The organism is Streptomyces sp. Root1304 (assembly GCF_001426405.1).
GTDB lineage: Bacteria > Actinomycetota > Actinomycetes > Streptomycetales > Streptomycetaceae > Streptomyces.
In genome coordinates this window covers 341,253-454,343 of record NZ_LMEP01000025.1, presented here as the reverse complement: position 1 = coordinate 454,343, position 113,091 = coordinate 341,253, and the positions used below count along the sequence as shown (strand labels likewise).

The 113,091-nt window shown below is 72.1% G+C and carries 103 protein-coding genes, 7 tRNA genes and 2 pseudogenes (2 of these 112 running past the window's edge); 25 read left to right on the top strand and 87 right to left on the bottom strand.

Features of this window, described 5'->3' with window-relative positions; translation table 11 throughout:
* From ASD33_RS28730 to fmt, 8 genes are all read right to left on the bottom strand, one after another.
* Positions 1–239 carry the 5' portion of a GNAT family N-acetyltransferase gene (locus ASD33_RS28730; RefSeq protein ID WP_079045074.1) on the bottom strand. The gene continues 274 nt to the left of window position 1, outside the view, so the window shows 239 of its 513 coding nt (coding positions 1–239); the start codon lies at positions 237–239; the stop codon falls past the left edge of the window.
* Positions 240–311: 72 nt separating this feature from the next.
* Positions 312–1,754: a GuaB1 family IMP dehydrogenase-related protein gene (locus ASD33_RS28725; protein ID WP_199863606.1), complete on the bottom strand. Its 1,443-nt coding sequence runs from the start codon at positions 1,752–1,754 to the stop codon at positions 312–314.
* A 101-nt stretch (positions 1,755–1,855) separates the two neighbouring features.
* Positions 1,856–2,191: a barstar family protein gene (locus ASD33_RS28720; RefSeq protein ID WP_056566827.1), complete on the bottom strand. Its 336-nt coding sequence runs from the start codon at positions 2,189–2,191 to the stop codon at positions 1,856–1,858.
* Positions 2,181–2,621, bottom strand: coding sequence for a ribonuclease domain-containing protein (locus tag ASD33_RS28715; protein ID WP_056566824.1), 441 nt, complete (start codon positions 2,619–2,621; stop codon positions 2,181–2,183). Before ASD33_RS28715 ends, ASD33_RS28720 begins: the two co-directional genes overlap by 11 nt.
* Positions 2,622–2,683: 62 nt before the next feature.
* Positions 2,684–3,733 carry a sugar-binding domain-containing protein gene (locus tag ASD33_RS28710; protein ID WP_199863605.1) on the bottom strand — a complete coding sequence of 350 codons (1,050 nt, stop codon included), beginning with the start codon at positions 3,731–3,733 and terminating at the stop codon, positions 2,684–2,686.
* 140 nt (positions 3,734–3,873) lie between these two features.
* Entirely contained in the window at positions 3,874–4,557 is a 684-nt protein-coding gene (gene rpe / locus ASD33_RS28705; protein ID WP_056566816.1) for a ribulose-phosphate 3-epimerase, read from the bottom strand.
* A gap of 182 nt (positions 4,558–4,739) precedes the next feature.
* Positions 4,740–6,152, bottom strand: a complete 1,413-nt coding sequence (locus ASD33_RS28700) for a transcription antitermination factor NusB (protein ID WP_056566812.1) — start codon at positions 6,150–6,152, stop codon at positions 4,740–4,742.
* Between the two features lie 132 nt (positions 6,153–6,284).
* Positions 6,285–7,217, bottom strand: coding sequence for a methionyl-tRNA formyltransferase (gene fmt / locus ASD33_RS28695; RefSeq protein WP_056566809.1), 933 nt, complete (start codon positions 7,215–7,217; stop codon positions 6,285–6,287).
* Between the two features lie 283 nt (positions 7,218–7,500).
* Here fmt and ASD33_RS28690 point away from each other — a divergent pair, with 283 nt between their 5' ends.
* Complete coding sequence (locus tag ASD33_RS28690; protein ID WP_056566806.1) at positions 7,501–8,022, top strand: hypothetical protein; 522 nt, start codon at positions 7,501–7,503, stop codon at positions 8,020–8,022.
* 189 nt (positions 8,023–8,211) lie between these two features.
* Here the strand turns inward: ASD33_RS28690 and ASD33_RS28685 are convergent, their stop codons facing one another.
* From ASD33_RS28685 to pyrR, 14 genes are all read right to left on the bottom strand, one after another.
* Entirely contained in the window at positions 8,212–10,350 is a 2,139-nt protein-coding gene (locus ASD33_RS28685) for a primosomal protein N' (RefSeq protein ID WP_056566803.1), read from the bottom strand.
* Positions 10,351–10,443: 93 nt separating this feature from the next.
* On the bottom strand, positions 10,444–11,652 hold the full coding sequence (gene metK / locus ASD33_RS28680) for a methionine adenosyltransferase (RefSeq protein ID WP_056566800.1): 1,209 nt from the start codon (positions 11,650–11,652) through the stop codon (positions 10,444–10,446).
* A 237-nt stretch (positions 11,653–11,889) separates the two neighbouring features.
* Positions 11,890–13,110, bottom strand: a complete 1,221-nt coding sequence (coaBC, locus tag ASD33_RS28675) for a bifunctional phosphopantothenoylcysteine decarboxylase/phosphopantothenate--cysteine ligase CoaBC (RefSeq protein WP_056566798.1) — start codon at positions 13,108–13,110, stop codon at positions 11,890–11,892.
* Positions 13,111–13,208: 98 nt separating this feature from the next.
* Positions 13,209–13,481, bottom strand: coding sequence for a DNA-directed RNA polymerase subunit omega (rpoZ, locus tag ASD33_RS28670; RefSeq protein ID WP_017242218.1), 273 nt, complete (start codon positions 13,479–13,481; stop codon positions 13,209–13,211).
* A gap of 28 nt (positions 13,482–13,509) precedes the next feature.
* Complete coding sequence (gene gmk, locus ASD33_RS28665; RefSeq protein ID WP_063991998.1) at positions 13,510–14,073, bottom strand: guanylate kinase; 564 nt, start codon at positions 14,071–14,073, stop codon at positions 13,510–13,512.
* Positions 14,074–14,146: 73 nt separating this feature from the next.
* The gene (locus tag ASD33_RS28660; RefSeq protein ID WP_030204477.1) at positions 14,147–14,470 is read right to left on the bottom strand and encodes an integration host factor; all 324 of its coding nucleotides are present in this window, start codon (positions 14,468–14,470) and stop codon (positions 14,147–14,149) included.
* A 342-nt stretch (positions 14,471–14,812) separates the two neighbouring features.
* Positions 14,813–15,652: an orotidine-5'-phosphate decarboxylase gene (gene pyrF / locus ASD33_RS28655; protein ID WP_079045085.1), complete on the bottom strand. Its 840-nt coding sequence runs from the start codon at positions 15,650–15,652 to the stop codon at positions 14,813–14,815.
* Positions 15,653–15,705: 53 nt separating this feature from the next.
* Positions 15,706–16,815 carry a quinone-dependent dihydroorotate dehydrogenase gene (locus tag ASD33_RS28650; protein WP_056566792.1) on the bottom strand — a complete coding sequence of 370 codons (1,110 nt, stop codon included), beginning with the start codon at positions 16,813–16,815 and terminating at the stop codon, positions 15,706–15,708.
* Between the two features lie 73 nt (positions 16,816–16,888).
* Positions 16,889–20,197, bottom strand: coding sequence for a carbamoyl-phosphate synthase large subunit (gene carB, locus ASD33_RS28645; protein WP_056566789.1), 3,309 nt, complete (start codon positions 20,195–20,197; stop codon positions 16,889–16,891).
* A complete protein-coding gene (carA, locus tag ASD33_RS28640) occupies positions 20,190–21,332 on the bottom strand; it encodes a glutamine-hydrolyzing carbamoyl-phosphate synthase small subunit (RefSeq protein ID WP_056566786.1) in 1,143 nt (380 codons plus the stop codon). Before carA ends, carB begins: the two co-directional genes overlap by 8 nt.
* Positions 21,329–21,901 carry a hypothetical protein gene (locus ASD33_RS28635; protein ID WP_079045072.1) on the bottom strand — a complete coding sequence of 191 codons (573 nt, stop codon included), beginning with the start codon at positions 21,899–21,901 and terminating at the stop codon, positions 21,329–21,331. Before ASD33_RS28635 ends, carA begins: the two co-directional genes overlap by 4 nt.
* On the bottom strand, positions 21,898–23,184 hold the full coding sequence (locus ASD33_RS28630; protein ID WP_056566780.1) for a dihydroorotase: 1,287 nt from the start codon (positions 23,182–23,184) through the stop codon (positions 21,898–21,900). The genes ASD33_RS28635 and ASD33_RS28630 overlap by 4 nt, the downstream gene beginning before the upstream one ends.
* 2 nt (positions 23,185–23,186) lie before the next feature.
* Positions 23,187–24,161: an aspartate carbamoyltransferase catalytic subunit gene (locus tag ASD33_RS28625; protein WP_056566777.1), complete on the bottom strand. Its 975-nt coding sequence runs from the start codon at positions 24,159–24,161 to the stop codon at positions 23,187–23,189.
* Between the two features lie 88 nt (positions 24,162–24,249).
* Positions 24,250–24,816, bottom strand: coding sequence for a bifunctional pyr operon transcriptional regulator/uracil phosphoribosyltransferase PyrR (gene pyrR / locus ASD33_RS28620; protein WP_056566774.1), 567 nt, complete (start codon positions 24,814–24,816; stop codon positions 24,250–24,252).
* A gap of 246 nt (positions 24,817–25,062) precedes the next feature.
* Between pyrR and ASD33_RS28615 the strand changes: the two are divergent.
* Positions 25,063–25,563, top strand: a pseudogene (locus ASD33_RS28615) (transcriptional regulator); the annotation flags it as partial.
* 127 nt (positions 25,564–25,690) lie between these two features.
* Here the strand turns inward: ASD33_RS28615 and nusB are convergent.
* The 14 genes from nusB to ASD33_RS28545 form a co-directional block, all read right to left on the bottom strand.
* Positions 25,691–26,128 carry a transcription antitermination factor NusB gene (gene nusB, locus ASD33_RS28610; RefSeq protein ID WP_056566771.1) on the bottom strand — a complete coding sequence of 146 codons (438 nt, stop codon included), beginning with the start codon at positions 26,126–26,128 and terminating at the stop codon, positions 25,691–25,693.
* A gap of 2 nt (positions 26,129–26,130) precedes the next feature.
* Positions 26,131–26,697: an elongation factor P gene (gene efp, locus ASD33_RS28605; protein ID WP_056566768.1), complete on the bottom strand. Its 567-nt coding sequence runs from the start codon at positions 26,695–26,697 to the stop codon at positions 26,131–26,133.
* A gap of 49 nt (positions 26,698–26,746) precedes the next feature.
* Positions 26,747–27,859, bottom strand: coding sequence for an aminopeptidase P family protein (locus ASD33_RS28600; RefSeq protein ID WP_056566765.1), 1,113 nt, complete (start codon positions 27,857–27,859; stop codon positions 26,747–26,749).
* An 81-nt stretch (positions 27,860–27,940) separates the two neighbouring features.
* Positions 27,941–28,999 (bottom strand): AAA family ATPase, encoded by a 1,059-nt coding sequence (locus tag ASD33_RS28595; protein WP_199863604.1) that lies wholly within the window; start codon positions 28,997–28,999, stop codon positions 27,941–27,943.
* Between the two features lie 141 nt (positions 29,000–29,140).
* Positions 29,141–29,587 carry a type II 3-dehydroquinate dehydratase gene (aroQ, locus tag ASD33_RS28590; RefSeq protein WP_056566762.1) on the bottom strand — a complete coding sequence of 149 codons (447 nt, stop codon included), beginning with the start codon at positions 29,585–29,587 and terminating at the stop codon, positions 29,141–29,143.
* Positions 29,584–30,681 (bottom strand): 3-dehydroquinate synthase, encoded by a 1,098-nt coding sequence (aroB, locus tag ASD33_RS28585; protein WP_056566758.1) that lies wholly within the window; start codon positions 30,679–30,681, stop codon positions 29,584–29,586. Before aroB ends, aroQ begins: the two co-directional genes overlap by 4 nt.
* On the bottom strand, positions 30,678–31,199 hold the full coding sequence (locus tag ASD33_RS28580) for a shikimate kinase (protein ID WP_056566755.1): 522 nt from the start codon (positions 31,197–31,199) through the stop codon (positions 30,678–30,680). The genes aroB and ASD33_RS28580 overlap by 4 nt, the downstream gene beginning before the upstream one ends.
* Positions 31,196–32,380 (bottom strand): chorismate synthase, encoded by a 1,185-nt coding sequence (gene aroC, locus ASD33_RS28575; protein ID WP_056566753.1) that lies wholly within the window; start codon positions 32,378–32,380, stop codon positions 31,196–31,198. The genes ASD33_RS28580 and aroC overlap by 4 nt, the downstream gene beginning before the upstream one ends.
* 222 nt (positions 32,381–32,602) lie before the next feature.
* A complete protein-coding gene (locus ASD33_RS28570) occupies positions 32,603–33,430 on the bottom strand; it encodes a shikimate dehydrogenase (protein WP_056566750.1) in 828 nt (275 codons plus the stop codon).
* Positions 33,430–35,199 (bottom strand): endolytic transglycosylase MltG, encoded by a 1,770-nt coding sequence (gene mltG / locus ASD33_RS28565; RefSeq protein ID WP_056566747.1) that lies wholly within the window; start codon positions 35,197–35,199, stop codon positions 33,430–33,432. Before mltG ends, ASD33_RS28570 begins: the two co-directional genes overlap by 1 nt.
* 102 nt (positions 35,200–35,301) lie before the next feature.
* The gene (gene ruvX, locus ASD33_RS28560) at positions 35,302–35,766 is read right to left on the bottom strand and encodes a Holliday junction resolvase RuvX (protein WP_056566744.1); all 465 of its coding nucleotides are present in this window, start codon (positions 35,764–35,766) and stop codon (positions 35,302–35,304) included.
* A gap of 2 nt (positions 35,767–35,768) precedes the next feature.
* A complete protein-coding gene (gene alaS / locus ASD33_RS28555) occupies positions 35,769–38,438 on the bottom strand; it encodes an alanine--tRNA ligase (RefSeq protein ID WP_056566741.1) in 2,670 nt (889 codons plus the stop codon).
* Positions 38,438–38,794, bottom strand: coding sequence for a DUF6167 family protein (locus tag ASD33_RS28550; protein ID WP_056566738.1), 357 nt, complete (start codon positions 38,792–38,794; stop codon positions 38,438–38,440). Before ASD33_RS28550 ends, alaS begins: the two co-directional genes overlap by 1 nt.
* A 6-nt stretch (positions 38,795–38,800) precedes the next feature.
* Entirely contained in the window at positions 38,801–39,238 is a 438-nt protein-coding gene (locus tag ASD33_RS28545) for a DUF948 domain-containing protein (protein ID WP_056566735.1), read from the bottom strand.
* Between the two features lie 158 nt (positions 39,239–39,396).
* Here ASD33_RS28545 and ASD33_RS28540 point away from each other — a divergent pair, with 158 nt between their 5' ends.
* A complete protein-coding gene (locus ASD33_RS28540) occupies positions 39,397–41,595 on the top strand; it encodes an AAA family ATPase (protein ID WP_056566732.1) in 2,199 nt (732 codons plus the stop codon).
* A gap of 34 nt (positions 41,596–41,629) precedes the next feature.
* On the opposite strand, the gene rpsD is transcribed toward ASD33_RS28540, so the two are convergent.
* The 5 genes from rpsD to ASD33_RS28515 form a co-directional block, all read right to left on the bottom strand.
* The gene (gene rpsD / locus ASD33_RS28535; protein WP_015032311.1) at positions 41,630–42,244 is read right to left on the bottom strand and encodes a 30S ribosomal protein S4; all 615 of its coding nucleotides are present in this window, start codon (positions 42,242–42,244) and stop codon (positions 41,630–41,632) included.
* A 370-nt stretch (positions 42,245–42,614) separates the two neighbouring features.
* A complete protein-coding gene (locus ASD33_RS28530) occupies positions 42,615–43,967 on the bottom strand; it encodes a replication-associated recombination protein A (RefSeq protein WP_056566728.1) in 1,353 nt (450 codons plus the stop codon).
* Between the two features lie 43 nt (positions 43,968–44,010).
* Positions 44,011–44,637, bottom strand: coding sequence for a vitamin K epoxide reductase family protein (locus ASD33_RS28525; RefSeq protein ID WP_056566725.1), 627 nt, complete (start codon positions 44,635–44,637; stop codon positions 44,011–44,013).
* Positions 44,638–44,803: 166 nt separating this feature from the next.
* Positions 44,804–46,066 carry a histidine--tRNA ligase gene (gene hisS / locus ASD33_RS28520; RefSeq protein WP_056566722.1) on the bottom strand — a complete coding sequence of 421 codons (1,263 nt, stop codon included), beginning with the start codon at positions 46,064–46,066 and terminating at the stop codon, positions 44,804–44,806.
* Positions 46,067–46,076: 10 nt separating this feature from the next.
* A complete protein-coding gene (locus tag ASD33_RS28515) occupies positions 46,077–46,793 on the bottom strand; it encodes an MBL fold metallo-hydrolase (protein ID WP_056566718.1) in 717 nt (238 codons plus the stop codon).
* A 162-nt stretch (positions 46,794–46,955) separates the two neighbouring features.
* On the opposite strand from ASD33_RS28515, the gene ASD33_RS28510 reads away from it, so the two are divergent.
* The gene (locus ASD33_RS28510; protein WP_056566715.1) at positions 46,956–47,753 is read left to right on the top strand and encodes a peptidylprolyl isomerase; all 798 of its coding nucleotides are present in this window, start codon (positions 46,956–46,958) and stop codon (positions 47,751–47,753) included.
* Between the two features lie 199 nt (positions 47,754–47,952).
* Positions 47,953–49,182: a DUF349 domain-containing protein gene (locus ASD33_RS28505; RefSeq protein WP_056566712.1), complete on the top strand. Its 1,230-nt coding sequence runs from the start codon at positions 47,953–47,955 to the stop codon at positions 49,180–49,182.
* A gap of 77 nt (positions 49,183–49,259) precedes the next feature.
* Here ASD33_RS28505 and ASD33_RS28500 read toward each other — a convergent pair whose 3' ends face one another.
* The 15 genes from ASD33_RS28500 to pgsA form a co-directional block, all read right to left on the bottom strand.
* Positions 49,260–51,755: a bifunctional (p)ppGpp synthetase/guanosine-3',5'-bis(diphosphate) 3'-pyrophosphohydrolase gene (locus ASD33_RS28500; RefSeq protein WP_056566710.1), complete on the bottom strand. Its 2,496-nt coding sequence runs from the start codon at positions 51,753–51,755 to the stop codon at positions 49,260–49,262.
* Between the two features lie 321 nt (positions 51,756–52,076).
* Positions 52,077–52,628 carry an adenine phosphoribosyltransferase gene (locus tag ASD33_RS28495; RefSeq protein ID WP_056566707.1) on the bottom strand — a complete coding sequence of 184 codons (552 nt, stop codon included), beginning with the start codon at positions 52,626–52,628 and terminating at the stop codon, positions 52,077–52,079.
* Positions 52,625–53,704 (bottom strand): protein translocase subunit SecF, encoded by a 1,080-nt coding sequence (gene secF, locus ASD33_RS28490; RefSeq protein ID WP_056566704.1) that lies wholly within the window; start codon positions 53,702–53,704, stop codon positions 52,625–52,627. Before secF ends, ASD33_RS28495 begins: the two co-directional genes overlap by 4 nt.
* 1 nt (position 53,705) lies before the next feature.
* A complete protein-coding gene (gene secD / locus ASD33_RS28485) occupies positions 53,706–55,457 on the bottom strand; it encodes a protein translocase subunit SecD (RefSeq protein WP_057574004.1) in 1,752 nt (583 codons plus the stop codon).
* A gap of 146 nt (positions 55,458–55,603) precedes the next feature.
* A complete protein-coding gene (yajC, locus tag ASD33_RS28480) occupies positions 55,604–56,080 on the bottom strand; it encodes a preprotein translocase subunit YajC (RefSeq protein WP_056566701.1) in 477 nt (158 codons plus the stop codon).
* Positions 56,081–56,245: 165 nt separating this feature from the next.
* Positions 56,246–57,334, bottom strand: a complete 1,089-nt coding sequence (gene ruvB / locus ASD33_RS28475; protein ID WP_056566698.1) for a Holliday junction branch migration DNA helicase RuvB — start codon at positions 57,332–57,334, stop codon at positions 56,246–56,248.
* Positions 57,335–57,407: 73 nt separating this feature from the next.
* Positions 57,408–58,040 carry a Holliday junction branch migration protein RuvA gene (ruvA, locus tag ASD33_RS28470; protein ID WP_056566695.1) on the bottom strand — a complete coding sequence of 211 codons (633 nt, stop codon included), beginning with the start codon at positions 58,038–58,040 and terminating at the stop codon, positions 57,408–57,410.
* Positions 58,037–58,600: a crossover junction endodeoxyribonuclease RuvC gene (gene ruvC, locus ASD33_RS28465; RefSeq protein WP_056566692.1), complete on the bottom strand. Its 564-nt coding sequence runs from the start codon at positions 58,598–58,600 to the stop codon at positions 58,037–58,039. The genes ruvA and ruvC overlap by 4 nt, the downstream gene beginning before the upstream one ends.
* A gap of 97 nt (positions 58,601–58,697) precedes the next feature.
* Entirely contained in the window at positions 58,698–59,450 is a 753-nt protein-coding gene (locus ASD33_RS28460) for a YebC/PmpR family DNA-binding transcriptional regulator (protein WP_056566689.1), read from the bottom strand.
* Positions 59,451–59,512: 62 nt separating this feature from the next.
* On the bottom strand, positions 59,513–60,103 hold the full coding sequence (gene pdxT, locus ASD33_RS28455) for a pyridoxal 5'-phosphate synthase glutaminase subunit PdxT (RefSeq protein WP_056566686.1): 591 nt from the start codon (positions 60,101–60,103) through the stop codon (positions 59,513–59,515).
* 6 nt (positions 60,104–60,109) lie between these two features.
* Positions 60,110–61,024, bottom strand: coding sequence for a pyridoxal 5'-phosphate synthase lyase subunit PdxS (gene pdxS, locus ASD33_RS28450; RefSeq protein WP_056566683.1), 915 nt, complete (start codon positions 61,022–61,024; stop codon positions 60,110–60,112).
* Between the two features lie 117 nt (positions 61,025–61,141).
* On the bottom strand, positions 61,142–61,684 hold the full coding sequence (locus ASD33_RS28445) for a hypothetical protein (protein ID WP_056566680.1): 543 nt from the start codon (positions 61,682–61,684) through the stop codon (positions 61,142–61,144).
* Between the two features lie 205 nt (positions 61,685–61,889).
* Positions 61,890–63,041, bottom strand: coding sequence for a glycosyltransferase family 4 protein (locus tag ASD33_RS28440; protein WP_056566677.1), 1,152 nt, complete (start codon positions 63,039–63,041; stop codon positions 61,890–61,892).
* Positions 63,038–63,982, bottom strand: a complete 945-nt coding sequence (locus ASD33_RS28435; protein ID WP_056566674.1) for a phosphatidylinositol mannoside acyltransferase — start codon at positions 63,980–63,982, stop codon at positions 63,038–63,040. Before ASD33_RS28435 ends, ASD33_RS28440 begins: the two co-directional genes overlap by 4 nt.
* On the bottom strand, positions 63,979–64,641 hold the full coding sequence (gene pgsA / locus ASD33_RS28430) for a phosphatidylinositol phosphate synthase (protein ID WP_056566671.1): 663 nt from the start codon (positions 64,639–64,641) through the stop codon (positions 63,979–63,981). The genes ASD33_RS28435 and pgsA overlap by 4 nt, the downstream gene beginning before the upstream one ends.
* Positions 64,642–64,915: 274 nt before the next feature.
* On the opposite strand from pgsA, the gene ASD33_RS28425 reads away from it, so the two are divergent.
* A complete protein-coding gene (locus ASD33_RS28425; protein WP_056566668.1) occupies positions 64,916–67,123 on the top strand; it encodes an elongation factor G-like protein EF-G2 in 2,208 nt (735 codons plus the stop codon).
* A 176-nt stretch (positions 67,124–67,299) separates the two neighbouring features.
* Positions 67,300–68,955, top strand: a complete 1,656-nt coding sequence (locus tag ASD33_RS28420; protein WP_056566665.1) for a hypothetical protein — start codon at positions 67,300–67,302, stop codon at positions 68,953–68,955.
* Between the two features lie 120 nt (positions 68,956–69,075).
* Here the strand turns inward: ASD33_RS28420 and ASD33_RS28415 are convergent, their stop codons facing one another.
* Complete coding sequence (locus ASD33_RS28415; RefSeq protein ID WP_056566662.1) at positions 69,076–69,639, bottom strand: HIT domain-containing protein; 564 nt, start codon at positions 69,637–69,639, stop codon at positions 69,076–69,078.
* Positions 69,640–69,704: 65 nt separating this feature from the next.
* Here ASD33_RS28415 and ASD33_RS28410 point away from each other — a divergent pair, with 65 nt between their 5' ends.
* Positions 69,705–70,391 (top strand): potassium channel family protein, encoded by a 687-nt coding sequence (locus tag ASD33_RS28410; protein ID WP_079045069.1) that lies wholly within the window; start codon positions 69,705–69,707, stop codon positions 70,389–70,391.
* A gap of 30 nt (positions 70,392–70,421) precedes the next feature.
* Here ASD33_RS28410 and thrS read toward each other — a convergent pair whose 3' ends face one another.
* From thrS to ASD33_RS28395, 3 genes are all read right to left on the bottom strand, one after another.
* A complete protein-coding gene (thrS, locus tag ASD33_RS28405) occupies positions 70,422–72,398 on the bottom strand; it encodes a threonine--tRNA ligase (RefSeq protein WP_056566657.1) in 1,977 nt (658 codons plus the stop codon).
* Between the two features lie 217 nt (positions 72,399–72,615).
* Positions 72,616–73,929: a hypothetical protein gene (locus ASD33_RS28400; RefSeq protein ID WP_056566654.1), complete on the bottom strand. Its 1,314-nt coding sequence runs from the start codon at positions 73,927–73,929 to the stop codon at positions 72,616–72,618.
* Positions 73,929–74,495 (bottom strand): DUF4365 domain-containing protein, encoded by a 567-nt coding sequence (locus tag ASD33_RS28395; protein WP_056566651.1) that lies wholly within the window; start codon positions 74,493–74,495, stop codon positions 73,929–73,931. Before ASD33_RS28395 ends, ASD33_RS28400 begins: the two co-directional genes overlap by 1 nt.
* Before the next feature lie 122 nt (positions 74,496–74,617).
* Here ASD33_RS28395 and ASD33_RS28390 point away from each other — a divergent pair, with 122 nt between their 5' ends.
* Positions 74,618–75,346, top strand: a complete 729-nt coding sequence (locus ASD33_RS28390) for a 3'-5' exonuclease (protein ID WP_056566648.1) — start codon at positions 74,618–74,620, stop codon at positions 75,344–75,346.
* A 48-nt stretch (positions 75,347–75,394) separates the two neighbouring features.
* Here ASD33_RS28390 and ASD33_RS28385 read toward each other — a convergent pair.
* Both ASD33_RS28385 and ASD33_RS28380 read right to left on the bottom strand, forming a co-directional pair.
* Positions 75,395–75,466, bottom strand: a tRNA-Val gene (locus tag ASD33_RS28385).
* Between the two features lie 73 nt (positions 75,467–75,539).
* Positions 75,540–76,001 (bottom strand): SRPBCC family protein, encoded by a 462-nt coding sequence (locus ASD33_RS28380; protein ID WP_056566645.1) that lies wholly within the window; start codon positions 75,999–76,001, stop codon positions 75,540–75,542.
* A 92-nt stretch (positions 76,002–76,093) separates the two neighbouring features.
* On the opposite strand from ASD33_RS28380, the gene ASD33_RS28375 reads away from it, so the two are divergent.
* Positions 76,094–78,700 carry a hypothetical protein gene (locus tag ASD33_RS28375; RefSeq protein WP_056566642.1) on the top strand — a complete coding sequence of 869 codons (2,607 nt, stop codon included), beginning with the start codon at positions 76,094–76,096 and terminating at the stop codon, positions 78,698–78,700.
* Between the two features lie 57 nt (positions 78,701–78,757).
* Here ASD33_RS28375 and ASD33_RS28370 read toward each other — a convergent pair.
* Positions 78,758–78,832: transfer RNA gene (locus ASD33_RS28370), tRNA-Val, on the bottom strand.
* 54 nt (positions 78,833–78,886) lie between these two features.
* A complete protein-coding gene (locus ASD33_RS28365; RefSeq protein WP_056566640.1) occupies positions 78,887–79,309 on the bottom strand; it encodes a TIGR02611 family protein in 423 nt (140 codons plus the stop codon).
* Positions 79,310–79,499: 190 nt separating this feature from the next.
* Between ASD33_RS28365 and ASD33_RS28360 the strand changes: the two genes are divergently transcribed.
* Both ASD33_RS28360 and ASD33_RS28355 read left to right on the top strand, forming a co-directional pair.
* A complete protein-coding gene (locus ASD33_RS28360; RefSeq protein WP_015032345.1) occupies positions 79,500–79,913 on the top strand; it encodes an SsgA family sporulation/cell division regulator in 414 nt (137 codons plus the stop codon).
* 191 nt (positions 79,914–80,104) lie between these two features.
* Positions 80,105–80,662, top strand: coding sequence for a CGNR zinc finger domain-containing protein (locus tag ASD33_RS28355; protein ID WP_056566637.1), 558 nt, complete (start codon positions 80,105–80,107; stop codon positions 80,660–80,662).
* 19 nt (positions 80,663–80,681) lie between these two features.
* Here ASD33_RS28355 and ASD33_RS35880 read toward each other — a convergent pair whose 3' ends face one another.
* Both ASD33_RS35880 and ASD33_RS28345 read right to left on the bottom strand, forming a co-directional pair.
* Positions 80,682–80,846, bottom strand: a complete 165-nt coding sequence (locus ASD33_RS35880; RefSeq protein ID WP_199863603.1) for a hypothetical protein — start codon at positions 80,844–80,846, stop codon at positions 80,682–80,684.
* Positions 80,847–80,979: 133 nt separating this feature from the next.
* Complete coding sequence (locus ASD33_RS28345; protein WP_056566630.1) at positions 80,980–81,393, bottom strand: hypothetical protein; 414 nt, start codon at positions 81,391–81,393, stop codon at positions 80,980–80,982.
* Between the two features lie 182 nt (positions 81,394–81,575).
* On the opposite strand from ASD33_RS28345, the gene ASD33_RS28340 reads away from it, so the two are divergent.
* Entirely contained in the window at positions 81,576–82,091 is a 516-nt protein-coding gene (locus ASD33_RS28340) for a DsbA family protein (RefSeq protein WP_056566627.1), read from the top strand.
* A 103-nt stretch (positions 82,092–82,194) separates the two neighbouring features.
* Here the strand turns inward: ASD33_RS28340 and ASD33_RS28335 are convergent, their stop codons facing one another.
* Genes ASD33_RS28335 through ASD33_RS28325 form a run of 3 tightly spaced genes read right to left on the bottom strand, consistent with a single transcriptional unit; the run spans position 82,195 to position 84,988 of the window.
* Positions 82,195–83,034: a GNAT family N-acetyltransferase gene (locus tag ASD33_RS28335; RefSeq protein ID WP_056566625.1), complete on the bottom strand. Its 840-nt coding sequence runs from the start codon at positions 83,032–83,034 to the stop codon at positions 82,195–82,197.
* A gap of 59 nt (positions 83,035–83,093) precedes the next feature.
* A complete protein-coding gene (locus ASD33_RS28330; RefSeq protein ID WP_056566622.1) occupies positions 83,094–83,924 on the bottom strand; it encodes an aminodeoxychorismate lyase in 831 nt (276 codons plus the stop codon).
* On the bottom strand, positions 83,921–84,988 hold the full coding sequence (locus ASD33_RS28325; protein WP_056566620.1) for a chorismate-binding protein: 1,068 nt from the start codon (positions 84,986–84,988) through the stop codon (positions 83,921–83,923). Before ASD33_RS28325 ends, ASD33_RS28330 begins: the two co-directional genes overlap by 4 nt.
* Positions 84,989–85,297: 309 nt before the next feature.
* Between ASD33_RS28325 and ASD33_RS28320 the strand changes: the two genes are divergently transcribed.
* The 5 genes from ASD33_RS28320 (at position 85,298) to ASD33_RS28300 (ending at position 85,783) form a co-directional block, all read left to right on the top strand.
* Positions 85,298–85,370: transfer RNA gene (locus tag ASD33_RS28320), tRNA-Gly, on the top strand.
* A 41-nt stretch (positions 85,371–85,411) separates the two neighbouring features.
* Positions 85,412–85,485, top strand: a tRNA-Cys gene (locus ASD33_RS28315).
* Between the two features lies 1 nt (position 85,486).
* Positions 85,487–85,558, top strand: a tRNA-Val gene (locus ASD33_RS28310).
* A 39-nt stretch (positions 85,559–85,597) separates the two neighbouring features.
* Positions 85,598–85,669 (top strand) — tRNA-Val (locus tag ASD33_RS28305).
* A gap of 39 nt (positions 85,670–85,708) precedes the next feature.
* Positions 85,709–85,783: transfer RNA gene (locus tag ASD33_RS28300), tRNA-Val, on the top strand.
* 52 nt (positions 85,784–85,835) lie between these two features.
* Here ASD33_RS28300 and ASD33_RS28295 read toward each other — a convergent pair.
* The 3 genes from ASD33_RS28295 to ASD33_RS35875 all read right to left on the bottom strand — a co-directional run bounded on the left by ASD33_RS28295 (position 85,836) and on the right by ASD33_RS35875 (position 87,650).
* Positions 85,836–86,129 carry a zf-TFIIB domain-containing protein gene (locus ASD33_RS28295; RefSeq protein WP_056566617.1) on the bottom strand — a complete coding sequence of 98 codons (294 nt, stop codon included), beginning with the start codon at positions 86,127–86,129 and terminating at the stop codon, positions 85,836–85,838.
* 41 nt (positions 86,130–86,170) lie between these two features.
* Positions 86,171–87,274, bottom strand: coding sequence for an aminoglycoside phosphotransferase family protein (locus tag ASD33_RS28290; protein WP_242427179.1), 1,104 nt, complete (start codon positions 87,272–87,274; stop codon positions 86,171–86,173).
* Positions 87,275–87,482: 208 nt separating this feature from the next.
* Positions 87,483–87,650 carry a hypothetical protein gene (locus tag ASD33_RS35875; protein ID WP_199863602.1) on the bottom strand — a complete coding sequence of 56 codons (168 nt, stop codon included), beginning with the start codon at positions 87,648–87,650 and terminating at the stop codon, positions 87,483–87,485.
* Positions 87,651–88,163: 513 nt separating this feature from the next.
* Between ASD33_RS35875 and ASD33_RS28285 the strand changes: the two genes are divergently transcribed.
* Entirely contained in the window at positions 88,164–89,381 is a 1,218-nt protein-coding gene (locus ASD33_RS28285; protein ID WP_056566614.1) for a serine/threonine-protein kinase, read from the top strand.
* A 13-nt stretch (positions 89,382–89,394) separates the two neighbouring features.
* Here the strand turns inward: ASD33_RS28285 and ASD33_RS36590 are convergent.
* Positions 89,395–89,544 (bottom strand): annotated as a pseudogene (locus tag ASD33_RS36590) (rRNA methyltransferase); the annotation flags it as partial.
* Between the two features lie 597 nt (positions 89,545–90,141).
* Between ASD33_RS36590 and ASD33_RS36585 the strand changes: the two are divergent.
* Positions 90,142–91,377, top strand: coding sequence for a carbamoyltransferase C-terminal domain-containing protein (locus tag ASD33_RS36585; RefSeq protein ID WP_242427178.1), 1,236 nt, complete (start codon positions 90,142–90,144; stop codon positions 91,375–91,377).
* 25 nt (positions 91,378–91,402) lie between these two features.
* Positions 91,403–93,436, top strand: a complete 2,034-nt coding sequence (locus tag ASD33_RS28275; RefSeq protein ID WP_056566608.1) for a hypothetical protein — start codon at positions 91,403–91,405, stop codon at positions 93,434–93,436.
* 92 nt (positions 93,437–93,528) lie between these two features.
* Here the strand turns inward: ASD33_RS28275 and ASD33_RS28270 are convergent, their stop codons facing one another.
* From ASD33_RS28270 to ASD33_RS28235, 8 genes are all read right to left on the bottom strand, one after another.
* Positions 93,529–94,413 (bottom strand): RNA methyltransferase, encoded by an 885-nt coding sequence (locus ASD33_RS28270; RefSeq protein ID WP_056566605.1) that lies wholly within the window; start codon positions 94,411–94,413, stop codon positions 93,529–93,531.
* Positions 94,414–94,528: 115 nt separating this feature from the next.
* Positions 94,529–95,782: a uroporphyrinogen-III C-methyltransferase gene (cobA, locus tag ASD33_RS28265; protein WP_056566602.1), complete on the bottom strand. Its 1,254-nt coding sequence runs from the start codon at positions 95,780–95,782 to the stop codon at positions 94,529–94,531.
* Between the two features lie 248 nt (positions 95,783–96,030).
* Complete coding sequence (gene cobT / locus ASD33_RS28260) at positions 96,031–99,552, bottom strand: nicotinate-nucleotide--dimethylbenzimidazole phosphoribosyltransferase (RefSeq protein WP_056566599.1); 3,522 nt, start codon at positions 99,550–99,552, stop codon at positions 96,031–96,033.
* A 329-nt stretch (positions 99,553–99,881) separates the two neighbouring features.
* A complete protein-coding gene (gene cbiE, locus ASD33_RS28255; protein ID WP_056566596.1) occupies positions 99,882–101,105 on the bottom strand; it encodes a precorrin-6y C5,15-methyltransferase (decarboxylating) subunit CbiE in 1,224 nt (407 codons plus the stop codon).
* 69 nt (positions 101,106–101,174) lie between these two features.
* On the bottom strand, positions 101,175–101,810 hold the full coding sequence (locus ASD33_RS28250) for a GNAT family N-acetyltransferase (protein ID WP_056567158.1): 636 nt from the start codon (positions 101,808–101,810) through the stop codon (positions 101,175–101,177).
* Between the two features lie 208 nt (positions 101,811–102,018).
* On the bottom strand, positions 102,019–102,873 hold the full coding sequence (locus tag ASD33_RS28245; RefSeq protein ID WP_056566591.1) for a MetQ/NlpA family ABC transporter substrate-binding protein: 855 nt from the start codon (positions 102,871–102,873) through the stop codon (positions 102,019–102,021).
* Between the two features lie 93 nt (positions 102,874–102,966).
* Positions 102,967–103,635, bottom strand: a complete 669-nt coding sequence (locus tag ASD33_RS28240) for a methionine ABC transporter permease (protein ID WP_056566588.1) — start codon at positions 103,633–103,635, stop codon at positions 102,967–102,969.
* On the bottom strand, positions 103,632–104,687 hold the full coding sequence (locus ASD33_RS28235; RefSeq protein ID WP_056566585.1) for an ATP-binding cassette domain-containing protein: 1,056 nt from the start codon (positions 104,685–104,687) through the stop codon (positions 103,632–103,634). The genes ASD33_RS28240 and ASD33_RS28235 overlap by 4 nt, the downstream gene beginning before the upstream one ends.
* Positions 104,688–105,334: 647 nt before the next feature.
* Between ASD33_RS28235 and ASD33_RS28230 the strand changes: the two genes are divergently transcribed.
* Both ASD33_RS28230 and ASD33_RS28225 read left to right on the top strand, forming a co-directional pair.
* Positions 105,335–105,697 carry a hypothetical protein gene (locus tag ASD33_RS28230; protein WP_056566582.1) on the top strand — a complete coding sequence of 121 codons (363 nt, stop codon included), beginning with the start codon at positions 105,335–105,337 and terminating at the stop codon, positions 105,695–105,697.
* 2 nt (positions 105,698–105,699) lie between these two features.
* Positions 105,700–106,146, top strand: a complete 447-nt coding sequence (locus ASD33_RS28225; protein ID WP_056566579.1) for a hypothetical protein — start codon at positions 105,700–105,702, stop codon at positions 106,144–106,146.
* 1 nt (position 106,147) lies between these two features.
* Here the strand turns inward: ASD33_RS28225 and ASD33_RS28220 are convergent, their stop codons facing one another.
* The 3 genes from ASD33_RS28220 to ASD33_RS28210 form a co-directional block, all read right to left on the bottom strand.
* Entirely contained in the window at positions 106,148–106,636 is a 489-nt protein-coding gene (locus tag ASD33_RS28220) for a GNAT family N-acetyltransferase (RefSeq protein ID WP_056566576.1), read from the bottom strand.
* 37 nt (positions 106,637–106,673) lie between these two features.
* The gene (locus ASD33_RS28215) at positions 106,674–107,282 is read right to left on the bottom strand and encodes a sigma-70 family RNA polymerase sigma factor (RefSeq protein ID WP_056566574.1); all 609 of its coding nucleotides are present in this window, start codon (positions 107,280–107,282) and stop codon (positions 106,674–106,676) included.
* Between the two features lie 162 nt (positions 107,283–107,444).
* Positions 107,445–108,626, bottom strand: coding sequence for a glycerophosphodiester phosphodiesterase (locus ASD33_RS28210; RefSeq protein WP_056566571.1), 1,182 nt, complete (start codon positions 108,624–108,626; stop codon positions 107,445–107,447).
* 220 nt (positions 108,627–108,846) lie between these two features.
* On the opposite strand from ASD33_RS28210, the gene ASD33_RS28205 reads away from it, so the two are divergent.
* Positions 108,847–109,518 carry a lysophospholipid acyltransferase family protein gene (locus ASD33_RS28205; RefSeq protein WP_056566568.1) on the top strand — a complete coding sequence of 224 codons (672 nt, stop codon included), beginning with the start codon at positions 108,847–108,849 and terminating at the stop codon, positions 109,516–109,518.
* Between the two features lie 82 nt (positions 109,519–109,600).
* Here ASD33_RS28205 and ASD33_RS28200 read toward each other — a convergent pair whose 3' ends face one another.
* Positions 109,601–111,148 carry an MFS transporter gene (locus tag ASD33_RS28200; protein WP_056566565.1) on the bottom strand — a complete coding sequence of 516 codons (1,548 nt, stop codon included), beginning with the start codon at positions 111,146–111,148 and terminating at the stop codon, positions 109,601–109,603.
* Positions 111,145–111,696, bottom strand: coding sequence for a TetR/AcrR family transcriptional regulator (locus tag ASD33_RS28195; RefSeq protein WP_056566562.1), 552 nt, complete (start codon positions 111,694–111,696; stop codon positions 111,145–111,147). Before ASD33_RS28195 ends, ASD33_RS28200 begins: the two co-directional genes overlap by 4 nt.
* An 85-nt stretch (positions 111,697–111,781) precedes the next feature.
* Here ASD33_RS28195 and ASD33_RS28190 point away from each other — a divergent pair, with 85 nt between their 5' ends.
* Positions 111,782–112,291, top strand: coding sequence for an HAD domain-containing protein (locus ASD33_RS28190; RefSeq protein ID WP_056566559.1), 510 nt, complete (start codon positions 111,782–111,784; stop codon positions 112,289–112,291).
* Between the two features lie 30 nt (positions 112,292–112,321).
* Here the strand turns inward: ASD33_RS28190 and argH are convergent, their stop codons facing one another.
* Positions 112,322–113,091, bottom strand: partial view of an argininosuccinate lyase gene (argH, locus tag ASD33_RS28185; RefSeq protein WP_056566556.1) — the 3' portion only. 658 nt of this gene lie beyond the right edge of the window; the window shows 770 of its 1,428 coding nt (coding positions 659–1,428); its start codon lies off the right edge, out of view — the gene reads right to left on this strand; it ends in the stop codon at positions 112,322–112,324.

Sequence of the window (113,091 nt, the reverse complement as noted above, 5' to 3'; positions counted from 1 at the left end):
TTGAACTCGGGGCAGCCGCCCACCACGGCCCGCACCTCCGGCGCGGCACAGCCGTCCCAGCGGACCTGTCCGTTGCCGACCGGGGTCCCGCCCCGCCAGGCGATCAGGTACGTGCCGTGCCCGGCCTCCTGGCGGGCGAAGCGCTCCGCGTGACGGGCGGGAGCTCCCGGGGTGGGCAGGTGGAGATCGATCAGGGCGAGGTCCTCGGCGCGGCAGGGGCGGATCTCCACATGGTCCATGGGCCGACCGTACGGGAACGCCGTGGGCCCCCGGGAAGGATTTCCCGGGGGCCCACGGCGGACGCGAAAGAACTAGCTCCAGCTGGCGTGCAGCGGCTTGCCCTCGGCGTAGCCGGCGGCGGACTGGATGCCCACCACGGACTTCTCCTCGAACTCGGCGAGCGAGCCGGCACCGGCGTAGGTGCAGGAGGAGCGGACGCCCGCGATGATCGAGTCGATCAGGTCCTCGACACCCGGACGGGCCGGGTCGAGGAACATGCGCGAGGTGGAGATGCCCTCCTCGAACAGCGCCTTGCGGGCGCGGTCGTAGGAGGACTCGTCGCTCGTGCGGTTCCGGACGGCGCGGGCCGAGGCCATGCCGAAGGACTCCTTGTACGCACGGCCCTTGGCGTCCTGCTGGAGGTCGCCCGGGGACTCGTACGTACCGGCGAACCAGGAACCGATCATCACGTTCGAGGCACCGGCGGCCAGCGCCATGGCGACGTCGCGCGGGTGACGGACTCCGCCGTCGGCCCAGACGTGCTTGCCGTACTTCTTCGCCTCGGCGGCGCACTCCAGGACGGCCGAGAACTGCGGGCGGCCGACGCCGGTCATCATGCGGGTGGTGCACATGGCGCCGGGGCCGACGCCGACCTTGATGATGTCGGCGCCCGCCTCGATGAGGTCCTTGACGCCCTCGGCGGCGACGATGTTGCCCGCGACGATCGGGACCTGCGGGTCGAGCGCCCGCACGGTCCGGATCGCGCTGATCATCGACTCCTGGTGGCCGTGCGCGGTGTCGATCACGAGCGTGTCCACGCCCGCGTCGAGCAGCTGCTTGGCCTTGCCCGCGACGTCGCCGTTGATGCCGACGGCGGCCGCGATGCGCAGCCGGCCCTTCGCGTCGACGGCGGGGCTGTAGAGGGTCGCGCGCAGCGCGCCCTTGCGGGTGAGGATGCCGGCCAGCTTGCCGTCGGCGTCGACCGCGGGGGCGTAGCGGCGGTTGGCGGCGTCGAGGGTGTTGAACGCCTCGCGCGGGTCGATGTCCGCGTCCAGGAGCAGCAGGTCCTTGGACATGACCTCGGAGAGCTGCGTGAAGCGGTCCACACCGGAGAGGTCGGCATCGGTGACGACACCGATCGGGCGCCGGTTCTCGTCGACGACGACGCCGGCGTCGTGGGCGCGCTTCGGCAGCAGGGAGAGCGCGTCGGCGACGGTCTGGTGCGGCTCCAGGACGATCGGGGTGTCGAGCACGTGGTGGCGGCTCTTGACCCAGGCGACGACGTCGGTGACGACCTCGATCGGGATGTCCTGCGGAATGACGACCATTCCGCCGCGACGGGCGACGGTCTCGGCCATGCGGCGGCCGGCGACGGCGGTCATGTTGGCCACGACCAGCGGGATCGTGGTCCCGGTCCCGTCCGGGGAGGAGAGGTCCACCGCCTGGCGGGAACCGACGGCCGAGCGGCTCGGCACCATGAACACATCGTCGTACGTCAGGTCGTAGGGCGGCTTGACGTCATTGAGGAAACGCACGTGCTGACATCCCAGTCGTTCGGATCGGCCCCTAGGCATTTCAGCCAGGGGAAAAAGCACGTAGTTCATTGTCCCACGTGTGTACGAATACCAGCCCCGGGCTAATCCTCCGAGGCTCGCGACAGGTGCTTCGTCGGATCCTCCGAAGATCCTCCGAGGGAGAGGAGGACGGCAAGCCTGGTGGGGCGCTCGTCGACCGCTGTGGCGAAGACGTCCGTGGCCGTCCGCCACTCCTGCGGGCGTGCCCTGGCGTACTCCTGCCAGCCGGTGACCACGAGGGCGACCGGCTCGGGCAGATCGGTGAGGCAGTCGGCGAGGGCGTCCCAGTTGCGGCCGAACCAGGAGGGCAGGGCGAGCGCGGCGGCGCACCGGTCCATGAGGGCGGCCTTGTCGGTGACGCCGCTCAGATCGAGGACGACGGAGTCGTCAATGGCCATCCGCGACCACCTCCCGGAAGGTCTCGTAGTGGTCGTCGGTCCAGTAGGTCTCGCCGCCGCGCCCGGTGACGATGCGGCGGGCTCCCCGGTCGCGCTCGCCGGGGGTCTTCACGGTGTACTCGTGGTAGTAGCCGCGCTCCTTGCGCGGCAGCACCCGCTCGAAGTTCGAGAAGACGGTGCCGTCCTTGGCGTACGGGAAGGGCCCGCCGCGCGCGATCAGGCCGAGGGTCTTCCGCGCCTCGGGCGGCAGGTCGGCGGCGCGGACGGTGGGCAGTCCGGAGGTGCCGGTGGGCGCGGCGGCGGAACGGGTGGCTCCGTGCGTGGATCCCGGCTGGGGGTCGCCTCCCGCCGTGGAACAGCCGGCGAGGAACCCGGCCAGGAAGACGGAGAGGACGAGCGCGAGGAGCACGCGCAGGGGCCGGAGCAACATGTCCCGAACATACCGTTACGGGATGGCTCCGGCCCCTCGATCGCGTCGGTCGACGGCGGCGTTCAGCTGCCGTCCGGGTCCGTCCGGTCGAGCGCCGGGTGGGTGCCCGGGCTGGACTCGGTGAGCAGGTAGTCCGCGGCGGCGCGGTCGGTCACCAGGCTGGTGACGAGGCCGGAGCGGAGCACCGCGCCGATCGCCGCCGCCTTGCGCTGCCCGCCGGCGATGGCCACGACCTCGGGGATGCGGCGCAGCCGGTCCGCCTCGACGGTGATGCAGCGTTCGCCCAGGTCACGGCCGACCCGGCGCCCCTCGGAGTCGAAGAGGTGCGCGGACATCTCGGCGGCGACGCCGAGCGAGGCGTAGTGGGCGCGCTCCTCGTCCGAGAGCATGTCGTGGACGGTGGAGATGCCCGGCTCCCAGGAGCCGATGGAGACGCAGGCGACGGTCACCTTGTCGAAGTACTCGAAGGCCCGCGCGATGCCGGTCTGGCTGCGCAGCGCGGCCGCCGTCGCCGGGTCGGGCAGCAGCATGGGCGCGTAGATCGGGTGGGCCTCGCCGCCGGAGACCTGGGCCGCGCGGCGGACCGCCTCGACGGAGCCGCGCTCGGCGGTGCCGGCGTCGTACACCCCGGTGAGCTGGACGACCGTGCACGGGGGCAGCCGGTCGAGGGCGGCCGCCATGTGGATGGTGGAGCGGCCCCAGGCCAGGCCCAGCACGTCTCCCTCGGTCACCAGCTCGCCGAGCAGGTCGGCCGCGACCTCGCCGAGGTTCTCCGGGTCGGGCGACTCGTCCTCGCCCTCCGCCGGGGACTCCACGACGACGGCGTGGCGGAGCCCGTAGCGGGCGCGGAGCGCGTCGGAGCGCTCGGCGTCCAGCTCGGCCGGCACCCGGATCTCGATGCGTACGAGATCGCGCTCCAGGGCGGTCTCCAGGACCCGGGCCACCTTGAAGCGGCTCACGCCGAACTCCTCGGCGATCTGGATCTTGGACTTGCCCTCCAGGTAGAAGCGGCGGGCCATGGCCGCCGCCTGCACCAGCTCCGCGGGGCCCATCCGCAGGGCTGACCGTCCCGCCGACATACCCGCCACCGCGATCTCCTCACTGCTGTTCACGTACCGCTGTCGCTGTTCACGTACCGGTGTCTCGTACCGGTGTCGTTCACACTCTGGACTCGCCGTTCATCCTGTCAGATCCGGCGGGCCTTGATCAGTCCTGTCGGCGGCCCGACCGACCGCGTTCATCCGCCGGAGGCTCAGTGGCCACACGCCCACGGGGCGGACGCCGTGGCGGCCTCCGCGCGGGCCCGCAGCGAGGCGACGGCGGCGGCCGGGTCGGCCGCGCCGTAGACCGCGGAGCCCGCGACGAAGACGTCGGCACCGGCCTCCGCGCACCGCTCGATCGTGGACTCGGCGACCCCGCCGTCGACCTGGAGCCAGAGCTCAAGACCGTGCTTGGAGATCAGCTCACGGGTCCGGCGGATCTTGGGGAGCATGATGTCGAGGAAGGCCTGGCCGCCGAAGCCGGGCTCGACGGTCATGATCAGCAGCATGTCGAGCTCGGGGAGCAGGTCCTCGTACGGCTCGATGGGGGTGGCCGGCTTGAGGGCCATCGAGGCCCGCGCGCCCTTGGCCCGGATCTCCCGCGCGAGCCGGACGGGCGCGGCCGCCGCCTCGACGTGGAAGGTGACCGATCCGGCGCCCGCCTCGACGTACTGCGGCGCCCAGCGGTCGGGGTCCTCGATCATCAGATGGCAGTCGAGGGGGGTGTCCGTCGCCCGGGCGAGCGACTCCACGATCGGCACGCCCAGGGTCAGGTTGGGCACGAAGTGGTTGTCCATCACGTCGACGTGCAGCCAGTCGGCACCGTCGACGGCCTTCGCCTCCTCGGCGAGCCGGGCGAAGTCCGCGGACAGGATGCTGGGGTTGATCTGCGCCATGTGCCAAGCCTCCCACGTTCTTGGGTACTTCTTTGCCGCTGAGCGGTTTCGCATTCGGTCCAGACCAATTTCGGTACGAACCGACGAGTCCGGGACCTGGACGGACCGGGAGATTGCGGTCACGTGATCGAAGGGGCGGACGCCGGCGGGCCCTCTCGGACGCCGCCGGGAGCCGTCCGGACTCAGGCGGTCCGGCGGATCAGCGCCAGGTACATGGCGTCCGTACCGTGCAGATGCGGCCACAGCTGGACGTCCGGTCCCTCGCCGATCGCGGGGACGCCCGGCAGCAGCGGACGGGCGTCGATCAGCTCGGCGCCGCCGACCTTCTTCAGGACGTCGTCCACGACCACCCGGGTCTCGGCCAGGTGCGGCGAGCAGGTCGCGTACCCCACGATGCCGCCGACGCGCACCGCGCTCAGCGCCTCCGTCAGCAGGGCGCGCTGGAGCGGCGCGAAGCCGTCCAGGTCCTCGGGGCGACGGCGCCAGCGGGCCTCGGGGCGGCGGCGCAGGGCGCCGAGGCCCGAGCAGGGCACGTCCATCAGGACCCGGTCGAAGGAGCCGGGGCGCCACGGCGGGCGGGTGCCGTCGGCGGCGATCACCTGGTACGGGCCGGGGTTGCCCGCGAGGGCGCGCTCGACCAGGCGTGCGCGGTGCGGCTGCTTCTCGGAGGCGAGGAGGGCGGCGCCGCGCTCGGCGGCGAGGGCCGCGAGCAGCGCGGCCTTGCCGCCGGGACCCGCGCAGCCGTCGAGCCAGCGGGTGTCGGGGCCGTCGAGCGGCGCGTTGGCGAGGGCGAGGGCGACGAGCTGGCTGCCCTCGTCCTGGACACCGGCCCGGCCGTCCTTCACGGCCTCGATGGCACCGGGCTCGCCGCCCTCGGCCATCCGGACGGCGTACGGCGACCAGCGGCCCGGCAGGGTCTCGGTGGCCTCGGCGAGTTCGTCGGTGGTGGACCGGCCGGGACGGGCGACGAGGGTGACCTCGGGGCGCTCGTTGTCGGCCTCCAGAAGGTCCTCGATGCCGGCGCGGCCGCCGCCGAGGGAGTCCCAGAGCGCCGAGACGACCCAGCGGGGGTGCGAGTGGACGACGGCGAGGTGGTCCTCGGGGTCCTTGTCGTACGGCGGGGCGACCTGCGCCACCCAGGCGTCGAGGTCCTGCGCCGAGATCTTCCGCAGGACGGCGTTCACGAACTTGGCCCGCCCGTCGCCGAGCACCACCCGGGCCAGCTCGACGCTGGCGGAGACGGCGGCGTGGGTGGGGATGCGGGTCCCGAGGAGCTGGTGCGCGCCGAGCGCGAGCACGTCGAGCACGGGCGGGTCGACCTCGCGCAGCGGCCGGTCGATGCAGGCGGAGATGATCGCGTCGTACGTGCCCTGGCGGCGCAGCGTCCCGTAGACCAGCTCGGTCGCGAGGGCCGCGTCCCGCCCGTCGAAGTCGGGCTTCTCCCGGGCCTTCTTGAGCAGCGGCGGAAGCACCAGGTTCGCGTAGGCGTCCCGCTCGTCCACCGCCCTCAGCGCCTCGAAGGCGAGCATCCGGACGGGGTCCTTCTGGGGCCGCCGGTAGGGCTTGTGGGGACGACGACGTGCCTGCTCGCTCAAAGGTGCTCCGCGTGACGAAATGAAGAGGCCGAACCACCCAAGCCTACGTCCGCCGCGCCCCCACCCGCTCCCGGCCCCGTCCGCCCTCCCAGGGCCGGGCGTCGCGGGGCGGACGGGGGGTGACGACGGGCCCTACGCTCCGAGCCGCTCCCCCGGCGCGATGCGGACGCCCCGGGCCCAGTCCGCGGCCTTCATCGGCTTCTTGCCCTGGGGCTGGACCCAGAGGAGTTCCACGGCGTACGAGCCGGTGCCCGCGTACACGTTGTTCTTGCCGGCCGCGAGCTCGCCGGGGGCCAGGTCGCCGCGGTCCGGCAGCGGGGTGACCTGGATCAGCTTGAGGCGCTCGCCGCGGAAGAGCGTCCAGGCGCCGGGGGCCGGGGTGCAGCCGCGGACCATCCGGTCCACCCGGAGGGCGGGGGCGGCGAAGTCGACGTGGGCGTCCTCGACCTGGATCTTCGGGGCGAGGGTGATGCCCTCGACGGGCTGCGGGACGGCCTGGAGGGCGCCGTCCTCGATGCCATCCATGGTCGCGGCGAGCAGCCCGGCGCCCGCGAAGGCGAGCCGGGTGAGCAGGTCGCCGCTGGTGTCCGTGGGCCGGATGTCCTCGGTGACGACGCCGTAGACCGGACCCGAGTCGAGGCCCTCCTCGATCAGGAAGGTGGACGCACCGGTCACCTCGTCGCCCGCCATCAGGGAGTGCTGCACGGGAGCGGCGCCCCGCCAGGCCGGGAGCAGCGAGAAGTGCAGGTTGACCCAGCCGCGGGCGGGGATGTCGAGGGCGGCCTTGGGCAGCAGGGCGCCGTACGCGACGACCGGGCAGCAGTCCGGGGCGATCTCCCGCAGCCGGGCGAGGAAGTCCTCGTCGCGGGGCCTGGCCGGCCGGAGGATCTCGATCCCGGCCTCCTCCGCCCGCTGGGCCACCGGGCTGGCGACGAGCCGCCGGCCGCGTCCCGCGGGGGCGTCCGGCCGGGTGACCACGGCGGCCACCTCGTGCCGCCCGGAGGCGAGCAGGGCGTCCAGGGCGGGAACGGCGACCTCGGGGGTGCCTGCGAAGACGAGCTTCATGGGTGGCGACTGCCTGTCTCTCCGGGGGCTTTGCGAGCAGCGCACCAGTCTAGGTGCTGTCGCCCAAGTCCCGCCTGGGCGGCGACGACCGGCCCCGCGTCCCCGCCGGGCGCCGTCCGCGGAGGGGGCGTACGGGAGGACGAGCGCCCCGCGCATATGCGTGTACGCCCCCGCAGCGTGACCCAACTCCCGGTGGCGCGTTGGTCAAGAGAGATTGACCGAATCGGGTCGCTGTTCCCCCCAGCGGCCCTTCCCCTTAAACGCCGGTTCGAGAGGCTTTCACATGGCCGACCACGCAACCCACGACGCCCAGGCTCGGGCGAGTCTGCACCTGTTGGTGCGGGACATCGAGCGGGTCCGGCGGCAGGTGGACGCACTGCGCACGCTCACGGCCCAGCTGGGCAATGTCTACCGTCCTCGCCGCTCCGGCCCCTCGACGGGCTTCGTCGTCTACGGGCGGGCCCCCGCCCCGACCGTACGTCTCGCCCAGGAGCTCCGGGACAGCGTCGAGACCCTGGTGACCGCCGCGGTCGACTTCGACCGTTCGCTCGGCTTCTCCTGGGACGCCGTGGGCTCCGCGCTCGGCGTCACCAAGCAAGCCGTCCACCGCCGCTACGGCTCCCGGCGCGCACCCCAGCCGGGTGCCGCCGTCGAGCAGGAACCGATCGTGGAGCCGGGTACGACGACCCGTACGCTCCCCACGGTCCCCGCCGCCCGTTCGATGCCCCCGCAGCCCACCTCGGGCAGCGCGTCCCTGCGCGAGGAGCCCCGCCCGACGGCCTTCCCGGGCCCCCGCAACGGCTGACGCCCGGGCCTCCGGGGACCTACGGAGCTCCGAGGGCCGCCCGCCCCCGGCGGCGTACGGAACCCAAGGGCCGCCCCGCCTCCCCGGGGACTACGGAGATCCGTGACCACCCGCCCTCCGGGGACGTACGGGAATCCGAAGGCCGCCCGCCCCTCCCTGGGGCGGGCGGCCTTCCCGTGCGCGGGCCCGTCAGCCGATGTCCGGCGGATCGACCCTGATCCGCACCGGGTCCCCGCCGCCCCGCGCGAGCCGTCCCGCGCGCGCCTGCTTCAGGGCCGCCGCCAGGGCCGCGCCGCTGCCCGGCGGGACCCTGACCAGGGCCCGGTCCCACTGCTCGCCGGGCGGCGGGTCGCCGGGTCTGCGCGGACCGCCGGGGCGCACGACGGGCAGCGGCACCGGACCGAGTACCTCCGCGTCCCCGGGCAGCCCGGCCCCCGCGAGGAAGCTCTCGACGGCCTCCGGAGGGCCGCTCACCGCGGCCATCCGGGAGACCGGCGGGAAGCCCAGCTCGGCCCGCTCGGCCAGCTCCCGCTGGGCGTGTCCGACCGGGTCCCAGCGGACCAGGGCCTGGACCGGCCGGAGCGTCGGCTCGGCCACCACGACGACCGTGCCGCCCTCGGGCTGGCCCCGTACCAGCGAGGCCGCGTCGATCCAGCGGCGCAGCGCCTCCTCGCCGGCCCGCAGGTCGGGCCGGCCGAGCATGGCCCAGCCGTCGAGGAGCAGGGCCGCCGCGTAGCCGCCCTCGGCGACGGGCTCGGCGCCGGGCGTGGACACGACGAGGGCGGGCCGTCCGGGCACGCTGTCCAGGACGTGGTCGCGGCCCGAGGTGCGGACCGGCACCGCCGGGAACGCCCGGCCCAGTTCCTCGGCCGTCCGCCGGGCGCCGACCACCTGGGCCCGCAGCCGGTTCGAGCCGCACTCCACGCAGTGCCAGTCGGGGGCGCCGCGTCCGCACCAGCCGCAGCGCAGTTCCTGCTGTTCGGGGGCCTCCAGGGGGCCGGCGCAGTGGCGGCAGCGGGCGGGCGTCCGGCAGCGCTCGCAGGCCAGCCTCGGCACGTATCCCCGGCGGGGCACCTGCACCAGGACCGGACCGGTCTTCAGTCCCTCCCTGACGGCCTGCCAGGCGAGGGAGGGCAGCCGGGCGGCGCGCGCGGCCTCGTCGCGGGCCAGTTCGCCGTCGCCGACGGTCCTGATCAGCGGGGCGGCCCTGCGGACCTGCTCGCGTCCGGCGCCGATCGGCCCGGCCCAGCCGGACTCGACGAGCTGGGCGGCCTCGACGGTGCAGCTGGTGCTGCCGAGGAGGAAGGCGCACCGGTCGTGGGCGGCGCGGAGCAGCAGCACGTCGCGCGCGTGGGGCTGTGGGGCGTGCGGTTCGCTGTGGCTGCCGTCGCCGTCGTCCCAGATGACGGCGAGTCCGAGGTCGCGGACGGGTGCGAACATCGCGGCCCGGGTGCCGACGACGGCCCGCACCGCACCGCGCCGCACCGCGAGCCACTGCGCGTACCGCTTCTCGGGGCCCGCCTCGGCGGTGAGCAGCGCGTGCCGCCCCTCCCCCAGGACCGAGGTGAGCGCGGCGTCGACGCGGCCCGCCGCCCGTCCGTCCGGTACGACGACGAGCGCGCCCCGGCCGGAGGCGAGGGCCGCGGCGACGGCGCGGGCGATCTCCTCCGCCCAGTACGGCCCCGGAAGCGCGTTCCACACGGCCCGGGGTGCCCCGCCGCGGGCGAGCGACTCCAGGAACGCCGGCCCCCGCTCGTACCGTGTCCAGGTCCCCGGTTCCGGCGCGGCCGGCGGCGGCAGCGGTGCGGGCGAGGGGCGGCCCTCGGCGCGGGCGCTGCGCGGCGGGACGGCGAGCTGGAGGACGTCGGCGAGGCTTCCGGCGTACCGGTCGGCGACGGCGCGGGCGAGACCGAGCAGCTCGGGGCCGAGGACGGGCTCGGGCGAGACGACGTCGGCGAGCGCGGCCAGCGGACCGGAGTAGTCGGAGGCGGCCAGGCGCTCGACGAGGAACCCGTCGATGAGCCGGCCGCCCTCGCGCCGCCCGTTCTTGACCTGGTGCGATCCGGCGCCGAAGCGCACCCGGACCCGCACCCCCGGCTGTGCGGCCCCGTCCAGTTCCTCGGGCACGGCGTAGTCGAAGAACTGGTCGAGGTGGAGCGCCCCCTTGTTCACGACGACCCGCGCCACGGGCAGCTCCTTGGCCAGCGCGGCACCCCGCCAGGTCCGCGGCTTGGCCCGCGGCACCTTCGCCTTCCGCACGGTCTCCCGGATGAGCGCGAGCTGCTCGGGCTCCCCGGGCGCGTCGGCCTTCTCGTTCTCGCTGCTCACAGCCCCATACCTACCAGACGCCACCGACAGCCGGGCACGGCCGAAGCCCGGCACCCCCTCGCGGGATGCCGGGCTTCGGTCGCGTACGCGCGATTACAGGCCCGCGGCCTGCCTCAGGGCGTCCACGCGGTCGGTGCGCTCCCAGGTGAAGTCCGGCAGCTCACGGCCGAAGTGGCCGTAGGCGGCGGTCTGGGAGTAGATCGGGCGGAGCAGGTCGAGGTCGCGGATGATCGCGGCCGGGCGGAGGTCGAAGACCTCGGCGATGGCGTTCTCGATCTTCTCGTTGTCGACGGTGTTGGTGCCGAAGGTCTCGACGAAGAGACCGACGGGCTCGGCCTTGCCGATCGCGTAGGCGACCTGGACCTCGCAGCGCGAGGCGAGGCCCGCGGCGACGACGTTCTTGGCGACCCAGCGCATGGCGTAGGCGGCCGAGCGGTCGACCTTCGACGGGTCCTTGCCGGAGAAGGCGCCGCCACCGTGGCGGGCCATGCCGCCGTAGGTGTCGATGATGATCTTGCGGCCGGTGAGGCCGGCGTCGCCCATCGGGCCACCGATCTCGAAGCGGCCGGTCGGGTTCACCAGGAGGCGGTAGCCGTCGGTGTCGAGCTTGATGCCGTCCTCGACGAGCTGCTTGAGCACGTGCTCGACGACGAACTCGCGGATGTCGGGCGCGAGCAGCGACTCCAGGTCGATGTCGGAGGCGTGCTGCGAGGAGACGACGACCGTGTCGAGGCGGACGGCCTTGTCGCCGTCGTACTCGATGGTGACCTGGGTCTTGCCGTCGGGGCGCAGGTACGGGATGGTCCCGTTCTTGCGGACCTCGGTGAGGCGACGGGAGAGCCGGTGCGCGATGTGGATCGGCAGCGGCATCAGCTCGGGGGTCTCGTCCGAGGCGTAGCCGAACATCAGCCCCTGGTCGCCGGCACCCTGCTTGTCGAGCTCGTCCTCGTCGCCCTCGACCCGCTTCTCGTACGCGGTGTCCACGCCCTGGGCGATGTCCGGGGACTGAGATCCGATGGACACCGACACGCCGCAGGAGGCGCCGTCGAAGCCCTTCTTCGAGGAGTCGTAGCCGATCTCGAGGATCTTGTTCCGGACGAGGGTCGGGATGTCCGCCCACGCCTTGGTGGTCACCTCACCGGCGACGTGCACGAGGCCGGTGGTGATCAGCGTCTCGACGGCGACGCGGGAGGTGGGGTCCTCCCGCAGCAGTGCGTCGAGGATGGTGTCGCTGATCTGGTCAGCGATCTTGTCGGGGTGTCCCTCGGTGACGGACTCCGAGGTGAACAGACGACGGGACACAACGCTCCCTGGGGTTGCAGCGGCTGCTGGCTGTTCGTTGAGCGGACCGGCAGGGGGCTGCGCCCCAAGACGTTCCGCGGACAGTCTATCGGTCGTGGTCGGGGGATGGACCAGGTGTCTCGCCTGGCGAATGCCCCGCGAGGGTGAATCCCGCCCCGTCACAGGGAGTCCGTCCCCCGATGGGGCGCACATCACACCCGCCCCACGGGGTTCATGCTCCGCGCGGGGCGCGATGTGTCAGGTCGTGGCGCGCAGCCGCGGCAGGACCAGGTCCCAGACCGTCTCGGCCAGGGCTTCCTTCGGACCGTACGGTACGGGGGTCTCGGCGCCGTCCGAGGCGAGGACCACGGCCTCGTTCTCCTCGGAGCCGAAGGTCTTGCGCTCCCCCACCTCGTTGACGACGAGCAGGTCGCAGCCCTTGCGGCGGAGCTTCTCGCGGCCGTTGGCGAGGACGTCGTCGGTCTCGGCGGCGAAGCCGACGACCACCTGTCCGGGCAGGGCGCGCTCGGCGGCCAGCTCGGCGAGGATGTCGGGGTTGCGGACCAGTTCGACGGTGGGCGCGCCGCCGTCGTCCTTCTTCTTGATCTTCCCCGCGGCGTAGACGGCGGGCCGGAAGTCGGCGACGGCGGCGGCCATCACGACCGCGTCGGCGTCGGCGACCGCCTTGAGGACGGCCTCGCGGAGCTGGAGGGCGGTGCCGACGTGGACGACGTCGACGCCCGCCGGGTCGGGGATGCCGGTGTTGGCCTCGACGAGGGTGACCCGGGCGCCCCGGGCGGCGGCGGCCCTGGCGAGGGCGTACCCCTGCTTCCCGGAGGAGCGGTTGCCCAGGTAGCGGACCGGGTCCAGCGGCTCGCGGGTGCCGCCGGCGCTGACCACGACATGGCGTCCGGCGAGGTCGGGGGCGGCGGCGCCCCGGCTCAGCACCCGTCGGCAGACCTCGAAGATCTCGCCGGGGTCGGGCAGCCGGCCCTTGCCGGTGTCGACGCCGGTGAGCCGGCCGACGGCCGGCTCGATGACGACGGCGCCGCGGCGGCGCAGGGTCGCCACGTTCTCCTGGGTCGCCGGGTGCTCCCACATCTCGGTGTGCATGGCGGGGGCGAAGACGACGGGACAGCGGGCGGTGAGCAGGGTGTTGGTGAGCAGGTCGTCGGCGAGGCCGTGGGCGGCCTTGGCCAGCATGTCGGCGGTGGCGGGGGCGACGACGACGAGGTCGGCGCCCTGGCCGATGCGGACGTGCGGGACCTCGTGGACGGAGTCCCACACCTCGGTCGAGACGGGGTGGCCGGAGAGCGCGGACCAGGTGGCCGCTCCGACGAAGTGGAGGGCGGAGTCGGTGGGCACGACGCGGACGTCGTGGCCCGACTCGGTGAGCCGGCGCAGCAGCTCGCACGCCTTGTAGGCGGCGATGCCCCCGCTGACCCCCAGGACGACCTTCGGCTTGGCTGCTGCGCCCACTGCTGCTCCCCGCGCTCGGATGCGTACGACTTTCCATGAGACACCACAGGCCCGGCGGATGTTCCGCCGGGCCTGTGGTGACGAACGTTCGACGTGCCTTACTGAGCCGGGCCCTCGATGGCCTCCGACGTCAGCAGACCCGCGTTGATCTCGCGCAGCGCGATCGAGAGCGGCTTCTCGTGGACGTGGGTGTCGACGAGCGGACCCACGTACTCCAGCAGGCCCTCGCCGAGCTGGGAGTAGTACGCGTTGATCTGGCGGGCGCGCTTGGCGGCGTAGATCACGAGGCTGTACTTCGAGTCCGTGGCCTCGAGAAGCTCGTCGATCGGCGGGTTGATGATGCCCTCGGGCGCGGTCATCGAAGAGGACACGCTCTACCTTCCGAAGATGGAAAAAGAATCAGACTACGTTCATCAACGTTAGCAGCTCACGTGCGACGTCCTCGACGGAGGTGTTGACAAGCGTGGTGTCGAACTCCGACTCGGCGGCCAGCTCGACCTTCGCGGCGGCGAGACGGCGCTCGATGACCTCGGGCGACTCGGTGCCGCGGCCGGTGAGCCGGCGGACCAGCTCGTCCCAGCTCGGCGGGGCCAGGAAGACCAGCTGGGACTCGGACATCGAGTCCTTCACCTGGCGGGCGCCCTGGAGGTCGATCTCCAGGAGGACGGGCTCCCCGGAGTCGAGTCGGTCGAGGACCGCGCCGCGCGGGGTGCCGTAGCGGTTGCCCGCGAACTCGGCCCATTCGAGGAGTTCACCGTTGGCGATCAGCTTGTCGAACTCGTCGTCCGTCACGAAGAAGTAGTGGACGCCGTGCTTCTCGCCGGGGCGGGGCTTCCGTGTCGTCGCCGACACCGAGAGCCAGACCTCGGGGTGGACCTTGCGCATATGAGCGACGACCGTGCTCTTGCCGACCCCTGAGGGGCCGGAGAGCACGGTCAGCCGCGGACGTACCTCTGCTGCCATGCAGCGATTATTCCAGCTCCACCGGTGTGCCCGGGACGCGTGTCCCGGATCCGGGGGCCGGACCGGCGCCGGATCAGGCGCCGGTGCTGCCGAACTCGCGCTCCAGGGAGGCGATCTGGTTGGACCCGAGACCGCGCACACGACGGCTCTCGGAGATGCCGAGGCGCTCCATGATCTGCTTGGCGCGGACCTTGCCCACGCCGGGCAGCGACTCCAGCAGCGCGGAGACCTTCATCTTGCCGATGACGTCGTTCTCCTGCCCGGTCTTGATGACCTCGTGGAGCGAGGCGCCGGAGTGCTTGAGTCGATTCTTGACCTCGGCCCGCTCCCGGCGAGCCGCGGCGGCCTTTTCGAGCGCGGCTGCGCGCTGTTCAGGGGTAAGGGGCGGAAGAGCCACGCCTACGTCACCTCGGATGTCGATCTGTCGGATACGGACCGGTGAGGAACCCAGCGCCCCACACCAGTGGAGCAACGTTCAACGGAGTGGCCGTTGAACGCCTGCTCTGCCCCGGAGACTAGCGGCCGAGGCCGCTCCAGTCAGCGAGAACAGCGGAAAAGTCCTGGTCAGCATCGACCGACCAGGACTTTTCCGGCATATCGACCCTGTTTTGAGCCAAGTTTTCGTCAAGGAGTGAGACGGCCCGGTGAGACGCCTCGTCTCACCGGGCCGAAACACCCCGGACATCACACCCCGTCCGCTCCCACCTGCGGATTGACCGGGGAGCCGGGCGGAGGCCCTTCAGCCGCCGACCGCGACCCGGATCTCGTCCGCGTACCGGAGGGCGGAGTCCCGCAGAGCGGCCGCGTCCGGACCGTGCCGCAGAACTCCCCGACTGACGTTCGGGACGACGTTGCGGACCGCCGCGCCGAAGACGGCGGGGAGGTCGGCCGGGGTCGCGCCCTGCGCGCCGATGCCGGGCGCGAGGAGCGGGCCGTTGATGTCCAGGTCGAACGAGGACAGGTCGCCGAGGGTGGCGCCCACGACCGCGCCGAAGGAGCCCATCGGGGTCTCCCCCGCGTTCTCCTCGGCGAGGTGGGCGAGCATCGTCGCGCCGATGGTGCGCCCGGCGGGGTCGTCGGTACGCACCGCCCGCTGGACCTCCGCGCCCTCCGGGTTGGAGGTGAGGGCCAGCACGAAGAGCCCGGCGCCGGACTCGCGGGCCAGGTCGACGGCCGGCTTCAGGGAGCCGTAGCCGAGGTACGGCGAGACCGTGAGCGCGTCGGAGAAGAGCGGCGAGTCCTTGCGCAGGAAGGCCTCCGCGTACGCCGCCATCGTGGAGCCGATGTCGCCGCGCTTGGCGTCCATGACGACCAGGCCGCCGGCCGCGCGCAGATCGGCGGTGGCGCGCTCCAGGACGGCGATGCCGCGCGAGCCGAAGCGCTCGAAGAAGGCGGCCTGCGGCTTGAAGACGGCGACGGTGTCGGCGAGCGCCTCCACGACCGTGAAGGTGAACCGCTCCAGGCCGGCGATGTCGTCGTTCAGGCCCCAGGAGTCGAGCAGGGCGGCGTGCGGGTCGATGCCGACGCAGAGCGGGCCGCGCTCGTCCATGGCGGAGCGCAGTCGGGTGCCGAATGTCAGGGGCCGCCCGGAGGGCGTCGATGAGGGGCGGTGGTCGGGCGACGGGAGGGCGGTCACTGGGCGGCCTTTCGGGTGTCGGCGCCGATCGCCTCGGCGAGGGTGGCGTACGGGGAGGCGGCGAGGCGCGCGGCGAGGCCCTTGTGGATCGCGCGGGCGTAGAACGGGCCCTCGTAGATGAAGGCGCTGTAGCCCTGGATCAGGGTGGCACCGGCGAGGATGCGCTGCCAGGCGTCCTCGGCGTTCTCGATGCCGCCGACGCCCACCAGGACCAGACGGTCGCCCACGCGCGCGTGGAGCCGCCTCAGGACCGCGAGGGAGCGCTCCTTGACGGGCGCGCCGGACAGCCCGCCGGTCTCCTTGACCAGCGCCGGGTCGGACTTCAGGCCGAGGCCCTCGCGCGCGATGGTGGTGTTGGTGGCGATGATGCCGTCGAGACCGAGCTCCAGAGCCAGGTCGGCGACCGCGTCGACGTCCTCGTCGGCCAGGTCGGGGGCGATCTTCACGAGCAGCGGGACCCGGCGGTCGGTGACCGTGCGGTCGGCGGCCTCGCGCACGGCCGTCAGGAGCGGGCGCAGGGACTCGGTGGCCTGGAGGTTGCGCAGCCCGGGGGTGTTCGGCGAGGAGACGTTCACGACCAGGTAGTCGGCGTGCGCGGCGAGGCGCTCGGTGGACTTCACGTAGTCGGCGGCGGCCTCGGCCTCGGGGACGACCTTGGTCTTGCCGATGTTGACGCCGACGGTGGTCCTGAAGACCGCCCTGCGGGCGCCCAGGCGCTCGGCGACGGCGGCGGAGCCCTCGTTGTTGAACCCCATGCGGTTGATCAGGGCGCGGTCCGGGACCAGCCGGAAGAGGCGCTTCTTGGGGTTGCCGGGCTGGGCCTCGCCGGTGACGGTGCCGATCTCGACGTGGTCGAAGCCGAGCATCGACATGCCGTCGATGGCGACGGCGTTCTTGTCGAAGCCGGCGGCGAGCCCGAAGGGGCCGTGCATCCGCAGGCCGAGGGCCTCGGTGCGCAGCTCCTTGTAGCGGGGCGCGAGGGCGGCGGCGACGAAGGTCCGCAGGACGGGGGTCCGGGCGGCGAGGCGGATCCAGCGGAAGGCCAGGTAGTGGGCCTGCTCGGGGTCCATCCGCTTGAAGACCAGGTTGAAGAAGAACTTGTACATGCTGAGTGGCTCCAGGTCATGAAGAGGGGGACACCGCAGGTCCTGCCGGTGTCCCCCCTCTCCGTACGGGCTGCTAGTCGCGGGCCGCGGTCAGGTGCTCCGCGTGCTCCTGGAGCGAGCGGACGCCCACGTCGCCCCGGTTGAGCGCGTCGATGCCCTGGACGGCCGCGGCGAGCGCCTGGACCGTGGTGAGGCAGGGGACGCTGCGGGCCACCGCGGCCGTACGGATCTCGTAGCCGTCGAGGCGGCCACCGGTGCCGTACGGGGTGTTGACGATCAGGTCGACCTGGCCGTCGTGGATGAGCTGGACGATCGTCTTCTCGCCGTTCGGGCCCTCGCCCTCGCTCAGCTTGCGGACGACCGTGGCGTTGATGCCGTTGCGCTTGAGGACCTCGGCGGTGCCGGAGGTGGCGAGCAGCTCGAAGCCGTGGGCGACGAGCTCGCGGGCCGGGAAGATCATCGAGCGCTTGTCGCGGTTGGCGACCGAGATGAACGCGCGGCCCTGGGTGGGCAGCGGGCCGTAGGCGCCGGCCTGCGACTTGGCGTAGGCCGTGCCGAAGACCGCGTCGATGCCCATGACCTCGCCGGTGGAGCGCATCTCCGGGCCGAGGACGGTGTCGACGCCGCGGCCGTGCACGTCGCGGAAGCGCGACCACGGCATCACGGCCTCCTTGACGGAGATCGGCGCGTCGAGCGGCAGGGTGCCCCCGTCGCCGGTCCTCGGCAGCAGGCCCTCGGCGCGCAGCTCGGCGATGGTGGCGCCGAGCGAGATGCGCGCGGCGGCCTTCGCGAGCGGCACGGCGGTCGCCTTCGAGGTGAAGGGGACGGTCCGGGAGGCGCGCGGGTTGGCCTCCAGGACGTAGAGGATGTCGCCGGCCATCGCGAACTGGATGTTGATCAGGCCGCGCACGCCGACGCCCTTGGCGATGGCCTCGGTGGAGGCGCGCAGGCGCTTGATGTCGTAGCCGCCGAGGGTGATCGGGGGCAGGGCGCAGGCCGAGTCGCCGGAGTGGATGCCGGCCTCCTCGATGTGCTCCATGACGCCGCCGAGGTAGAGCTCGGTGCCGTCGTAGAGGGCGTCGACGTCGATCTCGATGGCGTCGTCGAGGAAGCGGTCGACCAGGACCGGCCGGGTGGGGCTGATCTCGGTGGACTCGGCGATGTAGGAGGACAGGCGGTCCTCGTCGTACACGATCTCCATGCCGCGGCCGCCGAGCACGTACGAGGGGCGTACGAGGACGGGGTAGCCGATCTCGTCGGCGATGGCCTTGGCGCCGGCGAAGGTGGTGGCGGTGCCGTGCTTGGGGGCGGGCAGGCCGGCCTCGGCGAGGACCTGGCCGAAGGCGCCGCGGTCCTCGGCGGCGTGGATGGCCTCCGGGGAGGTGCCGACGACCGGCACGCCGTTGTCCTTGAGCGCCTGCGACAGGCCCAGCGGGGTCTGGCCGCCGAGCTGGACGACGACACCGGCGACGGGGCCGGCCAGCGTCTCGGCGTGGACGATCTCCAGCACGTCCTCGAGCGTCAGCGGCTCGAAGTACAGGCGGTCGGAGGTGTCGTAGTCCGTGGACACGGTCTCCGGGTTGCAGTTGACCATCACGGTCTCGTAGCCGGCGTCGCTCAGGGCGAAGGAGGCGTGGACGCAGGAGTAGTCGAACTCGATGCCCTGGCCGATGCGGTTCGGGCCGGAGCCCAGGATGATCACCGCGGGCTTGGTGCGGGGCGCGACCTCGGTCTCCTCGTCGTACGAGGAGTAGAAGTACGGGGTCTTGGCGGCGAACTCGGCGGCGCAGGTGTCGACCGTCTTGTAGACCGGGCGGACGCCCAGGGCGTGCCGGACCTCGCGGACGACGTCCTCGCGCAGGCCGCGGATCTCGGCGATCTGGGCGTCGGAGAAGCCGTGGCGCTTGGCCTCGGCCAGGATCTCCGGGTGGAGCTTCTCGGCGGCGGCCAGCTCGTCGGCGATCTCCTTGATCAGGAACATCTGGTCGACGAACCAGGGGTCGATCTTCGTGGCGTCGAAGACCTCCTCCGGGGTGGCGCCGGCGCGGATGGCCTGCATGACGGTGTTGATGCGGCCGTCGGTCGGGCGGACCGCCTCGCGCAGCAGCTCGGCCTTGTCGCCGGTCTCGCCGACGAAGGTGAACTGCGAGCCCTTCTTCTCCAGGGAGCGCAGGGCCTTCTGGAGCGCCTCGGTGAAGTTGCGGCCGATCGCCATGGCCTCGCCGACCGACTTCATGGTCGTGGTCAGCGTGGAGTCGGCGGACGGGAACTTCTCGAAGGCGAAGCGCGGGGCCTTGACGACGACGTAGTCGAGCGTGGGCTCGAAGGACGCCGGGGTCTTCTCCGTGATGTCGTTCGGGATCTCGTCCAGCGTGTAGCCGACGGCGAGACGGGCCGCGATCTTGGCGATCGGGAAGCCGGTCGCCTTGGAGGCGAGCGCCGAGGAGCGGGAGACGCGCGGGTTCATCTCGATGACGATGATCCGGCCGTCGACCGGGTCGATCGCGAACTGGATGTTGCAGCCGCCGGTGTCGACGCCGACCTCGCGGATGATCGCGATGCCGATGTCGCGGAGGCGCTGGTACTCGCGGTCGGTGAGCGTCATCGCCGGGGCGACGGTGATCGAGTCGCCGGTGTGGACGCCCATCGGGTCGAAGTTCTCGATGGAGCAGACGACCACGACGTTGTCGTTCTTGTCGCGCATCAGCTCCAGCTCGTACTCCTTCCAGCCGAGGATGGACTCCTCCAGGAGGACCTCGGTGGTCGGCGAGAGGGTCAGGCCCTGGCCGGCGATGCGGCGCAGCTCCTCCTCGTCGTGGGCGAAGCCGGAGCCGGCGCCGCCCATGGTGAAGGAGGGGCGGACGACGACGGGGTAGCCGCCGAGCGTCTCGACGCCCTTGATGACGTCGTCCATGGAGTGGCAGATGACCGAGCGGGCGGACTCGCCGTAACCGATCTTGGCCTTGACGGCCTCGACGACGCCCTTGAAGAGGTCGCGGTCCTCGCCCTTGTTGATGGCCTCGACGTTGGCGCCGATGAGCTCGACGCCGTACTTCTCCAGGACGCCCTGCTCGTGCATGGAGATCGCGGTGTTCAGCGCGGTCTGGCCACCGAGGGTGGGCAGGAGGGCGTCGGGGCGCTCCTTGGCGATGATCTTCTCGACGAACTCGGGGGTGATCGGCTCGACGTACGTGGCGTCGGCGATCTCCGGGTCGGTCATGATCGTGGCCGGGTTGGAGTTGACCAGGATCACCCGCAGGCCCTCGGCCTTGAGGATGCGGCAGGCCTGGGTGCCGGAGTAGTCGAACTCGGCGGCCTGGCCGATGACGATCGGGCCGGAGCCGATGACCAGGACGGACTGGATATCGGTGCGCTTAGGCACGCTCGGCCTCCATGAGGGCTACGAAACGGTCGAAGAGGTACGCGGCGTCGTGCGGGCCCGCGGCCGCCTCGGGGTGGTACTGGACGGAGAAGGCCGGCTGGTCGAGCAGCTGGAGGCCTTCGACGACCTGGTCGTTCAGACAGACGTGGGAGACCTCGGCACGCCCGAAGGGGGTGTCGGAGACCTTGTCGAGGGGCGCGTCGACGGCGAAGCCGTGGTTGTGCGCGGTGACCTCGACCTTGCCGGTGGTGCGGTCCTGGACCGGCTGGTTGATGCCCCGGTGGCCGTACTTCAGCTTGTAGGTGCCGAAGCCGAGCGCGCGGCCGAGGATCTGGTTGCCGAAGCAGATGCCGAAGAGCGGCGTCTTCCGCTCCAGGACGGCCTTCATGACGGAGACGGGGCCGTCGGCGGTGGCCGGGTCGCCGGGGCCGTTGGAGAAGAACACTCCGTCGGGCTGGACGGCGTAGATGTCCTCGGCGGTGGCGGTGGCGGGGAGGACGTGGACCTCGATGCCGCGCTCGGCCATCCGGTGCGGGGTCATGCCCTTGATGCCGAGGTCGACGGCGGCGACGGTGAACTTCTTCGTGCCGATCGCGGGGACCACGTAGGTCTCCTTGGTGGCGACCTCCGCGGCGAGGTCCGCGCCCTTCATCTCGGGGGCCTGGCGGACCTCGGCGAGCATGGTGCCCTCGTCGGGGAGCGCGTTGCCGGAGAAGATGCCGACGCGCATGGCGCCGCTCTCGCGCAGGTGGCGGGTGAGGGCGCGGGTGTCGATGCCGGAGATGCCGACGACGCCCTGGTTCCGGAGCTCCTCGTCCAGCGAGCGCTGGGCGCGCCAGTTGGAGGAGACGCGTGCGGGGTCGCGGACGACGTAGCCGGAGACCCAGATGCGGCCGGACTCGGGGTCCTCGTCGTTGACGCCGGTGTTGCCGACGTGCGGGGCCGTCATGACCACGACCTGGCGGTGGTACGACGGGTCGGTGAGGGTCTCCTGGTAGCCGGTCATGCCGGTGGAGAACACGGCCTCGCCGAAGGTCTCCCCCACGGCCCCGTAGGCGCGACCGCGGAAGATGCGGCCGTCCTCCAGGACGAGTACGGCGGGAACCTTGCTGGTTCCCCGGGTGGAGGTCGTCATCGTGCGATGCCTTCCGTCGTGTTGATCATGGAGTTGATGGCCTCGACCCAGGCGGTGTGCTCGGCCGCCCGGTCGGAGCGGAAGCCGGAGTCGAGCAGCGTGTCGCCGTGCGCCCAGGTGACGATCAGCAGGCCGCCCTCGGCGAGGACCTTGCCCGCGATGCCCTTGTCGAGGCGGGCCTCGCGCAGGGCCTCGGCCGGGACGAAGAAGTCGTTCGCCCCGGGGCGTACGACCACGAGCCCGGCGTCGGTGAGCGTGAGCTCGACGCGGCTGCGGGCACCGAGGCCGTGGGCGACGATCCGGTCAAGCCACTGCCCGGCGGTCGTGGACCCGTGGTAGCGCCCGCTGAGAGTCAGTTTCGCCGCACCGGGCGTCGCGGGCGCGGTGGGGAGCTCGGGCAGGTCCGACTGGAGGCTGCCGCGCCACTTCCAGCCCTGGCGCATCAGCCAGTAGACGAAGGCGACGAAGAGCAGCAGTCCGGCGACCCAGCCGATCCGTCCGGCCCAGTCGGTCACCTCCGCCGACTTCTGATCGGCTGCCTCTGCGGCGATTGCGATGAGTGGTGTCACGCCAGCTTCCCGTCCACGACCGTTGCCCGGCCCCGCAGGAAGGTGTGGGTGACGCGTCCCGGCAGCTCACGGCCCTCGTAGGGCGTGTTGCGGCTGCGGGAGGCGAAGTCCGCGGGGTCCACGACACCACGGTAAGCCGGATCGACCAGCGTCAGGTTCGCGGGCTCACCAGCCGAGACGGGTCGTCCGTGGCCGGAGGCCCGTCCGATGCGGGCGGGGGCGAAGGACATCCGGTCGGCGAGGCCGGCCCAGTCGAGGAGGCCGGTCTCGACCATCGTCTGCTGGACGACGGAGAGCGCGGTCTCCAGGCCGACCATGCCCATGGCGGCGGCGGCCCACTCGCAGTCCTTGTCCTCGTGCGGGTGCGGGGCGTGGTCGGTGGCGACGATGTCGATCGTGCCGTCGGCCAGCGCCTCGCGGAGCGCGAGGACGTCCTTCTCGGTGCGCAGCGGCGGGTTGACCTTGTAGACCGGGTTGTACGAGCGGACCAGCTCGTCCGTGAGGAGGAGGTGGTGCGGGGTGACCTCGGCGGTGACGTCGATGCCGCGGGACTTGGCCCAGCGGACGATCTCGACGGAGCCGGCGGTGGAGAGGTGGCAGATGTGGACGCGGGAGCCGACGTGCTCGGCGAGGAGGACGTCGCGGGCGATGATCGACTCCTCGGCGACGGCCGGCCAGCCGCCGAGGCCCAGCTCGGCGGAGACGATGCCCTCGTTCATCTGGGCGCCCTCGGTGAGGCGGGGCTCCTGGGCGTGCTGGGCGACGACGCCGTCGAAGGCCTTCACGTACTCCAGGGCGCGGCGCATGATCACCGCGTCGTCGACGCACTTGCCGTCGTCGGAGAAGACGGTGACGCCGGCGGCGGAGTCGTGCATGGCGCCCAGCTCGGCGAGCTTCTTGCCCTCCAGGCCGACGGTGACGGCGCCGATGGGCTGCACGTCGCAGTAGCCGGACTCCTTGCCGAGCCGGTAGACCTGCTCGACGACACCGGCGGTGTCGGCGACCGGGTGGGTGTTGGCCATGGCGAAGACCGCGGTGTAGCCGCCGGAGGCGGCGGCGCGGGTGCCGGTGAGGACGGTCTCGGAGTCCTCGCGGCCGGGCTCGCGGAGGTGGGTGTGGAGGTCGACGAGGCCGGGCAGCAGGATCTGGCCGTCGGCCTCGATCACGGTGGCGCCCTCGGCGGAGAGGCCGGTACCGACCTCGGCGATGGTCTCGCCGTCGACGAGGACGTCCTGGACGTCGCCGCCGAGGACCTTCGCACCGCGGATAAGGATCTTGCTCATGGTTACTTGTTCTCCTCGGTACGGGTGACGGCGGACTCGTTGCCGCCCAGAAGCAGGTAGAGGACGGCCATCCGGACGGAGACCCCGTTGGTGACCTGCTCGACGACCGTGCAGCGGTCGGAGTCGGCGACCTCGGCGGTGATCTCCATGCCGCGGACCATCGGGCCGGGGTGCATGACGATGGCGTGCTCGGGCATCCTCGCCATCCGCTCGCCGTCGAGCCCGTACCGGCGCGAGTACTCGCGCTCGGTCGGGAAGAAGGCGGCGTTCATCCGCTCGCGCTGCACACGCAGCATCATCACCGCGTCGGACTTCGGCAGCACGCGGTCGAGGTCGTACGAGATCTCGCAGGGCCAGGTCTCGACGCCGACGGGGACCAGGGTGGGCGGGGCCACCAGGGTGACCTCGGCGCCGAGGGTGTGCAACAGGTCGACGTTGGAGCGGGCGACCCGGCTGTGCAGGACGTCGCCGACGAGCGTGATCCGCTTGCCTTCGAGGTCCCGGCCGAGACCGGTGTCGCGGCCGACCAGGCGGCGGCGCATGGTGAAGGCGTCCAGGAGGGCCTGGGTGGGGTGCTGGTGGGTGCCGTCACCGGCGTTGATGACGGGGGCGTCGATCCAGCCGGAGGTGGCGAGGCGGTACGGGGCGCCGGAGGCGCCGTGCCGGATGACGACCGCGTCGACGCCCATGGCCTCCAGGGTCTGCGCGGTGTCCTTGAGGGACTCGCCCTTGGAGACGCTGGAGCCCTTGGCCGCGAAGTTGATCACGTCGGCGGAGAGGCGCTTCTCGGCCGCCTCGAAGGAGATCCGGGTGCGGGTGGAGTCCTCGAAGAACAGGTTGCAGATGGTCCGGCCGCGCAGCGTCGGCAGCTTCTTGATGGGCCGGTCGGCCACCCGGGCCATCTCCTCGGCGGTGTCGAGGATCAGGACGGCGTCGTCGCGGGTGAGGTCGGCGGCCGAGATGAGGTGACGCATCATCGGGTGTCTCTCCGTGGTGGGGAGGGTGTGAGGGCATGCGGGGGCGCAGCGGTGTGCCCGGGGCCCCGCGGGGGAAGGACCGGTCCGGCTAGGCAGCGGGCCTGGAACCGAGCAGGACGGTGTCGCGGCCGTCCTCCTCGGCGAGCTGGACCTTGACCGTCTCCCGCAACGACGTGGGGAGGTTCTTGCCGACGTAGTCGGCGCGGATCGGAAGCTCGCGGTGGCCGCGGTCGACGAGGACGGCGAGCTGGACCGCGCGCGGGCGGCCGATGTCGCCGAGGGCGTCGAGGGCGGCGCGGATGGTGCGGCCGGAGAAGAGCACGTCGTCGACGAGGACGACGAGACGGCCGTCGACGCCGTCGGCGGGGATCTCGGTGCGGCCGATGGCGCGGGCCGGCTTCAGGCGCAGGTCGTCCCGGTACATGGTGATGTCGAGGGAGCCGACCGGGACCTTGGTGCCGGTGATCGATTCGAGCTTCTCGGCGAGCCGGCGGGCGAGGAAGACGCCGCGGGTGGGAATGCCGAGGAGAACCACGTCGTCCGCGCCCTTGGCGCGCTCGACGATCTCGTGTGCGATGCGGGTCAGGACCCGCGCGATGTCCGGGGCCTCGAGAACGGGCCGTGCCTCATCGCTGTACTGCTGCTGAGTGTCCATGGAAAACGGACCTCCTTCTCCGCCTCACGGGACGGTTCTTAAAGGACGTCGGATTTGCGACGTCAACGATACCAGGGGGCGGACGCGGCACCACCTCGCCCCCCTCGCGCCACTCCGGGCGCCGTCCCCCGGGAGGAGGCGGTATGGACCATTCGGCTTGACGGGAAAGAGTAACGCTGCGTAACCTCACAGTGAGTTACCAGCCGCGCGGCGCAGCCGCATGTCGTCACAGCGTCCGGGAGCGTTATGTCCAGCGAATACGCAAAGCAGCTCGGGGCCAAACTCCGCGCCATCCGCACCCAGCAGGGTCTCTCGCTCCACGGGGTGGAGGAGAAGTCCCAGGGCCGCTGGAAGGCCGTCGTGGTCGGTTCGTACGAGCGCGGCGACCGCGCGGTGACCGTGCAGCGTCTTGCCGAGCTGGCCGATTTCTACGGGGTGCCGGTGCAGGAACTGCTGCCGGGCACGACCCCGGGCGGGGCCGCCGAGCCGCCGCCGAAGCTGGTCCTCGATCTGGAGCGCCTGGCGCACGTGCCGCAGGAGAAGGCCGGCCCGCTCCAGCGCTACGCCGCGACGATCCAGTCGCAGCGCGGCGACTACAACGGCAAGGTGCTGTCGATCCGTCAGGACGACCTGCGCACCCTCGCCGTGATCTACGACCAGTCCCCCTCGGTCCTCACCGAGCAGCTGATCAGCTGGGGCGTCCTCGACGCGGACGCGCGCCGCGCGGTCGCCCACGAGGAGCCCGTGGACGTCATCCGACGTCCACGGGCCCGGCTCTTTTCGTCCCACCCGCCACCACGGGCCACCAGGACGCCGAAGGGGCCCGCAGCACGTGTGCTGCGGGCCCCTTCGGCTGCCGGTGGTGTCCGAGGACTCAGACGTCGGCGTCGCGGCGCAGACGCGGCTTCAGGTCCTTGAAGCGCGCGAGGAGACCGTTGACGAAGGTCGGGGACTCGTCCGTGGAGAACTCCTTGGCGAGCTGGACCGCCTCGTCGATCGCGACCGCGTCCGGCGTGCCGTCCTCCCAGATCAGCTCGTACGCGCCGAGGCGCACGATGTTCCGGTCGGCGACGGGCATCCGGTCGAGGTCCCAGTCCACCGCGTAGGTCGCGATGAGCTCGTCGATCCGCGCCACGTGGGCCGCGTACCCCTCGACCAACTGCATGGTGAAGTCGCTCACCGGCGGCTGACGGTCGTCCGACCGCGCGTGCCGGACCTGGTCCGCGAGAACCTCCTGGACGGAGGCACCACGCTGGTCCGCCTCGAAGAGGATCTGGAAGGCGCGCTTGCGGGCCTTGCTCCGAGCGGCCACGGTTACTTGTTCACCCGGCCGAGGTAGTCGCTGGTGCGGGTGTCGACCTTGACCTTCTCACCGGTGGAGATGAAGAGCGGGACCTGGATCTCGTGGCCCGTCTCCAGGGTGGCGGGCTTGGTGCCACCGGTGGAGCGGTCGCCCTGGACGCCCGGGTCGGTGTGCTTGATGACCAGCTCGACGGCGGCCGGCAGCTCGACGTAGAGCACCTCGCCCTCGTGCTGGGCGACCGAGGCCGTGAAGCCCTCGATGAGGAAGTTGGCGGCGTCGCCGACCGACTTGCGGTCGACCATCAGCTGGTCGTAGGTCTCCTCGTCCATGAAGACGAAGTAGTCGCCGTCCATGTAGGAGAACTGCATGTCGCGGCGGTCGATGGTGGCCGTCTCGACCTTGGTGCCGGCGTTGAACGTCTTGTCGACGACCTTGCCGGAGAGCACGCTCTTCAGCTTGGTGCGCACGAAGGCCGGGCCCTTGCCGGGCTTGACGTGCTGGAACTCGACGACGGACCAGAGCTGGCCTCCGTCGAGCTTGAGCACCATGCCGTTCTTGAGGTCGTTCGTGGAAGCCACGGTTGCGGAATCTCCTGGACTGACGTGGGACCGCGGAGACGCACGCGCCCTACAGCGCGAGCAGCTCCTTGGTCGTGATGGTGAGTAGCTCGGGTCCGCCGTCCGCCTCCTGGCGCACGACGAGCGTGTCATCGATCCGGACCCCGCCCCGTCCCGGGAGGTGAACCCCCGGTTCGACGGTGACCGGCACACAAGCGTCCAGTTTACCCATGGCCGAGGGTGACAGCTGCGGGTCCTCGTCGATTTCGAGCCCCACCCCGTGCCCGGTGAGGGGTACGGCGGTCTCCGAGTACCCCGCCGCCTCCAGGATCTGGCGGGCCGCGCGGTCCACGTCCCGGTACTCGGTGCCCGGTGCCAGCGACTCCCGGCCGGCCCGCTGAGCGGCGAAGACGAGCTCGTACAGCTCGATCTGCCAGTCGGCGGGAGTGGTGCCGATGACGAAGGTGCGGCCGATCTCGCACCGGTAGCCGCGGTAGTCGGCGCCGAGGCCGACGGTGAGGAAATCGCCCTCCTCGACCCGGCGGTCGGTGGGCCGGTGCCCCCGGCGGCCGGAGTGCGGACCGGTGGCCACCGAGGTGGGGAAGGCCGCGCCGTCGGCGCCGTGGTCGACGAGCCGCCGTTCGAGCTCCAGCGCGAGATGGCGTTCGGTCCGTCCGACGAGGATCGACTCCAGGAGTTCGCCGAGCGCCTGGTCGGCGATCTCGGCGGCGATCCGCAGACAGCCGATCTCGTCCTCGTCCTTGACGATCCTGAGCTGTTCGACGGCGCAGGCGAGGTCGGCGAGACGGAGTCCGGGCGCCACGGAGCCCATGGCCCGGTGCCGGGCCACGGTCAGGTCGTGTTCCTCCACGGCCAGGGCGTCGGCGCCCGCCCGGCGGGCGAGGTCGACGGCGGCGACGGCCGGATCTCCCCCGCCGAGGGGCAGGACCTGCCGGCGGAGCAGCTCGTCGAGCCGCCCGTCGGCCGGATCGGCGCCGGGCGCGACCGGGCAGAGCAGCACGTCCGTGTCCGGCTCGGGGCCGACGAGGAGGACGGCACCGGGGGGCGAACCGCCCGCGAGATAGCGGACGTTGGCGGGGCGGGAGACCAGGGCCGCCGGGCTGCCGGCGGCCGCGCAACGATCGCGCAGCCGTACACGGCGGTCCGCATACACCTCTGACATGCTCCGAGCGTACGAGGAGCGCGCCGCGGCGGCCTGTTGTGCGCCGCCGACCGGGCGGGGCCCCGGGGCGGGGCCCGCGGGTCACCAGGTCGGCGGGCTGGCTATCGCGCGGGCGAGGACGTCGTCGAGGACCCGGGCGGTGGTCTCGACGTCGTACGTGGAGTTGTCGATGATCGGCAGCCCGGAGCCGTACCAGCCGGCCATCCGGCCGTGGATGGCGGCGACCTCCTCGTCGGAGAGGCGGCGGTTGCCGCTGCGCTCGGCGTTGCGCTCCAGGACGACCTCCAGGCCGGGCAGGAGCACCACGGGGAGCAGGCCGGGGCCGACATGGCGCTTCCAGCCGCCGAGGCCGACGACGGGGCGGTCGGGGAAGACGGCGTCGTCGACGATGCAGGAGATGCCGTTGGCGAGGAAGTTGCGGGCGGCGAAGCCGCAGGTGCGGCGGGCGAGCCGGTACTGCGCCTCGGAGTGCTCGTTCCACCCGGACTGCGGGTCGGCGAAGCCGGAGCAGACCCACTCGCGGACGTCGTCGAGGCTGATGTGCGCGGTGGGCACGCGGCGGCGCTGCGCCCAGTGCCGGGCGACGGTCGTCTTCCCGGCGCCCGCGGGCCCGATGAGCAGCACGGCGAGGGTGGCGGTGCCGGTGCCCGCGCCGTGCTCCGCCGGGGCCGCGAGCGGCGCGCTCACGGGCGGCAGCGGCACCTGGCCGGTGAGGTCGGCGCGGGGCGAGGGCCCGCCGGAGACGCCCGGGTACTGCGGTCGCGCCGAGGCGCCCCAGCCGGGCGCGCCGGAACCGGCGGGGGGCGGGGCGGCGTGCGGAGGCGGAGCGGCCGGGGGCGGCGCGGCGTGCGGCGGCGGGGCGGCGTGCGGGGGCCGCGCTGCTCCGCCCGGCACGGTGGGATGCACGCCGAGCCGGGGTCCGGCGGACGGCCCCGGGTAGGGCGCGCCCGGCGGGGGCGGCGGTGCGGTGTGAGGCGCGCCGGGGGCACCGACGGCTCCGGCCACGGGTACGGGAGCGGGTCCCGCCGGAACCGGACCGGGTCCGGGTCCCGCGCCAGGGCCCGCGCCGGGCCCCTGGACGGGCTCCTGGCCGCTCGGTCGCTCGGGAGGTGGCAGCGGACCCCCCACTGCGTGCTGCATCCGGTCCCACTCCGTCTCGTACGCCTGATGTATCCGGTGTATCCGGTGCGCCGGAACGTTACCGCCCCGGCCCCCCACAGGGGGAACGGCCGGGGACGCCCCCCGGTGCCCCGGGACGCCGGGGCACCGTGAAAACCGCTGTCAGCCGGTCAGTTCCTCGGCGAGCGCCCGAAGCGCCAGCCGGTAGGAGCCGATCCCGAACCCGGCGACCGTTCCGGTGGCCACGGCCGCGACGACCGAGGTGTGCCGGAACTCCTCCCGGGAGTACGGGTTCGAGATGTGCACCTCGATGAGCGGGGCGGTCCGCTGGGCGGCCGCGTCCCGCATCCCGTACGAGTAGTGCGTGAACGCCCCGGGGTTGATGACCACCGGGATCGAGCCGTCCGCGGCCTCGTGCAGCCAGCGGATCATCTCGCCCTCGTCGTTCGTCTCCCGCACCTCGACGTCGAAGCCCAGCTCGGCGCCGAGCGCGCGGCAGGACTCGACGAGCCCCTTGTACGACGTGGCGCCGTAGATGTCGGGCTCGCGGGAGCCGAGCCGGCCCAGGTTGGGGCCGTTGAGCACCAGCACCGGACGGGGCTCGCTCACGCCGACACCTCGCCGTACGCCGCGATCAGGACCGCCGGGTCGGGGCCCTCGAGGACGGTCGGCTTGCCGATGCCGTCGAGGACGATGAAGCGGAGCAGGTCGCCGCGGGACTTCTTGTCGACCCGCATGGTCTCCAGGAGCTTGGGCCACTGGTCGCCGCGGTAGGTGAGCGGCAGGCCGACGGACTCCAGGATCGCGCGGTGCCGGTCGGCGGTGGCGTCGTCGAGCCGGCCGGCGAGGCGGCCGAGTTCGGCGGCGAAGACCATGCCGACGGAGACGGCGGCGCCGTGGCGCCACTTGTACCGCTCGTTCTTCTCGATGGCGTGGGCGAGGGTGTGGCCGTAGTTGAGGATCTCGCGGCGGCCGGACTCCTTGAGGTCGCCGGAGACGACCTCGGCCTTGACCTTGATCGAGCGGACGAGCAGCTCGGCGGTGTGCGGACCGGCCGGGGTACGGGCGGCCTGCGGGTCCTCCTCGATGAGGTCGAGGATCACCGGGTCGACGATGAAGCCGGCCTTGATGATCTCGGCGAGGCCGCTGACGTAGTCGTGCACCGGCAGCGAGTCCAGCGCGGCGAGGTCGCAGAGGACCCCGGCCGGCGGGTGGAAGGCGCCGACGAGGTTCTTGCCCTCGGCGGTGTTGATGCCGGTCTTGCCGCCGACGGCCGCGTCGACCATGGCGAGGACGGTCGTCGGTACGGCGATCCAGCGCACGCCCCGCAGCCAGGTCGCGGCCACGAAGCCGGCCAGGTCGGTGGTGGCGCCGCCGCCGACGCCCACGATGACGTCGCTGCGGGTGAAGCCGGTCTGGCCCAGCGCCTTCCAGCAGTAGGCGGCGACCTCGACGGTCTTCGCCTCCTCGGCGTTCGGCACCTGGATGGCGACCGCCTCGTACCCCTGGTCGGCGAGGTCGGCGCGGAGCGCCTCGCCGGTGTCGGCGAGCGCCTCGGGGTGGATCACGGCGACCCGCTTGGCCTGGCCGCCGATCAGGGCGGGAAGCTCGCCGAGCAGCTGCCGGCCGACCAGCACCTCGTAGGGGTCGGTCCCCGCGCTGCCCGCCACGTGGATTCGGGTCACGTCCTGGTCCGTCGTCATGCGTCCTTCTTCAGATCCAGTGCGGCGAGGACCGCGTCCGCGACCTCTTCGGGGGTGCGGTCGTCGGTGGTGACGACGGCCCGCGCGACTTCGGTGTACAGGTGGCGGCGCGCCTCCATCAGCTCGCGCCACTGGCGGCGCGGGTTGACGGCGAGCAGCGGCCGGGCGGTGTTGAGGCCGACCCGCCGGACGGCCTCGTCGACGTCCATCGAGAGGTACGCGACGGGCAGTCCGGCGAGCAGGGCTCGGGTGCCGGCGTCGAGGATCGCTCCGCCACCGAGGGAGAGGACTCCCTCGTGCCCGGCGACGGCGGCGGCGACCGCCGCGCGCTCCAGGGCGCGGAAGTGCTCCTCGCCGTCCTCGACGAAGATGTCGGAGATCTCGCGTCCCTCGGCGGCGACGATGTCGGCGTCGGTGTCCCGGTAGGGCGCGCCGAGCCGTTCGGCCAGGAGCGCGCCCACCGTGGACTTGCCGGAGCCCATGGGGCCGACGAGGACGACCAGTGGCCCGGCGCTCACCGGATGCGCAGGTTCTCGAGGTACGAACGCACGTTGCGACGGGTCTCGGGGACGCTGTCGCCGCCGAACTTCTCGACGACCGCGTCCGCGAGGACCAGCGCGACCATGGCCTCGGCGACGATGCCGGCCGCGGGGACGGCGCAGACGTCGGAGCGCTGGTGGTGGGCGGCCGTGGCCTCGCCGGTGGCCACGTCGATGGTGGCCAGGGCGCGGGGGACGGTCGCGATCGGCTTCATCGCGGCGCGGACGCGCAGCAGCTCGCCGGTGGTGAGGCCGCCCTCGGTGCCGCCGGAGCGGCCGGACGTGCGCTTGATGCCGTCCTCGGTGCGGACGATCTCGTCGTGGGCCTTCGAACCGGGCACGCGGGCCAGGTCGAAGCCGTCGCCGACCTCGACGCCCTTGATGGCCTGGATGCCCATGAGGGCGGCCGCGAGCCGGGCGTCGAGCCGCCGGTCCCAGTGGACGTGGGAGCCGAGGCCGACGGGCACGCCGTACGCGAGGACCTCGACGACGCCGCCGAGGGTGTCGCCGTCCTTGTGGGCCTGGTCGATCTCGGCGACCATCGCCTTCGACGCGTCGGCGTCGAGGCAGCGGACCGGGTCGGCGTCGAGCTTCTCGACGTCGGCGGGGGTCGGGTAGACGCCGTACGGCGCCTTGGCGGCGGCCAGTTCGACGACGTGCGAGACGATCTCGATGCCGGCGGCCTCCTTGATGAAGGAGCGGGCGACGGCGCCGAGGGCGACGCGGGCGGCGGTCTCACGGGCGCTGGCGCGCTCCAGGATCGGCCGGGCCTCGTCGAAGCCGTACTTCTGCATGCCGGCGAGGTCGGCGTGGCCGGGGCGGGGCCGGGTCAGGGGGGCGTTGCGGCCCGTCTCCTTGAGCTCCGAGGGGTCGACCGGGTCGGCCGACATGACCTTCTCCCACTTGGGCCACTCGGTGTTGCCGACCATGACGGCGATCGGCGAGCCGAGGGAGAGTCCGTGCCGGACGCCACCGAGGAAGGTGACCTCGTCCTGCTCGAACTTCATCCGGGCGCCACGCCCATAGCCGAGTCGTCGCCGCGCGAGGTGGTCCGCCACCAGCTCAGTGGTGACCGGGACGCCGGCGGGAAGACCCTCCAGCGTCGCGACCAGCGCGGGTCCGTGGGATTCCCCAGCGGTCAGCCAACGCAACCTGCTCAACGATGCTCCTCATGCTCGCGCCTGGGCACTGCGACGACGCGGCCGGGTGCGCGGCCCTGGCCCGCCACCCCGATCCTCCCACGTCCGGACCACCAACCAGGCCGCCGGTCCAGCTGTCGGACGTCCGTCTCGGTCCGATGAGTCCTGAAGACGCCCACGCGAATGCCGCTTGTACGCCCGTCCGTACGCCGTCCACGTGCGGTTCGAATGCCGACCGGACGTCTATCGGGCGGCGAGCGCCCGCTCCCCCGCCGCCCGCATCGCGGCCAGGGGTGCCTTCGGGACGCCCGTCATCTGCTCGACCTGGAGGACGGCCTGGTGGACCAGGAGGTCCAGGCCGCCGACCACCTCGCCCTCGCGGTCGGACCAGGCGGCGGCGAGGGCCGTCGGCCAGGGGTCGTACAGGACGTCGAAGAGGGTGCCGACCGTCTCGGGGACGGCGGCCGCCAGCTCGTCGGTGCTGCCGGCGGGGGTGGTCGCGACCACCAGCGGCGCGGCGAAGGCCTCCGCCGCGTCGTCCCAGTCGGCGGTGCGGACGTCCACACCGAGCCGCTCGCCCCAGCCGCGCATCTCCGCCGCGCGCGCCTCGCTCCGGACGTACGCGGTGACGGGCCCCCCGCAGATCCGGGCGAGCGCGGCGAGCGCGGAGGAGGCCGTGGCCCCGGCGCCGAGGATCGCCGCCGAATCCACCTTCTCGACGCCCCGCTCACGCAGGGCGGCGATCATGCCGGGGATGTCGGTGTTGTCGCCGACCCGGCGGCCGTCCTCGCGGAGGACGACCGTGTTGACCGCCTCCACGGACGCGGCCGTGTCACTGATCTCGTCCAGCAGCGGAATGATCGCCCGCTTCAGCGGCATCGTCAGCGAGAGCCCCGCCCAGCTGTCGTCCAGCTCACCGACGAAGCCTGGAAGCCCCTCTTCGTCAACCTCGAAGCGCTCGTACGACCAGTCATCGAGGCCCAGCTCGGCATACGCGGCCCGGTGCAGGACCGGGGAGAGCGAGTGCGCGATGGGTGATCCCAGCACCGCCGCCCGGCGTGCTGCCGCCATCAGTTCTTCCTCGACTCGTTGAACTTTTCGACCAGCTTCTGGTGCTCGGCGTTGGTCTTCGTGAACTGGGAAGTCTTGCCGTCGATGGAAATGAAGTAGTACCAGCCGTCGTTCGTCGGGTCGACCACGCCCTGCATCGCCTCGGCGCCGGGGTTGCCGATGGGACCGGGCGGCAGACCCTTGACGAAGTACGTGTTGTAGGGGTTGTCGTACTTCCGCAGCTCTTCGAGGGTGAGGTCGAGCTTGCTCTGGTTCTTGATGTAGTTGTACGTCGAGTCGAATTCGAGCCCGCCGTAGGTCTGCGGGTTCGACGGCTTGAGCCGGTTGTAGACAACCTCGGCCATCTTGCGGAAGTCGTCGTGCGACGTTCCCTCCGCCTGAACGAGGCTCGCGATCGTGACGAGCTCCCAGGGGCTTTCGACACCGAGCGATTTCGCCTTGGCTTCCAGGTCGAACTTCCCGTACTCCTGGTTGGCCCGGCCCACCATCTTGCTCAGCACGTCCTCGGGTTTGCTCCCCTTGGCCAGCGGGTAGCTCGCCGGGAAGAGGAAGCCCTCCAGCGGATCCTTCACGTTCTTGTGGTTCTTCGCCCACTCCGGAAGGCCCAAGGTGTTCGCCTTGGCCTTCGCGACGCCCTGCGTCGTGCCCGGGGCGAGGCCGAGCCGCTTGTCGATCTCCCCGTACACCCAGACGTTCCGTCGTCCCTCGGGGATGACGAAGTTCGCCTGGCTCGCCGGATTCAGCATCAGCGTCACCGCGCTCTCCGCCGACATCTCCTTCTTCAGCGTGTACACGCCCGCCTGGATGGAGAGGCCCTTCGGGTTCTTCTGCTGCGCCGAGACGAAGGCGTCGACGCTCTTGACGACGCCGGCCTTCTTGAGGATGTTGCCGATCTGGTAGCCGCCCGAGTCCCTCGGGATCTCGACCTGGACGTCTCCGCTGCCGCCGCCCGCGTAGTCGGGCGCCTCGCCGAACTGGCCCTGCCAGAACTGGTAGCCGAAGTAGCCGATGCCGCCCACGCCGCCCGCCATGACGAGCGCGACGACCAGGCAGGCCACCCCGTTCTTGCCCTTGCGTTTCTTCGCCTTGGTCCGGCGTTCGCGGTCGCCGCCCCGGGAGCCCCGGCCCCGGCCCGGCTCCTCGTCGTAGTCGTCCTCGTCGTCCGGCGCGTCCTGGCCCGTGAAGAAGGGGTGCTTCTCCTCCTCCGGCTCCGGACGTGCCTCTTCCTCCGGCGCCCAGTCGATCACCGGCTCCGGCGGGTTCTGCCGACGGCCGGGGGGCTGGGGCGGCGGGTACGCCTCGGGGGTGCCGTAGAGGTCGGGGTTCTGCCCGCCGTACGGATCGGCCGGGGGCGTGCCGTAGGCCATCGCGGCCTGGCCCGTCTCCCAGTTGCCGTCGTACTGCTGTCCGAGATGTCCGGGCGTGTCGTATCCGCCCTGGTACCCGGCCTGTCCGTACTGCTGCTGCTCGTACGACTGCTGGTACTGCTGCTGGTACTGCGGGTCGACATACCCCTGCGGCTGCTGCTGGTACTGCTGAGCCTGCTGCTGGCCGTGCTGCTGGTACGGGTCTCCCTCGTACCCCTGACCGGCATGACCTGCGTGACCGCCCTGCCCGTACGGGTCCTGGTAGACCTGACCGCCCTGGCCGTACTGGCTCGCCTGCTGCGGGTGCGGGTACTGCTGCTGGCCCTCCCACCCCTGGTCCCCGTACAACGGGTCCCCGGGGTGCCACGGTTCGGAGCCGGGGCTCCGGCCATACTCAGTCATCGATCCCCAAAACAGCCGCGAGGCTTCCGGACGATCCGCCTCTACGTAGTGCGGCAGCTGTTCGAACACCGCCGCATCGCGCGGAACGTTACCGTATCGCGATCAGATGACCACTTCGACGCCCTCACCGGGCGGATTACCTGATACCCGTTCGGACTCAAGAGCGTTCTGAAGGATGATCACAGCGGCGGCCTGGTCGATGACGGACCGCCCCTTCTTCGCCTTCACTCCCGAGGCCCGCAGCCCCTGGGTCGCGGTGACCGTGGTCATCCGCTCGTCGACCAGACGGACGGGGACCGGGGCGATCCCGCGCGCCATCTCCCCCGCGAACGCACGGACCTTGGTCGCGGCCGGGCCCTCCCGCCCGCTGAGCGAGCGGGGCAGGCCCACGACGACCTCGATGGGCTCGTACTCCTCGACGATCTGGCGGAGCCGCCGGTGGGCGGCCGGGACGTCGCGTCCCGGCACGGTCTCCACCGGCGTGGCGAGGACCCCGTCGGGGTCGCACGAGGCGACCCCGATCCGGGCGTCCCCGACGTCCACCGCGATACGGCGTCCGCGACGCATCGTCACGCCGTCTCCACCACGAGGCGCTCGACGGCGGCGATGGCCTCGCCGACGGCCGCCGGGTTCTGGCCGCCGCCCTGGGCGACGTCCGGCTTGCCGCCGCCACCGCCACCGAGGGTCTTGGCGGCCGTGCGGACCAGCTCGCCGGCCTTGAGACCGCGCTCGCGGGCGGCCTCGTTGGTGGCGATGACCGTGAGCGGCTTGCCGTTGACCGTGGTGAACAGGGCCACGACGGCCGGCCGGCCGCCGGAGATGCGCCCGCGCACGTCGAGGACCAGCTTGCGCAGGTCGTCGGCGCCGGTGCCGTCCGGGACCTGACCGGTCACCAGGGCCACACCGCGGACGTCCTGGGCGGAGTCGACGAGCCCGGCGGCGGCCTGGAGGACCTTCTCCGCGCGGAACTTCTCGATCTCCTTCTCGGCGTCCTTCAGCTTGCCGAGCATGGTGGAGATCTTCTCCGGCAGCTCCTCCGGACGTCCCTTGACCAGCTCCTGGAGCTGGGCGACGACCGTGTGCTCCCTGGCGAGGAAGTTGTACGCGTCGACACCGACGAGGGCCTCGATGCGGCGCACGCCGGAGCCGATGGACGACTCGCCGAGCAGCTTCACCAGACCCAGCTGGGCGGTGTTGTGGACGTGCGTGCCGCCGCACAGCTCCTTGGAGAAGTCGCCGATGGTGACGACGCGGACCTTCTCGCCGTACTTCTCGCCGAACTCGGCGATGGCGCCCTGGCGCTTGGCCTCGTCGATCGGCATGACCTCCGCGTGGACCTCCAGCTCGCGCGAGAGGACCTCGTTGATCTTCTGCTCGACGTCGGTGAGGACCGCGCCCGGGACGGCGTTCGGCGAACCGAAGTCGAAGCGGAAGCGACCGGGCTGGTTCTCGGAACCGGCCTGGGCGGCCGTCGGGCCGAGGGCGTCGCGCAGCGCCTGGTGCGTCAGGTGGGTGGCCGAGTGGGCGCGGGCGATGGCCCGGCGGCGGCGCACGTCGATGGCGGCGTAGGCGGTGGCACCCACGGTGACCTCGCCGACCTGCACGGAACCCTTGTGTACGGAGACGCCCGGGACGGGCTGCTGCACGTCACGGATGTCGATGACGGCACCGCTGTGCAGCTTGATCCGGCCCTGGTCGGCGATCTGGCCGCCGCCCTCGGCGTAGAACGGGGTGCGGTCGAGGACGACCTCGACCTCGTCGCCCTCGGAGGCGGCCGGCGACGGGACGCCGTTCACGAGCAGACCGACGACCGTGGTCTCGCCCTCGGTGTTGGTGTAGCCGGTGAACTCGGTGGCGCCGTTGCCGTCGGCGATCTCCCGGTACGCGGTCATGTCGGCGTGACCGGTCTTCTTGGCCTTGGCGTCGGCCTTGGCCCGGTCCCGCTGCTCCTTCATCAGGCGGCGGAAGCCGTCCTCGTCCACGGCGAGGCCCTGTTCGGCGGCCATCTCCAGGGTGAGGTCGATCGGGAAGCCCCAGGTGTCGTGGAGCAGGAAGGCCTTCTCGCCGGCGAGGATCGTGCCGCCGGCGGCCTTGGTCTCGGTCACCGCGGTGTCGAGGATGTTGGTGCCGCCCTTGAGGGCCTTCAGGAAGGCGGCCTCTTCGGCGAGGGCGACGGTCTCGATCCGCTTGCGGTCGGTGACCAGCTCCGGGTACTGCTCGCCCATCGTGTTGATCACGGTGTCGACGAGTTCCTGGACGACCGGACCGGTGGCGCCGAGGAGACGCATGTTGCGGACGGCGCGGCGCATGATGCGGCGCAGCACGTAGCCGCGGCCCTCGTTGCCGGGGGTGACGCCGTCGCCGATGAGCATCACGGAGGTGCGCATGTGGTCGGCGACCACGCGCAGCGAGACGTCGCTGTCGTGGTTCCTGCCGTAGTCGACGCCGGTCAGCTCGGTGGCCTTGTCGATGACGACCTTGAGGGTGTCCGTCTCGTACATGTTCTGGACGCCCTGGAGGATCATCGCCAGGCGCTCCAGGCCGAGGCCCGTGTCGATGTTCTTGGCGGGCAGGTCCCCGAGGATCGGGAAGTCGTCCTTGCCGGAGCCCTCGCCGCGCTCGTACTGCATGAAGACGAGGTTCCAGATCTCGACGTACCGCTCGTCGTTGACGGCCGGGCCGCCCTCGACACCGAACTCGGGGCCGCGGTCGTAGTTGATCTCGGAGCAGGGGCCACAGGGGCCGGGGACGCCCATGGACCAGAAGTTCGGGCCCATGCCGAGGCGCTGGATGCGCTCGGCGGGGACGCCGACGACGTCGCGCCAGATGCGCTCCGCCTCGTCGTCCTGCTCGTAGACGGTGATCCAGAGCTTCTCCGGGTCGAGGGCGTAGCCACCGTGCTCCAGGGAGCTGGTCAGCAGCTCCCAGGCGAGCTTGATGGCGCCTTCCTTGAAGTAGTCGCCGAAGGAGAAGTTGCCGCACATCTGGAAGAACGTGCCGTGGCGGGTGGTCTTGCCGACCTCTTCGATGTCGGGCGTGCGCACGCACTTCTGCACGCTGGAGGCGCGCGAGAACGGCGGCTTGACCTCGCCCAGGAAGTAGGGCTTGAAGGGCACCATGCCGGCGGGGACGAGCAGCAGAGTCGGGTCGTCCGCGATGAGCGACGCCGAAGGGACGACGGTGTGCCCGCGCTCCTCGAAGAAGCTCAGCCAGCGGCGGCGGATTTCAGCCGACTCCATCAGTGGTCCTCATTCCGGTTGTACGAGATCGTGGGGATTGAATGCGTGGTCGGGTGCGAGGTGGGGCCGAGTGCGGCCCTGCGGCGCGGCTCCGGGAGCTCCCGGCCCTGGGCGGGGCCCGGGTCGACGGGTGCGTCGAGGCCCAGCGCCTCCTCCAGTTCGGCTTCCCGCTGGACCATGCCCGCCCTCACGTCGAGGGCGAAGTCCTTGAGCCGGTGACCGGTCTCGACGGCCTTGTTCGCCGCCTGGGCCGCGAGGCTCTCGGGGGTCAGCTGCTTGAGCTTCCGGTTGACCTTGGTGGTGGCCCACACGCCGGCGGCTGCGCCGGCCGTGAACCAGAACGTGCGGCGGAACATCGCGGTTCAGCCCTTCTGCTTCCGGCGTCGCGAGGACGGCACGGTACGGCCGACGATGACAGTACGTCGCGCGGAGGCCCTCGGCGCGTCCTCGCCGTCCCGCTCCCGGCCGAGCGCCTTGCGCACGCCGTAGCCGAAGGCGGCGACCTTGACGAGGGGGCCGCCGAAGGTGGAGGCGACGGTGGAGGAGAGCGCGGAGGCGTTGGAGGTGACCTCCTGGACGTCCGTGGCGATGGCGTCGACCCGGTCGAGCTGGGTCTGTGCCGAGCGCACGGTCGCGGAGGCGTCGGCCAGCAGGGGGACGGCCTGTTCGGTCACGTCCGCCACCAGCTTGGTGGTCGCCCTGAGCGTCTGCGCCAGCCTCACCAGCACCACGGCGAGGAAGGAGACCAGGATCGCCCAGAAGACGGCCACCAGGATCCCGGCAACCTCTCCACCGGTCACTCTGCACCGCTCTCTGCTGTCGTTGGGCCCTTGCGAAAAGTCGTCTCCCGACCCTATCGCGCCACGGCCGCCATGCCGTACCGCATTACCGCCCGTGGGACGGGAGTTACGGGAACCGATTGTACGGAGCGCGTCCGGGTGGGTACGCTCCGTGTCCCATGCGACGGAGCAATCTCCCGGCGGAGCTGAACCGGTTCGTCGGACGGGCCGCCGAACGGGCCGCCCTGACGGCGCTCCTCGACACATCCCGCCTGGTCACGGTCGTGGGCGTGGGGGGCGTCGGCAAGACCCGGCTTGCCCTGGCCACCGCCCGAGAAGCGCAGAAACGCTACGGCGACGGGGTCCGGCTGGCCGGTCTCGCGCCCCTGCGCGACCCCGAGCTGATCGAGCACGCCCTGGTCGAGGCGTTCGGCCTGACCGACCACACCCCGCGCGCGCCGCGCGAGGTGCTCCTCGACCATCTCGCGGAGCGGCGGACGCTGCTGGTCGTGGACGGTTTCGAGCACGTGGTGGAGCCCTGCGCGGAGCTGGTCCGCGAGCTGCTCGAACACGCTCCCGGGCTGACCGTCCTGGCGGTCGGCCGCCGGCCGCTGCGGGTGGCGGGCGAGGCGGTGTTCCCGCTGGCGCCGCTGGCCGAGGAGGACGCGGTGGCGCTGCTCGCGGAGCGGGCGTCGGAGGCGGGGGCCCCGGCGCTGCCGGGCGCCGGACCCGTCGCCGGGCAGGCGCCGTTCGCCGCCGGGGCGGAGGCCGTACGCGAGGTGTGCCGACGGCTCGACGGGATTCCGCTGGCCCTCGAACTGGCGGCCGGGCGGCTGCCCCTCCTCTCCGTCGAGCAGCTGCTGCACCGGCTCGACGACCGGTTCCGGCTGCTCACGGACGGGGTGCGCGGGGCACTCCCCCGCCATCGGACGCTGCGGACGGCGATCGGCTGGAGCCATGAGCTGTGCACCCCGGAGGAGCGGCTGCTCTGGGCGCGCCTCTCGGTGTTCCCGGGCCCCTTCGACCTGGAGGCGGTGGAGTACGTGTGCGGCGGCCCGGAGCTGCCGCCCGAACGGGTCCTCGACCTGCTCGGGGGGCTGCTCGCGCAGTCGCTGCTGACCCGGGAGGACACCCGGGTCGGCCCCGCGTACCGGATGCTCGACACCGTCGGCGCGTACGGGGCGGAGTGGCTCGCGGCGCTCGGCGACACGGAGCGGATGCGGCGGCGGCACCGTGACTGGTACATGGGCCTGGCGACCTGGTGCGAGCTGGAGTGGTTCAGTCCGCGTCAGGCCGAGGTGGCCGTCCGTACGGAGGCGGCGCTCCCCCATCTGCGGGCGGCCCTCGACCTGTGTCTGGAACTCCCGGAGGACGCGCACCTCGCCCAGCACCTGGCGGGCACGCTCTGGTTCGCGTGGGTGGGCTGCGGACGGCTCTCGGAGGGTCGGCACTGGCTGGAGCGGGCGCTCGCGCTGGAGTCCGGGCACGAGGAGGCGCGACTGAAGGCGCTCTGGGTGCTGGGGTACACGACCGTGCTCCAGGGGGACGGTACGGCGGCGGTGGCGGCGCTCCACGAGTGCGGGGAGCGGGCTCGGTCCTCGGGGAACGCCCTCGCGGAGGCGTACGCGACGCACCGGCTGGGCTGTCTGGCGCTGCTCACGGACGATCTGCCGCGCGCCGAGGAGCTGATCGGCCGGGCGCTCGTCGCCTACCGGGAACTGGGCGAGCTGAACAGCAACGTGCTGATGGGGCAGATCGAGGTGGCGCTCGCGCGGGCCTTCCGGGGCGACCTGGAGGCGGCGGTCGCGCTGTGCCGGGAGGTCCGGGAGATCTGCGAGGAGCGGGGCGAGCTGTGGAGCCGGGCGTACGCCCTCTACGTCCTGGGGTACGCGGCGTGGACGCGGGGCGCGTACGGGGAGGCGCGGGAGCTGCTCACCGAGAGCGTCCTGATCAACCACACCTTCCGTGACCTGGTCGGTCTGGTGCTGGCGGTCGAACTGCTGGCGCTGGTGACGGCGTACGAGGACGATCCGGCGGAGGCGGCGGTCCTGCAGGGGGCGGCGGTGCCGATGTGGGACACGGTGGGCGTCCGGCTCTTCGGTTCGGCGGCGTTCGACGGGCCGCGGACGCTGTGCGAGCAGCGGGCGACGGAGGCTCTGGGGGCCGCGGCGTACGGCGTCGCGTTCCGGGAGGGCCAGGGCCTTTCGGCGGCGGAGGCGGTGGAGCGGGCGCTCGCGGCCGGCCGAGGCCCGGGCCTCGGCGGTCCGGTGGAGTCGTCCGCCCCGCGTCCCTTCCGTACGGCGAGGGCGGCGGTGCTCCCGGGAACGCGGAAGCCCGCCGGCTCCCCCACCGGTAAGGGCGGGGAAGCGGCGGGCTGAACACCGCGTGGGCGGTACTACTGCCGTGCTGGGATCAGCGGGCGTAGTACTCGACGACCAGCTGCTCGTCGCAGATGACCGGGATTTCCTTGCGGTTCGGGTCGCGGTCGAGGCGGAAGGCCAGGGCCTTCAGGTTGACCTGCAGGTAGCGCGGGGTCTCGCCGTCGGCGGCGAAGCCACCCTCGCGGGCCATCTCGAACAGCGGCTTGGTGCGGCTGCGCTCGCGGACCATCACGACGTCGTCGGGACGGACGCGGAACGACGGCTTGTCGACCTTGCCACCGTTGACCTGGATGTGGCCGTGGACGACCATCTGGCGGGCCTGGTAGATGGTGCGGGCGATGCCCGAACGCAGGACCAGGGCGTCGAGGCGACGCTCGAGCTCGACGACCAGCGCCTCGCCCGTCTTGCCCTCGGCCTTCTTGGCACGGTCGTAGGCGCGGGCCATCTGGCGCTCGCTGATGTCGTACTGGGCGCGCAGACGCTGCTTCTCGAGCAGACGGACCTTGTAGTCCGAGTTCTGCTTGCGGCCACGGCCGTGCTCGCCCGGCGGGTAGGGGCGGGCCTCGAAGTACTTGACGGCCTTCGGGGTCAGCGCGATGCCGAGGGCACGCGACTTCTTGACCTTGGGACGGGACTGGTTCGGCATGAACCAACCTCTCTATCTGAACGAAACGGCTTCACCAGGGTTAGGGGAGGTCGCATCCGCAGCCGGGAAACCTTCCGGGTCCGTACGGGACGGACCTGTCGGGCAGCCGCTCCCAGGTCTGGGCACATACGTGCAGCACGCGAACGACCCATCGCCGGTCCCGGGAATCCGGGGGGTGATGGGTGGCACGCGACACCTTCGAAGGTGCGCGACGCTCCTGGAAACCCCGCCCGAGGGCCGGGTCTCCGGCTGACTGTCCCGTTCTGGTGGTGCCGACCGGGGCCGGGCACGGGACGCAGCAATCCGGACCAGTGTACCGGGTCCGGAGGGCACCCTCGCACCGGGTCCGGCCGCCCCCGGAACACGCGCTCTACTCGTCGCCCTTCAGGCGCGCCCTGACCCGCTCCACCACGTCCGCGTACCGCGCCTCCGCGCCGTAGCGGGTGGGTGCGTAGTACTGCTTGCCGTGGACGGTGTCCGGTGCGTACTGCTGGGCCGCGATGCCGCCCGGCACGTCGTGCGGGTACACGTACCCCTGGGCGTGGCCGAGCTTGGCCGCGCCCTTGTAGTGGCCGTCGCGCAGATGCGGCGGGACCGAGCCCGCGAGGCCGCCCCGCACGTCCGCGAGGGCGGCGCCGATCGCGGTCGTCGCCGCGTTCGACTTGGGGGCCAGGGCCAGGGCGATGGTCGCGTGGCTCAGGGTCAGCGCCGCCTCCGGGAAGCCGATCATGGCGACGGCCTGGGCGGCGGCGACCGCGATCGGCAGGGCGTTCGGGTCGGCGAGGCCGATGTCCTCGCTCGCGGAGATCATCAGCCGCCGGGCGATGAAGCGCGGGTCCTCCCCCGCCTCGATCATCCGCGCCAGGTAGTGCAGGGCCGCGTCCACGTCCGAACCGCGGATCGACTTGATGAGCGCGCTGGCCACGTCGTAGTGCTGGTCGCCGTCCCGGTCGTACTTCACGGCCGCGCGGTCGACGGTCTCCTCGACCGTCGAGAGGGTGATCTCCGGCTCGCCCTTGGCGATGGCCGCGCCCGCCGCGGCCTCCAGGGCGGTCAGGGCCCGCCGGGCGTCGCCGCCCGCCACGCGGAGCAGGTGCGCCTCGGCGTCCGGCGGCAGGGTCACCGCACCGCCGAGCCCCCGCTCGCCGGTGAGCGCCCGGGCCATCAGGCCGCGCAGGTCGTCGTCGGTCAGCGGCTCCAGGGTGAGGAGCAGCGAGCGGGAGAGGAGCGGGGAGATGACCGAGAAGTACGGGTTCTCGGTGGTGGCGGCGATGAGCGTCACCCAGCGGTTCTCGACGGCGGGCAGCAGCGAGTCCTGCTGGGCCTTGGAGAAGCGGTGGATCTCGTCGAGGAAGAGGACGGTCTCCTTGCCGTAGCCGCCGACCGCGCGCCGCGCCCCCTCGATGACGGCGCGGACCTCCTTGACGCCGGCGGTGATGGCCGACAGCTCCACGAACCGCTTGTCGGTCGCCTTGGAGACCACGTACGCCAGGGTGGTCTTGCCGATGCCCGGCGGCCCCCAGAGGATCACGGAGGAGGCGCCGGCCGGGCCGCCGTCGCCGTCCCCCACGAGCCGGCGCAGCGGCGATCCGGGCTTGAGCAGGTGCTGCTGGCCCACCACCTCGTCGAGGGTGCGCGGGCGCATCCGGACGGCCAGCGGGCTGCCGGCGGGGTCCTTCTCCTGGCGGTCTTCGGCTGCTGCGGTAAAGAGGTCGGGCTCCACAGTCATGAAGCCTAAGTCAGGGCACTGACAGTGCCGCCACCGCTCAGCTCGTCCAGAAGTCCCACCAGCGGGTCAGGATCAGCATCCCGATGATCCCGATGTGCAGGACGGGCAGGATCCAGGTGAACTCGTCGAAGAAGGTCCTGAGGCCGGCGGGGGCGGGGATGACGCCCTTGCGGACGTTGTGCGAGGTCACGTACCAGAACATGACGATGGTGGCGACCCAGGCCAGGCAGCACCACAGGCAGAGCGAGTTGATCTCGTACAGCGACTCGTACATCAGCCAGGTGCAGAAGCCGACGCCGAACAGGGTGCCGGCGTTGAGGCCCAGCCAGTACCAGCGGCGGTAGCGGGCGCCGGCGAGCAGGCCCACGCCGATCGCGATCACCATGGCGTAGGTGACGAGGCCGAGCATCGGGTTCGGGAAGCCGAAGACCGAGGCCTGCTCGCTCTTCATGATGTTGCCGCAGGAGACCACCGGGTTGAGGCTGCACCCGGGGGTGAAGTTGGGGTCCTCCAGCAGCTTGAACTTGTCGATCGTGATGATCCAGGCGGCGAGCACCCCGGCCGCTCCGGTGATCACGAGCAGCCAGGCGAAGGCCTTGCTCGCCCCGATCGTGCCGGCGCCGTTCCCGCCGGACGCGGCCTCGTCCACCGCTGCCTTCGTCATGTCGCCTTTTCCCTCGCTCGCGAGCCGTTTGGGCATGGTCATTCTGCCGTACGGGGGACGGCGGCCACCGTTCGCGGGAGATAAGTGAGGACCGCGTAAGGACCACGCGAAGGGGCCCGGTCCACACGCGCGTGTGGACCGGGCCCCTTCGATGCGTGACGGACGGTCAGGCCAGCTTGGCCCGGACCGCGTCCAGGAAGCCGTCCAGGGTGACGGCCTGCTGCTCGCCGGACTCCATGTCCTTGAGCTGGACGACGCCCTCGGCGAGGTCGCGCTCACCGGCGACGACGGCGAGGCGGGCGCCGGAGCGGTTGGCGTCCTTCATCGCGCCCTTGAGTCCCTTCCCGCCGAACGAGAAGTCCGCGGAGATGCCCTCCCTGCGCAGCTCGGTGACCTTGCCGAAGAGGATCCGGCGTGCCTCCTCGCCGATGGCCACCGCGAAGACGCTGGTGACGGCGGGGAGGTCGAGCTCGACGCCCTCCGCCTCCAGGGCGAGGACCGTGCGGTCGACACCGAGCGCCCAGCCCACGGACGGCAGCGCGGGGCCGCCGATCATCTCGGAGAGGCCGTCGTAGCGGCCGCCGCCGCCGACCGCCGACTGCGAGCCGAGACCGCCGTGGACGAACTCGAACGTGGTCCGGGTGTAGTAGTCCAGGCCGCGCACCAGCTTGGCGTCGTCCTCGAAGACCACGCCCGCCGCCGTGATCAGGGCGCGGACCTCCTCGTGGTACGCCTTGCAGGCGTCGCACAGGTAGTCGCGCAGGAGCGGCGCGCCGTCCAGCTGCTTCTGCACGGACTCGCGCTTGTCGTCGAGGACGCGCAGCGGGTTGATCTCGGCGCGGCGCAGGGTCTCCTCGTCGAGGTCGAGGCCGCGCAGGAAGGCCTGGAGCGCCTCGCGGTAGACGGGGCGGCACTCCTTGTCGCCGAGCGAGTTGAGCAGGATGCGGAAGTTCCGCAGGCCGAGGGAGCGGTACGCCTGGTCGGCCAGGATGATCAGCTCGGCGTCGAGCGCCGGGTCCTCGGAGCCGATCGCCTCGGCGCCGACCTGGGAGAAGTGGCGGTAGCGGCCCGCCTGGGCGCGCTCGTAGCGGTAGTACGAGCCGGAGTACCAGAGCTTCACCGGCAGGTTGCCCTGCTTGTGCAGGTTGGCCTGGAGCGCGGCACGCAGCACGGACGCGGTGCCCTCGGGACGGAGGGCGAGGTGGTCGTTGCCCTTCGTGGTGAGGGTGTACATCTCCTTGGTGACGATGTCGGTGGACTCGCCGACACCGCGGGAGAACAGCTCGACGTTCTCGAAACCGGGCGTCTCGATGTAGCCGTAGCCGGAGTTCCTCAGCGGCGTGGAGATCGCCTCCCGGACCGCCAGGAAGGTGGCGGAGCGGGGCGGGATCAGGTCGTACGTGCCCTTGGGGGCCTGAAAGGTGCTCACGAAAGTCTCGTCACATTCCTCGTCGGGGAGCCTTCGTGCTGCTGCTCCCTTGGCGGCTCGCGGCCACGTCCCGCAGATACGGGTTGGTGGCGCGTTCCTGGCCGATGGTCGTCTGGGGACCGTGTCCCGACAGCACCACGGTCGAGTTGTCGAGCGGCAGGCACACACGGGCCAGCGAAGCGAGCATCTCGTCCATGTCACCGCCGGGAAGGTCGGTGCGTCCGACGGAGCCGGCGAACAGCAGGTCCCCGGAGAAGAAGACGGAGGGGATCTCCGTGGTCTCCGGCATCCTGAAGGTCACCGACCCCTTGGTATGACCGGGCGCGTGGGCGACGGAGAAGTCCAGGCCGGCGAGCTTCAGCTCGGCGCCGTCGGACAGTTCTCGCACGTCGTCGGGTTCCCCCACGGTCAGCTCGCCCATGAGGGGCATCCCGATGGAGCGGCCGAGGGCCTTCTCCGGGTCGCTCATCATGTAGCGGTCGGACGGGTGGATCCACGCGGGGACGTCATGGGCGCCGCACACCGGGACGACGGAGGCGACGTGGTCGATGTGTCCATGGGTGAGGACGACGGCGACGGGCTTGAGCCGATGCTTCTTCAGCGTCTCCTCGACACCCTGGGCGGCCTGGTGGCCCGGGTCGATGATCACGCACTCCTCGCCTGCGGCGGGGGCGACCAGGTAGCAGTTGGTCCCCCAGGCCCCGGCGGGGAACCCGGCAATCAGCACGTTCGTCCTTAGTTGTCGTCCGGCACGGGGCGCGGAAACCGCGGAAACCGCGGGATCCAGCAGATCAGAGCCTACCGGCGGTGCCGGTTCCACAGCCAACCCGTATACGGTACGGGCACACCCGGCCAGGACAGGAACAGACGAGCGACAGGAGCGGAACCGGTGGTCACCAGCGATCAGCGGCGGCGGCAGCTTGCCAGGGAGAAGTACGCGCGGCAGCAGCAGCGGCGGGAGGAGAACCGGCGCAAGGCGAAGCGGCGCAACACCGTCGTCGCGGCAGCCCTCGCGGTGGTCCTCGCGGCGGGCGGCGCCGTCTACGCCTCCGTGGCGCTGACGGGCGACGACGCCTCCAAGGGCTCGGACAGCGCGGCGAGCGACGCGCCCAGCACCCCGGCGCCCTCGCAGAGCGAGTCGGCGGGCCCGGAGCCGAAGATGGCCGTGGACACCAAGGCCACGTACGCCATGGCGCTCACGACGAACGAGGGCCCCGTCACGATCACCATGGACGCGGCGAAGACCCCGCGCACGGTGAACTCCTTCAAGCACCTGGCCGACAAGAAGTACTTCGACGGGACCAAGTGCCACCGGCTCACCACCCAGGGCATCTTCGTGCTCCAGTGCGGTGACCCCAAGGGCGACGGCACCGGCGGCCCCGGCTACACCATCCCGGACGAGAACCTGGGCGCCCTCGGCAAGGCGGGCGCGGGCGGCGCGGTGACCTTCCCGGCCGGCACCGTGGCGATGGCCAACACCGGGCAGCCGGGCAGCGGCGGCTCGCAGTTCTTCCTCGTCTACAAGGACACCCAGCTGCCGCCGACGTACACCCCGTTCGGGAAGATCGACGCGGCCGGCCTCGCGGTGGTCAAGGGTGTCGCCGAGGCCGGTGTCGAGGGCGGCGCCACGGACGGTGCCCCGAAGAAGGCCGTCACCATCGAGAAGGCGACCGTCACGAAGAAGTGAGCCGGGGTCCGCACGCGCGCGTGACCGTCGAATCTCGGTCGCGCTGAGTGCGGACAGCCGGGCCGCCGTTCGCCTAGATTGGCGTTGTGCAGCGTTGGGCCGTCGGCCGCGCTGCGGATGGCGGGCGAGGCCCGCCGGGAAACTGTGGACGATGCCCGGGGGGTACGACCCCGCGACGGCATCATGGTGAGGAGGCGCTGTGAGCAGCGACCCGTGGGGCCGCGTCGACGAGACGGGCACCGTGTACGTGCGGACGGCCGAGGGTGAGCAGGTCGTCGGATCGTGGCAGGCCGGCACCCCTGAGGAGGCCCTGGCCTACTTCGAGCGCAAGTACGAGGGCTTGGTGGTCGAGATCGGCCTCCTCGAGAAGCGGGTGAGGACCACCGACCTCTCGGCGAAGGACGCCACCGCGGCGATCGAGCACATCCGGCAGCAGGTCGACGAGCACCACGCCGTCGGCGACCTGGCCGCGCTCGCCGCCCGGCTGGACAAGCTCGTGGGGACGGTCGACTCGCGCCGCGAGGAGCGCAAGGCCCAGAAGGCCAAGCAGACCGACGAGGCGCGCTCCGCCAAGGAGAAGCTCGTCACGGAGGCCGAGGAGCTGGCCCAGAGCGAGCAGTGGCGCTCCGCGGGCGAGCGGCTGCGGGCCCTGGTGGACACCTGGAAGGGCCTCCCCCGGCTCGACCGCAAGTCCGACGACGAGCTGTGGCACCGCTTCTCGCACGCCCGCTCGGCGTTCTCGAAGCGCCGCAAGGCCCACTTCGCCTCGCTGGACGCGCAGCGCGAGGACGCCCGCAAGGCGAAGGAGCGTCTCGTCACCGAGGCGGAGTCGCTGTCGAACTCCACCGACTGGGCGAACACGGCGGCCCGCTACCGCGACCTGATGACGGAGTGGAAGGCGGCCGGCCGCGCCCAGCGCGAGCACGAGGACGATCTGTGGAACCGCTTCCGCGGCGCCCAGGACGTCTTCTTCGCGGCGCGCGGCGAGGTCTTCGCCGAGCGGGACGCGGAGCAGACCGAGAACCTCAAGCTCAAGGAGGAGCTCGCGGCCGAGGCCGAGCGGCTGCTGCCGGTGACGGACCTGAAGGCGGCGCGCGCGGCCTTCCGTTCCCTCAACGAGCGCTGGGAGGCCATCGGTCACGTCCCGCGTGACGCCCGTCCCAAGGTCGAGGGCCGGATGCACACGGTGGAGCGGGCGATCCAGGAGTCCGAGGAGGCCGAGTGGCGCCGGACGAACCCGGAGGCACGCGCGCGTGCCGCAGGTCTGACCGGTCAGCTCCAGGACGCCGTCGAGAAGCTGCGCAAGCAGATCGACGCGGCCCGTGCCGCCGGCAACGACTCGAAGGCCGACAAGCTCTCCCGTGAGCTGGAGGGCCGTCAGGCCCTGCTCGACCAGGCCCTCAAGGGCCTGGAGGAGTTCGGCGGCTGACGTTCGCGGCTCTTCGCCCTTCGCGTACGAGGAAGGCCCCCGGCATCGCGCCGGGGGCCTTCCTCGTACCTCGGGGGCTACGGGCGCCGGGCGCTGGTCACGCGGTAGACGTCGTAGACGCCCTCCACGCCCCTTACGGCCTTCAGGACGTGGCCCAGGTGCTTCGGGTCGCCCATCTCGAAGGTGAAGCGGGAGGTGGCCACCCGGTCGCGGGAGGTCTGCACGGCCGCCGAGAGGATGTTGACGTGCTGGTCCGAGAGGACCCGGGTCACGTCGGAGAGCAGCCGGGAGCGGTCCAGGGCCTCGACCTGGATGGCGACGAGGAAGACGGAGGACTGGGTGGGGGCCCACTCGACCTCCAGGATCCGCTCGGGCTCCCGCGACAGCGACTCCACGTTGACGCAGTCGCTGCGGTGAACCGATACGCCACTGCCGCGGGTGACGAATCCGATGATCGGGTCGCCGGGCACGGGGGTGCAGCAGCGGGCCAGCTTCACCCAGACGTCCTCGACGCCCTTGACGACGACACCCGGGTCGGCGCTGGAGCGGCGCTTGGAGCGGCCCCGGGTGGGCGGCGCCGCCTCGTCGATGTCCTCGGTGGCCGCCTCCTCGCCGCCGAGCGCCTGGACCAGCTTCTGCACGATGGACTGGGCGGTGACATGGCCCTCGCCGATCGCCGCGTACAGCGAGGAGATGTCGCTGTAGCGCAGCTCGTGGGCGAGTGTGACGAGGGAGTCGCCGGTCAGGATCCGCTGGATCGGCAGGTTCTGCTTGCGCATGGCCCGCGCGATGGCGTCCTTGCCCTGCTCGATGGCCTCGTCGCGGCGCTCCTTGGAGAACCAGGCGCGGATCTTGTTGCGGGCGCGCGGGGACTTGACGAAGCCCAGCCAGTCGCGGGAGGGCCCGGCGCCGGCGGCCTTGGAGGTGAAGACCTCGACCAGGTCGCCGTTGTCGAGGGTCGATTCGAGCGGCACGAGCCGGCCGTTGACCCGCGCCCCTATGGTGCGGTGGCCGACCTCGGTGTGGACGGCGTACGAGAAGTCGACGGGGGTGGCGCCGGCGGGCAGCGCGATGACGTCGCCCTTCGGCGTGAAGACGAAGACCTCGTTGCGGGAGAGGTCGAAGCGCAGGGACTCCAGGAACTCGCTGGGGTCCTCGGTCTCCTTCTGCCAGTCGAGGAGCTGGCGCAGCCACGCCATGTCGTTGAGGTGGTCGTCCTTGCCGGCCTTCTTGGGCACGTCGGCGCGGACCTTGGAGGCGCCGGCGACGGCCTCCTGCTTGTACTTCCAGTGCGCGGCGATGCCGTACTCGGCGCGCCGGTGCATGTCGAAGGTGCGGATCTGGAGCTCGACGGGCTTGCCGTTGGGTCCGATGACCGTCGTGTGCAGCGACTGGTACATGTTGAACTTCGGCATCGCGATGTAGTCCTTGAACCGGCCGGGGACCGGGTTCCATCGCGCGTGGACGGTGCCGAGAGCCGCGTAGCAGTCGCGGACGGTGTCCACGAGGACGCGGATGCCGACCAGGTCGTAGATCTCCGCGAAGTCACGGCCGCGGACGATCATCTTCTGGTAGACGCTGTAGTAGTGCTTGGGGCGGCCGGTGACGGTGGCCTTGATGCGGGCGGCGCGCAGGTCGGTCTGCACCTCGTCGGTCACTATGGCGAGGTACTCGTCCCGCTTGGGGGCGCGCTCGGCGACGAGGCGGACGATCTCGTCGTACATCTTGGGGTAGAGGATCGCGAAGGCGAGGTCCTCCAGCTCCCACTTGATGGTGTTCATGCCCAGGCGGTGGGCCAGGGGCGCGTAGATCTCGAGGGTCTCGCGGGCCTTCTTCTCCTGCTTCTCCCGCTTGAGGTAGCGCATGGTGCGCATGTTGTGCAGGCGGTCGGCGAGCTTGATGACCAGGACGCGCGGGTCCTTGGCCATGGCGACGACCATCTTGCGGACGGTCTCGGCCTGGGCGGCCTCGCCGAACCTGACCTTGTCGAGCTTGGTGACGCCGTCGACGAGCAGGGTGACCTGGTCGCCGAAGTCGCGGCGCAGGTCCTCCAGGCCGTACTCGGTGTCCTCGACGGTGTCGTGCAGGAGACCCGCCATGAGCGTCGCCGGGTCCATGCCGAGCTCGGCGAGGATCGTGGTGACGGCGAGCGGGTGGGTGATGTACGGGTCGCCGCTCTTGCGCTTCTGGCCGCGGTGCCAGCGCTCGGCGACCTGGTAGGCCCGCTCGATCTGGCGGAGCGTGGCCGTCTCGATCTTGGGGTCGTTGGAGCGGACGATCCGCAGCAGCGGTTCGAGGACCGGGTTGTACGGGGAGGAGCGCTGGACGCCGAGCCGGGCGAGGCGGGCGCGGACGCGGTTGGAGGAGCCGCCCGAGCGGGCGGGCGCGGCCGGAGCGGGCCGTGCGGGCACGGGCGCCGGGGGCTCGGGGGCCGGCGTGGGCGCGGGTGCGGGGGCGGCAGGCGGGGGCCCGGTCTCCGCGGGCTTGTTCTGGGGCGTGCCGGTCCCCGGCGCGGCCTTCTCGGCCTTCGGGTCGGGCTGCGCGGCGGAGAGTGACTGGGCCTCGTCTGGCAAGAAGCGCTCCTCTGCGGATCCCCCCGGACGGAGTCCGGGGGAGGTTCCGGGTCCCCCGTTCAGGCCCGGAAAGCCCATGGTATCGAGCCACGCGTCCGGATGCGCACGCGGTGGCCCTCGCCCCGGGGCGGCCGGGGGTGCGGGAGCCGCTCCCGCCGCACCGGGGGCGGGGCCCGGAACTTCTGGCGCCGGGTGTCGTGGCCCCGGGCACGCCCTTGCGTACGGGGTCCGGGAACGGCGAAGGGCGCCTCGGGAGGTCCCGGGCGCCCTTCGCCGTATCCCTGGGCCGTCATCGGGCCGGAGATCGTCGGACGTGGAGGATCAGACGCGGATGAGTGCCGTGAGCGGTGCTCCGCCGAGAGCCGGCTCCAGGCGGGCGCGGCCCGGCAGGAAGCCGAGCTCCATGAGGACCGCGACACCCGCGACCTCGGCGCCCGCGCGGCGGATGAGCTCGATCGAGGCCTCGGCCGTACCGCCGGTGGCGAGGACGTCGTCGATGACCATGACGCGGTCGCCCGCCGCCAGGTCCTCGGCGTGCACCTCGATCTCGGCGGTGCCGTACTCCAGCTCGTACGCCTGGCGGAGCGTGGCCCCGGGGAGCTTGCCGGCCTTGCGGACCGGGATGAATCCCAGGCCCGCGCGGACGGCCACCGGAGCGGCCAGGATGAAGCCGCGCGCCTCCAGGCCGACGATCTTCGTCGCGCCGTGCGCGGAGCACAGGGCGGCGAGGGCGTCGGTGAGGGCCGTGAACGCCTCCGGGTCCGCGAGCAGCGGCGTGATGTCCTTGAACAGCACGCCCGGCTTCGGGTAGTCGGGGACGTCGCGGATGCGGCTGAGCAGGAGCCCGGTGACGTCCGGGGCCTCGGCGGTCATCCTCGGTGCTCCTGGGTGCGGCCGCGGCGGCCCGCCCGCGGCCCGACGACGGCCGCTTCGGCCGCGTCGGACAGCTCGTCGGTGCCGTCGTAGGACTCGCCCTTGGCGGCCGCGCTGGCCCGCTTGGCGAGGATGCGCTTCCTGAGGGCCCTGATCGCCGGCTCGCGCTCCTTGAGGTCGGCGACGAGCGGGGTGGCGATGAAGATCGACGAGTACGCACCGGCGGCGAGACCGACGAACAGTGACAGCGAGATGTCGTTGAGCATGCCGGCGCCGAGGACGCCGCCACCGATGAAGAGCAGGCCGGCGACCGGCAGCAGCGCGACGACGGTGGTGTTGATCGAACGGACCAGGGTGCCGTTGATCGAGCGGTTGGCCAGCTCGCTGTAGGTGAAGCGGGTCTGCTTCGTGATGTCCTTCGTCTGCTCCTTGAGGGAGTCGAAGACGACGACGGTGTCGTACAGCGAGTAGCCGAGGATCGTCAGCAGGCCGATGACCGTACCGACGGTGACCTCGAAGCCGACCAGCGAGTAGATGCCGACCGTGATGGTGAGGTCGTGGATGAGCGCGACGAGTGCCGCGACCGCCATTCTCCACTCGAAGGCGATGGCCAGATAGATCACCACGAGGATCATGAAGATCCCGAGGCCGGTCCAGGCCTTGGTGGCGATCTGCTCGCCCCAGCTCGGGCCGACCAGCTCCGCCGCGATCTTGTCCTCGGGGACGTTCAGGTCCTTGGCGAGCTCCGCGCGGACCTGGTCGGACTTCTCGGTGTCGAGGCCGCCGACCTGGATGCGCAGGGAGCCGTTGCCGAGCTGCTGGACGATCGCGTCGTGGCCGGAGGCCTCTTCCGCGTACTCCTGGGCCTGACTGACGGAGACTTCCGACTTCGGGGTGGTGAAGACGGCGCCGCCCTGGAACTCGATGCCCATGTTGAGGCCGCGGACGGCCAGGGCGACGATGGCGGTGATGGTGATCAGGATGGACAGGCCATACCAGATCTTGCGGTTGCCGATGAAGTCGTAACCGACCTCACCGCGGTGGAGCCGGGCGCCGAGATCGCCGAGCTTCGACATCTCACGCCTCCTTCGGGTCGACAGGGCCAGCGACAGAGGCATTGGCACGGCGGGTGCGGCGCAGCGGCGGCTTGGCGCCGAGTCGCTTCGGGTCCAGGCCGGACCAGGCGTGGCCGTTGCCGAAGAACTTGGTCCGCGCGAGGAGCGTCATGACCGGCTTGGTGAAGAGGAACACCACGACGACGTCGAGCAGGGTGGTCAGGCCGAGCGTGAACGCGAAGCCCTGGACCTTGCCGACGGTGACGAGGAAGAGCACGGCCGCGGCCAGGAACGACACGAAGTCGGAGACCAGGATGGTGCGACGGGCACGCGGCCAGGCGCGCTCGACGGCCGGGCGGAGCGTGCGGCCCTCGCGGAGCTCGTCGCGGATGCGCTCGAAGTAGACGATGAACGAGTCCGCGGTGATACCGATGGCGACGATGGCACCACAGACGGCCGGCAGGTTCAGCGCGAAGCCGATGGCCGGGCCGAGCAGGGCCATGATCACGTAGGTCAGCAGCGCGGAGACGCCGAGGCTGAGGATGGCGATCAGCGACAGGCCGCGGTAGTAGGCCACCAGGTAGATGATGACGAGGGCGAGACCGATGGCGCCGGCGATCAGACCGGCCTCCAGCTGGTCACCGCCGAGGGCGGCGGTCACGGTGTCGACGCTCTGCGTCTGGAAGGCGAGCGGCAGGGCGCCGTAGGACAGGATGTTGCCGAGGTCCTGGGCGGACTGCTGGTTGAAGCTGCCGGAGATCTGCGCGCTGGCGCTCAGCGTGGTCTGGACGCGGGGCGCCGAGACGACCTCGCCGTCCAGGACGATCGCGAACTGGTTCTGCGGCTCGGTCTGCTGCGAGAGCTTGCTGGTGATCGACTGGAACTTCTTCGAGCCGGCGCCCGTGAACTCCATGTCGACGATCCACTGACCGCTGCGCTGGTCGATCGCGGCCTTGGCGTTGTCGACGTCCTTGCCCTCGACCTCGGCCGGGCCGAGGAGGTACTTCTCCCACTGGCCGATCGCGTTCTTGCCACAGGCCACGGTCGGCTGGGCCGGCAGGACGCCCTGGCCGGCGGCGGTCCGCTGCTTGGGGTCGAGGCAGTTCAGGGTGGTGAACTTCTGCTCCAGCGCCGCGGTCGCCGGGTCCGGCGTCTGCTTCGGCTGGGGGGTCTGCGTGGCCTTCGGGGTCCCGGTGGGCGTGGGGCTCGGGGCCTTGAGGGCCTCGGTGAGCGCACGGCCCTGGGTGGAGGCGGTGGCCGTCGGGGTGGCCGACTTCTCGCCCGCCGTCGCACCGGAGGCGGACGGCTTCGGCGCGGCCGACGGGGAGCCGGAGGCGGTACCGGTCGGCATCGGCTGCGGCGCGGCGGCCGCGACGGCGAGGACGGGCCGGAAGTAGAGCTGGGCGGTGGTACCGACCTGCTCCCGGGCCTGCTTCTCGTTCGTCCCGCGAGGAATGTTGACGATGATGTTCTCGCGGCCCTGCGTCTGGACCTCGGCCTCGGAGACACCGAGACCGTTGACACGCCGTTCGATGATGCTGACGGCGGTGTTCATGTTGGTCTCGTTGACCGCCGACTCCTGGCCCGGCTCAGCCTTGGCCTTGAGCGTGATCGACGTACCGCCGGCGAGGTCGATGCCGAGGCGCGGGGTGGTGTGCCCCGACCAGAACATCCCGCCGGTGAGCGCGACCATGGCGATCAGGATGAGTGCCAGGGCGCGGCCCGGCCGGCTCTGTCCCCCCGCCGGCCTTCGGCCCTTCTTCGGTGCTGCCACCTGTCGTATCTCCCTGTCCAACCGCCCCGCGCCGGGTGTGCGCGCGACGGCCACGAAGTGTGTGTGGGGACCATCCCCCGCAGACGTGGAACCGTTCGGGGGACCGCGCGCGCCGGTGGGCGTGCGCGGTGTGTCCCCCGCCGCGACTACTTCGCGTCGGTCTCGCCGTCGGTCTTGCCGTCCTTCTGCCCCTCGGTGGCGGCCTCGGCCGCGTCCGACTTCTTGGTCAGGTCGGCCTTGGGCACCGCGTCCTCGGTGGTCTCCGCGACCTCGGCCTCGGCGGCGTCGGTCAGCGAGGAGGCGTCGTCCGGGACGACGGTGTCGGTGTCCGACTCCGGGTCGTCGCCGTGGACGATGCGGTTGTACTCGGAGTCCTCCAGGACCGCACCGATGGCGTTCTTGGCGTAGACCGCGTGAACGCCCGGCGCGACCTCCAGGAGGACGGTCTCGTCGCCGATCTCCTTGACGGTGGCGTACATCCCCCCGATCGTGCGCACGCCGGTGCCGGGCTGCATCTCGTTGCGCATCTGCGCCGCCGCCTGCTGCTTCTTCTTGGCAGAGCGGGTCATCAGGAACATGGCCCCGATGAGGACGATGAAGGGGAGGAGGGTCACGATGCTCACGGGACGGGTTTCCTTCGCACGGTCGCGGAGAACCCGCGGCCTGATCTTCGGGGGTGGGCGCGCCGACCGGAAAGGGCGGCATCGGCGGAGTCTAGGCGAGTCCGCATCGATGGAACAACGTCCAGCATCGCACCCCGGTTCCTGTCCGGGCGAGTGTCGACACCGTCACGCCCCGAAGAGCCCCTGTTGTCCGCTTCCGTGTGCCCCCGGGCCCGCAGCCTGCGGCGGAACCAGTCCGAGGTGCGCCCAGGCCGCCGGAGTGGCGACCCGGCCACGGGGCGTGCGGGCGAGCAGTCCCTCGCGTACGAGGAAGGGTTCGGCGACCTCCTCGACGGTCTCGCGCTCCTCCCCCACGGCCACCGCGAGGGTGGACAGACCGACCGGGCCGCCGCCGAAGAGCTTGAGCAGGGCCTCCAGGACGGCCCGGTCGAGGCGGTCGAGGCCGCGGCCGTCGACCTCGTACACGCTGAGGGCGGCCTCGGCGATCTCGCGGGTGATGACTCCGTCGGCCCTGACCTGCGCGTAGTCGCGGACGCGGCGGAGCAGCCGGTTGGCGATACGGGGGGTGCCGCGGGAGCGTCCGGCGATCTCGGCGGCTCCGGCCGGGTCGATCTCGACGTCGAGGAGGCCGGCGGAGCGGTGGATCACGCGCCGGAGTTCGGCCGGGTCGTAGAACTCCATGTGACCGGTGAAGCCGAAGCGGTCGCGCAGCGGGGGCGGCAGGAGGCCGGCCCGGGTGGTGGCGCCGACCAGGGTGAAGGGCGGGAGTTCCAGCGGGATGGCGGTGGCGCCGGGGCCCTTGCCGACGATGACGTCGACGCGGAAGTCCTCCATCGCCATGTAGAGCATCTCCTCGGCGGGCCGGGACATGCGGTGGATCTCGTCGAGGAAGAGGATCTCGCCCTCCTGGAGGGAGGAGAGGATCGCGGCGAGGTCTCCGGCGTGCTGGATGGCGGGGCCCGAGGTGATGCGGATCGGGGCGTTCATCTCGGCGGCGATGATCATCGAGAGGGTGGTCTTGCCGAGGCCGGGGGCGCCGGAGAGCAGGACGTGGTCGGCGGTGGCACCGCGCTGGCGGGCGGCCTTGAGGACCAGGTCGAGCTGCTGGCGGACCTTCTCCTGGCCGACGAACTCGCTGAGGTCCTTGGGGCGCAGGGCCGCTTCGACGGCCTGGTCGTCGCCCTCGGCGGAGGCGCCGACGATGCGCGCCTCGGCGTCGGAGGCCTCGGCGGTGGTGTCGTCGTCCCAGTTCACGGTGGATGCCTTCTCGTTCGTACGGCCTGGCCGGCGGGGGTGCCTCCCCCGGTCCCGTCAGGATCGGGGGCGGTCAGCGGGTCCGGTTGAGGGTCTGCAGGGCGGCCCGGAGCAGCTGCGGTACGGGGGCGGTGCCGCCCTCGGCGATGGCGGCCTCGGCCTGCGGCGCGACGGCGCTGACCGCCTCCTCCGCCTCGCGGCTCGCGTATCCGAGGCCGATGAGCGCGGCGGACAGCTGCTCGGTCCAGGGCGCGGGGCCGGTGGCCGCGGCGCGCTGGGCGCCGACGAGGCCGCTGCTGCCGAGCGGGGCGCCGAGTTTGTCCTTCAGTTCGAGGAGGAGTTTCTGCGCGCCCTTCTTGCCGATGCCGGGGACGGCCATGAGGGCCTTCTCGTCCCCGGTGGAGACGGCGACGCGCAGGGCGTCGGGGCTGTGCACGCCGAGCATGGCCTGGGCGAGGCGGGGGCCGACGCCGCTGGCGGTCTGGAGGAGCTCGAAGACCTGCCGCTCGTCGTCGTCGGCGAAGCCGTACAGGGTGAGGGAGTCCTCACGGACGACGAGCGAGGTGGCGAGCCGGGCGTCCTCGCCGATCCGCAGGCCCGCGAGGGTGGCCGGGGTGCACTGGACGGCCATGCCCACGCCGCCGACCTCGATGACGGCCGTGGTGGGGGCGAGCGCGGCGACCGGGCCGCTGACGAAGGCGATCATCGGGTTCGGCCTTTCACTGCGGACGCCTGCTGGGCGACCGCCTGCTGGAGACGGTTCTGGGCGACGGCCTGCTGGAGGCGGTTCTGGGCGGGGGCCCGCCAGATGTGGCAGATCGCGAGGGCGAGGGCGTCGGCGGCGTCGGCCGGCTTGGGCGGTGCGGAGAGCCGGAGGAGCCGAGTCACCATGGCCCCGACCTGGGCCTTGTCGGCGCGTCCGCTGCCGGTGACGGCGGCCTTGACCTCGCTGGGGGTGTGCAGGGCGACGGGGATGCCGCGGCGGGAGGCGCAGAGCATGGCGACCGCGCTGGCCTGGGCCGTGCCCATCACCGTGCGCACGTTGTGCTGGCTGAACACCCGCTCCACGGCGACGAGTTCGGGCGAGAAGCGGTCGAGCCACTCCTCTATGCCGCGCTCGATGCCGACCAGGCGCACACCGATGTCGTCGTCCGCTGCCGTGCGGACCACGCCCACGCCGAGCATGGTCAGGGGCCGTCCGGCGACGCCCTCGACGACGCCGACGCCGCACCGGGTCAGTCCGGGGTCCACCCCGAGAACGCGCACGTCGCCCCCCTTCCTTCGCTCATCTGTTTGTGCAGGCTATCGGCTGCCCGGGCCGACGGGGGTGTGTCCCCGTCGGCCCGCTGCGGAACGGCCTTGATCAGGCGTCGACCTTCTCCATGACCTCGTCGCTGACGTCGAAGTTGGCGAAGACGTTCTGCACGTCGTCGCTGTCCTCCAGCGCGTCGATCAGCTTGAAGATCTTGCGCGCGCCCTCTTCGTCGAGCTCGACCTGCATGGTCGGGACGAAGCTGGACTCGGCGGAGTCGTAGTCGATGCCGGCCTCCTGGAGCGCGGTACGGACCGCGACCAGGTCGGTGGCCTCGCTGATGATCTCGAAGGACTCACCGAGGTCGTTGACCTCCTCGGCACCGGCCTCGAGCACCGACTCCAGGACGTCGTCCTCGGACAGCTCGCCCTTGGGGAGCACGATGACGCCCTTGCGGTTGAACAGGTACGAGACCGAACCCGGGTCGGCCATCGAGCCGCCGTTCCGGGTCATGGCCACGCGCACGTCGGAGGCGGCGCGGTTGCGGTTGTCGGTGAGGCACTCGATGAGCACCGCGACACCGTTCGGGCCGTAGCCCTCGTACATGATCGTCTCGTAGTCGGCGCCGCCGGCCTCGAGACCCGAACCGCGCTTGAGCGCGGAGTCGATGTTCTTGTTCGGGACCGACTGCTTCTTCGCCTTCTGGACGGCGTCGAACAGCGTCGGGTTGCCGTCCAGGTCGGCGCCGCCCGTACGGGCCGCGACCTCGATGTTCTTGATCAGCTTCGCGAAGAGCTTGCCGCGCTTGGCGTCGATCACGGCCTTCTTGTGCTTCGTCGTAGCCCATTTAGAGTGGCCGGACATCTGCCTGTCTCCTTCGCGTAACCCAGTACTGCACGAACCCGAGAGATCCTACCGGGATCGGATCAGCCCGCGGCGCGCACCATGTCGACGAACAGGGCGTGGATGCGGTGATCCCCGGTGAGCTCGGGGTGGAACGAGGTCGCGAGCGCCCGGCCCTGCCGTACGGCGACGACGTGACCGCCGTGCTCGGCGAGGACCTCGACCTCGGCGCCGACGGACTCCACCCAGGGGGCCCGGATGAAGACGCCCTCGACGGGGCCGTCCTCGATGCCCGCGACGGTGACGCCGGCCTCGAAGGACTCGTTCTGCCGGCCGAAGGCGTTGCGGCGGACGATCATGTCGATGCCGCCGAAGGTCTCCTGGCCCGAACGCGGGTCGAGGATCTTCTCGGCGAGCATGATGAGACCGGCGCAGGTGCCGTAGACCGGCATGCCCGCGGCGATGCGCTCGCGCAGCGGCTCCATCAGGCCGAACAGTTCGGCCAGCTTGGAGATGGTGGTGGACTCTCCACCGGGGATGACCAGGCCGTCGACCTCGGCCAGCTCCTCGGGGCGCCTCACCGGCCTGGCCACGGCGTCGGCCGCGGCCAGGGCGATCAGGTGCTCCCGTACGTCGCCCTGGAGGGCCAGGACACCGATGACGGGGGTGCTCATGAGTGACTACCAGCCGCGGTTGGCGTAGCGCTCGGACTCGGGGAGGGTGTCGCAGTTGATGCCGACCATGGCCTCGCCGAGGTTGCGGGAGGCGTCCGCGATGATCTTCGGGTCGTCGTAGAAGGTGGTGGCCTTCACGATGGCGGCGGCGCGCTTGGCCGGGTCGCCCGACTTGAAGATGCCGGAGCCGACGAAGACGCCCTCGGCGCCGAGCTGGCGCATGAGCGCGGCGTCGGCGGGGGTGGCGACACCACCGGCGGAGAACAGCACGACCGGCAGCTTGCCGAGCTCGGCGACCTCCTTGACCAGCTCGTACGGGGCGCGCAGGTCCTTGGCGGCGGCGAACAGCTCGTTGTTGTCGAAGCCGCGCAGCCGGGCGATCTCGTTCTTGATCTGGCGCAGGTGGCGGACGGCCTCGACGACGTTGCCGGTGCCGGCCTCGCCCTTGGAGCGGATCATGGCCGCGCCCTCGGCGATGCGGCGCAGGGCCTCGCCCAGGTTGGTGGCGCCACAGACGAAGGGGGTCGTGAAGGCCCACTTGTCGGAGTGGTTGACCTCGTCGGCCGGGGTCAGGACCTCGGACTCGTCGATGTAGTCGACGCCGAGGGACTGGAGGACCTGGGCCTCGACGAAGTGGCCGATGCGGGACTTGGCCATGACCGGGATGGAGACCGCGCCGATGATCTCTTCGATCATGTTCGGGTCGGACATGCGGGCCACGCCGCCGTCCTTGCGGATGTCCGCCGGGACCCGCTCCAGGGCCATGACGGCCACGGCGCCGGCGTCCTCGGCGATCTTCGCCTGCTCGGCGTTGACCACGTCCATGATCACGCCGCCCTTGAGCTGCTCGGCCATGCCGCGCTTCACACGGGCGGTGCCGGTCTCGGGGGACTGGGGGAAGGGGGAAGGCGTGGTGGACACAAGTACCTCACTCGTGACAACAGCGAAATGACGACACCAGTGAGGAAACAGTCCACCTGCGGTCCACAGCAAGGGCCAATGTGGACCTGGTGGATCGTTTTCGCAGGTTACGAGGCGTCAGGCCGGGCGATCGGCAAGGGCCACCGGCGGCTCGTCGTCCATTTCGAAGGCCAGCGGGAAGGGCGCGTGGCCCGCGAGCCGGAACCAGCGGACCTTCCGGTGGCGGCGCAGGGCGCGGGCGGCCCGTACGGCGTCGTTGTGGAACCGGCGGGCCATCGGCACCCGCCGGGCGGCCTGCGCGAGTTCCTCCGCGGCCTCCTCGCCACCCGCCGCCTCCCGTACGAGCTCCACCTGCTCGGGCTCGCCGAACACGACCCGCAGGGCCTGGCTCAGCTCGCTCTCGGCGACCTCCCGGTGGTCCTCCTCGGCCTGCCGGGCCGCGTGCGCGGCCTCGTACAGCACGATCGAGGCGGCCGGGTCGAGCACACCGGAGGTGGCCAGCTCCTGGGTGACCGAGGCCCGGCGCAGCAGCTGCGCGTCCAGAGCGGCGCGGGCGGCGTCGATACGGGAGTGCAGCCGGTCGAGCCGTCCGGCGGTCCAGCTGAGATAGACGCCGATGAGAATCAGCGCGACGACGGTCCAGATCAGGGTTTCGGTCACGGGCGCACAGGCTACCGGGGCGGTGGCGGCGCACCTGCACGAACGTCACGGTCCCGGGCGAACAGGACACCCGGGACCGCCCTGCGACGGGCCCCGGCGGGGGCGTACGGCGGGGGCGTACCCGGGCCGGGCGCCGCACCATCCGCTCCGGGCCCGGTGCCCGTACGGCCCCCGGTCCGGGCGCCGTACGGCTCCGGCCGCGTCCCTACAGCCCCAGCCGCGCCCGCAGCCCCACGCGTTCGTCCGTGTCCACCGCCGCCGCGCCGTCCGTCACCGTCTCGTAGACCGCGAGGATGTCCGCGCCCACCGTGCTCCAGTCGAAGCGGCGGACGTGGGCCGAGCCGCGGGCGCTCAGCTCCGCCCGGCGCTCCTCGTCGCCGAGGAGCCGGATCGCCGCGTCCGCCAGCGCGTCGGCGTCCTCGTTGGTGAAGAGTTCACCCGCCGCACCCTGGTCGAGGACCTGCGCGAAGGCGTCCAGGTCGGCGGCGAGGACCGGCGCTCCGGCCGACAGCGCCTCGACGAGGATGATGCCGAAGCTCTCGCCCCCGGTGTTGGGCGCCACGTACACGTCGACGCTGCGCAGCAGCCGCGCCTTGTCCTCGTCGCTGACCATGCCGAGGAACTCCACCCGGGAGCGCATCTCCCGCGGCAGCGAGGCCACCGCCTCCTCCTCGTCCCCGCGTCCCGCGACCAGGAGCCGCGCCCCGGGCCGGGCGGCGAGGATCTTCGGGAGGGCGCGCATGAGGACCGGCAGGCCCTTCCGCGGCTCGTCGATCCGGCCGATGAAGCCGAGCGTCTCGCCCTGCCACTCCTTCTTCGGCTCGGCGCGCGCGAAGAAGTCCACGTCGACGCCGTTGGGGATGACGACGGCGTCGCCGCCGAGGTGCTCGACGAGCGTGCGCCGCGCGTACTCGCTGACCGCGATGCGGGCGCTGATCTTCTCCAGCGCGGGCTGGAGGATCGGGTACGCGGCGATCATGGCCCGCGAGCGCGGGTTCGAGGTGTGGAAGGTGGCGACGATCGGCCCCTGCGCCGCCCAGCAGGTCAGCAGCCCGAGCGAGGGCGAGGTCGGCTCGTGGATGTGGACGACGTCGAAGGTGCCGTCGTGCAGCCAGCGGCGTACCCGCGCGGCCGAGAGGAAGCCGAAGCTGAGGCGGGCCACCGAGCCGTTGTACGACACGGCCACGGCCCGGCCGGCCGAGACCACGTACGGCGGCAGCGCGGTCTCGTCGTCGGCGGGGGCGAGGACGGAGACCTGGTGGCCGAGCCGGATCAGATGCTCGGCAAGGTCGCGGATGTGGAACTGGACGCCGCCCGGCACGTCCCAGGCGTACGGGCAGACGATCCCGATCTTCACGCGCCGTGCTCCCCGTCCCGCGCGGCACCGGTGGCCGGCTCCGGGCGTGCTTCCAGGTCCGAGAGCCACAGTCGCTGCAGCATGTGCCAGTCCTCCGGGTGGTCCGCGATGCCGCCGGCGAAGGCATCGGCCAGCGCCTGGGTCATGGCGGCCGTCTTCTCGGTCCGCGTACCCGACTCGGGTACGTCGACGGGACCGTGGATCCTCCCCCGCATGACCGAGGTGTCGTCGTACCAGAGCGTCACCGGCAGCAGCAGCGCGCCGGTCTGCTGGGCGAGGATCGCCGGGCCCGCGGGCATGCGCGCGGTGTCCCCGAAGAAGGAGACCTCGACGCCGGAGGCCGACAGGTCGCGGTCGGCGACCAGGCAGACGAGCCCGCCCGCCCGCAGGCGCCGCGCGAGGGTGCCGAAGGCGGAGCCCCCGGTGTGCGGGAGGACCTCCATGCCGAGGGACTCGCGGTAGGCGACGAACCGGTCGTAGAGCGTCTCCGGCTTGAGCCGCTCCGCGACCGTGGTGAACGGCACGCCGAGGGAGCGGGTCACCCACACCCCGGCGAGGTCCCAGTTCGCCAGGTGCGGCAGGGCCAGGACGACCCCGCGGCCGGCGGCGAGGCCCTCGTGCAGATGGTGGACGTCCTTGATGTCCGTCCCGCTCTCGACCCGCTCCTTGCTCCAGGTCGGCAGCCGGAAGGACTCCATCCAGTAGCGCATGTACGAGCGCATGCCGGCCTTCGACAGTTCGGCGAGGCGTTCGGGCGTGGCGTCCGGCACCACGCGCGCGAGGTTCGACTCCAGGCGCAGGATGCTCTTTCCGCGTCGCTTCCACGCGAGGTCCGCGATCCGCCGGCCGAGGCCGGTGGCCACCGGTTCGGGCAGCTTCTTGACGGTCGCCCAGCCGGCGCCGTACAGCCCGTCGCTCAGCTTGTCCTTCAGCGTGCTCACGTGGTCGCCCCGCCCCCCTGGGCCGCGGCGGCGTCCGCCTCGGCCGATTCCCTTCGTACGGTCACGACCCGCTGGCCCAGGGTCACGGCGCTGCCGACGGCCACGATCCACAGGGCGATCGGGAGCAGGACCTCGATCCCGGGCACGCCGAACGTGTGGAGACCGGCGAGGCCGGCGGCGACCAGCGAGATCACCAGGCGCTCGGCGCGTTCGATCAGACCGTTGACGGCGACCGGCAGGCCAATCGATTCGCCTCGGGCCTTGGTGTACGACACGACCTGACCGCTCGCCAGGCAGAAGATCGCCACGGCGCACAGCACGTTGTCGTCGCCCTTGCCCGCGTACCAGAGGGCGAAGCCGCCGAAGATGGCGCCGTCGGCGACCCGGTCGAGCGTGGAGTCGAGGAAGGCCCCCCAGCGGCTGGAGATCCCGGCCTGCCGGGCCATGTTGCCGTCGACGAGGTCGGAGAAGACGAAGAGGGTGATGACGATGGTGCCCCAGAAGAATTCTCCGCGGGGGAAGAAGACCAGCGCGCCGGCCATCACCCCCGCCGTGCCGATGAGCGTGACCGCGTCGGGGCTGACGCCCCGGCGGAGCAGAAACGCTGCGAACGGTGTGAGGACACGCGTGAAGAATGCACGCGCGTACTTGTTCAGCATGGCCTTCCCGAGGTTCGGTGGGCCGCGCGGCCCCTATGACCACCGGCTCACCCATCGTAGCCACGCGCGCCCCGGCGTACCGGCGGGCACCCGCCCGGCCGCGTCGGCGTCCCCCGGCAGGTCCTCCCGTGTACGACGTATGGACGCGTCCTGGTGTCGGTGCAAAGCTCGAAGGACCACCGCGGGCACCCGCAGGAGCCGTACCGCGACGCACCACTCCCCCGCGCCCGCCCGCGTCCCGCCGCACCGTGCGAGCAGTCGGGAGGAACACATCATGGGTGACAAGGCGAACACGGCCGCCGGGGCCGCCGGCAGGGCTCTGACGGTCGACCGGCCCACGGACGTACGGAACGTGGTGCTGGTCGGCCACAGCGGATCGGGGAAGACGACCCTGGTCGAGGCGCTCGCCCAGACGGCCGGGGCGGTCAACCGGGCCGGGCGGGTCGAGGACGGCGGCACCGTCTCCGACTACGACGAGATCGAGCACCGCAGGCACCGCTCCGTACAGCTCTCGCTCGTCCCGGTCGGCTGGGACGGGTACAAGATCAACCTCCTCGACACACCGGGGTACGCCGACTTCGTCGGGGAGCTGAGGGCCGGTCTGCGCGCGGCGGACGCGGCCCTCTTCGTCGTCTCGGCCGCCCAGGAGGCCGACGCGGTCGCCGCCTCCACCCGGATGATCTGGGAGGAGTGCGCCGCCGTCGGCATGCCCCGCGCCATCGTCGTCACCCACCTGGACACGGCCCGTACCGGCTTCGAGGAGCTCACCGCCGTCTGTGCCGGGCTCTTCGGCCACGACGACCCGGATGCCGTCCTTCCGCTCCACCTGCCGGTGCACGGCCCGGAGGGTGCCGACGGGCACGCGCCCGCGACCGGCCTGATCGGCCTGCTGTCGGAGCGCGTCCTCGACTACTCCACGGGGGTGCGCCGGGAGGTCGCGCCGGACGAGGAGCAGCGGGCGCGGATCGCGGAGGCCCGCGCCCGGCTGATCGAGGGGATCATCGCCGAGAGCGAGGACGAGACCCTCATGGACCGTTATCTCGGCGGCGAGGCGATCGAGGTGCGGACCCTCGTCGACGACCTGGAGAAGGCCGTCGCCCGGGGCGCGTTCCACCCGGTGCTCGCGGCCGCCCCGGCCGCCGACGGCGGGACGCAGGGCCTGGGCACCCATGAACTCCTGGAGCTGATCACCGGCGGCTTCCCCTCCCCCGTGGAGCACGAGCCGCCCGCCGTCACCACCCCCGACGGACGCCCCCGGCCCCCGCTGGCCTGCGACCCCGAGGGCCCCCTGGTGGCGGAGGTCGTCAAGACCGCCACCGACCCCTACGTGGGACGGGTCTCCCTGGTCAGGGTCTTCTCCGGCACCCTGCACCCCGACGAGACCGTGCACGTCTCCGGTCACGGTCTCGCCGACCGGGGCCACGAGGACCACGACGTCGACGAACGGATCGGCGGGCTCACCTCCCCGTTCGGCAGGCAGCAGCGGCCCATGGCGCGGTGCATCGCCGGGGATCTCGCGTGCGTGGCCCGGCTGGGCCGGGCCGAGACGGGCGACACGATCTCCGCGAAGGACGATCCGCTCCTGATCGAGCCGTGGAGCATGCCGGAGCCGCTGCTGCCGCTCGCGGTCCGGGCCCACGGCAAGGCGGACGAGGACCGGCTCTCGCAGGGCCTCGCCAAGCTGGTGGCCGAGGACCCGACCCTGAGGCTCGAACAGAACCCGGACACCCGCCAGGTGGTGCTGTGGTGCCTGGGCGAGGCCCACCAGGACGTGGTCCTCGACCGTCTCAGGGGCCGGTACGGGGTGCGGGTCGACGCCGTACCGCACAAGGTGTCGCTGCGCGAGACCTTCGGCGGGGCCTCGGCGGGCCGGGGCCGGCACGTCAAGCAGTCCGGCGGCCACGGCCAGTACGCGATCTGCGAGATCGAGGTGGAGCCGCTCCCTTCGGGCAGCGGCATCGAGTTCGTCGACAAGGTGGTCGGCGGGGCGGTCCCGCGCCAGTTCGTCCCCTCCGTGGAGAAGGGGATACGTGCCCAGGCCGCGCGGGGAGTCGCCGCCGGCTATCCGCTGGTCGACGTCCGGGTCACCCTCAGGGACGGCAAGGCGCACTCGGTGGACTCCTCCGACGCCGCCTTCCAGACGGCCGGCGCGCTGGCCCTGCGGGAGGCGGCCGCCGAGGTCGCCGTCCAGCTCCTCGAGCCGGTCGTCGAGGTCCGGGTCCTCGTCCCCGACGAGTACGTCGGGCCGGTGATGAGCGATCTGTCGGGGCGTCGGGGACGGGTGGTCGGCACCGAACAGGCGGGTCCGGGGCGGACCCTGGTCCGGGCCGAGGTGCCGGAGATCGAGATCGGGCGGTACGCGATCGACCTGCGGTCCGTGTCGCACGGCACCGGCCGGTTCGACCGCGCGTACGCCCGGCACGAACCGATGCCGCCGCAGCTCGCCGCTGCGATGCGCGAACAGGCCGAAAACAATGCCTAGTTGAGGCACGATCGGCGAGGGACGGGCGCCGGCCGCCGGTCGGGCGTACGTCATTTCGGCCGCGATATCCACAGGCGGTGACGCAGACGACGGTCCCCGGTTACGCTGTGGTGCCCAGCTCAGAAGGTGTGCGGGGCGCGGCAGTTGGGAACAGCCCGCACAGATACTCGCACGCGATGGGGGCGGCAGTGGCGATCGACGGTTTCGGACCCGGGGCTCAGATCCCCCTCCAGAACTCGGGGGGCGGTACGGGCGCGACCAACGCGCTCGCCTCCGCCGCGTACCGGGACAGTCCCCTGAAGACCATCCAGGACGCCGACAGCGAGCTCTACAAGACCACGGTCAAGGAAGGGAAGTGGGGGCTCTTCAGCCCCGACCTCGGCGAGGCCTTCTCCCGCGCGGTCCAGGCCCGCATGCTCGGCGGCGCCCGCAAGGCCCTCATCCAGTCCTTCGGCGCCGAGCCGCAGCCGGTCGTCGAGCACTGCCTCGCCGCCACCCACCTCCGCAGACAGCGCGACATCAAGCTGACCCTGGTCACCTTCTTCTGCGGAGTCCTCTTCCTGCCCGGCCTGCTGCTCTGGCTCGGCGTCATCCAGCTCCGCCGTCTCGTCTCCGGCTCCGAGAACAAGCGCAACAGCGCCATCGGCACCGCCCTCCTCTGGGCCGCCGGGATCTTCGCCGCGCTCGTCCTGCTCAAGCTGCCCTTCGACGGGATCCTGCCGAACTACCTGCGCGCGATGGTCGTCGCCCCGGTCATCGGCTGGTTCCTCGCGAGCCGGATCTGCCTGAACGCCGCCGTCGACCTCCGCGAGCGCTGGAGCGGCCTGCTCGGTGGCGGCGGGATCGGCCCCCACGTCCCCAAGTCCGTCCCCCAGGACCCGGGCGAGAAGTCGGCGGAGGCGCTCCGGGTCAACCTGGAGAAGCTGTCCGCGGAGCAGCAGTCCAACATCGTCTTCTACGCCGGCACCAAGGGGATCCTCGGTCTGGGCACCCGCTGGGGGAACTGGACGCTCGCCGAGGAGCTGATCCCGCAGGCGGGCAAGGAACTCCACGCCTTCCGCGCCTGGGACGTCGTCCGCAGGATCCACGACGAGCTGGCCCTGCTGGAGCGCGGCTCCCTGAAGACCGGCTTCCCCAAGCCGACCGTGAAGCACTGGATCGTCTCGCCGGTCGGCGAGGGCGCCGACGAGGTCAGCCGCCCCGAGGGCGACAACATCGTCCACTACCAGGTCAAGCCGCACGAGATACAGCGCATCTGCAACGACCAGCAGTTCGGCGCGGGCAACCGTCACTACCTCGGCGTGCAGTTCACGCTCTGGGACGGGAACCTGGTGCTGACCATGATGGTCACCGTCACCTCGCTCCTGCACACCCTCCGGATCGAGGTCACCGGGCACGCGCTCGGCCCCGTCCACGGCCTCTTCACCACGAAGCCGAAGGCGAAGACCAAGGAGGTCTCCAAGACCGTCCGGTTCTGGGAGACGAAGGAGATCCAGCAGCCGCTGCTCGGGACCAACGACATCGTCCGGCTCGCGGTGCGCGCCCCGCTCACCTGGTACCCGCCGGTCCTGGAGTTCCTCGGCGGCAAGATGACCCTGCCCGAGCCCTTCGGGCTGCGGCACGTGTGGGCAGGACCGCTCTGGAAGAACCGCTTCATGGCCGACGACGCCATCCGGATGGCCACGCCCGTGCTCCGCGCCGTCCACGCCGCGACGCTCAAGGTCCTCGACGAGCACAACGTGGACACGGAGCGCTTCACCAACCGCTCGCTGGTCCTCAGCGGCGGCGTCCAGGACCCGGGCCCGAAGAAGGCCGACGTCTACGACGCCTGACCGGGGCGCACGCGGCTAGGCCGGTCGTACGAGAGAAGCGAGAGAGGGGCCCGGACCACGACCGTGGTCCGGGCCCCTCCGTGTCCGCTCGGGCCCTGGTCCGGGGCCCTCACCGTCCGCTCAGAGCGTGGCCGGCCAGGCGTCGGCCAGCATCTCGCGGGTGTCGGCGAGCAGCTGCGGCAGCACCTTGGTGTGCCCGACGACCGGCATGAAGTTGGTGTCCCCGCCCCAGCGCGGCACCACGTGCTGGTGCAGGTGCGCGGCGATGCCGGCACCCGCGACGGCCCCCTGGTTCATGCCGATGTTGAACCCGTGCGCGCCGGACGCCGCACGCAGCGCGACCATCGCGCGCTTGGTGAGGTCGGCGAGCTCGGTCGTCTCCGCCGCGTCCAGGTCCGTGTAGTCGGCGACGTGGCGGTAGGGGACGACCATGAGGTGACCGCCGTTGTACGGGTACAGGTTGAGAACCGCGTACACGCTCTCGCCGCGCGCGATCACCAGGCCGTCCTCGTCCGACTTCGCCGGAATCGAGCAGAACGGACAGCCGTCGTCGGCGCCCGGCCCGGTGGGCTTGTTCTCGCCCTGGATGTACGCCATCCGGTGAGGCGTCCAGAGGCGCTGGAACGCGTCCCGCGTCCCCACTCCGATCTGCTGTTCCGGCTCAGTCGTCATGCTGTGCAGCATATTGCGTCGCCCGTTCGGAACGTGTCGCCGGGGCGGAAGATCCATGCAGCGGCCATGCTGATCCGATGAGCGTCAGGCCGCCGAAACCGCCCCGCCAGGAGCGCTGGGACCATCACATGGAGATCCCGCTCGCCGTGGCCTCCCTCGTCTTCCTCGCGGGCTACGCGGTCCGCGTCCTCGCGAACCGCCACCTCCCGCAGTTCTGGCTCGACCTGTGCCTCTCCGCCACCCTCGCGGCCTGGGCGCTGTTCGCCGTGGACTACGCGGTACGGTTCCGGCTCAGCGGTCAGGGCTGGTTCCGCTTCGTCCGCACCCATCTCCTCGACACGGTGGTCCTGGTCCTCCCGCTGCTGCGGCCGGTGCGCATGGTGAACATCTACGACCGGGTGCAGCGCCGCCAGGACAAGCCGCGGCTGAGCCTCTACGCGCGCGTGATGGTCTACGCCGGCCTGAGCGTGGCGCTGCTGGGCTTCGCGGGCGCGCTCGCCGTCTACCAGTACGAGGTCGGCGCCCCCGGTGCCACGATCCGCACCTTCGGCGACTCGGTGTGGTGGACCTGCTCCACGCTGGCGACGGTGGGGTACGGGGACGTGACGCCGGTGACCCCGATGGGCCGGGTGGTGGCGGTGGGCCTGATGGCCTGCGGTCTGGCGCTGCTGGGCGCGGTGACGGGTTCGTTCTCGTCCTGGCTGATCCAGGCGTTCACCCGGGAGGACGAGAAGAGGCCCCCGGGGGATTCCCCGGGGGCCTGAACCCGACGCCCCGCTCACGCGGGGCACGCGTCACACCTGGACGCGGCGCTCCACCACGTCGACGAGCTTCGCCAGCGCCTCGTCACGGGCGATGCCGTTCTCCTGCGAACCGTCGCGGTAGCGGAAGGAGACGGTGCCCGCGGCCATGTCCTCGTCACCGACGATGATCATGAACGGGACCTTCTGCTTCTGCTGGTTGCGGATCTTCTTCTGCATCCGGTCCGAGGAGGCGTCCACGTCGACCCGCAGCCCCAGCTTCTTCGCGTCCGCGGCGAAGTCCTGGAGGTACTCGACGTGCGCGTCGCCGATCGGGATGCCGACCGCCTGGACGGGCGCCAGCCACGGCGGCATCGCACCCGCGTAGTGCTCCAGGAGCACCGCGAAGAAGCGCTCGATGGAACCGAACAGCGCGCGGTGGATCATGACCGGGCGCTGCTTGGTGCCGTCCGGCGCGGTGTACTCCAGGTTGAAGCGCTCCGGCAGGTTGAAGTCGAGCTGGACGGTCGACATCTGCCAGGTGCGGCCGATGGCGTCCCGCGCCTGAACGGAGATCTTCGGGCCGTAGAACGCGGCGCCGCCCGGGTCGGGGGTCAGCGGGAGGCCCTGCTTCTCGGCGACCTGCTGGAGGACCGCGGTGGCCTCCTCCCACGCCTCGTCGGAGCCGACGAACTTCTCCGGGTCCTTGGTGGACAGCTCCAGGTAGAAGTCGGTCAGACCGTAGTCGCGCAGCAGGTTCAGGACGAAGGTGAGGGTCTTGTCCAGCTCCTCCGCCATCTGCTCGCGGGTGCAGTAGATGTGCGCGTCGTCCTGGGTGAAGCCGCGGGCGCGGGTCAGACCGTGCACGACGCCGGACTTCTCGTACCGGTACACGGTGCCGAACTCGAACAGGCGCAGCGGCAGTTCGCGGTAGGAGCGGCCGCGCGCGTCGAAGATCAGGTTGTGCATCGGGCAGTTCATGGGCTTGAGGTAGTAGTCGGTACCACCGTCGAGCTGCATGGGGGGGTACATGCCCTCCGCGTACCAGTCCAGGTGGCCGCTCTTCTCGAAGAGGGCGCCCTTGGTGGCGTGCGGCGAGTAGACGAACTCGTAGCCCTCCTGCTCGTGCCGCCGGCGCGAGTAGTCCTCCATGACCCGGCGGATGATGCCGCCCTTGGGGTGGAAGACCGCGAGGCCGGAGCCGATCTCGTCCGGGATGGAGAAGAGGTCCAGCTCGTTGCCGAGCTTGCGGTGGTCGCGCTTCTCGGCCTCGGCGAGGAACTCGAGGTGGGCCTTCAGCTCCTCCTTCGACGGCCAGGCGGTGCCGTAGATGCGCTGGAGCATCGGGTTCTTCTCGCTGCCGCGCCAGTAGGCGGCGGCGTTGCGCATGAGCTTGAACGCCGGGATGTTCCGGGTGGTGGGCAGGTGCGGACCGCGGCAGAGGTCCTTCCAGCACAGGTCGCCGGTCTTGGCGTCGAGGTTGTCGTAGATGGTCAGCTCGCCGCCGCCCACCTCGACGTTCGCACCGTCGTCGGTCGAGGCGGAGCCCTTGATGCCGATGAGCTCCAGCTTGTACGGCTCGTCCGCCAGCTCGGCGCGGGCGTCCTCGTCGGTCACCACACGGCGGGCGAAGCGCTGGCCGCGCTTCTGGATCTCCTGCATCTTCTTCTCGATGACCTTGAGGTCCTCGGGAGTGAAGGGCTTCTCGACGTCGAAGTCGTAGTAGAAGCCGTCCCGGACCGGCGGGCCGATGCCCAGCTTGGCCTCGGGGAAGATCTCCTGCACGGCCTGGGCCATGACGTGGGCGGTCGAGTGGCGCAGGATGTCGAGACCGTCCGGGGAGGAGATCTCGACGCCCTCGACGACATCGCCGTCGGCGAGCTCGTACGACAGGTCCTTCAGTTCGCCGGCCACACGGGCGGCGACGATGGTGCGGTCGTCGGCGAACAGGGCGCCGGCGGTGGTGCCCGCGCTCACCGCCCTCTCCTCTGCTTCCGAGGCGGACTGGACGGTCACACGGACATCAGACACGGGTACTCCGTACATAAGGGCGCAGGCAGACACGAGGTGCCGGCGCCGGCGGTGCGCGACAGAGACGAGGTGCCGCGCACCGCTGATCCTACCGAGCCGACCGGACCGCCCGCGAAGCGGTTTACCGCCGACCCGCCGCCCGGCCCCCGGTCGGCGGCCCACCGGCACGGTCCCGCCCTTCGGTCCCGGCCCCGGTCCTCGGCACACTCCCGGCACCTCAGCCCTCGTCCGGCCCGCACGCCTCCTCGAAGAAGTCCAGGTTCTCCTGGAGCGACTTCATCAGCCGGTCCCGTTCCGTCTCGTCGACCTGTACGGGGACCACCCCCGACGCGTCGGTGAGCCGCCGGAAGCCGCCCCGGCTCTCCAGCCTTCCCACGACCCGGATCGGGAGCCCGACGAGATGGGCGTGCCCCGCCGTGCGGTACGCCTCCTCGTCGAGGGTCACGCGGACGTGCGGGACCTCCGCCCCGCCGAGCACCCGGAGCCGTACGGTGCCCTCGCCGCGCGGCTCGGAGCGGCGCATGCGGACGACGGCTCCGGTGAGCCGGACCGGTACGGACGGTTCGTCGGTGAGGTAGCGGGCGCTCGCCTCGCGCAGCGCGGGCAGGTCGCCGGGCGAGAACTCGACGGGTTCGGGCCGGGCGGCGCAGCCCTCGGGAGCCCCGGCGGACGGAGCCCACTCCAGGGCGATCCTGGCGCCCTCGGTGCCCCGGACGAGGGCCACCAGGGCCTCGGTGAGCTCTCGGCTGACACCGGCCCCGACGGCGGCGTCGAAGGCCTCCATGCCGCCGGTGGCCCGCTGGTAGTCGGTGGCCTCGCGGGCCGCGTGGAGCGCGTGGTAGAGCCGTACGGCGATCGGGCGGCCGGGGTCGACGGGCAGGAACGCGGTGAGGCCGCGCCCGCCGGGGGCCGCGCCGACGACGACGGTCTCCAGGGAGGCCTGGGCGGGTCGCCGGTGCCGGGCCCCGTAGTAGCCGGCCCGGCCGCGTACGGCGAGGGCGCCGGCCAGGAGCAGCTGGCGGGCGGCGGACCTGAGCTGTTCCTGCACAGTCCAGGGGACCGTGCCGGCGGGGCCCGGGGGCACGTCGCGCCACCAGCGGATCTCGTCGCTGGGCACGGCGAGGCCGGTGAGGACCTCGCGGGCGGAGGGCGTGGCGCTGCGGGCGAGGGCGGTGAGCGCCTCGCCGAGCAGGTCCTCGCAGTCCGGGAAGGCACGGCTCTCCGGGACCAGCAGGCTGGTGCCGGCGCCGCTGCCGGGCGGGGTCCAGCGGCTGTAGCGGCCGGCCGCGCCGCCGCGCCGCCGCCAGCCGTGCCGGGCGAGGAGGGCGCCGAGGACGCGCGGGTCGACCCTGCCCGGGTCGGGGGTGCCCTGGCTGTCGGCCCAGGGGCCGGTGGGCGGGCCGGGGACGCCGGTCCAGGGCCCGGGGGTCTCGGCGGGTGGTGGGTGGGGCCGGTAGGGCGGGGGGACGGGGCCGTGCCCGGCTCCGCCCCGCTCCTCCCCGAACCCCGGTTCGTCGGTCGGTCGGTGCATCAAGGTCTCCCTCCCACGCCGACCCGGGTCATGATCTCGCAGAGTGCCCGGTCGTCGAAGATCCGCGCCGTCGGGATGCGCACGGTGGTCCGGCGCCGTCCCGTGACCGGCTGTCCGGCCAGGTTGGTCCAGTAGCAGCAGTGCCGCAGGTCGAGCCGGTCGTGGCTCGCCCTCAGCCAGTCCTCCGGTGCCCGCGGGACGAGCATCACGACGAGGATCTTGTGGACGGACACCGGGGTCCTGGCGAGTTTCACCAGGTGGTCGTTGTCGAGGGTGAACGAGAAGGTGCTCCCGGGCGGGCGCGGCGGTATCTGGTAGGTGCACTTGAGCTGCACCTTGATGGTCACTTCGTCGTCGACGGTGTGGCCGGGAGCGCTGTGGCTCACGTGCCAGTCGATGCCGTTGTCCGGAAAGGGCTGGGACAGCGAGCAGCCGGCCGCGGCCGCGACGGCGTGCAGGTATCCCACCTGAAGGGTCTCCATGCAGGCGGTGGTGGCGAGTGAGCCGCGTGTCGGTGCCAGCCGCTGGGGCGGCAGCCCTCCCGACTCGGGCTGGGCGAGCGCCATGTCTTCTTCCTTCCCCGTCCCTTCTGTTGTGACCGGTCCGCGTACGGCGCAAACAGTCCGGGTATCACCGTTTCGGGGGCAGGGGGTTGGCCATCTGCCGCACGTGTGCAGGGAGTTCAGGGATGACGTTGCACTGGTACGAAGGGCCCCTGGCCGCTTTCGACACGGAGACCACGGGAGTCGACGTCGAGGGCGACCGGATCGTGTCGGCCGCTCTCGTCGTGCAGGACACGAGGGGAGCGCGTCCGCGGGTCACGCGCTGGCTGGTCAATCCGGGCATACCGGTGCCCGAAGGGGCCACGGCCGTGCACGGACTGACGGACGATCACCTCCAGCGGAACGGCCGCTGGCCGGCCCCGGTGATGGAGGAGCTGGCGCGCGCGCTGGCCGAGCAGTCCGCGGCGGGGCGGCCGCTGGTGGTGATGAACGCGCCGTTCGACCTGACGATCCTCGACCGCGAGCTGCGCAGGCACCGGGCGTCCACGCTCGGCGACTACCTGGGCGGCACCCCGCTGTGCGTGCTGGACCCCCGGGTGCTGGACAAGCACCTGGACCGGTACCGCAAGGGCCGCCGGACGCTGACCGACCTGTGCGCGCACTACGAGGTGGATCTGACGGGGGCGCACGACGCGGCGGCGGACGCGGCGGCGGCGCTCGATGTCGTACGGGCGGTGGCGCGGCGCTTCTCGTCGCGCCTGGAGCGCCTGACCCCGGCGGAGCTGCACACCCTGCAGGCGGTGTGGCACGCGGCGCAGGCGCGGGGCCTCCAGGCGTGGTTCACCCGGCAGGGGACGCCGGAGACGGTGGACCCGGCGTGGCCGCTGCGGCCGGAACTGGGCACGGCGGCCTGACACATGACAGAGGCCGGTCCGTCTTTCGACGGACCGGCCTCTACCCGGTGGGCGATACTGGGATCGAACCAGTGACCCCTTCGGTGTGAACGAAGTGCTCTCCCGCTGAGCTAATCGCCCGGGAACGGGTTGAACCATACAGGCCTTCGCGCCCTCCGTTCAAACCGGCCCGCCCGGCGCCCGGCCACCACCCTCAACGGCGCTCTTCGCGCGTTCCCTTCAAACTCGCGGCGAGACCCCGCCGTCCGCCGCGCATCATCCAGGCGTGGTTGGCGCGGAAGACGGGCCGCCCGGGGACGGCGAGGGCCCGCAGGAGGCGGGCGCGGACCTCGACCTCCTGCTCGTAGACCACGCGGGTGCCGGTCCCTTCCGGGGCGAGTGTCCAGCGGGCCCAGCCCACCAGGTCGCCGCCGAGTCCGATCTCCAGGACCCCGGCCGCGGGGTCGCGGCGCAGGGCGCGGGCCGTGACGACGAGGTCGTACGGGAGGAGGGAGCGGAAGCGGGCGGTGCCGGTGGCGTCGTCGACGGGGACGACCTCGCGGACCTGGGGCCACCAGCTCGGGTACTCCTCGGCGCGTTCGAGGACGGCGTAGACGGCCTCCGGCGGGGCGGGGAGCCGCCAGACGCTGCGGAAGCTGTACCGGCACCAGTCCATGACCCCAGTGTGGGGGTACTCAGGGCGGCCGGGCGGGAAGATGAGTACCGGGACGCATTCCGGCCGGGTGTGCCCGGGGCCACACTCCGGACATGGACAACTCCCTGCCGCCCGCGGACGAGCTGGTGCTCGTCGACCGCGAGCTGGCGCGACTCGACGGACGCCGGTCCCAGCTGCTGGCCCGGCGGGCCTGGCTGATCCAGGTCCTCCACGCGTCGGCCACGCCGACCGCGCCCCCGACGCCCCGCCCGTTCCCCGCTCCGGCTCCCGCGGACTCGACGCCGCGGAGCGCGCAGAACGTGCTGCTCACGCTGGGCGGCACCCTGCTGACGATCGCGGCCGTCGCCTTCACCCTGGTCAGCTGGGGGTCGATGGGGATCGGCGGGCGGGCGGTGGTCCTGTCCGTGGTGACCTCTGCGGCCCTGGCGACGCCGGTGGCGCTGCTGCGCAGGGGCCTGGTGTCGACGGCCGAGTCGGTGGCGGCGCTGGGTCTGGTCCTCATGGTGCTCGACGCGTACGCGGTGCACCGGGTGGCGCTGCCGGGGACGGACGGTCTCGGGTACACGGCGGTGGTCTCGGCGGTCCTGGCGGGCGCGTGGACGGCGTACGGCTCGGCGCTGTCGCGGCTGCGGATTCCGCTGCCGGCGGCGGTGGTCGCCGGGCAGCTGCCGCTGCCGCTCGGTGTGCTGGCGGCCGGGGGCGGTCCGACGGCCTTCGCCTGGGCGGCCCTGGTCACCGCGGCGGCGGACGGGGCGGTGGTGCTGTGGACCCGTCCGGCCTCGGTGCGGATCACGGCCGCGACGGGTGCGACGGCCCTCGGCGGCTGGGCGCTCCTGACCGGTGGCTGGCTCTCGCTGACCTCGCCGTGGAGCGGCGCGGCGCTGCTCCTGGCGAGCGCGGCGGTGACGCTGTACGGGGCCTGGCGGACGCCCGCGCTGTCGGTGGCGGGAGCGGTGGTCGCCGGTCTGGCGTCGGTGGCGGCCCTCGGCGGGCTGCTGCGCGCCGCCGTGCCCGCGGACTGGGCGGTTCCCGCGTACGTCCTGTGCGGGCTGGCGCTGATGTCGGTGTGGCGTCCGGGCGCGACGGCGGCTCCGGCCGACGGGCGGCGGGCGCCCGAGGGCGGCGTTCCCGCATCCGAGGGCGGCCCGGTGGCGGGCACCTCCGCGCTCCGGACACCGGCCGGCATCCGGCGCGGGTTCGCCCGGGCGGGGGCCGGGGTGGCTGCTCTGGGGGTCTTCTGGGCGCTCCCGCCGGTGGCGGCGGGGCTGCTCGGGCCGTTGGCCCGGACCACCGAGGTGTGGTCCGGCGAGCACGCCGGACGGGAGTTGGCCTCGTACCCGGGGACGGCCGTGCTGGTCCTGGCGGTGGCCGCCGCCGCGCTGGCGGTCCTCCCCCGGCTGTGGGCCCGCTGCGGGTCCCTCGCCCTCGGCTGGGCGCTCCTGACGGCCCTGCCGGTCTCCCTGGGCCTGCCCTACGCGGCGACGCTCGCCCTCCAGCTCCTGACGAGCGCGGCGGCCCTGTGGATCGCGGTCCGGCCGTCCCCGCTGACGCGAGGCCTGCGGGAGCCGGAGCCCCGGACCGCACCGGCCACGCCGGCGCCCGAGGCCTCCGACACCCCTGCCGCACCCACTCCGGGCACGCCCTCCGGACCCGGCGCGTTCGGGGCCCCCGGCACCGGGCCCGGGTGGCCCGCCTGGACGCCCTCCCGGCCCGTGACGCGGGCTCCCGCGCCCTCGCCCGGGGCCGTCATCGGGTGGAGCGCGTACGTCGGCGGGCTCGCGTCCGCCGTGAGCGCGGTCGCCCTGGCCCTGGACGTCCGAGGCGCCACCTTCGTGGTGCTGGGGGCGGTGCTCGCGCTGCTCACTGGCGTGGCGGTGCTCGGTACGGACACCCGCCGGGTGGTCGCGGCCTGCGGCGCGGTGCTCACCGCGACCGGGCTCGTGCTCTCGGTGGCGGCGGTCGGCGGGTTCGAGGACCACGGGACGGCGCTCGCGCTGCTCCTGGTTCCGGCGGCGACCGCGTTCGTCGGTGCCAAGGCGCGCCCGGTGGCCCTGCCGGTCGAGATCACGGGCGGCGCCGTGGGGGTGCTCGCCCTCGGGTTCGCCGCGTCGCGGCCCGCGTTCCTCGCGCTCGCCCTGGCCCTCGGCGGGGTGATCGCGGCGGCGACGGCCGTGCGCCCGGAGCGGCGGCGGTTCGCCTCGTGGACGGCGGCGGTGCTGTTCCTGTCGGCCGCCTGGGTGCGGCTGGCGGTCTGGGACGTGACGACCCCGGAGGCGTACACGCTGCCGGTGACCGTGCCCGCCCTGGTCGTCGGGTTCCTGCGGCGCCGCCGGGACCCGGAGGCCTCCTCGTGGACGGCGTACGGGCCGGGTCTCGCGGCGACGCTGCTGCCGAGTCTCGCGGCGGCCTGGACGGACCCGGAGTGGGTGCGCCCGCTGGTCCTGGGGGTCGCGGCGCTGGCGGTGACGCTGCTCGGTGCGCGGTTCCGGCTCCAGGCCCTCCTGGTGCTGGGCGGCGGGGTGCTCGCCCTGGACGGGCTGCACGAGCTGGCGCCGTACGTGGTGCAGGCGGTGGGGGCGCTGCCGCGCTGGCTGCCGCCGGCCCTCGCCGGGCTGCTGCTGCTCGCGGTCGGCGCGACGTACGAGCAGCGGCTCCGGGACGCCCGGCGGCTGCGGGAGCGGCTGGCCCGGATGCGGTGAGCGGGGGAACGCCGAAGGCCCGGAGACGGCGTTCCGTCTCCGGGCCTTCGGTCCGGGTGGTGGGCGATACTGGGTTCGAACCAGTGACCCCTTCGGTGTGAACGAAGTGCTCTCCCACTGAGCTAATCGCCCCGGTGCACCGCAAACATTACCGCATGTCAGCGGGGCTTCCGAACCACCCGAGGGTCACTCGTCGATCTTCCACGGCATGACGAAGCCGAACTTCCAGAGGTAGACGCCGAGCAGGGCGGCGATGATCACCAGGCCGACGGTGGTGAGGATGATGTTCCTGCGGCGGACCTTGGGGTCGAGAGCACGCTGTGCGGCCTCGGTCACCTTGCGCTTGGTCCAGCGGAGCACGAGCTGCGCCCAGACGAACTCGGTCGCCCAGATCGCCATGCCGCCGAAGATGACCAGCCAGCCGGGTCCGGGGAGCGGCAGCATGACCACCCCGGCGCCGACCACGGCGAGTCCCACGATGAAGACACCGACCTGCCAGCTCAGATGCAGGCCTCGTCGGGACTTGATGAACTCCGGTGCACGGGATCCCAGTTCGGCTTCCTGGCCGTCTGCGGACTCCCCGGCGCGCTGGTCACTCTCCGCATTCATGCCCACCAACTTACCCGACCGGACCCCCTCCCCGGAATGGCGGTATTACCGCAGGTCACACGCACCCATACGAGCGACCTGAACGATCACAAAACCGACAGAGGGGTTTACAACGACCCTGGAGGTGGCATGTCGATTTCGCCGACGTGCGAATCCCCGAGCGCACACTGAGCGAAAGGCCCTGGCGCTTATGAACACCACGGTCAGCTGCGAGCTGCACCTGCGCCTCGTTGTGTCGAGCGAGTCCTCACTGCCTGTACCCGCGGGCCTGCGGTATGACACGGCCGATCCCTATGCCGTGCACGCCACCTTCCACACCGGAGCCGAGGAGACGGTCGAATGGGTCTTCGCCCGCGACCTTCTCGCCGAGGGGCTGCACCGGCCCACCGGCACGGGCGACGTCCGAGTCTGGCCGTCCCGTAGTCACGGTCAGGGAGTCGTCTGCATCGCGTTGAGCTCCCCCGAGGGAGAAGCCCTGCTCGAGGCCCCGGCGAGGGCCCTGGAGTCGTTCCTGAAGAGGACCGACGCCGCCGTGCCACCGGGCACCGAGCACCGGCACTTCGATCTCGATACGGAGCTCTCCCACATCCTGGCCGACAGCTGAGCCAGGCCGAGAGCCGCACGGCGCCGTCCGACTCGGGGCGACGGCGCCGCGCGGGCAGTCACATAGGCACGACAACGGCGCTCCCCACCGCGCAGCCGGCGCGGTGGTGGGCGCCGTTGTCCTTTTCCCGGTCGCGCTAAAGTCAGCGCCATTCCGCGGGCGCCCGCCCGCGGCCGGCCAGGGAGCGAATCGTGCTGATCCCCCACGACACCCGGATCGCCCTCGACACCGTCGTCGATCTGATGAACACCGCGCCGCAGGGCGACCGCGAGGACGAGCTCGCGGACATCCCCGGTCTGCTGACCTTCGTCCGCGCGCACAAGGTCAGTGGCGTGGGCGAGCTCGGCGCCGCCGATCTGCGGGCCGTACGCGAGGTGCGGGAGAAGTTCGCGGCGGTCTTCTCCGCCCCGGAGGCCCGCATCGCGGCCCCGCTGATCAACCAGCTGGTGGCGAACGCGGGCACCACGCCACAGCTCACCGACCACGACGGCTACGACTGGCACGTGCACTACTTCGCGCCGGGCGCCTCCGTCGCCGACCACCTCGCGGCCGACTGCGGCATGGCCCTCGCGTTCATCGTCGTGGCGGGCGAGCAGGAGCGGCTGCGGCGCTGCGAGGCGCCGGACTGCGGCCGGGCCTTCGTCGACCTCTCCCGCAACCGCTCGCGCCGCTACTGCGACAGCCGCACCTGCGGGAACCGGCTGCACGTGGCCGCGTACCGCGCGCGCCGCAAGGAAGCGGCCGGCTGACCTCCCCCGGGCCCCGGGCTCACCGGACGAAGAGATCGTTGACGGCTGCCAGCAGCAGCAGGCAGCCGATCACCCCGAGAAAGATCATGAGGGGCGGCTGGGAGAGCGCGAACAGGCAGCCGCGCGGCTCTTCGGCGGGGGCATCGGTGGTGGCGGGGACGGTCTCCCGCGAGGTATCCAGCATCTCGGGGGGATGATCGCGCACGCCGGACCCCGAGAATCCCGCAACACGCCCCACCGCAGGGCCCGTTCACCCCTTCCCGTGGATCACGGGAACGGGATGGGGACGGGATGGGACCGGGAATCGCCAGAAGTGATCAGATCCCGTGCTTCTTCAGAATCGCCTCGATGTCGCTGAAGTCCTCACCGGAGGACTGCCCGGCCGGGGGCTTCGCCGCCACGGCGCGCGAGGGCGCCGACGCCCCCGGGGCCACGGCTCTCGGCTCGGCTCCCCCGGTGGTCTCCTTGCGGTCGCCGCGGCGCCGCTCGACGGCCCGGGTCGACAGGAAGAGCAGCCAGGCGGCGCCGAGCACACCGAACCCGGCCCAGGCGACCGGACTGAACGCGGTGTCCGCGATCCAGTCGACGGCGCCCGTCATCACCAGACCGAGCGGCACCAGGGCGTAGGCCGTGATCCGTGCGGCGGACAGGAAACGCTTCCGGTACGCCATGACGGCGGCGACGCCCAGGCCCGCCACGGACACCGCGGAGCAAATGGTCTCGGCGAGCATGCGGTCCTCCAGGTCCCGGGTGATACGTCCCTTCCATCCTGCACCGCCGGGAGCGTCCGGGGCCACGGTCCGAGGCCGGTCTCAGGGAGATCTCCGGGTCCTCCCCGCCGGATCTCCTCCCCAGGTCCCGGTGGGAACCCCGAGGGTCCCGGCGGGGCGGACCGGTGAGGGAGACTGCTGTCATGAGTGACACCACCACCGCACCGACCTCCCCCGTCGCCCTCGAGGCCTGGTTCGACCTCCAGTGCCCCGACTGCTTCCAGGCCCTCGGCGACGTCCGCGCGCTCCGCGAGACGTACGGCGACCGGCTCGACGTACAGCTGCGCCACTTCCCGCTGGCGAAGCACAAGCACGCGTACGCCGCCGCGCAGGCCGCCGAGGAGGCGTTCGCGCAGGGCAAGGGCTGGCCGTACGTGGAGGCACTGCTCGCCAGGACCGCGGATCTCGCCGAGCGCGGCGAGCCGCTCCTGCTGGAGATCGCCGGTGAACTGGACCTGGACGCCGAGGAGTTCGACACGGCGCTGATCGACGGCCGGCATCTGCTGACCGTCGACGCCGACGAGGCCGAGGGCAAGGCGATCAAGGTCACCGGCACGCCGACGTACGTCATCGGCGGCGAGCGCCTCGACGGCGGCCAGAGCCAGGAGGGGCTGCGGGAGCGCATCGAGGAGATCGCCGACCGCCTCCTGAAGGGCTGACCCACCCGAAGGCCCGAACGCCCCCGAAGGCCCGGCCTCGCCCGGAGGCCCGGCCGTCCGTGCAGGCCCGGCCGCCCCCGCGGGCCGACCGCCCGCCCCTCCGCTACCCCAGGGTCTTGGCGCTGTTGACGTAGGTCGTGCGGTAGCCCAGCGACTCGTAGAGCCGGATCGCCGGGGTGTTGCCCGCGAAGACGTGCAGTCCGAGCAGGGTCTCCCCGGCTTCCAGGGCGACCCGCTCGGCGACCCGCATGAGCGCCCGGCCGTAGCCGAGCCCGCGGTGCTCCTCGTCGACCTCGATGTCGTACACGAAGGCCGCCCACTGCCCCGGCTCGATCTCGATCCGGCCGGTCCACAGGAACCCGGCGGCCCGTCCGTCCCGTACGACCACGTGGATCGCGACACCGGGCGAGGCAAGCCCGTCCGGCAGGTACTTCCGGTGGCTGTCCTCGGCCTTGGCGCGGGCCTGTTCCTCCGGGACCCCCCGGTCGATCCAGCTCTGCGCGAAGCCGTCCTTGGCCCGCGTCTCCCAGGCGGCGTACTCGGTCCCGCTCATCGGCCGGACCTCGACGCCGTCCGGCAGCGCCGGCGGCTCCTCGGGCAGTTCCTTGACCATGTTCCGGCTGCGCTCGGCGTAGCCCAGCGAGCGGGCCGTCCGCAGGGCCGCCTCGGCGTCCGCCGGAACCGATATCTGCACCTCGACGCAGCCCCAGCCCCGCAACACCTCCTCGGAGGCGAGCGCCGCGACCGTGCCCCGGCCGCGGCCGCGGTCCGGCTCGTCGATCCCGAGACCGCTGATCACACCCGACGCGGCGCCGAAGCCCGGATCGGTGGAGAGGTGGACGGAGCCGACGCGGCGGCTGTTCACGCACACGTCGTACGTACGGGAACGGCCGCCGTCGGGCGTCTGCTGAAGCGGCTCGGCCGGCCGCAGGGTGGTGGTCATCAGAGGTGTTCTACCCACCCCGGGGCCGTACGTCATCAGGTTTTCGGCCGCGGCGGCCGTTACCCGAGACGCGGATCCCGGTCCCGGGCCGCCTGCTCGTCGAAGATCCGCATCGCCTTGGCGGTGACGGGGCCGGGCGTCGCGGTCAGTTCGCGTCCGTCGACCCGGTGCACGGCCTGGACGTCGCGGAGGGTCGAGGTCAGGAAGATCTCCTCGGCGCTCTCCAGGACCTCCAGCGGCAGATCGGTCTCCTCCGCGCCCGTCCACTCGACCGCGAGGGCACGGGTGATCCCGGCGAGGCAGCCCGAGGAGACCGGCGGGGTGAGGATCCGTCCGTCGACCACGACGAAGACGTTGGAGCCGGTGCCCTCGCAGAGCTGTCCCACGGTGTTGGCGAAGAGCGCCTCCGACGCCCCCCGCTCGCGCGCCCTGGCGAGGGCCACCACGTTCTCCGCGTACGAGGTGGTCTTGAGGCCCGTGAGGGCGCTGCGCTCGTTGCGCGTCCAGGGCACGGTGATCACGGCGGTGGTGTCGGCACGGCGGCCGGTCTCGCCGAGGGCGACGACGAGACTGGGACCCGCGTCGCCGCGCTCCGAACCGAGCGGCGAGAGCCCTCCGGTGTACGTGATGCGGAGCCGGCCCAGCGCCATCGGGTTGGCCTCCAGGACGGCGGCGCAGGCGCGCCGGACCTCGTCGAGGTCCGGGTCGGGGAGGCCGAGGCCGCGCGCGGAGCGGGTGAGGCGCTCCAGGTGGAGGGTGAGCGCGAAGGTCCCGCCGTGCTCGGCCTTGACCGTCTCGAAGATGCCGTCGCCGACGGTCAGTCCGTGGTCCAGTACGGAGACCCGGGCGGTCTCCGCGTCGTGCAGCCCGCCGTTGACCCAGAGTTTCATCGAGAAGTGGCCTTTCCGCTCGCCTCAAGGGCGCCTGACTCGTAGGTTCCCGACGCTATCGCGACGAGCCGGGCCGCCTTGAGCTCGGTCTCCTCCCACTCGCGCTCCGGGTCCGAGCCCCAGGTGATCCCGGCGCCGGTCCCGAAGCGCAGCACGCCCTCCGGGCGGTCGATCCAGAAGGTGCGTATGCCGACGGCCAGCTCGGCGGTGCCCGCGTCGGCGTCGACCCAGCCGATGCCTCCGCAGTAGGGGCCGCGGGGAGCGGTCTCCAGGGCCTCGATGATCCGCAGGGCGCTGGACTTGGGCGCGCCGGTGACGGAGCCGGGCGGGAAGGTGGCGGCGAGCAGCTCGGGCCAGCCGGCGTCCTCGCGCAGCAGCCCGGTGACGGTGGAGACGAGGTGGACGAGGCCCGGGTGCTCCTCGACGGCGCAGAGGACGGGGACGGCGACGGAGCCGGTCTCGCTGACGCGTCCCAGGTCGTTGCGGACCAGGTCGACGATCATCACGTTCTCCGCGTGGTCCTTGGGGAGGAGGTCGGCGGCGGTGCGGCCGGTCCCCTTGATGGGCCCTGAGGAGAGGAGCGCCCCTTCCCTGCGCAGATAGAGCTCGGGGGAGGCGGTCGCGATCTCCACGCCGTGCGCGGGCAGCCGGATCGTTCCGGCGTACGGAGCGGGGTTGCCGCGCGCGAGGAGCGAGGTGAGGGCGTCGACGTCGGCGGTCGCGGGGTGCGGCAGCGGCGCGGTCAGCACCCGGCAGAGGTTCGCCTGGTAGACCTCGCCGCGCGCGATGTGCTCGCGCACGCGCCGTACGCCCGCGACGTACGCGGTGCGGTCGAGCGAGGACGTCCAGTCACCGGCGGCGGGGCCGCGCCAGGCGCCCGGGACGGGTGGGGGGACCGGGTCGGCCCGCACGTCCCCGAAGCGGGCGCAGGTCAGGCGCCCCTCGAAGTCCGCGCAGACGGCCCAGAAGCCGGCGGAGTCCAGGGCCTCGGGGTCGTGGGTGACGTCCCGGAGATCGGTCGCGACGAGGCCGCCGAAGCGGGCCAGAGGGGCTAGGTCGTGCACGCATCGAGTCTAGGTCGGCTCCAGGTCGGCCGGCGGAGGGGCGACGGGGGCCGTCTCCCGGGGGCGGGTGGGGCAGCCGGTGCGGGAGGGGCGGCCGGGTGACGGAGGACGGCCGGCGCGCTCACGGGGGCTCCCCGCGACCCGGGGAACACGGCGGGTGAACGCCTCACGAACCCGCCGGGACGTCCGGCCGGGCACCCGGATCGGCCCGCAGGTCAGCACGCTGCGGAAACGCGTTTTTGTGCTGGCCCAGGAATCCGCTAGAGTTCAACACGTCGCCGGGACGCGCAAGCGAAACGGAAACGACAAGCGGACGTGGCTCAGTTGGTAGAGCATCACCTTGCCAAGGTGAGGGTCGCGAGTTCGAATCTCGTCGTCCGCTCGATGTGGGGGATCTTCCCGAACCCCTGTATTCACACTCCTGGTGGAGTGGCCGAGAGGCGAGGCAACGGCCTGCAAAGCCGTCTACACGGGTTCAAATCCCGTCTCCACCTCCAAGCGCGATTAGCTCAGCGGGAGAGCGCTTCCCTGACACGGAAGAGGTCACTGGTTCAATCCCAGTATCGCGCACGCAGAACAACCGAAGATCCGGTCCGTACGGACCGTCCCGCGCGATTAGCTCAGCGGGAGAGCGCTTCCCTGACACGGAAGAGGTCACTGGTTCAATCCCAGTATCGCGCACGCAGTACGCAGTACCTTCGGGTATCTCGTGTGCACCCCGCGCGATTAGCTCAGCGGGAGAGCGCTTCCCTGACACGGAAGAGGTCACTGGTTCAATCCCAGTATCGCGCACCACCAAGAAGCCCCCGGCCGCATCTCGCGGCCGGGGGCTTCCGCGTTCCCCCGCTCAGGAGGAGAAGAGCATCCGGCCGAAACCGCGCTGGCGGTAGTGACCGCCGCCGTGGTGGCCGCCGTGGTGCGGGGCACCCCAGGCGGGAGCGGCCGGGGCGGGCTGCGCCGGGTAGGCCTGCGGGGCGGGCGGGGCCGGCGGGGCCGGCTGGGTCCACTGGGACTCCAGGCGGGTCAGGGCCTCCAGCTCGCCGTAGTCCAGGAATATCCCGCGGCAACCGCTGCACTGCTCGATCTGGACGCCGTTGCGGTTGTACGTGTGCATGGCCGCATGACACTTGGGGCACTGCATGGTCGGCTCAACTCCCTGACTTCGCCGTTCGAATGGTGGCTTCACCTTACGTGGACGCCGAGGGGGGCGAAGTCGGTTCGGAATCCCGCGATACGGGCGCAGGTGTCGATCATCACCTCCTCGACCTCGTCGAGCGGCCGGCGCTCCGCCGTCGACTTGGCGAGGGCCAGCGCCGCCGTCTGCACCGTCAGCGCACGGGCCGGGACGTCGAGTCGGCCCCAGGGGTCGGCGCCCACGGCGGGGCCGCCCGCCTCCTGGTACGCCCCGAGGAAGCGGGACCAGACCTCCGGGGGCAGGATCCCGGCGGCGAACCAGGCGGCGGGACGGGCGAGATCCCAGGCCGGATCGCCGAGGCCGAGGTCGTCGATGTCGATGAGCCGCCAGGGACCGGCGGGCACGGAGCGGGTGTCACGGACGAGTTGGCCGAGGTGGAAGTCGCCGTGGCAGAGGAGACGGGGGGCCCGGGGCGGGCCGCCGGGGGTCGACCGGCGGGTCTCGGGGTGCGGCTGCCGGGTGTCGGGGGTCGCGCCTCGGGTCTCGGGGTTCTCCCGCCGGGGGCCGGGGTTCTGTCCCCGGACGTCCGGGATCGTTCGCCAGGCCGCGAGGACCGTCGCCGTGGCCGGGTGGTCCGGGGCCGTCGCGCGCATCCGGTCGACCGCCAGCGCCGCCTTCGCGGGAGCCCGCATCGCCGGGATCCGGGCCGCCGTCCCCGGCGGCGGCGGTGTGCGGTGGAGCAGGGCGAGCAGTCGCGCCGCCTCCTCCCAGGGGGCGGCGTCGGGGTCCGTCGGGTCGACGGGCGGGCCGTACGGCCAGAGGGTGACGGGGCGGCCGTCCAGGGCATCCGGTGCCGGCGGGGCCGTCGCGAGGGGCGGGAGGAAGACCCCGGAGACGTCCGGGTGCCCGGCGAGCGCCAGCCGCGCGCGGTGCTCCTCCGGGTCGGTGCCGGGGGCGTGTGCCTTCGCCACCAGTCCCCCGTGGCGTACGACCGTCCCGTCGTCCCGGTCGGCGAGTACCCCCAGCAGGGTTCCCGGACAGCGGCAGGGAGCGTCCGGTCCGTGCGCGGCGGTGTGCGCGACGGCCGCCAGGCGCTCCGGCAGGGGCGGGGCGAGGCGGTCGTGCGGGCGGTGCGGGGCGGTGGAGTCCACGCCGGGAGCGTATCCGGGGCGGGGCCGGTGGAGCTGTGGGGTGGCAGGCGGCGGGCGGCGGGCTGTGGGTCGGCGGGCGGGAACGCGCGAAAGGCCGGTCAGCTCCCCAGCTGACCGGCCCCACGCTGCCGTCCGCCGCACCCCCGTCCCCACGGGGCTGATGGCCGGATGTCCCGACCCGGGCCGCTCTCCCGGGTCCGGGGCGCTGTCAGCGCCCCAGCATCACGCCCACGGACGACGCCTGTGTGACCACCGCTTCCCAGCCGCCGAAGACGACCACGAGCAGGGCCGCGAGAGGGAGGACCATGGCGGTGGCCACCAGGGGGTGGCGCCGGCTCGAAGGCCGGGGGCTCGTCCGCGCTGCGGTGAATGCCATGGTTCCTCTCCTGTCGTGTTCCGGCGCGGCGGGTGCGTGACCTCGGGGGACGAGTGCTGCACCCGCCGCTTGACCTCAACACTAGGGATCCCGGAGACGCGGAACGTCATGCCCGCGTACCGACTTGCGGGCCTCCCGGAGGATGACTCGCGTCCGTACGGCGTACTCCCATGGGTGGAGAACGTGGGTGCGGAACCCCGGGTCTTCCCGGAGGGGTTGCGGGAGTCGACCCCGGGGATGCGGGCGGGCGTGACATCGCTCACTTCGTGGGGTCCCGTACGGAAGCGCTGGTCGGCGCGGTCCGGGTCGCTCCCCCGGAGGCATCCGACCCGCTCCCTGCCCCCTGATCAAGTGACTTGAAGGGAAGGGAGGTTGGGCTGGTCCGCCGTTCGGCCCCGCCGGGGCTCGTCCCCCTCAGTACTGACAATCGATCCGGTACCAGGGCGCGGCCTATGAGCACGCGCGGGCGCCACTACGTAAGCTGTGCCACGTCGAACGGACGAGGGGACGGACATGGCGATGATGCGGCTCCGGCGCGAGGATCCGCGGATCGTCGGGTCGTTCCGGCTCCACCGCAGGCTGGGGGCCGGCGGGATGGGCGTCGTGTACCTGGGGTCCGACCGGCGCGGCCAGCGGGTGGCGCTGAAGGTGATCCGGCCCGATCTGGCCGAGGACCAGGAGTTCCGGTCGCGGTTCGCCCGCGAGGTGTCCGCGGCCCGGCGCATCCGCGGCGGCTGCACGGCCCGGCTCGTGGCCGCCGATCTGGAGGCCGAGCGGCCCTGGTTCGCCACCCAGTACGTTCCCGGGCCCTCGCTGCACGACCGGGTCGCCGAGGAGGGCGCGCTGCGCGCCGCCGACGTGGCCACGATCGGGGCGGCGCTCTCGGAGGGGCTCGTCGCCGTCCACGAGGCCGGTGTCGTCCACCGGGACCTCAAGCCCTCGAACATCCTGCTCTCCCCCAAGGGCCCCCGGATCATCGACTTCGGCATCGCCTGGGCCACCGGGGCCAGCACCCTGACCCATGTCGGCACGGCCGTCGGCTCGCCCGGCTTCCTCGCCCCCGAGCAGGTGCGCGGCGCGGCCGTCACCCCGGCCACCGACGTGTTCTCGCTCGGTGCCACCCTCGCCTACGCCGCCATGGCCGACTCCCCGTTCGGGCACGGCAGTTCCGAGGTCATGCTCTACCGCGTGGTGCACGAGGAGCCGCAGCTGCACGGAGTCCCGGACGCGCTCGCGCCGCTGGTCCGGGCCTGCCTGGCCAAGGACCCGGAGGACCGCCCCAGCACGCTCCAGCTGTCCATGCGGCTCAAGGAGATCGCGGCGCGCGAGGCGCAGGGGCTGCCGGTCTCCCGGCCGCCCGTGCAACGGGAGCGCGCAGAGGAGCGGAACACGCTCAGGCCGACCGAGCGGTACACCGAGCGGGACGCGCCGGCGGTGGGCCGGGGGCCGGAGCGGGGCGCCGAACGAGGTGCCGAACGTGGTGCGGAGCGGGGCTCCGAGCGGGGGCAGGCGCGCGTGGGCGGGCCCGCTTCGCGGCCGTCCGCCGGACCTCGGACCGGAGGGTCCCGGGGACCTCAGTCCCGCTCGGGTACCCGGCCCGGCGTGCGCGCGACCTCCACGGGGCGCCGCCCCGCCAACCCGCGGCTGCTGCGGCAGCGGCTCTTCGTCTTCGTGGTCGTGACGCTCGTGGTGGCCCTGGGCATCGCCGCCGCGCAGGCCCTGCAGGGCTAAGCCCCCCTAGTCGGGACTCCGGGCGGCCGGTCGCCCCCGCGCAGAACGCGACGGCCGCCGCCGCGCCGGCGTTCAGCGAGCCCACGCCACGGGCCGTCGGGATACGGACCCGCGCGTCGGCGGCATACCGGACCCCCGTCGGCAGGGCGTCGCCCTCCGCTCCCCCTGCATCATGCCCGCGACGCCGCCCACCCCCCTCCAGCTCCTCGCCATCTCGCCATCTCGCGACCCCGCGATCCGGAACGAGACATTACGGATTCACGCCGAAGCCCCGCGTCAACCCTGCAGATAAATCAAGATTCATTCCGGAAATTGATGTCCGGAAATACATTAGGTCAACCCCTCCGCCGATAATAGAGAAAACGCTTGCGAAGATCTTAGGGGCTCATGTAGCGTGCGATCAACTTCGGCCCTGAGAGGGGGGTATCAATGCTGGAGAACAAGGAAGTCGCAACGGAGAACGAGCTGGTGGACGAATTCGAGGACCTCGAGTTCGACCAGGAGATGCTCAGCGACTATCTCGCGATGGCGCACCGCTGCTGAGATTTCCCGGCGCACCCCCTCGGGGGTGCGCCGGGTTTTCATGACGAAAACGAGCTGAGAGACCCGTGCCTTCCAGTATCACGTTCGCGCTCGACTCGATGCCCCTCAACAGCGACACTCACTGGCCTGCGGACTACGACGCGCGATTCGTCGGTGAGGCGGCCACGCGGACTCTTCTGTCGGAGACTCCGACGGGAAGACCGCGCACGGAGCAGCCGTGGCGGCCGAGTATCACGAGCGCGATGATTCCTGGCATGTGGAACTCGATACGACCCTTCGCTGGTCGGACGGAACCCCGTTCACTCCGGCTGATTGCCTGCGATCGGTCGACCGGATACTCGGGCGACCGCGGTCACGGGTCGCGAGGATGTTTCCCACCGAAGGGGCTGCCGGAGTCACCGAGGGCGGGAGGATCGCCTATCGGTTCGCCCGTCCGACCTCCTACGCGTCCGCCCTCTTCACGCTGCCGCAGCATGCGCCGGCGAGGGACGGTGGAACACTGCTCGGGGCCCCGGTCCTGGGGGACTACGAACTCGCGTCCCGCGGTGACGAATTCATTGAAATGGTGCGCCAGCCGCACGCCAGGAACACCGGACACGGGATGCCCGACGCCCTGACGTTCCGGTCGTATTCCGACCTGGACCAGGCGTTGCAGGCACTTGGTCAGGGCCAGGTGGACGTGGCTCCGATGACCAGTTTCAGCGACTGGCATCTGGAGAAATTCACGCAGGACCCCCGGCTGTCGTCCCGGGATATTTCTATCTTCGGAAACCTTGAATTCGGTCAAGAATGCCAAGCGATGCGGAGCCGGCAGGACCTTCGACGCGCGCTGGGACTGGCGCTCGACCGCCCTCGCCTGGCGAGCGGTTTCCCCGGTCTCGTCACTCCGTTCCGCTCGCAGGCAGCGGTGTGGCAGGCGGATGCGACGCTCGGCTCCAGGTCGATCCTCGCGGACCCGCGCAGGGAGGACATGCGGGACCGGATCAATGCCCTGGTCAAGAAGCGCGAGGCGTTCAGGCCCTTCGCTCCGGCAGTGGTGGCGGAGCGGGCGGCCGAGTTCTTCGACCCCGACATCAGCTCGCCCTTCATGCTGGAAACGGCCCAGGTGAAGGGCCCCGGCCTGCCGGCCATCACCCACGTCGACGGCTCGGCACGTGTCCAGACGGTCGACCAGGACGTGGACCCGTTGTTCCACGCGTTGCTGACCGCGTTCGGCGGCCGCACAGGCACTCCCGTGCTGCTCAACACCTCGTTCAACATGCGGGGTGAGCCGATCGTCAATTCCGCGGCGGACGCGCTGGCCTGCTTCGTCCGGTCCCGGCTGGACCTTCTGGTCCTCGGGGACTTCCTCATACGTCGTTCGGACGTACCCGACTGGTGTGTCAGGCGGCTGCTCGACGCTGCTCCCTACAAAGTGCCCACAGCCAGCGAGTCGGTCTACACCTTCTTCTGAGCCTTCCTGGGGAGAGGACTCCCGCATGCCCGCAGACCACGTTTCCTTCGAACGCGCCAACCGACTCGCGGAGCTCCTGGGCGACGCGCGAGGTGCCGAGATCCTCGGCGAACTCCAGAAGGCCGACCTGGCCCGGGCGCGTGCCCCGAAGGCGCCGGCCGACCCGTCGCCGTGCCCTGCGGAGGCGGCCGCGGGGCGGACGGAGCGCCTGGGGATCTGGAGCATCGTGTCAGGACCGGCCGGAAGTGAACTGCGTCTCCGCGGCGACGAGTCGCCGTCGGACCGTTCGTGGGCGGACACCGGGGACACTCCGGGCAAGGGCGCGGCCCGGAGGGTGGCCGTCGTCGGGGAGTCGACGGCTCGCGGATACCTGTTCGACCCCTTTTTCACTCCGACCCTGATGCTCCAGGAGGAGCTCGACGCCTCCGCCGGCCCCGGTCGCCACCAGTGCGTGGACCTCGCGCGCACGGGCGCCGGCCTGGGCGATCTGGAGCACGTCGTCTCCGCGCTGCCGTCACTCGACACCGATGTCCTCGTGCTGATGGCGGGGAACAACTGGTGTCTGCAGCCCTTGTCGTACGCGGACGGCGATCTGCTCGGCCGGAGCATGCGTGCCGGAGGGATCAGGGGTGTACGGGAGGCCTTCACGCGCAGCATCGTGCTGCCCCGGGTCCGGGCGCTGCTGCGTAAGGTGCGGCAGGTCGCGCAAGCGGGTCTGGACGTCGTCGTGGTCGTTCCGGAGTTCAATCTCAGGGAGTGGGAGCCGGACGAGGCGTGGACCGTCGGGGTCCTGTCGCCCGAACGCGCCGAGGAGTGGCGCGGGTTGCACGACAGCGCTCGGCGGGCGTTGCGGGAGCGGCGCTGGGAGGCACTCCCGGAGCTCTGCGATCGGATGGCCCTGCTGGACGAAGGCTGCAGTCCCGTCCCCGGTCGCCTGCGGGGGATCGCCCAGTACGCCATGGGTGACTTCCCCGGGGCGAGGGAGAGCTGGGAGAAGTCCAGGGATTCGGTGGTGGGTCAGTTGCTGGGCCACACCCCACGCGTCATCGGCGAGATCCAGGAACTGCTGTGCTCCTTCGCCGAGAAGCACGGTTTCGCGCTGGTGGATCTCCGCGGCGAACTGGTCGCCCCGGAGACGGGATTGCCCGATCCCGAGCACTTCCTCGACTACTGCCACCTGAGCACGACGGGGATGCGAGCCGTCGCACGCGCCGTCGCCGGGAAGATCGCGTCACCGTCGGGGGACGTCGGCCGCGCGACCGGCGGCCCCCGGCAGGCCGACGAGGAGGGCTCCTCGCGGGAAGCCGTCGGCCATCTGCTCGCCGCCTGCCACAACGCCTGGCACGGACAGCCCGCGGCTACGCTCCGCCGGCATGTCGAGGTGGCGGTCTCCGATCACGCCGGACACGAGGCGGCTGCCGCGCTGTTGAAGCTGATGGCCAAGACCGCACCCGCCTGGACCACACCCGAGTACGACCGACTGTGCTCCTTCGCCCACGCGGAACGCTATCTGAACCCGGTGGCGACCAGCACCTTCGCCGTCCTGGCCCAATCGCCACTGGGCACTGTCCTCGCGGACCTGCTGGGTGTCCCCGTCCCCCTCTCGCCCGTCCACCGCACGGACGGAAGCGACCTACGGCGGGTGAACCTGCTGGCGGGCCGCCGTGACGAGGCCACGGGCCTCGCCCACGGACCGGGCGCGGCCTACTCAAGGAGCGCCCGGAAGGTCTGGCGGTCGACCGTCCACACGGGGGACGCCTCGGCCCTGCACCTCTCGCTGCGGTACCGAACGCCTCACGCGGACGAAGCCGGGCGACCCGGATGGCTGGAGGTCAACGGTCGCCGGGTGGCCGAACTCTCCCCGCTCCGGGAGACCTGGGGAAAGATCGACGCCGAAGTCCCGGCGGAGCGGGTGAACGAGATCGCGGTCCACTGGCCGGCGTCGGCCCGGCCGGAGGACGACTGGCGCCAGGAGGTCGCCACAGCTCTGGAAACCGGCAGACTCCTGCTGCCTCTGCCGGTTTTCGGCGAACTGCACGAGGCCGACGTCCGCTTCTGAGCCGAGCCCGGATCCACCGCGTGAATCCGGGAACAGAAGCGGACTCTCCCCGTGCACGGCGCCCCTTGAGGTGCGCTGTGCGGCGACGGGGCTCAGAGCCTCGTCGCGTAGAAGGCGACGGCGGAGGCCGCGGCGACGTTGAGGGAGTCCACTCCCGCGGCCATCGGGATCCGGACCCATTCATCGGCCGCGCGCAGGGCGTCGACCGACAGTCCGTCGCCTTCGGTGCCGAGCATGAGCGCCAGCCTCTCGTGCCGGCGGGCGGCCAGCTCGTCGATCGAGATCGACTTCTCGCCGAGACACAGGGCAGCCGTCACGAAGCCGTGCCGACGGAACAGCTCGACGTTCTCCGGCCAAGCGGTCAGCCGGGTCCAGGGGACGTGGAAGACCGCGCCCATCGACACCTTCACGGCCCGCCGGTAGAGGGGGTCGGCGCAGCGTGGTGTGAGGAAGACGGCGTCCACGCCCAGAGCGGCCGCGTTGCGGAACGCGGCCCCCAGGTTCGCGTGGTCGACGATGTCCTCGAAGATGGCGACGCGCCGGCCCGCACCCCCTTGTGGACCCGAAGGCACCGTCGCGCCGGTGTCGGAGTGGCCGTTCGCCGACTCCCCCAGGTCTGCCCGGCCGCCGCCGAGGAGGTCCTCCGCGTCCGGGAGCGGCTTGCGCTGCATCGAGGCCAGCGCGCCCCGGTGCACGTGGTACCCGGTCACCCGCTCGGCGAGGTCCGGCTGGATCGCGTACACCGGCGCCGGGACCTCGTCGATGACGTCCCGCATCACGTCGACCCACTTGGCCGAGAGCAGCATCGACCGCATCTCGTACCCGGCCTGCCGCGCCCGGCGGATGACCTTCTCGCCCTCCGCGATGAACAGGCCCTCGGCCGGCTCGCGTCTCCGGCGGAGCTCGACATCGGTCAGACCGGTGTAGTCGCTCAGGCGCGGGTCGTCGGGATCGTCGATCGTGATGAGTTCGGCCACGAGGTGATACTGCCTTGTCCGGGGTGTGGTGCCAATGTGTGCGGCCGGGTTCGGGGGCCCTGCCAGGGGTCGGGAGACGCGGGTTTCGGCCTCCTGGAGAGGTCGCCCTCGCGGGCTACTTCACCAGGCGGTCCGGGGCTTCGTTCACCACGTCGCCGATCACGATGACCGCCGGCGGGCGGACCTCCTGGATCCGCACCGTCTCCGCGACCGTCGCCAGCGTCGCGTCCACCCGGCGCTGCGACGCCGTGGTGCCCTCCTGGACCAGGGCCAGCGGGGTGTCCGGGGACTTGCCGTGCTCGATCAGCGCCTCGGCGATCTTCCCGATCTTGTCGACGCCCATGAGGATCACCAGCGTGCCGGTCAGCTTCGCCAGGGACGCCCAGTCGACGAGCGAGCGCGGGTCGTCGGGGGCCACGTGACCGCTGACCACCGTGAACTCGTGGGCCACGCCCCGGTGCGTCACCGGGATGCCCGCCGCGCCCGGCACCGAGATGGAGCTGGAGATGCCCGGGACCACCGTGCAGGCGATGCCCTCGACGGCCAGCGCCTGCGCCTCCTCCATGCCCCGGCCGAAGACGAACGGGTCGCCGCCCTTGAGCCGCACGACCGACCTGCCCGCCTTCGCGTGCTCGATCAGCGCGTTGTTGATGGCCTCCTGGGCCATGAAGCGGCCGTACGGGATCTTCGCCGCGTCGATCACCTCGACGTGCGGCGGCAGTTCGTCCAGGAGGTCACGGGGGCCGAGCCGGTCCGCGATCACCACGTCCGCCTCGGCGAGCAGCCGGCGGCCGCGCACCGTGATCAGGTCCGGGTCGCCGGGGCCGCCGCCCACCAGGGCGACGAAGGGGGTACGCGCGCGGCGTGCGGGCGCGGCGATCGATCCGTCGCGGAGCCCCTCGACGATCGCGTCGCGCACGGCGGCGGAGCGGCGGGGGTCGTGGCCGGTGAGGACGGCCACCGTCACGCCCTCGCTGCGGCCGGTCGCCGGGGTCCAGGCGGTCGCCGCCTCCGCGTCGTCCGAGCGGACGCACCAGGTCCGGGTCCGCTCCGCCTCGGCGGAGGCCGCGGCGTTCGCGGCCGGGTCCGTGGTCGCCACCAGGGCGTACCAGGCGTCCGCCAGGTCCCCGTCCTCGTACCGGCGCTTGATCCAGGTGATCTCGCCCGTCTCCGCCATCACGTCCACGGAGGGGGTCGCGGAGGGGGAGATCAGCGTGATCTCGGCGCCCGCGGCGATCAGGGCCGGCAGCCGGCGCTGGGCGACCTGGCCGCCGCCGAGGACGACTACGCGGCGGCCCGCCAGGCGCAGGCCCACGGGGTAGGCGGGGTGCGTCGTCGGCTGGGCGGTGTGGTCGGCGTGCTCGGCCATGGGTGAGCGGCTCCTCGGAGGGCGGGTGCTGGCCGCTGCTGCGGTGAAGCGGCTGGTGGGGCCACGATATCGGTGACGGCGACACGTCACGCTGTGACGGATCTCCTGGCTGGGGCGGGGTCTTCCCCAGGGGTCCCGCGGGCTCCCGGGGTGGGGCCCCGCGGGTCGTTCCCTTGTGCTCGGCCCGGTGGGCCCGGTCCCTGCGCGTCCCCCACTCCCGTTGGTGGGTGGGGGACGCGTGGGCGGTCCTACTTCTCGGTGACGCCCGCCGAGTCGAAGGTGGCCACCTCGTGCATCGCGCGGGCCGCGCTCTGCACCAGCGGGAGGGCCAGCAGGGCGCCCGTGCCCTCGCCGAGGCGGAGGTCCAGGTCGACCAGCGGGCGCAGGCCCAGCTTGTTGAGCGCCGCCACGTGGCCCGGCTCCGCGCTGCGGTGGCCCGCGATGCAGGCCGCGAGCGACTCCGGTGCGACGGCACGGGCGACGAGGGCCGCCGCGCCGGTGGAGACGCCGTCCAGGATCACCGGGGTACGGAGCGAGGCCGCGCCCAGGATCAGGCCGACGAGGGCCGCGTGCTCCAGGCCGCCGACCGCGGCGAGGACGCCGATCGGGTCCGCCGGGTCCGGCTTGTGCAGGTCCAGCGCGCGACGGACCACGTCCACCTTGCGGGCGTGCGTCTCGTCGTTGATGCCCGTGCCCCGGCCGGTGACCTCGGTCGGGTCCACCCCCGTGTAGACGGAGATCAGGGCGGCGGACGCCGTGGTGTTCGCGATGCCCATCTCGCCCGTGAGCAGCGCCTTGTTGCCGGCCGCCACGAGGTCGCGGGCGGTCTCGATGCCCACCTCGATCGCCGCCAGCACCTCTTCGCGGGTCATCGCGAGGCCGGTGGTGAAGTCGCCGGTTCCCGCACGGACCTTGCGCGGCAGGAGACCGGGCGTGGCCGGGAGTTCGGAGGCGACGCCCACGTCGATGACACAGACCTCGGCGCCCACCTGGTTGGCGAAGGCGTTGCAGACCGCTCCCCCGCCGAGGAAGTTGGCCACCATCTGACCGGTGACCTCCTGCGGCCACGGGGTCACGCCCTGGGCGTGGACGCCGTGGTCGCCGGCGAAGATCGCGACGGCCGCGGGCTCCGGGATCGGCGGCGGGCAGACCCGGGAGAGGCCGGAGAGCTGCGCGGAGATGATCTCCAGCATGCCCAGGGCACCCGCGGGCTTGGTCATGCGCTTCTGGCGCTCCCACGCCTCGCCGAGCGCCTTGGCGTCCAGCGGGCGGATGTTGGCGATGGTCTCCTGGAGCAGGTCGTGCGGCTCCTCGCCGGGCAGGGCGCGGCGGCCGTACGTCTCCTCGTGGACGACCCAGGCCAGCGGGCGGCGCTTGGACCAGCCCGCCTGCATCAGTTCGGGCTCCTCGGGGAACTCGTCGACGTAGCCGACGCAGAGGTACGCGACCACTTCGAGGTGCTCGGGGAGGCCGAGCGTGCGGACCATCTCGCGCTCGTCGAAGAAGCTGACCCAGCCGACGCCGAGGCCTTCGGCGCGGGCGGCGAGCCAGAGGTTCTCGACGGCGAGCGCCGAGGAGTACGGGGCCATCTGCGGCTGCGTGTAGCGGCCGAGGGTGTGGCGGCCGCCCCGGGTCGGGTCCGCCGTCACCACGATGTTGACCGGGGTGTCGAGGATCGCCTCGATCTTCAGTTCCTTGAACTGCTTCGCCCGCGCCTTCGGCAGCGACTTGGCGTAGGCCTCGCGCTGGCGCTGGGCCAGTTCGTGCATCGTCTGCCGGGTCTCGGCGGAGCGGATGACGACGAAGTCCCAGGGCTGCGAGTGGCCGACGCTGGGGGCCGTGTGGGCGGCCTCCAGGACGCGGAGCAGCACCTCGTGCGGGATCGGGTCGGAGCGGAAGCCGTTGCGGATGTCGCGGCGCTCGCGCATGACCCGGAGGACCGCTTCGCGCTCGGCGTCGTCGTAGCCGGGGGCCGGGGCGGACTCGATGGAGGGGGTGGCCTCCGCGGAGGGGGTCGCCTCCGCCACGGGGGTCGACTCCGCCACGGGGGTCGACTCCGCCACGGGGGTCGACTCCTCCGAGAGGGTCGGCTCCTCGTCGGGCAGGGCCGCGGGTTCGGGCTCGGCATCGAGGTCCGGGGCCGCGTCGGGGGCCGTCGTCGCCTCCGGCTCCGTCTCGGGGACCTGGGCCGGCTCGGGCTCGACGACGGTCGGCTCGACGTCGGCCGAAACGGTGTCGGCCGCGAGCGGTTCGGGGGTCTCCGCGGGGGCCGCGGGCTCCTCCGCCGCTGCGGGCTCCGTCTCCGCCACGACGGGCTCCGGGGCCTCCTCCGTGACCGGCGGAAGTTCCTCGGCCTGCACCTCTACGGGGGCGTCCTCGGGCGTCTCGGCCTCGTCGGGCGTCCCGGTCGCCTCGGCGGCGGGCTCCGCCGGCTCCTCGGGCGTCTCCGGCTGCGGCTCCGCCTCCGGGGCCTGCTCCGCCTCTGCGGCCTGCTCCGCTTCCCGTACGGGCTCCGGGGCGGCCTCGGCGGCCGGCTCGGCCTCGCGCGGGGCGGGGACGGTGACCTCGGGCGTGGTGGCCTCCGGAGCGACGGCCTCGGCGGCCTGGGGCTCGGTGGCCGGAGGCTCGGTGGGCTCCGTCACCGGCTCCGGCGCGGGCTCCGCCGGAGCGACGGCCACCGGCTCGGACGGCTCCTCCTGCTCGGGGGCCTCGGCCGGTTCGGGTTCCGGGGACGCCTGCGGGGCCGGAACCGGGGCCAGGTGCGGGGTCGTCGGGACCGAGCCCTCGACCTGCACGAACATGCCGTTCGGGACGACCGTTTCTGCGGGGGCCGGCGGTGCCACCGGCTCCTGCGGCTGCGCGGCCCACGGCTCCGCGCCCTGCGGCGCGAGCTGCTGGTCCTGCGCGATGTCGAAGTACTCGGGGCCGGTGGTCGGCGGGCCCGGGTTGCGTACCGGCACCGGCGCCGGGCCGGTGGCCACGACCGGTTCGGGTACGGGGACCGGGGCGGGCTGCGGGGCCGGCGCGGCGGCCGGGCCGCGGTCGGCCAGCGAGAGCACGACTCCACCGGCCTCGGGCACGGGCGGACCCATGTGCAGCGGGCGGCGGGCCGGACCGGACGCGGGCGCCGGGGCCGGCGGGGGCACCCGGACGCCGCCGAGGTCGACGGAGCCCGAGTCGCGGCCAGCGGCCTCGTGGGCGCCGGTGTCGAGGATGCCGGGCTCGTAACCGTGGTCGGTGACGGCCTGCTCGTGCGGGGGCACCGGAACGCCGTGCGCCGGGGTGCCGGCGAGCGGCACTCCGTGGGCGGGAGTCCCGGCGAACTGCTCGGCGGGGATCCCGTGCGCGGGGGTGCCCAGGGGCGGCGCGAGCGGGACGCCCTGCGGCGGGGTCTGCGTCTGCGGGGCCGTCAGCACGTCGGCCAGCGCCACGGCGTCGAGCGGAGCCGTGAGCGGGTCGGGCAGCGGCGCGGTGAGCGGATCGCCCACCGGGGCCTGCGCCCCGGGGTGCGGGACGCCCTGCTGGGGGGCCGCCTGGTTCGGGACCGTCGGCGGGGGCGGTACGGCGACCGGGGGCGCGGGCGCGACGCCCGGCGGGTGCTCGCTCCAGGCGCCCTGGGCGCCCGGCATCAGGAGCAGGTCGTCGTCCTCGGTGGTGTGTCCGGAGGGGTCCAGGAAGGTGTACGCGCCCGGAGCGGGGATGCCCGGCTGCTCGACCATGCCTGAGTTCTCCGGCAGTCCCTCGCCCGGGACCTGGCCGGTGTCCGTCATGCGTACCCCTCGCCCATCGCTTGTTCCTTCAGACCTGCGCCCGTCGACAACAACGAGCGCGTGCGCCGCGCGGCACGAAGGACACGCGGACACCCACACATTGTCGCGGCCCCCGGCCTTCGTGGCAGGGAGATTCGCCACGGTGCGCTGTGGACTGCGCCACGTCGCGCGGTCCCCCCTTGTCGCGTACCACGTCAGCGGCACGAAGTGGCCGCCCGATCAGGACATTGACGAACGAATCGCCGAAGACCTGGATGCGGTACAACAATCGGCCAGCCTACCCGGCTCCGGGGACCGTCACGGTCAGGGGTCGAATCGCTCCGGAGGAGCTACGCGGAGTTCGCCCTGCGTCCGGACAGCAGGAACACGACCGAACGCTCGCGTTCCCTCCAGTCGTCCGGATCGAGGCCGACGGTCTGGAGGAGGAGGCTCTCGACCAGGTAACCGCCGGCCGCGAGGGCGGCGCCGATCGCCTCGGCCTCGTCGCGGGTGGAGGCGTGGGCGACGATGCGTTCCGGTCGCCGGTCGGTGCAGGCCGTGACGACGGGGACGCCGCCCGCCGCGATCCGTACGACATCGGGTTCGGGCAGGTTCTCCAGGACGTGCGGGGCGCGGCCCGGAACGGTCTGGAGGGGTACGCCGTGGCGGCGGGCGGCCTGTTCGGTGCGGGCGCAGGCGGCCGGGTCGGCGTCCACGGCGATGACGGCGGCGCCGAAGCGGGCGGCCTCGACGGCGAAGGCGCCTCCCGCGCAGCCGATGTCCCAGACGAGGTCGCCGGTGCGGGGGCCGAGGCGGGCGAGCTGGGCGGCGCGGAGCGACGGGTCCTCGCCGGTGCCGGTCCGTCCGCCGTCGTGGCCGTACTCCTCCGGGGGCAGGCCCCAGCCCCGTACGGACCGGGCCGCCGTGTCCTGGCCTGCCAGCCACGGGGTGCCGGGGGTTCCGCCGGTGGTGCCGCCGCCGATGACGAGGACGACGTTCGGGTCGCGCCAGGCGTGGTCGGCCGCCTTGTCGGAGGTGAGGACGGACACCTGTTCGCGGTCGGTGCCGAGCTCCTCGCAGACGACGAAGGTGCGGTGGACCCCGTCGAGGAGGAGGGCGAGTTCGGCGGGGCCCGCGCCGGGCGAGGTGAGGACGGCGACCTTGGGGTGGGCGCGGCAGACGTTGACCGCGCGGCGCAGGGTGCGCTGGTGGGCCACGACGATCCGGGCGTCCTCCCAGGGCATGCCGGCGCGCGCGAAGGCGGCGGCGACCGAGGAGACGGCGGGGACGACCTCGACCTCCAGGCCGTGTTCGGGGGCGCGCAGGGTGCGGACGACGCCGAAGAAGCCGGGGTCGCCGTCGGCGAGGACGACGGCGGTTCCGCGGTGGCCGGCGATGCGGCGGGCGGCGAGGTCGACGCTGCCCAGGCGGATGCGCTCGGCGGCGGGCGGCACCTCGGGCAGCGCGAGGTGGTGGGCCGCGCCGGCCACCAGGGTGGCGGCCGAGAGCGCGGACCGGGCCGCCGCGGTGAGGGGCGAACCGTCCCAGCCGATCACCGTGACGCGGTCGGCCATCGTCGTCTTCTCCTGGTGTCGTCGCAGGTCGGGGGCGTGCCGAGCGTACCCCGCGCGGGCCGGCGGGGCTCAGCTCCAGTCGGTGAAGGAGGAGTATCCGGCCTCGGCCATCTGGTCGGCGACGCCGTCGAGGTCCTCGGGGAGGAGGCCCCAGACGATGAAGTCGGTGCGCAGATCGGTCCAGCTGCCCTCCTCGGTGCGGGTGCGGGCTATGCAGGCGTTGCGCAGGACGCCCTCGCTGATGCAGCCGATCTTCTGGGCCACCTGCTGGGAGGCGGTGTTGTCGGCGGCCGTGCGGAGTTCCAGGCGTTCGAACTTCTGGTCGCCGAAGAGCCACTGGGCGGTCGCGAGGGCGGCCTCGGAGGCGTATCCCTCACCGCGCGCCCAGGGGGCGACGATGTAGGAGAGTTCGGTGGAGCGGACCCGCCAGTTGGTTCTGCCCAGCTGGATGACGCCGACCAGGCGCTGGGTGAGGAACTCGGTGACGGCGAGGTCGATGCCCCGGCCGGCGGCGCGTTCGGCGGGGGCGTACTCGGTGATCCATCTGCGGGCCGCGGCCTCGGTGAAGGGCTGGGGCACCGCGGTCCAGGCGCCGACGAGTTCGTCGTTCATCATCTCGACCAGGGCGGAGGTGTCCGCCTCTTCGAGCGCGCGCAGCACCAACCGGTCCGTGTTGATGGAGATGTCCGGAAAGGTGGTAGTCATGCGCAGCTCCATGCCGTGGACCGTCCGAATCGACCGTGAACGCACAGCATGCAGCATGCGGCCGCCGCCGCGCATGGCCGGGTGGGGTGTCGGGTGGGGGTGTGGCGAAGGCCCCGCGCACCGGACGGGATGCGGGGGCCTTCTGCGCAAGGACCGTACAGGGGAACCGGTCTGACGGTCCCTCGGCCGGTGGTCCTCGTCGGGGCTGTTACTCGGCGGCGCCGAAGGCCGGGATGACCGAGCCCTTGTAGGTGTCCTCGATGTACTTCTTCACCTCGGGCGAGTTGAGGAGCTTCGCGAGCTTCTGCACGCGGGCGTCCTTCTCGTTGCCCTCCTTGACGGCGAGGAAGTTGGCGTACGGGTTGCCCTCGGCCTTCTCCAGGACGAGCGCGTCCTTCGCCGGCTCCAGCTTGGCCTCGATGGCGTAGTTGCCGTTGATGACGGCGGCGTCCACGTCGTTCAGGGCGCGGGGCACGGTGGCGGCCTCCAGCTCCTTGAACTCCAGGCCCTTCTTGTCGGTGATGTCGGAGATCTTGGCGTTGGTGCCGACACCCGGCTTGATGGTGATCAGGCCGTTCTCGGCGAGCAGCTGGAGGGCGCGGCCGCCGTTGGTGGTGTCGTTGGGGACGGCGATGGTCTGGCCCGCCTTGATGTCCTTCACCGACTTGAGGTTCTTGGAGTAGAGGCCCAGCGGCTCCAGGTGGACGTTCACCACCGGGACGATGTGGGTGTTGTTCTTCTTGTTGAAGTCGTCGAGGTACGGCTTGTGCTGGAAGAAGTTGGCGTCGACCTGGCCGGTCTCGGTGGCGGTGTTCGGCAGGACGTAGTCCGTGAACTCCTTCACCTCCAGCTTCAGGCCGGCCTTCTCGGCCAGGTTGTCCTTGACGTAGTTGAGGATGTCGGCGTGCGGCGTCGGGGACGCGGCGACGACGAGGGCCTTGTCGGCGTCGCCGGACCCGGCCGCCTTGGACGACGGGTCCGAGGAGGTGCCGCAGGCGGTGAGGCCGAGGGCGAGGGCGGCGGTGGCGGCGATACCGGCGGTGAGCTTGATGTTCTTACGCACGAAGAGTGCCTCTTTCAGGTGGAGCGGTGGACGCCTGGACAACAAGTCCGGGCTGTTCTTCGAAGGACGAAGTCTGGGGTGGCCGGGGGGCCGTCAGGCGGTTCGGCCCCGGCGGGCGAGGAGTCGTACGACCCCGTCGCCGATGAGCTGGACGACGGTCACGATCAGGACCAGGACGACCACGGTGACCAGCATGAAGGTGGTGTCGAAGCGCTGGTATCCGTAGGTGACGGCCTTGGAGCCGAGGCCTTCGCCGCCGACCGCGCCGGCCATCGCCGAGTAGCCGATGAGGACGATGACCGTGGTGGTGACGCCCGAGATCAGCGAGGGCAGGGCCTGCGGGAGCAGCACCTTGCGGACGATGGTGGGGATGCCGCCGCCCATGGCCTGGACGGCCTCGACGAGTCCGTGGTCGACCTCGCGGATCGAGGTCTCGACGAGCCGGGCGAAGAAGGGGATGGCGCCGATGGCGAGCGGCACGATCATCGCGGTCGGGCCGATGAAGGTGCCGACGACGAAGGTGGTGAAGGGGATCAGGGCGATCAGCAGGATGATGAAGGGCAGCGAACGCCCGACGTTCACGATCGCACCGACGATCTTGTTCACCGGTCGGTTCTGCAGCAGTCCGCCCTTGTCCGTGAGGACGAGGAGGATGCCGAGCGGCAGGCCGCCGAGCACGGTGACGACGGTGGCCCAGAGGACCATGTAGAGCGTGTCGACGGTGCCCTGCTCCAGCAGGGGCTGCATCTCGGACCAGGTCACTTGGCACCTTCCTTCACCAGCACGGGCGCGGCGGCCGGCTCCTGTGTTTCCTCTTCGACGACCTCGACCTGGAGGCCCTGCTCGCGCAGGAAGCCGACCGGGACGACGTTGTCCTCGTACCGTCCGGGCAGTTCGATCCGCATCCGGCCGATCTGCTTTCCGCCGACCGTGTCCATCGCCGCCCCGAGGATCGAGATGTCGATGTTGTAGGTGCGGGAGAGCTGCGAGATGACCGGCTGGGTCGCGGCCTCGCCGTGGAAGGTGACGTCGACGACGGTGCGGTCGGGACCGGTGTGGGAGCCGCTGACCGGGAAGAGCTCGGCCGCCAGCTGGGAGCCGGGGGTGGCGAGCAGTTCGCCGACGGTGCCGGACTCGACGACGCGGCCGTGCTGCATCAGCGCGGCGGAGTCGCAGATGGTCTTCACGACGTCCATCTCGTGGGTGATGAGGAGGACAGTGAGGCCGAGCTGCCGGTTGAGGTCGCGCAGCAGCTGGAGGATGGACCGGGTGGTCTCCGGGTCGAGGGCACTGGTGGCCTCGTCGGAGAGCAGGACCTTGGGGTTTCCGGCGAGGGCGCGGGCGATGCCGACGCGCTGCTTCTGGCCGCCGGAGAGCTGGCCGGGGTAGGACCTCGCCTTGTCGGCGAGGCCGACCAGGTCGAGGAGTTCGAGGGCCCGGCGCGAGCGCTCGGCGCCGGAGACGCCGAGGATCTCCAGGGGAAGTTCGATGTTGTCCTTCACCGTGCGGGAGGACAGCAGGTTGAAGTGCTGGAAGACCATGCCGATGCTGCTGCGCGCCCGGCGCAGGTCCCGGCCCGCGCGGCGGCCCTTCCCGGCGAGGGCGGTGAGGTCGAGGCCGTCGACGGTCACCGTGCCGGAGGTGGGGCGCTCCAGGAGGTTGACGCAGCGGATGAGCGAGGACTTGCCGGCGCCGCTCTGGCCGATCACGCCGAAGACCTCGCCCTCGCGGACGTGGAGGTCGACGCCGTCCAGAGCGGTGACCTGCCGGCCGCGCGACTCGTAGACCTTGGTCAGGCCCGAAGTGGTGATCACAGGGGTTTCCGTCACTGTCGAGTGCGCGACGCGGGGTCCGTCGTGCACGGGGCATTCGTCATTTCGGACAGTCAGGCGCACGGAAGCCGCTCCGGCGGGTGGCCGGGGTTCGGCGGGGTGCGCGGGGCGGGCACGGTCCGGCGCCGGAAGGCGGGCGGATCGGCACGGCCGTCGGGGTCTCGCTTCGGGGCGCGAGGCTCAGGCGGGGGCCCTCAGAAGGCGCACATTCGACACATACAACGAGCACCGGGCGTCGTGATCGCCTCGGTCGCAAGGGTGCGGCTGCTCGTCGTGGTCATGGGTGCAAGTAAAGCATGCGCAGGTGCGAACGAAAGGGGGCTGCCCGAATAGCGGACGGCGTTGAGACGTCATGCGGACAGTGCGGAGGTGGGGATTCCGGTCCACTTCCCCGGTGTGGCCTGCGGGGACGGGGTCCTCGGACGGGGCGGCCCGCGGGGGTGGGAGGAGGGTCGGTGCGGGGGTGGGTTGTGGCCAAGGCCACCTCGAGGGCGGGACGGGCGGGCGCGGCAAGGCAGAGGGCGGGGGCGGTGACGGCAGGGGGCGGGCTCGGCAAGGGCAGAGGGCGGGGGCGGTGACGGCAGGGGGCGGGCGCATCGGGCCCTTCCGGCCGTAATACCCTCGGGCGCATGCTTGACGTCCTGACGGTCGCGGTCTCCGTGGCCGCGCTCGCCCTCGCCGCCTGGTGCGGCTACGCCGCCCTCCGCGACCAGCCGACCAAGGACTGGCACTTCATCGGCATGGCCGTGGTGACCTTCCTCGTCGTGGTCCAGCTGATCGTCGGGATCGTGCAGCTGGCGCGCGGCGAGAAGGCCGAGGAGGGGGCGACGATCTTCGTCGCCTATCTGATCGGGGCGCTGTGCGCGGTGCCCATCGCCGGATTCATGTCGCTCGCGGAGCGCAGCCGGTGGGGTTCGGCCACGGTGGCCGCCGGAGCGGTCGTCCTGGCCGTGCTCGAAGTGCGTCTCTACGACATCTGGACGGTGGGCTGACCATGACCGGGACGCGGGAGACGCCGGAGCAGACCGCGCCGGGCGGGAAGACCAGGCTCGTCACGGGCCCCGGCATGCTGCTGGTCTGGCTGTACGGCGTGATGTCGGTCGGCGCGGTCTCGCGCTCGATCTACCAGATCGCCTCCGAGTTCGACCGGGCGCCGCTGGCGTACTCCCTGTCGGCGGTGGCGGCGGTCGTCTACGTCTTCATCACGTACACGCTGGTGCGCGGCGGCGAGAAGGCCCGCAGGGCGGCGCTGGTGTGCTGCGCCGCCGAGCTCGCGGGCGTGCTGATCGTCGGGACCTGGACGCTCGTGGAGCCGTCCGCCTTCCCTGACGCGACGGTCTGGTCGGACTTCGGTTACGGCTACCTCTTCATCCCGGTGCTGCTGCCGCTGACCGGCATCTGGTGGCTGCGCCGGTCGCGTACCGGGGCCCCGGGCGCCTGAGTCAGGCGGCCTTCTCCAGGGTCACCAGGGTGAGCCCGGTCCCCACCTCGCGGGTGCCGACCTGGGCGTACCCCTTGCTGCGGTAGAGCCGCAGGTTGCCCTCGCTGCGGTGGCCGGTGAAGAGCTGGAAGCGCTTCGCGGACGCGGTCGCCGGGGCGGCTTCGGCGAAGTGGCGCTCGATGCCGTCGAGGAGCCGGCCGCCGAGGCCGTGCCGCCTCATGCGCGGGTGGACGATCAGCTTGGCGATCCGTACCGTGCCGTCCTCGTCGAGGCGGGCCCGTACGGAGGCCACGACCTCGTCACCGAGCCGGGCCACGAGCCCGTGCCCCTCGTCCAGTTCGGCGCGCAGGGCGTCGAGGGACTGGGTGAGCGGTTCGATGGACCAGTCCCCGTACAGCTCCGCCTCGCTCTGGTAGCAGAGGTACTGCAGCTTCAGGATGTGCTCCGCGTCCCGCACGTCCGCTGCTGAGATGGTCACGCTCAGGCCCATGTGTGCACGCCTCCCGCTCATCTGGTCGATCATCGGTTTACCGCACCCTTCCCCGTCGGCCGGGGGCGGGAACCTCTGCCGCCAGCATTCTGCGCAGGCATCCCAGGCAACGGGAACGCATCGGCCCCAGACTGCCCTGTGAGATACCCAACTCTCCTGCGATTTCCCGGTAGGTGGGGTCCTCGGGGTCGAGCATCGCGGTCAGCACCCGGGGGCAGCGGCCCGGCGTCCGGGTGACGGCGGCGCGCAGGGTGCGGCGGCCCTCGGCGGCCATCAGGGAGTGTTCCGGGGAGCCGTGCGGCTCGGCGCCTGCCGGTTCGTGGACGGGCTCGTCGCGGTACGGGCGTTCGCGGTCGCTGGTCCGGCGGGCCCGGCGGGCTTCCGCCCTGACGGCCCTGCGCAGCCATTCGGCGGGCCGCTCGGGGGCGGTGCCGGTCTCCTGGAGCTGTTCCAGGAGACGGAGCCAGACGGCCTGTTCGAGGTCGCCCGGGTCGACGCCCGCGGCCGGCGCCTCGGCGTCGGACTCGGCGGCGAGCAGCGGCGCGAGGGCGGCGAGGAGCCCGGGGTCGGTCTCCCGGGCGGGGGCGGGGGCGGGGGCTGCGGTGGGGGCGGCCTCGTGGGCGGGGGTGGTGCCGGGGGTGGTCATGACCGGCACGATGTCGGGGTACGCGGGCGTGGTTGCGGTACGGGGCTCAAACCACCCGGGAGGGGGGTGTGCGGGCCCGTTCTTCGGGCCCGCACACCCGCCCTGCTCGGTCGTCCTGCTCGCTCGTCCTGCTCTGTCGTCCTGCTCTGTCGTCGCGGTCGGTCAGCCGCGGGCGTCGAGGTCCGCGGCGGCGAGCAGCGCGGTGTCCGGGTTGTCGGCGAAGATGCCGTCGATGCCCGTCTCCAGGTACCGCTTCAGGGACCCGAAGGCGTCGCCGTACGCCGTCGGGTCCGTGCCCCGGCGGAAGTCCGCGGGCAGGAAGCTGTTCTCGTTGCGGTGGGTGTACGGGTGGAGGATCAGACCCTCCGCGTGCGCGTCCCGGACCAGGGTCGTCGGGTCGCCGAGGCGGCCGCTCGCGTCCTTGGGGATGACCAGGTCGAGGGTGGGGCCGATGCCCCGCGCGTACGAGGCGATCCAGCGCAGGCCCTCGGGCGTGACCAGGTCGGCGACCGTGCGCGGGTCCCCCGCCCGGACGAAGTCCCAGGGGCGGCTGCTCGCGCCGGAGAGCAGGACCACGCCGGGCGCGTCCACCAGCCGCGCGAGGCGCTGGATGCTGCTCGGCTCGAAGGACTGGAGGAAGACCGGGGAGTTCGCGCGGTGGCGTCCGTACCGGCGGAGCAGCTTGGCGAGCCGTTCCTCCAGGCCGAGGCCGAGGGAGCGGAAGTACGTGGGGTGCTTGGTCTCGACGTGCAGCCAGATCTCGCGGCCCCGGCGGCGGCCCTCGTCCTCGGCCCAGCGCAGCACCTCCTCGAAGGTGGGGACGGTCCAGCGGCCGTCGTACAGGGTGTTCTCCTGGCGGGTGGCCGGAATGCGCTCCTTGGCCCGCAGGGTCTTGAGCTCGGCGAGCGTGAAGTCCTCGGTGAACCAGCCGGTGAGGGCGGTGCCGTCGACGGTCTTGGTGGTCTTCCGGGACGCGAACTCGGGGTGGTCGGCGACGTCGGTGGTGCCGGTGATGTCGTTCTCGTGGCGGCAGACCAGGTGCCCGTCCTTGGTGGGGACGAGGTCCTGCTCGATGACGTGGGCGCCGAGGTCGAGGGCGAGCCGGTACGAGCCGAGGGTGTGCTCGGGCCGGTAGCCGCTGGCGCCGCGGTGGGCGATGACGGTGGGGACCGGGAGGGAGCGGTAGCCGCGCCCGCGGCCGTGCGCCGCGCCGGTGGTCCCCGGCTCGGCGGCCTGTGCCGTGCCCGTGCCGGCCGCGAGGGACGCGGAGGCGCCGAGGACGGTGGCGCCCGCCGCTCCGAGAACCGTCCGCCGCGCCGGGGTCCGGCGTTCGCCCTGGGTCATGTGGTGTCCTCCTGTGTGGTGTCCCGCACCTGTCGACGGGTGTCCCCGACGCTAGGCACCGGGGCCCTACGGGCGGCAGACCTCGGCGGAACATGGCGGAAACACACGTCAACACTGCGTATCCACTCGGTGAACCCGATGTGCGCGTGGAGGTGACCCGCGAGTATCGTCCTCAGCTGCACCGTCAGCTCGACTGACCCGCGTCCCACCGGAGGAACCGTTGTCCCGTCTCGCGATCATCAAGGCAGTGCTCGGGCCGGTCATGCGCCTGATGTTCCGCCCCCGCGTGGAGGGCGCCGAGAACATTCCGGGGACCGGTCCCGTCATCCTCGCGGGCAACCACCTGACCTTCATCGACTCGATGATCATGCCGATCTGCCTGGACCGTCCGGTCTACTTCATCGGCAAGGACGAGTACGTGACGGGCAAGGGCATCAAGGGCCGGGCGATGGCCTGGTTCTTCACCAGCGTCGGCATGATCCCGGTGGACCGGGACGGCGGCCGCGGCGGTGTCGCGGCGCTGATGACCGGCCGCCGGGTGCTGGAGGAGGGCAAGATCTTCTCGATCTACCCGGAGGGCACCCGCTCCCCCGACGGCCGGCTGTACCGGGGCCGTACGGGCATCGCGCGGCTGACCCTGATGACGGGCGCGCCGGTGATCCCGTTCGCGATGATCGGCACCGACAAGATCCAGCCGGGCGGCTCGGGCTTCCCGCGTCCGGGCCGGGTGACGGTCCGCTTCGGCGAGGCGATGGAGTTCTCGCGGTACGACGGGATGGACCGCGACCGCTATGTGCTGCGGGCGGTGACGGACTCGGTGATGGCCGAGGTCATGCGGCTCTCGGGGCAGGAGTACGTGGACATGTACGCCACGAAGGCGAAGGCCGCGTAACCCCGTACACGTGTGAAGGTGCCCCGTACGGCCGGACGGCCGTACGGGGCACCTTCGCGTTTCCGCTCGTGCCGCGGGGGCGTCAGTGCTCGACGCCGTCCTCCAGCTTCTGGCCCTTGAGCAGGAACCAGGCGGCGACCGCCGTCGCCAGGAGGACCACCGCGCCGACGCCTGCCGCGATCCGCAGACCGTCGACGAAGGCCTCCTGGGCGGCCGACATCAGGGCCGTCGCCGTCTCCGGGGCCAGGGCGTGGGAGGCCTCGGCCGCGCCGCCGAGCGACTCGTGGGCGGCCGAAGCGACCTCGGACGGGACACCGGCCGGGGTGGCGAATCCCCGGTAGACTCCGGTCACGATCGAGCCCAGGACGGCGATGCCGAGCGCGGCACCCAGTTCGTACGCGGTCTCGGAGACCGCGGAGGCCGAACCGGCCTGTTCCTTCGGGACGCTGGAGAGGATCACGTCGGCGGTGACGGTGAACGCGAAGCCCGCGCCCGCACCGACGACGAGCAGGGCGGCACCGAGCACCGGATAGCCGGTGTGCTGGTCGATCGTCGTCAGGGCGGCCAGGGAGAGGCCGACCGCCGCGAGACCGCCGGCCACCACGGACCGTACGGAGAAGCGCCGGGCCACGAGACCCGCGATCAGACCGGCCGTGACCGCGCCGACGGCGGCGGGGAGTTCGGCGAGACCGGCCTCCAGCGGCTGGCGGCCCTGGACCAGCTGGAAGAACTGGGACAGGAAGAACACCAGGCCGGAGAGGCCCAGGATCGTCAGCAGGTCGGCGAGGACGGCGCCCGAGAAGCCCCGGTGGCGGAACAGGCGCATGTCCAGGAGCGGCGTGGGCAGGGTCAGCTGCCTGCGGACGAACCAGGTCAGGGCGCCCACGCCGAGGAGGGCGGCGAGCCCCGCGTCGAGGGACGGGCCCTTGGAGGCCAGTTCCTTGATCGCGTAGACGATGCCGATCATGCCGACGAGGGAGAGCAGCACGCTGGGCAGGTCCCAGGGGCCCTGGTTCGGGTTCTTCGACTCGGGGATCAGCTTGATGCCGACGATCACGAGGACGGCCATGACGGGCAGGTTGATCAGGAAGACCGAGCCCCACCAGAAGTGCTCCAGGAGGAAACCGCCGACGACCGGACCGACGGCGGCGCCGGCCGAGGCCATGGCGCCCCAGATGCCGATCGCGAGGCTGCGCTCGCGCGCGTCGTGGAACAGGTTCCGGATGAGCGCCAGGGTGGACGGCATCAGGGTGGCACCGGCGACGCCGAGCAGCGCGCGGGCCACGATCATCATCTCGGGGCTGGTGGCGTAGGCGTTCAGCACGGAGACGGCACCGAAGGCGGTGGCGCCGATGAGCAGCAGCTTCTTGCGGCCGATGCGGTCGCCGAGGCTGCCCATGGAGACCAGGAGTCCGGCGATGACGAAGGAGTAGACGTCACCGATCCAGAGCAGCTGGGTGCCGGTGGGCTCGAGGTCCTCGGAGAGGAAGGGGGTGGCGAGTCCGAGCACCGTGGCGTCGACCGCCACGAGGAGGACGGCGAGGACGAGGACGGACAGGGCGAGCCACCGGCCGGGGCCGCCGCGCACGCCCTCGGTATGTCCGGTGTCCCTGACGGTACTGGTGGTCACTTCTCCACGCTCCTGCGCGCTCCGCCGAGCAGCAGCTCGACGATCATGTACTGGAAGTCCTTGGCGGCGACCCGGCCGTCCTGCACGGCCCAGGCGCCGGAACCGATGAGCCCGTAGAAGGCCTCGGTGAGCCAGGCGGGGGTCAGGTCGATCCGGAAGACGCCTTCCTCCTGGCCGCGCCGGAAGAGGGCGGAGACCCGGGCGTCGAGGCGTTCCCAGCCCTCGTTCTGCTGGTCGCCCTCGAAGAGCTGGTTCTCGGTCACGAGGAACGAGAGCAGCGGGGCGACGGGCTCGACCTCGGCGACGAGCCGGCGTACGGCCTCGTCGGCGGGCCCTTCGCCGGTGCGGGCCCGGTCGTGGGCCGCCTCCAGCTCCTGCAGGCCCAGCTCTTCGAGCGCCCGCACCAGGGCGTCCCGCCCGGCGAAGTGCCGGTGCAGCGTGGCCCGGCCGATCCCGGCGGCGCGGGCGACCTCGTCCATGGTGGCGGTCGCCTTGCGGGTGAGCAGGGCGGCTGCGGCACGGAGCACCTGGATGCGATCGACTGACATGAGACGAGCATACACCGAATGAGACATCAATGTCTCATTCGATAAATCGACGCCTCACCATGGGCGGGAACGGAATCCTGTGAACATGACGAAGCCACTGCTGCTGATCGACGTCGACGGGCCGCTGAATCCGTACGCGGCGCAGCGCGAGCGGCGCCCCGAGGGGTACACGACGCACCGGATGCGGCCCGGCGGATGGTTCGAGACGAAGCCGCTGCGGGTCTGGCTGAATCCGGCGCACGGCGACGAGCTGCTCGCGCTCGCCGAGGCGTACGAGCTGGTCTGGGCGACGACCTGGAAGGGCGAGGCGAACGACTGGATCGGCCCCCGTCTCGGGCTGCCCGAGCTGCCGTTCATCGACTGGCCCACGATGCACGGAAAGGCCCCTCGCGGGACCTTCTGGAAGACGCAGTACATCCTGGAGTACGCGGCCGGGCGGCCGTTCGCCTGGGTCGACGACGACATCACCTCGTACGACCACGAGTACGTGGAGCGGAACCACCTCGCCGCCGCCCTGCTCCTGCACGTCGATCCCCGGATCGGACTGATCCGGCCGGATTTCGACGCGCTCGGGGAGTGGGCGGCGGCGCTGTGACGTTCCGAGGCGACGGCGGGACGCCGGGGGCTACTTCTTGGCGGTGGCCCAGGCGTGCTGGATCACCAGGTCCGCCTTGACCTCGACCAGCTGGGTGGCGACGGCGGAGGGGGCGGTGCCGCCCCGGCCGTCGCGGGAGGCGAGGGCGCCGGGGACGTTGAGGACCGTGCGGACCTCGGGGGTGAGGTGCTCGGAGATCTTGGCGAACTGCTCGTCCGTGAGCTCGTCCAGCTCCTTGCCCTCGGCCTCGGCGACCTTCACGCACTCGCCGGCCACCTCGTGCGCCACCCGGAACGGCACGCCCTGCTTGACCAGCCACTCCGCGATGTCCGTCGCGAGCGAGAAGCCGGCCGGGGCCAGCTCCTCCATGCGCTCCCGGTTGACGGTGAGCGTGGCCATCATGCCGGTGAAGGCCGGAAGCAGGATCTCCAGCTGGTCGCAGGAGTCGAAGACCGGCTCCTTGTCCTCCTGGAGGTCCCGGTTGTAGGCCAGCGGGAGCGCCTTGAGGGTGGCGAGCAGTCCGGTGTGGTTGCCGATGAGGCGGCCGGACTTGCCCCGGGCCAGCTCGGCGATGTCCGGGTTCTTCTTCTGCGGCATGATCGACGACCCGGTGGAGAAGGCGTCGTGCAGGGTCACGAAGGAGAACTCCTTCGTGTTCCAGATGATGATCTCCTCCGCGATCCGGGACAGGTTGATCCCGATCATCGCGGTGATGAAGCTGAACTCGGCGACGAAGTCACGGGAGGCCGTGCCGTCGATGGAGTTGCCGACGGAGCCGCGCTCGAAGCCGAGGTCCTTGG

What these genes read in the sequence shown, in the direction of transcription:
- ASD33_RS28415 (WP_056566662.1), bottom strand. Translation starts at nt 69,639, where the DNA reads ATGCTGCACAGCATGACGACTGAGCCGGAACAGCAGATCGGAGTGGGG.
- ASD33_RS28420 (WP_056566665.1), top strand. Translation starts at nt 67,300, where the DNA reads ATGGGGGCGGCAGTGGCGATCGACGGTTTCGGACCCGGGGCTCAGATC.
- ASD33_RS28400 (WP_056566654.1), bottom strand. Translation starts at nt 73,929, where the DNA reads ATGCACCGACCGACCGACGAACCGGGGTTCGGGGAGGAGCGGGGCGGA.
- aroB (WP_056566758.1), bottom strand. Translation starts at nt 30,681, where the DNA reads ATGACGACGGACCAGGACGTGACCCGAATCCACGTGGCGGGCAGCGCG.
- ASD33_RS28360 (WP_015032345.1), top strand. Translation starts at nt 79,500, where the DNA reads ATGAACACCACGGTCAGCTGCGAGCTGCACCTGCGCCTCGTTGTGTCG.
- ASD33_RS28540 (WP_056566732.1), top strand. Translation starts at nt 39,397, where the DNA reads ATGCGACGGAGCAATCTCCCGGCGGAGCTGAACCGGTTCGTCGGACGG.
- ASD33_RS28600 (WP_056566765.1), bottom strand. Translation starts at nt 27,859, where the DNA reads ATGTCAGAGGTGTATGCGGACCGCCGTGTACGGCTGCGCGATCGTTGC.
- ASD33_RS28460 (WP_056566689.1), bottom strand. Translation starts at nt 59,450, where the DNA reads ATGTCCGGCCACTCTAAATGGGCTACGACGAAGCACAAGAAGGCCGTG.
- cbiE (WP_056566596.1), bottom strand. Translation starts at nt 101,105, where the DNA reads ATGGCCGACCGCGTCACGGTGATCGGCTGGGACGGTTCGCCCCTCACC.
- pgsA (WP_056566671.1), bottom strand. Translation starts at nt 64,641, where the DNA reads ATGCTGAACAAGTACGCGCGTGCATTCTTCACGCGTGTCCTCACACCG.
- ASD33_RS28230 (WP_056566582.1), top strand. Translation starts at nt 105,335, where the DNA reads ATGCTTGACGTCCTGACGGTCGCGGTCTCCGTGGCCGCGCTCGCCCTC.
- ASD33_RS28630 (WP_056566780.1), bottom strand. Translation starts at nt 23,184, where the DNA reads ATGAGCAAGATCCTTATCCGCGGTGCGAAGGTCCTCGGCGGCGACGTC.
- ASD33_RS28495 (WP_056566707.1), bottom strand. Translation starts at nt 52,628, where the DNA reads ATGACCGCCGAGGCCCCGGACGTCACCGGGCTCCTGCTCAGCCGCATC.
- ASD33_RS28715 (WP_056566824.1), bottom strand. Translation starts at nt 2,621, where the DNA reads ATGTTGCTCCGGCCCCTGCGCGTGCTCCTCGCGCTCGTCCTCTCCGTC.
- pyrR (WP_056566774.1), bottom strand. Translation starts at nt 24,816, where the DNA reads ATGGACACTCAGCAGCAGTACAGCGATGAGGCACGGCCCGTTCTCGAG.
- rpe (WP_056566816.1), bottom strand. Translation starts at nt 4,557, where the DNA reads ATGGCGCAGATCAACCCCAGCATCCTGTCCGCGGACTTCGCCCGGCTC.
- cobA (WP_056566602.1), bottom strand. Translation starts at nt 95,782, where the DNA reads ATGGCCGAGCACGCCGACCACACCGCCCAGCCGACGACGCACCCCGCC.
- ASD33_RS35880 (WP_199863603.1), bottom strand. Translation starts at nt 80,846, where the DNA reads ATGCTGGATACCTCGCGGGAGACCGTCCCCGCCACCACCGATGCCCCC.
- ASD33_RS28390 (WP_056566648.1), top strand. Translation starts at nt 74,618, where the DNA reads ATGACGTTGCACTGGTACGAAGGGCCCCTGGCCGCTTTCGACACGGAG.
- rpsD (WP_015032311.1), bottom strand. Translation starts at nt 42,244, where the DNA reads ATGCCGAACCAGTCCCGTCCCAAGGTCAAGAAGTCGCGTGCCCTCGGC.
- ASD33_RS28335 (WP_056566625.1), bottom strand. Translation starts at nt 83,034, where the DNA reads ATGACCACCACCCTGCGGCCGGCCGAGCCGCTTCAGCAGACGCCCGAC.
- ASD33_RS28330 (WP_056566622.1), bottom strand. Translation starts at nt 83,924, where the DNA reads ATGAAACTCTGGGTCAACGGCGGGCTGCACGACGCGGAGACCGCCCGG.
- mltG (WP_056566747.1), bottom strand. Translation starts at nt 35,199, where the DNA reads ATGACTGAGTATGGCCGGAGCCCCGGCTCCGAACCGTGGCACCCCGGG.
- fmt (WP_056566809.1), bottom strand. Translation starts at nt 7,217, where the DNA reads ATGAAGCTCGTCTTCGCAGGCACCCCCGAGGTCGCCGTTCCCGCCCTG.
- ASD33_RS28365 (WP_056566640.1), bottom strand. Translation starts at nt 79,309, where the DNA reads ATGAATGCGGAGAGTGACCAGCGCGCCGGGGAGTCCGCAGACGGCCAG.
- ASD33_RS28625 (WP_056566777.1), bottom strand. Translation starts at nt 24,161, where the DNA reads ATGATGCGTCACCTCATCTCGGCCGCCGACCTCACCCGCGACGACGCC.
- cobT (WP_056566599.1), bottom strand. Translation starts at nt 99,552, where the DNA reads ATGACGGACACCGGCCAGGTCCCGGGCGAGGGACTGCCGGAGAACTCA.
- ASD33_RS28380 (WP_056566645.1), bottom strand. Translation starts at nt 76,001, where the DNA reads ATGGACTGGTGCCGGTACAGCTTCCGCAGCGTCTGGCGGCTCCCCGCC.
- ASD33_RS35875 (WP_199863602.1), bottom strand. Translation starts at nt 87,650, where the DNA reads ATGGCATTCACCGCAGCGCGGACGAGCCCCCGGCCTTCGAGCCGGCGC.
- ASD33_RS28525 (WP_056566725.1), bottom strand. Translation starts at nt 44,637, where the DNA reads ATGACGAAGGCAGCGGTGGACGAGGCCGCGTCCGGCGGGAACGGCGCC.
- ASD33_RS28690 (WP_056566806.1), top strand. Translation starts at nt 7,501, where the DNA reads ATGGCCGACCACGCAACCCACGACGCCCAGGCTCGGGCGAGTCTGCAC.
- secF (WP_056566704.1), bottom strand. Translation starts at nt 53,704, where the DNA reads ATGTCGAAGCTCGGCGATCTCGGCGCCCGGCTCCACCGCGGTGAGGTC.
- ASD33_RS28375 (WP_056566642.1), top strand. Translation starts at nt 76,094, where the DNA reads ATGGACAACTCCCTGCCGCCCGCGGACGAGCTGGTGCTCGTCGACCGC.
- ASD33_RS28340 (WP_056566627.1), top strand. Translation starts at nt 81,576, where the DNA reads ATGAGTGACACCACCACCGCACCGACCTCCCCCGTCGCCCTCGAGGCC.
- ASD33_RS28345 (WP_056566630.1), bottom strand. Translation starts at nt 81,393, where the DNA reads ATGCTCGCCGAGACCATTTGCTCCGCGGTGTCCGTGGCGGGCCTGGGC.
- ASD33_RS28295 (WP_056566617.1), bottom strand. Translation starts at nt 86,129, where the DNA reads ATGCAGTGCCCCAAGTGTCATGCGGCCATGCACACGTACAACCGCAAC.
- ASD33_RS28395 (WP_056566651.1), bottom strand. Translation starts at nt 74,495, where the DNA reads ATGGCGCTCGCCCAGCCCGAGTCGGGAGGGCTGCCGCCCCAGCGGCTG.
- ASD33_RS28275 (WP_056566608.1), top strand. Translation starts at nt 91,403, where the DNA reads ATGCCCGCAGACCACGTTTCCTTCGAACGCGCCAACCGACTCGCGGAG.
- ASD33_RS28550 (WP_056566738.1), bottom strand. Translation starts at nt 38,794, where the DNA reads ATGTTCCGCCGCACGTTCTGGTTCACGGCCGGCGCAGCCGCCGGCGTG.
- ASD33_RS28210 (WP_056566571.1), bottom strand. Translation starts at nt 108,626, where the DNA reads ATGACCCAGGGCGAACGCCGGACCCCGGCGCGGCGGACGGTTCTCGGA.
- pdxT (WP_056566686.1), bottom strand. Translation starts at nt 60,103, where the DNA reads ATGAGCACCCCCGTCATCGGTGTCCTGGCCCTCCAGGGCGACGTACGG.
- ASD33_RS28720 (WP_056566827.1), bottom strand. Translation starts at nt 2,191, where the DNA reads ATGGCCATTGACGACTCCGTCGTCCTCGATCTGAGCGGCGTCACCGAC.
- ASD33_RS28650 (WP_056566792.1), bottom strand. Translation starts at nt 16,815, where the DNA reads ATGTACAAGTTCTTCTTCAACCTGGTCTTCAAGCGGATGGACCCCGAG.
- ASD33_RS28215 (WP_056566574.1), bottom strand. Translation starts at nt 107,282, where the DNA reads ATGACCACCCCCGGCACCACCCCCGCCCACGAGGCCGCCCCCACCGCA.
- carA (WP_056566786.1), bottom strand. Translation starts at nt 21,332, where the DNA reads ATGACGACCTCCACCCGGGGAACCAGCAAGGTTCCCGCCGTACTCGTC.
- ASD33_RS28250 (WP_056567158.1), bottom strand. Translation starts at nt 101,810, where the DNA reads ATGACTACCACCTTTCCGGACATCTCCATCAACACGGACCGGTTGGTG.
- ASD33_RS28425 (WP_056566668.1), top strand. Translation starts at nt 64,916, where the DNA reads ATGGGTGACAAGGCGAACACGGCCGCCGGGGCCGCCGGCAGGGCTCTG.
- ASD33_RS28285 (WP_056566614.1), top strand. Translation starts at nt 88,164, where the DNA reads ATGGCGATGATGCGGCTCCGGCGCGAGGATCCGCGGATCGTCGGGTCG.
- ASD33_RS28220 (WP_056566576.1), bottom strand. Translation starts at nt 106,636, where the DNA reads ATGGGCCTGAGCGTGACCATCTCAGCAGCGGACGTGCGGGACGCGGAG.
- ruvX (WP_056566744.1), bottom strand. Translation starts at nt 35,766, where the DNA reads ATGCGTCGCGGACGCCGTATCGCGGTGGACGTCGGGGACGCCCGGATC.
- ASD33_RS28190 (WP_056566559.1), top strand. Translation starts at nt 111,782, where the DNA reads ATGACGAAGCCACTGCTGCTGATCGACGTCGACGGGCCGCTGAATCCG.
- ASD33_RS28195 (WP_056566562.1), bottom strand. Translation starts at nt 111,696, where the DNA reads ATGTCAGTCGATCGCATCCAGGTGCTCCGTGCCGCAGCCGCCCTGCTC.
- ruvA (WP_056566695.1), bottom strand. Translation starts at nt 58,040, where the DNA reads ATGATCGCCTTCGTCAGCGGCCCGGTCGCCGCGCTCGCCCCCACCACG.
- ASD33_RS28410 (WP_079045069.1), top strand. Translation starts at nt 69,705, where the DNA reads ATGAGCGTCAGGCCGCCGAAACCGCCCCGCCAGGAGCGCTGGGACCAT.
- ASD33_RS28225 (WP_056566579.1), top strand. Translation starts at nt 105,700, where the DNA reads ATGACCGGGACGCGGGAGACGCCGGAGCAGACCGCGCCGGGCGGGAAG.
- alaS (WP_056566741.1), bottom strand. Translation starts at nt 38,438, where the DNA reads ATGGAGTCGGCTGAAATCCGCCGCCGCTGGCTGAGCTTCTTCGAGGAG.
- ASD33_RS28570 (WP_056566750.1), bottom strand. Translation starts at nt 33,430, where the DNA reads ATGGCGGCAGCACGCCGGGCGGCGGTGCTGGGATCACCCATCGCGCAC.
- ASD33_RS28595 (WP_199863604.1), bottom strand. Translation starts at nt 28,999, where the DNA reads ATGCAGCACGCAGTGGGGGGTCCGCTGCCACCTCCCGAGCGACCGAGC.
- gmk (WP_063991998.1), bottom strand. Translation starts at nt 14,073, where the DNA reads ATGGCAGCAGAGGTACGTCCGCGGCTGACCGTGCTCTCCGGCCCCTCA.